Genomic DNA, 115,343 nt, shown 5'->3' on the forward strand with positions numbered 1-115,343 from the left:
TTTCTTTTTTTATATCATATACTTAAACGAAATATCTCTTTCATGTATGAGCAATTCCTACATATATTTTATATAAAGTTACTCTATCAAAAGACGTTTCTTTCTATAATAAGCGTTTTATTCATATAGCATATCATACAGGGAGGAATATATATGGACTATACCGATTTATTAATCAAACTAGGTCTCTCGGCTATTTTAGGATTTGCCATTGGTTTAGAACGTGAATTAAAACGGAAACCACTTGGTTTAAAAACGTGTTTAGTTATTTCTATTATTAGTTGCCTCCTAACGATTGTTTCTATTAAAGCAGCTTATAACTTACCACATACCGATCATATGAATATGGATCCACTTCGACTTGCCGCTCAAATTGTATCAGGAATTGGTTTTTTAGGTGCTGGCGTAATTTTAAGAAGAGGTAACGATAGCATTGCAGGGCTCACGACTGCCGCTATGATCTGGGGTGCTTCTGGTATTGGTATTGCTGTTGGGGCCGGATTCTATATTGAAGCGATATTCGGAATGTGTTTCCTTATGATTGGTGTCGAACTTATACCACTCGCGATGAAATATGTAGGCCCTAGATCATTTCGTCAACGTGATATCGCTGTGAAACTTGTTGTACGAAATATGGACAATATCCCAATCGTAATTGAAGAAATAAAAGAAATGGATATAAAAGTTAAGAATATGAAGCTTAAAACATTAGAAAACGGTTCTCACTATTTACATCTTAAACTATCCATTGATCAAAAAAGACATACTGCTGATGTTTACTATGCTCTCCAGCATCTTGAAAGTGTCCAACAAACTGAAGTGGAAAGTATGTAACGTAAAACAAACTCTCTTTAATTAGAGAGTTTTTCTTTTTTCTATAATGGCAACAATGAATGTAGTCCTACAAAGTAAGGAGGAATAGGCAATTGAAATCCCGTCCGAATTTAGTAGATACATTTCGTGATTCCATTATTTTTCGTTTAATTTGTTTTATTATTGTACTGACTGCTTTTTCCGGTTTTCTTATACATAGATTAGAACCTTTTCATTTCACTACATGGTTTGACGGAATTTGGTGGTCAATCGTTACCATTTTTACAGTTGGATATGGAGACTTTGCTCCCCATACGACGATAGGAAAACTAATAGGTATAAGTATTATTTTATTAGGAACTGGCTTTTGTTCTTATTATATGGTGCTGTTTGCTACTGAAATGATTAATAAACAATATATGAAAATTAAAGGTGAAGAAGCCGCTACTTCTAACGGTCATATGATTATCGTTGGCTGGAATGAGCGCGCAAAACATGTTGTAAAGCAAATGCACGTATTACAACCAAACCTTGATATCGTTTTAATTGATGAAACACTTTCTTTACTCCCAAAACCATTTCATCATTTAGAATTTATAAAAGGTTGTCCGCATCACGATCAAACTTTATTAAAGGCCAATATTGCAACGGCACACACCATATTAATAACAGCTGATAAAGAAAAAAACGAAAGCTTAGCGGATACACAGTCCATTTTAAATATTTTAACTGCAAAAGGGCTCAACCCAAACATTCACTGCATCGCTGAACTTCTTACTTCTGAACAAATACAAAATGCAACGAGAGCTGGCGTGTCAGAAATTATAGAAGGAAATAAATTAACGAGCTATGTATTTACCGCTTCTCTTTTATTCCCTTCCATTTCAGGTGTACTATTTTCACTTTACGACGAAATCTCTGATAATAAATTACAACTGATGGAGCTTCCATCGTCCTGCACCGGACAAACTTTTGCCAATTGTAGCTATACTCTTTTAAAGCAAAACATTCTCTTACTAGGTATAAAGCGCGACGAACAATATATGATTAATCCAGTTCATTCCTTTGTTCTCATTGAAAGCGACATACTCATTGTTATTCACCATTAGTAAAATGTTTTTCTAGTTCTTGCATGAGCACTTTCCCAATATTGATATATTTTCTTTTCACATCTCCATCTGGATCTTTCGGCTCAGCAAATTGATCCATTCCACTCGTTCCAGCTGTTAAAGTATTCACATTATCATCTAGTTCGTCTTGATATACGTGCGAAAGAATATACGGCGTTCCAAGACGAACTATTACGCCTGGTACATCTAGTTCTCCATCAATGGCTGTAAATGGAACTCGTAAAAATTGATACCCATCTTCTTCATCAATTTTGTAATCGAAGCATCCTTTATCATAATCCCAATTACCACCAATGCTATATCCAAGTGGTTTCATAATCTCTTCTAACTTATATAACGCATATGTACGTCCTTCTAAATTTGATTGAATCGGAATCAAGCCCATCCCTCCTAGACTTTTCCTTTAGCATACCCACTTTAGTTTGAATATACTGATGGACTTTTCGATAAAATAATAAAAAGCGACCGGAATCCGGTCGCTTTTTATTATTTTAAACGCTCTTCTAATTCTGCTTTTAATTCTTCAAATCCTGGTTTACCAAGTAAAGCAAACATGTTTTTCTTGTATGCTTCTACTCCAGGTTGGTCAAATGGATTCACGCCTAATAAGTAGCCGCTCATCGCACATGCTTTTTCGAAGAAGTATACAAGGTAACCGAATGTGTACTCATTTAATTCAGGAATATTTACGATTAAGTTTGGTACTCCCCCGTCGCTATGTGCAAGTAATGTACCTTCGTATGCTTTTGTGTTTACGAAGTCTACAGTTTCACCAGCAAGGTAGTTTAATCCGTCTAAATCGTTTTCTTCTGATTCGATTGTTAGTTCATGTGTAGATTTACCTACTTTAAGAACTGTTTCAAATAAGTCACGACGCCCTTCTTGAACGTATTGACCTAATGAGTGTAAATCAGTTGAGAAGTTTGCTGAAGATGGGAAAATACCTTTTTGATCTTTTCCTTCACTTTCACCAAATAACTGTTTCCACCACTCAGCGAAGTATTGAAGTGCTGGCTCATAGTTAACAAGCATTTCAATTGTTTTTCCTTTATTGTATAAAGCGTTACGAACTACTGCGTATTGGTAAGCTGGATTTTCTTCTAGTTCTGATGTTCCGAAGTCATCATGACCAGCAGCTGCACCTTTCATCATCTCTTCAATATTTAAGCCACTTACTGCGATTGGTAATAAACCAACTGGCGTTAATACAGAGAAACGACCTCCAACATCATCTGGAATAACAAATGTTTCGTAACCTTCGTTATCAGCTAATGTTTTTAATGCACCACGCGCTTTATCTGTAGTTGCATAAATACGTTTGCGAGCTTCTTCTTTTCCATACTTTTCTTCTAATAACTTACGGAAGATACGGAATGCTAGCGCTGGCTCTGTTGTTGTACCTGATTTGGAAATAACGTTAATAGAGAAGTCTTTACCTTCTAATACGTCCATTAAATCTTTCATATAAGTGGAGCTAATGTTTTGTCCAACAAATAGCACTTGTGGAGTTTTACGTTGTTCTTTAGAAAGCGTGTTGTAGAAAGAATGGTTTAACATTTCGATTGCTGCGCGTGCTCCTAGGTAAGAACCACCAATACCTACAACAAGTAAAATGTCAGAGTCATTTTTAATTTTTTCTGCGCATTTTTGAATGCGAGCGAATTCTTCTTTGTCATATTGAAGCGGAAGGTCTACCCACCCAAGGAAATCGTTCCCAGCTCCAGTTTTTTCGTGGATTGCGTGATGTGTTACTTTCACTGCATCACGTAAATAAGTGATTTCATGTTCACCGATGAAGGATAACGCTTTAGAATAGTCGAACGTTACATGTGTACTCATCTTTTTCCCTCCAATTATGGATATGTATTTCTGTATTCACTTTAGCGAAACTGAAGTTGTAAATCAAGCGATTAGGCAATTGTAAACGTAACCAATATATATTTTTTAGAAAAAGTTCATTTTTTGCATAAAAATTCGTATTTTTCGGTATAGATGTATATACATCCTTTTCTAAACATTTTTTATGTATAAAAACAACATAACTACCCCATTCTATAAAAGAGTTAATTAACTCATCGCTTGCTCATGCTTCACAATTAAGGGGGGCTTTTTCATGAGTACTTTGCAACGTATCGCATTAGTCTTTACTGTAATTGGCGCTGTGAACTGGGGACTAATCGGGTTTTTCCAGTTTGACTTAGTAGCAGCCATTTTCGGTGGACAAAATTCAGCTCTTGCACGTATTATTTACGGCATCGTTGGTATATCTGGGCTTATCAACCTTGGTTTACTGTTTAAACCATCTGAAAATCTTGGTACGCACCCAGAAACAAACGAAATTCGATAATCAGTATGTCCTTTCACCTCCGACATACGAATATGATTGCATGCAATCATATTTGCAAATATATATCATAAGATAAAGTAAAAGAGGAACGCTCATATGCGTTCCTCTTTTACTTTGTTAACTCGGACTCTTCAATCCATTCTGCCAACTTTTCTCGCAGCGTATTAAATCCGTTTTCAGATGGGTTCGGTATAAGAATCCTTCCTTGTTTTCTTTTCGCCGCTTTTAACGATAAACTCATTTTTCTGTGCTCTTCATCAATTGAAAGTACCTTTACTTCTACTGTATCGCCGACCTTTAAAAAGTCATGAATATCCTTTACATATCCATTTGTAATTTCAGATATATGCACAAGTCCTTGTGTTTCTGCATCTAACGCTACAAACGCACCGTAATCTTGAATTCCAGTCACTTTCCCTGTTACAACCACTCCTGTTGTATATTGTTCTGACATATGAAACACTCCCATACGTTTACCATTCTCTCTACAATTATAGAGAGCAAAGCAGATATATTTATTTTAAATATCCGATTGGTTAGTACGCATTCTAGATAACAATATCTAGAATGCGCATACCTTATATTAGTAAATTATACCACTATGACAGAACTCATTCAAAATTCATGAAAAATTTCCCTTAAAGAAGTATAATTCTCCAATATTGGGATAGACTACTAACACATGGCTTTCTAGTATTCCCCCCCTTTTATGGACAAAACGTATTACGTTTTGTCCTTTTTTTATTTTCAACAAACCGTTCCATTCTCTTCATTGCTTCCATAAGTTGTTCAAGCGACGTCGCATAAGAACAACGAATAAACCCTTCACCACTTTCGCCAAATACGCTACCAGGGACAACAGCTACTTTTTCTTCCAGCAATAACTGTTCTGCAAATTCCGCTGAAGATAATCCTGTTGAAGATATAGAAGGGAAAACATAAAATGCTCCGCCCGGCACATGACACGTTAAGCCCATTTCATTGAAAGATGTCGTCATAAAATTACGACGCTTCTTATAACTATCTCTCATCCGAATTACTTGATCATTCCCCGCACGCAACGCTTCAAGTGCTGCGAACTGAGACATCGTCGGTGCACACATCATGGAATATTGGTGAATTTTGAGCATCAATTCTGAAAACTGAACAGGAGCTGCAATCATACCGAGACGCCATCCTGTCATCGCAAATCCTTTTGAAAATCCTGAAATTAAAATCGTATGCTCGCGCATATTTTTAATACTCGCGAAACTTGTATATGCTTCGTCATATACAAGCTCTGCATAAATTTCATCAGATAATACAATTAGATTGTACTTCTCAACAATCACTGCTATTTCTTCAAGCTCGGATTTATTTAGCATTGCACCTGTCGGGTTATTTGGTGAACAAAGCAAAATCGCCTTTGTTTTCGCTGTAATAGCTGCTTCAATTTGTTCTGGTTGTACTTTAAACTCGTTTTCTAGCTTAGTCTCCACAGGAACCGGAACTCCTCCAGCTAATGTCACAAGTGGTGCATAAGAAACGAAGCTTGGTTCAACAATGAGCACTTCATCATCAGGATTTATAATGGCACGCATCGCTACATCTAACGCCTGGCTCGCTCCAACTGTGACAATGATTTCATCACTTGGATCATAAGATACTGCAAATTGTTTTTTTAGATACTTTGCTATTTCTTGACGGAGCTCCAATAATCCTGCATTTGCTGTATATGACGTATACCCTTGTTCCAAAGAACGAATACATGCTTGCCTTACATTCCAAGGGGTAACAAAATCCGGCTCTCCTACCCCGAGGGAAATAACACCTTTCATATTTGCTGCTAAATCAAAAAATTTTCGAATACCAGATGGTTTTAAAGATTCTGCTGATCTAGATAGTTCAAATTGCTTCATGGTGTCACCACAATTCGCTTATCATCATCGTCTTTTTCATAAATAACGCCCTCATGTTTATACTTCTTCAAAATGAAATGAGTAGTTGTAGAAACGACAGATTCAATTGTTGCTAATTTCTCAGAAACAAACATCGCTACTTCCCCCATCGTTTTACCTTCTAATGTAATAGAAAGATCATATGTCCCTGACATTAAATAAACGGATTTCACTTCTGAATAACGATAAATTTGCTCAGCAACCGCATCAAACCCAACGCCGTGCTTTGGCGTGACTTTCACATCGATCATTGCCGTTAAACCTGTATGTTCTTTCACTTTCGTCCAATCGATATGTGTTACATAATCCACAATAATCTTTTCATTTTCTAATCTCGCAACCATCTTCTTTACTTCTTCTACTTCTATATTTAACAGCTTCGCTAATGTATCTACAGATAATCGACTACTCTTTTCAAGACAAGCTAATAATTCTAATTCTTTTTCTGTCACCATATAAATCATCCTTCCTTTTCGTTTGTGTCTAAATTATACAAATACCCTTTCCAGTTTGAAAAGAAGATTTTTCTATTGAATTATGTCAAAATAAAGTGAAACTTTAATCAGCGGAAAAATGCGTGATAAAGCGAAAGGGGATGGAACCGTGAAACCAAAAATTTATATTGCTGAACCAGTTCCAACATTTGTAGAAAACTATTTATCAGAACACTGTGATTATGAAAAATGGGAGCAAAATGAGAAAGTACCTCGTGATGTTCTATTAGAGAAAATACAAGATAAAGATGGGTTATTAAATTTCGGATCTGCTATTAATGAAGAATTACTGACAGTGGCTCCTAACTTAAAAGTAGTGAGCAACATTTCTGTTGGTTACGATAATTTTGATTTACAAGCGATGAAAAATCGAAAGGTTATCGGAACGAATACACCATACGTATTAGATGATACAGTAGCTGATCTCGTTTTCGCCCTTATGCTATCAGCTGGGCGCCGCGTTTGCGAACTCGATTCTTACGTAAAAAATGGTGAATGGAACGCTGAAATCGGAAAAGAACACTTCGGACTAGATGTACACCATAGCACAATTGGTATTATCGGTATGGGCCGAATTGGAGAAGCCGTTGCAAAACGAGCAAAATTCGGATTTGATATGAATGTTCTTTACTATAACCGCCGTCGTAAAGAAGAAGCTGAACAAAAATTCGATGCTACATATTGTGATTTACAGACGCTACTGAAGCAGTCTGACTTTATTGTTCTTCTTACTCCATTAACAGATGAAACATATCACCTTATCGGAGAAAAGGAATTTTCATTAATGAAAGAAACAGCAATCTTCATTAATGCTTCTCGGGGGAAAACAGTAGATGAAGAAGCGTTAATCCATGCTCTAACAGAAAAGAAAATCTTTGCAGCAGGCATCGATACTTTTACACAAGAGCCAATTCAAAAAGATAATCCACTCTTATCATTACAAAATGTTGTGACTTTACCGCACATCGGATCTGCAACATTAAAAACTCGTCAGCAAATGGCCATGACCGCCGCTGAAAATTTAGTTGCAGGATTACAAGGAAAAACACCGCCTAATATTGTGCGCGGGTAATACTGAATAAACGAAAGGCAAGATGACATCGTCATCTTGCCTTTTTTTGTTAACATATTTTCTTCTTCCTTGGAGATGATATGAACAAAAATCAATGGAGTGACAAAAAATGAATCATAAATATACTTGTCCTTATTTCACTTTTTCCACTCGCGGCACTACTGTTCATTACGAATTGTATGAACATGATAATAAAACAGAACGCCCTACTTTCGTACTCGTTCACGGCTTTTTATCTTCCTCATTCAGTTACCGCCGTCTCATTCCTTTACTAGCGAAGGAAGGAACAGTCATTGCTCTTGATTTACCACCGTTCGGAAAAAGTGATAAGTCTCATCTGTTTAAGTATTCTTATCACAATTTAGCAACGATTATTATTGATTTAATTGAACATTTATCTCTCTCAAACATTGTATTAGTTGGGCATTCTATGGGTGGGCAAATTTCTCTCTATGTAAACCGTATACGTCCTGAACTCATTTCAAAGACGATTTTACTATGTAGCTCGAGCTATTTAGCGCGCGCAACCTTACCTTTACTATACTCTTCTTATTTACCGTTCTTTCATTTATACGTAAAGAACTGGATTATACGGCGCGGCATTGTTCATAACTTAATGAATGTCGTTCATGATCACTCATTAATTGACGATGAAATGAAAAAAGGTTACTCCGCTCCTTTTTATGACAACCGTATATTTCCCGCTTTAACTCGCATGATACGAGACCGTGAAGGTGACTTATCTTCAACTGAATTACAAAAAATCGAAACACCTATCCTACTCATTTGGGGTGAAAAAGACCGCGTCGTCCCTGTACATGTAGGTCATCGTCTACACAAAGATTTACCGAATTCGAAATTTATTTCTTACGAAAACACAGGACATTTACTACCTGAAGAAAAACCGGAACATGTTTATGAAGAAATTATGGCTTTTTCTGCGCAGTAATATAAAAAGGCTGTCGGAAATTCCGACAGCCTACAATGAACAACTTCCGCCTTCTTTTATTACAAGTAATTCCACAGCTAACTTCTCACATTTTTCAAGCGCAGGTACTTCCTCAAAAGACATAAAGTATATATGTTGAATCTTCTTTGCGATGTATTTTGGATCGTCAAACACACTTATGACGTTCACAACATCGCTCGCTTCTGTTTCATAAAACTCCGGTCCCATTTGAAACGGATCCCAATTCTTCACAACCTCTATCATCTTTTCATATGTACCCATTCGCTTCCCGCCTTTTCACTTTTTAATACTTTTCTTTATCCTATCACATCAGCTATTCTATAAGAAGAGAGAGAACTTTCATAACTTATTGGTTTTACAGAAGAAGGGAGCAAACTTATGCAACTATTTCATAAAGCAATCAATCGACGTGGAACGCATAGTATAAAATGGGATACATATAAAAACGAAGAACTTATCCATGCTTGGATTGCTGATATGGATTTTGAAGTACCAAAACCAATTCAAACTGCCTTAAAACAACGAATCGAACATCCGATTTTTGGCTATACACTTCCTCCCGAAAATATTGGGAATATTATTTGTAACTGGACAAAACAACAATACGATTGGGATATTCAAAAAGAATGGATTGTCTTTAGCGCCGGAATCGTTCCAGCTCTTAGTACGAGCATACAGGCTTTCACAAAAGAAAACGAATCCGTTCTCGTACAACCACCTATTTATCCTCCATTTTTCGAAATGGTCACAACAAACAACAGACAGTTATACGTGAGTCCATTACAGAAACAAAATGATACATATGTGATAGACTTCAAGCATTTAGAAAAGCAGTTTCAGCAAGGCATCAAACTCATGCTTCTTTGTAGCCCTCATAACCCAATCGGGCGCGTTTGGACGAAAGAGGAACTTGTGCAGCTCGGATCGTTATGTACTAAATATAACGTAATCGTTGTGGCGGATGAAATTCATTCCGATATTATTTACGCAGATCATAGACATACACCGTTCGCTTCTTTATCTGAAGAATTAGCAGCTCGCACGATTACTTGTATGGCTCCAAGTAAAACATTTAATATCGCTGGATTACAAGCATCGATTATTATCATTCCAAATGAAAAACTCCGTCAAGCCTTTACATCTATCCAATATAGACAAGGCTTCCACGGATTAAATATCTTCGCTTATACAGCGATGCAAAGTGCCTATACAGAATGTAATGATTGGCTAAACGAAATTCGATTATATATAGAAGATAATGCTCAATTTGCTTGTGAATATATTAAAACTCACATACCTGCTCTTTCCGTAACGAAGCCAGAAGGTAGCTTTTTATTATGGATTGATTGTTCTCGTCTAAAGCTTTCTCAAAACGAGCGTACTGCATTACTTGAGGAAAAAGGAAAAATCATTGTTGAACCTGGTGAGAAATATGGGTTAGGTGGCGAAGAACATATTCGAATTAATATCGGCTGTCCACGATCTGTTTTAGAAGAAATTTTAAACAGACTGCGTCATACGTTTTCATAATAAGAAAGGAGTCTGTCCCCCTAATCATTCTTGGACAGACTCCTTTGTAATATTTTGTCGGTAAGTCGATATATTTCAAGTTACGGTCGATATATTCCAATAATCGCCGATATAATTTGAGTTACAGTCGATATATTCCAATAATCGCTGATATATTTTCAATTACATTTCACAAAGAAAGCTACCATTCACGGTAGCTTTTACTTTTTCTTCATATCCGATGCTTTTTTTACAATTACGCCACAAGCAATTCGATCCCCTGATTTACCTGTCGGTTGAGTCATACCATCATCAGGGTTTTCTGTAATAATAATAGACGCTCCATCTTTTCTATGAATCGTCGTTTTTCCTTCTTCAAGTGTGATGTGAGGTGCACCGATTTCCGCTTTAATCTTTCCAGAACCATCTGCAACTACGTTCGGTAAATCACCGTTTTCTGCACCCTTCGGATTAAGAAGACCATGTTTTTTATCATCAGGATTAAAATGATTCCCGGATGATTCAAAACGAGGTGCCTTACACTCTCCAATTTCATGTACATGTAGTCCGTGTGGTCCTGGCGTGAAACCTTCTCCTTTAATCGTAATTTTCACGCCACTTGTTTGCTGCACTACTTTCGCAGTCCCTACTTCATCTCCTGAAGCATTATGTAATTTCACTTCAATTTCTTTCGGCTTTCCTTGGTCACAACCTGCCATCAGAAATAATAAACAACAACTGAAAAAAAGCCGTTTCTTCATTTTATTCCCTCCAAAATATATTCTGCCCTTAGATTGTCCGAGCATAGAGGGAAACATACAAAAATGCATTACTGTTTCTTTTCAGCTAATAGTTTTTCTTCAACTTTCTGCAATCGCTCTGCTTCTCTTTTTGATACACGAATAAACATACGCCACGTGGCAATAGCACCGATAATAAATAGAACGCAAACAATCCCTGGAATAATATATTCTGTTTTATCTTCCGGAAAATATAAAGGCATCATATAGAACACTCCTTATTATAGGATTTATAAAACATCAGAATTTTCTGTTATATCATTTTAAATTATAGTGGAACCTATCCATATTCTCAAGGGGCGTTCTGAAAGCAAATGATTTCTTTGACTCCTTCTCCTACTTTCCTTACTATAAACTTGAGGTGAAAAATATGAGAGAAACATTTGAAATTGGCGAAATCGTTACTGGTATTTATAAAACAGGAAAATACATCGGCGAAGTTACAAATAGCCGCCCTGGCAGTTACGTCGTAAAAGTATTAGCTGTTTTAAAACATCCGGTGCAAGGTGACTTACATAACGTAAAACAAGCTAACGTACCATTTTTCCATGAAAGACGCGCTTTAGCTTTCCGTGAACAGACGAACATTCCAGAGCAAATGGTGAAAAAATATGAAGGAGAAATTCCGGATTATACCGAGTCACTAAAATTAGCATTAGAAACTCAAATGAATTCATTTTCTGAAGATGATTCACCTTTTGCAGAGCGTAGTCTAGAAACATTACAACAGTTAAAGAAAGACTACAAACTCTAAAAAACAAAACGACCAAATTACATAATGTGCAATTTGGTCGTTACTGTGTGCTCACTTTCTTTAACACTTTTGAAAAATCAACAAGTTCTCCTAATGTTGGAGGTGCTGGCTTTACTAAATACTCTTTATCTTTTTCTACTAGTTTAAAAATATTGTACGTCGTCATCGCATCATCAAGCGCACAATGATGCTTCCCTGTCCCTACTTTTCCATACGCCTCAATTGCTTTCCATAATCCTGTTTGATTTCTTTCTCCAAAAAACTTCTTATACTCAAGCGATAAATCACGACACTGTCCGAAGAATGGAAAAGCTATCCCTGCCATTTCACAATTATGTTTCAGCACTTTCATATCCATATTTCCCCACGTTACAATTGTCGGTTTACATTTCGTTTCGTATTCTGCAAGCTTCTTAACGAGTTCAGGAAATGAAATCCCTTTATCCACGACTTCTTGTTTTATTCCTAAAAACTTCTTACATCGATCCGTTAAAGAAGGAAATGTTTTCGGCCTGACATGTGATGAATACGTATCTTCTACCTTACAGCCAGCAACTGAAACGAGTCCTACCTCAATAATCTCTGGAAAAAATCCTTTCGGTTTCTTTCTATGCTGGGGCATCGTAAACTCAAAGTCTAAAAATAAAAATCGTTGTTCATCCATACGATCCCTTCCTTATCATTTTTGTCATTCCTTTCTATTTGAAACTCCTACACGAACAAGCTCGAATGCTAATTCCATTTTAAATATTCAGATTGGATGTATCTTATATATATGTCAAATGCCCACAAATATTTTAAAAAATAAGAAAAAATGACCTATGCAGAAAATATGACAAAATCTCTCCTTTCATTTACATCCGCAGTTTTTCTACTTTATAATGACGTTATGTGTGTTTCATCTAGTTAATATTTGACACACTAAGAAAAATGAATGAAAGGAGATGAGATTTTTGCACGAAACAACGCAAGAACTCGCTAACTGGCAGTATTATTTTGCTATCGCAGTCTTTTTAATTACATATGCCATTATTATTTCTGAAAAAATTAATCGCGCTGTCATCGCACTTCTCGGTGCAGCATTCATGGTAATTGTGGGGGTCGTCGATTTACATAACGCCTTTACGAAACATATTGAATGGGGAACGATTACGCTACTCATCGGTATGATGATTTTGGTGAACATTACGAGTAAATCAGGTGTTTTCCAATACGTTGCCATTAAAGCAGCAAAAGGGGCACAAGGAAATCCAATTAAAATTTTAATTTCCCTTTCCCTACTTACCGCGCTTGGCTCCGCATTTTTAGATAACGTTACAACTGTACTTCTTGTTGTTCCAGTTACTTTATCTATTACGCGCATACTGCAAGTAAATCCTGTTCCTTATTTACTTTCTGAAATTATTTTTTCAAATATTGGAGGAACAGCAACATTAATTGGTGATCCACCTAACATTATGATTGGTTCTGCAAATAAGCATTTAGACTTCAATGCTTTCCTATTAAATCTAGCACCAATCGTAATTATTATTATTGCAGTTACAGCAACAATACTTTACTTCATGTACCGTAAACAATTAATTGCCGATCCTGTACAAGTTAAAAAATTAATGAGCTTAGATGAAAAACAATACATTAAAGATCCAGTATTAATGAAAAAATCTTTAACGGTACTTGGACTTACAATTGTAGGTTTCATGACTCATTCTATTTTCCATATTGATGCCGCTATTATCGCCTTAACTGGTGCTACTGTACTTATGTTAATTGGTGTGAAAGAACATGAAATTGAAGAGGTATTCGCAAGTGTAGAGTGGGTAACAATCTTCTTCTTCGCAGGGCTATTCGTACTTGTTGGAGGACTTATCGATATCGGTCTTATCAAAATGTTAGCTCAAAAAGTAATTGGTATAACAGGCGGAGATATTTCTTACGCATCCATCCTTATCTTATGGGTATCTGGTATCGCCTCTGCAACAATTGATAACATCCCATTCGTTGCAACAATGATTCCACTTATTAACGATATGGCAGTTGGGCTAGGCTTATCACCATCTGACGCACAAATCGATGTATTATGGTGGGCATTAGCACTAGGTGCTTGTCTGGGCGGAAACGGAACATTAATCGGAGCTTCTGCTAACGTAATCGTTGCAGGTATCGCGAGCCGCGAAGGACATAAATTTAGTTACATGGACTTCCTAAAAGTCGGTTTCCCAATTATGATCGTTTCATTAATCATTTCTCACATTTATATTTATTTACGCTATCTTATGTAGTAAAAAAAGCGCTCTGATAATCAGGGCGCTTTTTTACTTATATCTAAAATATATCGACTTATCAACAAAAAAGAAAAATCTACTCTTTATATCTCACCGGTTCATTTCGAATGATAAATAAATGAATCGGTAAGAACACTGAAAATGTGATTACATGAATAATCGTAAATAATATAGAGTTCGTTCCGTATCTGTCTAAAATAGCGTAGATAAGATAAATGGACAATACAATCGATACAGCTGTTGCTAGTAAACTTATAATTGGTACGAAATTAAAAATAAAACATGCAACGTATATACCGAATACTTTCCACCCTGCTTCTTCTTTCAAAAAATCTGGTAATTTATCTTTCGCTAAGTCACCCCATGTCTTACTATTCAAAAACGGAATAAACGCAAGCACCCCGTCCGTTGCACCATCATTTTTCGCCATCGAATAAAGTGCAAAAGCCGTTAACAAATATGAAATAATTGCCCAAATCAATATAACAAGAATAAACGCAAAACTAAGAGCAAAGAAACCTGCTAATACGCCTTGATCCTCCATCTTATCCTCTCCTCTCTACTTTCAACATATTTCATTACATTGCAAGTTATGTTTTAAAATTTATCCAAACTCTTTGTATAATAAGAGAAGAAAGAGAATAAGAGAGGAGCAACACTTATGCATCCATTTGTAAAAGCATTACAAGAGCATTTCACAGCTCATCAAAATCCTGAAAAAGCAGAACCTATGGCTCGTTATATGAAAAATCACTTCCTATTTCTAGGTATTCAAACACCGGAAAGACGCCAATTATTAAAAGACATCATTCAAATACATACTCTCCCAGATCAAAAAGACTTCCAAATTATCATACGTGAGCTTTGGGACTTACCAGAACGTGAATTCCAAGCGGCCGCACTTGATATTATGCAAAAATATAAAAAGCATATAAACGAAACTCATATCCCCTTCTTAGAAGAACTGATTGTCACAAAATCTTGGTGGGACTCTGTCGATAGCATCGTCCCTACATTTTTAGGCGATATCTTTTTAAAACATCCAGAATTAATTTCTGCCTATATTCCAAAATGGATTGCATCAGATAACATATGGTTACAACGTGCCGCTATTTTATTCCAACTAAAATATAAACAAAAGATGGATGAAGAACTTCTTTTCTGGATTATTGGACAACTACATTCTTCAAAAGAATTTTTCATTCAAAAAGCGATTGGCTGGGTCCTTCGTGAATATGCAAAAACAAATCCGGATGTAGTTTGGGAATACGTTCAAAACAATGAGCTCGCTCCATTAAGTAAGCGTGAAGCAATTAAGCATATTAAGCAAAATTACGGAATAAATAATGAAAAAATAGGCGAGACTCTATCATAGATAGACGCGTTCCTCTATTGAGATTTAAAAAAGAACGTGTTAGAATATGTTCATTATTATTAATATAAGTAGCGATGACGGACTTATAAGTACTTGCATAAAAAGCGATTCAGGGATAGTGAAAGCCTGAAGCCGCAAGGAAACGGCAGTCCCGAGCAATACATGATAAAGTGGATGCACCTTTTGTGTATCAACTAGGGTGGAACCGCGGGCAAACGCTCGTCCCTAGGCAAATAAGCCTTGGGATGAGCGTTTTTTTATGTTCTTTTTAGCATATACTGCTCGTTTCCAAAGTATCAGAGTATGTCATCGCCAATACGTTAACTTTCAAAAGGAGGATTTTCTTATGTATTCAATGGAACAAGTTGTAAACTTAGCGAAACATCGCGGTTTTGTTTTCCCTGGTTCTGAAATTTACGGTGGTCTTGCAAACACTTGGGATTACGGTCCACTTGGAATCGAATTAAAAAATAACGTTAAAAAAGCTTGGTGGAAAAAATTCATTCAAGAATCTCCACACAACGTTGGTTTAGACGCAGCTATTTTAATGAACCCTAAAACTTGGATCGCTTCTGGTCACGTTGGTAACTTCAACGATCCAATGATTGACTGTAAAAAATGTAAAGCTCGTCACCGTGCTGACAAATTAATTGAGGATGCTTTAGATGCAAAAGGCATCGAAATGGTTGTTGACGGTCTTACTTTCGACCAAATGGCTGACTTAATGAAAGAACATGAAGTAAAATGTCCTGATTGCGGTAGTGAAGAATTCACTGAAATCCGTCAGTTCAACTTAATGTTCAAAACATTCCAAGGTGTTACAGAGTCTAGCACAAACGAAATCTTCCTTCGTCCTGAAACAGCACAAGGTATTTTCGTAAACTTCAAAAACGTTCAACGCTCTATGCGTAAAAAGCTTCCATTTGGTATCGGCCAAATCGGTAAGAGTTTCCGTAACGAAATCACGCCTGGTAACTTCACATTCCGTACACGTGAATTCGAACAAATGGAACTTGAATTCTTCTGTAAGCCTGGTGAAGATTTAGAGTGGTTTGCATTCTGGCGTGAAACTTGTAAAAACTGGTTACTTTCACTTGGTATGTCTGAAGAGAGCATGCGTCTTCGTGACCACGGTGAAGAAGAGTTATCTCACTACAGTAATGCAACAACTGACATTGAATTCAAATTCCCATTCGGTTGGGGCGAACTTTGGGGCGTTGCATCTCGTACAGACTTCGACTTAAAACGTCACATGGAACATTCAAACGAAGACTTTAACTATATTGATCCACAAACGAATGAGCGTTACGTGCCATACTGCATCGAGCCATCTTTAGGCGCAGACCGCGTAACATTAGCATTCTTATGTGATGCATATGAAGAAGAGCAATTAGAAAACGATTCTCGTACAGTTCTTCGTTTCCACCCTGCTTTAGCACCATACAAAGCAGCTATCTTACCATTATCTAAGAAGCTATCTGAAGGTGCTACTGAAGTATTCGCAGAATTAGCTAAAGACTTCATGGTAGACTTTGATGAAACTGGTTCTATCGGTAAACGTTACCGTCGTCAAGACGAAATCGGTACACCATTCTGTATCACATACGACTTCGACTCAGTTGAAGACAAAGCTGTTACAGTACGTGACCGTGACACAATGGAACAAGTTCGTATGCCAATTAGCGAACTAAAAGGTTTCTTAGAGAAGAAAATCCAGTTCTAATTATAAGAAAAAGAGGCTGCTCGTAAGAGCGCCTCTTTTTTACTTTTCACGTTTTTCTTTAATTGCTACTGTACATCTTGATATACATAGTAAATCATCATTTTCATCAATAATACGAACATCCCAAACCATTGTCGATTGTCCTCTATGTATCGGTGTTCCGATCGCCGTTACAATTCCATCTTTCTTTGAGCGAATGTGGTTTGCATTAATTTCTAATCCGAAACAAATACATTTTTCTTGATCAATTAAATTATATGAACCAACACTTGCCACTGTTTCCGCTAATGCAACCGATGCACCTCCATGTAAAAATCCAAACGGTTGATGCGTACGCTCATCAACAGGCATCGTAGCAACTACCTTATCTTCTGTCATCTCTAACAACTCAATTCCAAGTGAATCCATTAAAGTTTTTGCCATATCGCTTCCCCCTTCTCTTACTTTAATTAAATGTATAATTTTACCTATTTATTTTCAAACTACTTATAACACTTATATAAGGAGGCTTCACCTAAATGAAACAGAAATTTTGTATATTACTGCTTATGTTCTCCTTGCTGACTATTGTACCAAATTGTGCAATAACAGCCAAAGCATCTAACCTGACAATCGATGTTAAGACTGTAACGCAAAAAGGTAAGAAACCTTATATAGAATATCAAATAAATAGGCCTTCTTTTCACAACTTTTCTGATTCTAAATTTCAAAATAAACTCAATTTATACTACAAAAAATCCACTGACAAATTTAAAAACAAATTAGAAAAAGAAGCAAAAAAATATTATAAAGAGACAGTAGGATCTAGTACACCCTTTCATCCGTACGTAGCAAATGTTGATTATAAAGTCTCTTTAAACAAACCACCTTTTCTTAGCCTATATGTGAATTACTATCAATATACTGGCGGAGCACACGGTCTTTATACGTGGAAGGCAAATACATTTGATTTAAACGAAAAAAAGGTGCTGCACTTAGACGATTTATTTCAACAAAAGGATAAATATAAAGATGTAATCCGTGCAGAGATTGTACGACAAATTAAACAAAATGAAAGCATTTATTTTCCTGATGCAACTGAAAAAGTAATGAGTATGAAAAAATTTCACTTCTTTTTAGAGCCAGACAATCTCGTCATTTATTTCCCTTTATATGAGATTGCTCCCTATTCAAGTGGAATTCCGCAATTTCGTATTCCATATACGTTGCTAAGAGACTATTTAAAGCCTTCTTATCAAAATATTTTGATTGACAACAAGTAAATATTTTCGCTACGATAATGTTAACCTAAAAACAACAGGAGGTTAACATTATGAGAAGATTTCATGTTTTAGATTTAGCATTAGCTGCCATGTTCGTTGCTCTTATGGCCATCGGTGCAAATATTGTATCTTGGGCACCTTTCTTACAAGTAGCAGGCATCCCATTATCTATGCAACCATTTTTCGCAATTTTAGCAGGTCTTCTTCTTGGAAGTAGACTTGGTGCCTTATCCATGACTGTATATATGCTCGTTGGCTTAGCCGGCGCACCAATCTTCGCTAACTTCAAAGCTGGATTTGGAGCACTTTTAGATCCTACTGGTGGTTTTATTATCGCATTTATTACCGTTGCTTACGTATCAGGAAAACTAGTAGAACAAAAAGAAAGACCCACTTTCATTACATTTGCAATTGCCTCTTTCACTGGAATTATTTTAACTTATATAATCGGTACTACTTACATGTACGGAGCAGTCAATCTCTTTATGGGCGGTAATATGAGCTATAAAGCTGCTTGGATGATTATGATGTGGTTTGCAGTAAAAGATATTGCATTTACAATTATCGGTGCTATTATCGCACCTCGCATATACTATGCTGTGCGTCGCTCTGCTTATCAGCATTCTCATTCGACGATTTCATAATAAAAAAGAGTTATTGCAGCTTGCTGCAATAACTCTTTTTTTATATTAAGACTCTTGATTCGCTTGTTCTTCTAAAATTTTCTTCATCATTGCAACCATGTCATCACGTAATTCTGGGTGTTGCAGGGCCATTTCAATTGTCGTTTGAACGAATCCTAGCTTTTCACCTACGTCGTAGCGCTTTCCTTCGAAATCGTAAGCAAATACACGTTGGATTTCATTTAAGCTTTGGATTGCATCTGTTAATTGAATTTCACCACCAGCACCGACATGTTGCTGTTCTAAGAACATAAAGATTTCGGGCGTTAAAATGTAACGGCCCATAATTGCTAAGTTTGAAGGAGCTGTACCTTGTGCTGGTTTCTCAACGAAATTGCGAACTTGGTAACGACGACCTTCTTGTTCTAATGGATCGATAATTCCATAGCGATGTGTTTCCGACTCTGGAACAGTTTGTACACCAATAACAGAAGAAAGTGTTTTTTCATACTCATCCATTAATTGACGTAAACACGGTTTCTCAGCTTGGACAATATCATCACCTAGTAACACTGCAAACGGCTCATCACCAATGAATTTACGCGCACACCAAACAGCATGTCCTAGTCCCTTCGGCTCTTTTTGACGGATGTAATGAATATCTACCATTTTTGAAGAAGCTTGTACTTTTTCAAGCAACTCATATTTTTTCTTCTCTAATAAGTTTTGTTCTAGTTCAAATGCATTATCAAAATGATCTTCAATAGAACGCTTTGTTTTACCAGTAACGATAATAATATCTTCGATACCCGATTTCACTGCTTCTTCTACAATGTATTGAATCGTTGGTTTATCTACTATCGGTAACATTTCTTTCGGCATTGCTTTCGTTGCTGGTAAAAAACGTGTTCCTAATCCAGCTGCTGGGATTATCGCTTTTCTTACTTTTTTCATCACAAAATACCCTCTCTCCTGTCGGAATCAATAGCAAGCATTTCCTACATAAAACAAAAGGGAGATTTCGCTCCCTTTTGTTCCTTACTACTTAAAATTACTTTGTATTATAAACGATTCATAATGTCTTCTTTAATAGTAAGTAACTTTTGTTCACTATTTTGTAAAGAACTATCTTTTACACCAAAGTAAAACTTAATCTTCGGCTCAGTTCCAGATGGACGTAGGCAGAACCATGAACCATCCTCTAATTGATATTTTAACACATTTGATTTCGGTAAGTGAATCTCTTCTTTATGTCCATCTTGTAAAGATGTAACGATGCTTGCTTTATAGTCTTCCACTGCTACGACTGTTAAGCCAGCTACTTCTTTCGGCGGATTCTCACGGAACGTTGCCATCATCTCTTGGATTTTTTCAGCTCCATCTTTTCCTTTTAACGTTAACGATACAAGGTCTTCACGGAAGAAACCGTACTTCTCAAATACTTCTAATAGACCGTCATATAACGTTTTCCCTTGTGATTTGTAGTATGCAGCTACTTCACATGCAAATAGGACAGATTGTACTGCATCTTTATCACGGCAGAATGGGCGGATTAAATAACCATAGCTTTCCTCATAACCGAATTGGAATTCATATTGTCCGCTTTCTTCATACTGCCTAATTTTCTCACCTATAAATTTAAATCCAGTTAACGTATCAACTGTATCTAAACCGTATGCTTTCGCAATTGTACGGCCAATCTCAGACGTTACGATTGTTTTTAATACGACACCGTTCTCCGGAAGCGTTCCGTTTTCTTTCTTTTGAGATAGTAAGTAATCAAGCATTAATGCACCTGTTTGGTTTCCTGTTAATACTTGGAACTCACCATTATGATTACGCACTGCTACACCTAGACGATCTGCGTCAGGATCAGTTGCGATTAATACATCTGCGCCTACCTTTTCACCGTCACGAATGGCATACTCAAACGCTGCGTGCTCTTCTGGGTTCGGTGATTTTACTGTAGAGAAGTTTGGATCTGGTAACTCTTGCTCTTTTACAACTGTTACATCTGTAAATCCAACTTCTTTTAAACCACGGCGTACAGAAATATTTGATGTTCCGTGCAATGGTGTAAAGACGATTTTTAAGTCTTTGCCGACCTTTTGCACCATTTCTTTATTAATGATGACATTGTTCAATTCTGCAGCATATGCATCATCTACTTCTTGTCCAATAATATGTAATAAACCGTCAGCTTTTAATTGCTCTACATCAGCGACTTCAACTGTTAATTCATCTTCTACTGCATTTACGTAGCTAATTAACTCATCTGCTTCTTTTGGAGGTAACTGTCCACCATCTTCACCGTATACTTTGTATCCGTTATATTCAGGTGGATTATGGCTTGCCGTAAGAACGATTCCACTTACTGTATGTAAATGACGAACTGCGAAAGAAAGTACTGGCGTTGGACGTAAGCTTTCAAACACATATGTTGTGATACCGCGTGCCCCAAGTGTAGCAGCAACTTCCATTGCGAACTCAGGTGATTTATGACGAGAATCATAGGCTACAACAACACCGCGTTTTTTCGCTTCCTCACCTAATTTTTCAATAAAGCTTGCTAATCCTTTTGTTGCTTTACGAACTGTATATACGTTTAAACGGTTCGTACCAGCACCAAGTTCACCACGCATACCACCTGTGCCAAACTCTAGATTTTTATAAAAGCTATCCTCGATTTTCTTCTCATCTTGCTTCATATTTTCTAGCTGTTCTTTTAATTCTGCATCTAATTGTGCGTAAGAAAGCCAGCGACTAAATTCTTGTTTCCAATTCATTCTTCTCTCTCCTCTCGCTCGTCATACCTTTATTATATGAAAAAAACATGCTGTATCTCAATATTTTATAAAATCTAGCAGGATTTTACTAGGAATATTTGTATACACTATTGTTAAATACTCCACTAAAGGGAATGAGGATTATGCACGAATGGGGCTTGTCAGAAGAGCTCAAAATACAAACAAAGCAAATGATTGAAATTGCTGAAAAAGAACTATCGATTATGAGGAACGCAATCGATAAAGAAGACGAATGTATTTTATGCAAAATGGAAGATATTCATCATATGTTAGCAAATGTACAAACATTGGCAGCTACATACTATATTCAGGCATATTTATCACCTTATACGGAAAGTTCATCTTTTATTACGACAGCTATCCAACACTTAAGCGCCAGAAAACATGGTGCTCTTATCGTTATGGAAAGAAACGAGACGCTTGAAGCTCTCATTCAAACTGGAACGACATTAAACGCTCATTTAACTGCACCATTACTCGAATCAATATTTTATCCAGGTAACCCTCTTCATGACGGTGCCGTTCTCGTAAAAAATAATCATATTGTCTCAGCTGCTAATATTCTTCCTTTAACGAAAAGTACAGAAGTTGATCCTGAGCTAGGAACACGTCACAGAGCTGCAATTGGCTTATCAGAAAAGAGTGATGCACTTATATTAGTTGTCTCTGAAGAAACGGGCCGTACTTCTTTTGCTTTAAACGGGATTTTGTATACGATTTCTTTATAAACACTTTTTATCACTTTTTTGAACAGCACGGTAGTAAATGAAGTTATATCGAATTACCACCAAATACACCTACCATATCAATAGAAAAAGCTGTCTCCAAAATTTGAGACAGCTTTTTCTTCAAAAAAATTATTCTTCTACAAAATGCTCGAAAAGTATACGAATTACCTATACCATTGCTCGAGCTGACCATAAATTATTTGCTCAAAGGGATGTCTAAGTACACTTACTACTCTTTTTGTACTCAAAACATGTTTAGACCTCTTTCATAACAACTGTATGTTTTCTAAAATGCTTCACTTCTAGCTATTATTTTTTATCTATTTTTAATAAATAGTAAAAAAGGGTACTTTAGAAATCCTATCTAAAGTACCCTTTTATTAAAAATCTATTTTATTATAAAGAATAATTGGAGACTGCAAAATGATAAAAATATAGCATACTTTCAAAATTATTTATAATTATTAATATTAATATTAAACATAAAGCAACTACTTTTACACGTCTCATCACTTTAAAACCATATGCTAATAATAACGGTATTGTAAACAGCATATGTGCGCCATAAATAAATGCTTCAGATGCCCCAAAACCAATAATTCCATGTAAAACAATATTAAATAGTAAACAGAAACTTAAAAACCTTACGAAAGGCTCTTTTCTAAAGTTTTTCCATACAGCTACTATTATAAAAGCATACACAGATACAATCACAATCCACCCGATCATAGTATGCGATGGAAGTATATTTAATTGTGCGAATTGCTCACCTTGTCTTAAAGTAACTTCCGAGAATGGTCCAAAGATGAATGAAGATCCTAATAATAGATGAAATACTAATATACCTGATGGCTTAACGTATTCTGGTGAAAAACTCTGTCCTTGCGCAGCAAAGTCCATACTACCCTTTAATCCTTCGATAAGAACGACATTATTTGCGTTCATTGCTAATACAAACAGGACCACGACAATAACAATCGAAATACCAGTCCAAATAATTTTTTTCCGTAGTTTCTTATAACTCATCAGACTACCTAAAAACCACATAAACGAATTGGTTAATGTAACCCCTGTTATTACTATTGCCAACAATACATTCGCAATACTAAATCCTATTTTCGCTTCTTTTTCCCCTGTAATAAATGGATAGCATACAAAGCACATAAGTACCAATGTGAAATTTGCATAGCTAAAAGATTCTGGTGTCCACGTAATAACTAACATTGTAGCTGAAAATCCATACATGACCGCTAGCAAAAAAGAAACAATCGTATTCTTACAAATTTTACAGCATAATGTATAAATCATCACTACACTGAACGCGCTTAAAAACGTTTGAATAAATATAATACCATGTACAATATTCCCTACTTTTACTGTCTCCAGCATCCACATGAATTGTTGAATAAAATAATAAAGGAATGGATGTCGGAACCAGGTCGCCGCTGCTACATCTACTTTTTCAAGGAAAAAGGAGATGATATAATATCCTTGATCAAAAGAAAAATAGGTATCAACCACCCACGCTTCAATAAAAAGCTTAGAGTGAGTATCCATTTTCCAACCGATAAAAAAATAAAATGACCAATAAAAAATGAAAAGGACAAGGGCTAATATCCCCTTTCCTTTATAATCATTCCAAATATTCAATACTTCTTCTCCTCTCTACGGTAGAAATAACATAATTAGATGTGCCACGTACCCAATAACTGTTCCTAACACAAGCCCACCAAAAATCTCATGCCAATGATGTCCTTGACGCTCTCTTAATTTTTCTTCTTCCGAACTTATATGTTTATTCAACATTCTTGCATGTTTACCAACTGTACGGCGAAGTCCTGTGGCATCAATGATAACAATTGTTAAAATTGCCATCCCGATTCCAAACATCGGTGTATTAAACCCTTCATGAAACCCTATTGTCATGACCATACTTGATAAAATCGTTGTATGCGTACTAGGAAATCCACCATTTCCAACTAAACGAAAAGCATCTTTTCCAGAACGAAGATAATTCACTAAAAATTTCAATACTCCCGAAGCTACCCAAGCTATAAATGGAAGTATACAATATAAATATGTTCCCATTGCTTTACCTCCTATGATTTTGCAATAAATAAAATGCCAGCTACTATACATACCATTCCAGCAATTTTCATGAAATTGATTGTTTCACCAAATAATAATGCTGACGCAATAATAACAAATACATATCCGAAACTCACCATTGGGTATGCATAACTTAAATCAACCTTTCTCAGCACAATCATCCATAATAATGCACTTAAACCGTAAAAAGCTAGTCCGAAAAAGTTCGGTACGTTAATGAAATTCATAATACCTACAGCCGCTGAACTTTGTGATTTCATTGCACCAAATTTTAATAAAATTTGCCCTACAACTCCCATACCAACTGATAAAATAATCATTAAAAATTGTTGCATCTCTATACTCCTTAACTGTTTATATTCAAAAAATGTTTTATTCCAAATAAAAAACGTTTAAGACACTCCTCTTAAACGTTTTAACAAACCCGAATAGAGTAATTAAAAGTTCAATAGTATAATAATAACTGTTATCGCATATAACAACACTGTTATTAAAATATGCTGATCCTCTAATAAAACTTTATCTGGTTCTCCACCTTTATCTTCCATGTGAACTAAATATAAATAACGAAAAATCCCGTAAATTACAAATGGGATTGTCCACATTAAATAGATACTTTTCCCTGCATTAAAAGTAAAGATAGCATAAGTTACAATAGTTGCCGATGTAACAATTGTACTTAATTGGTCTAACAAAGCAGGAGAATAACTTTCTAATACTTTTCTATGAGAACCTTTATTATTCTGTAACAATACTAATTCATGTCTTCTTTTATTAATAGCCAAGAATAGTGACAGTAATAATGTACATAATAAAAACCACGGTGTAAATGGCACTTGAATAACTAATCCACCGGCCAATGCTCGTAAAACAAATCCAGCTGCAATAATTAAAATATCAATGATTACAACGTGTTTCAAACGAATTGAATACGCTACATTTAAAATAAAATAGACTGCTAATACTAAGCACAATAACGGATTTAATATATATGAAACTACTAAAGACGCTACTAAAATAACACAACCTGCCGTAATAGCAAAGTACGGATTTAATGCCCCTGATGCCATCGGTCGATATCGCTTAACAGGGTGTTGTCGATCTGCCTCAATATCCATAAAATCATTTAAAATATAGACACAGCCAGATATTGCACAAAATAGCGCAAAACAAATTGCAGCTTGTGCCACCATAGTTAAAGATACTTGGTAACTACTCAGCTTCTTCAAATAAAAAAACAGGCCAAATACATGTTTCCGATTCGAAAACATGAAAAGAAAATACTCCAATCAGAGAAAGAATCTATGCCAAATAGAGAAATTCTCTTATGAAGTCGTGTTATTCCAAGGAACCGTTCTAGTTTCTATGACTTGGTTTATCGCTTGTAAGACCGATTGTTTTTGTTTTTTCATGGTACTCATAAAGCTTCGTATCTGACAAAAAGATTCTGCGCCTTTCTTACTTCGGAAAGTCCCAGACACTTTCTGTTTTACTTTCGTCATCCGAATATCCCGTTCTGCTTGATTGTTATCAAATGGAATGGCTGGATGTTCTAAAAACGCTAGAATTCTGTCAGAATACTTGACGAAGCGATTCCATAAATTTTGAGAAGGCGTCTGCTTTCCTTTCTTCTTTTGTTTCGTGGAAAGAATCTGTTGTTCTTTCAATATGGATTGATACATAATAAACAGATTCTTTTGCGTCGCTTTTGGCATGGTACCTTCGGATTGCTTTTTCATCGTCAACGCTTGCGTTAGAAATTTCTGCATCTGTTGTGCCCATTGTTCTCCAGTACTATCTATAATTCCTTGTAAATCTCGTAAGAGATGGGCATTACATAAAACGTGACGACAATCTGTATACGCATCATACGATTTCCAACCATCATGCATCGCAATTCCAGAAAAAGATGGCAAGATTTCTCCAGCATCCATTGCTTCTTTTCCACGTTTTTGATGAATATGTTGCAATGTCACCTCCGGTGTACTGGCAGTATGTAACCATTGTGTTTTGTTTTCTACACGCATACCAGTTTCATCAAAATGGACAACAGGAGACTGCAGAATCTTTTCCTTTACTTCTTTTATGAATGGCTGCAATTGAGAAGCGAAAGCCTGTGTATGATTTACCAGGGTTCCTTCGCTTATAGAATGTCCAAAACAATCCTGAAAGAATTCTTTTGTTCGCTTCAAAGAAATGCATTGATAATGCGTTAAATAGGGAATCAGTCTTTTTATATTTGGACCATATTGAACAGGACGAGATACTGTCGAAGGAAATTGGGCTTCTTGGATAGAATGGCAATGTGGGCATTCTTTCTGTTCTACTTTATGTTCTGTCACTTCGATCTGAATAGGTGGTAAGTCATACACTTGGCGAATGCGATACCCTTTTACAGGCTCGTGGTTCAAGGAAGTATGACAACAAGTACAATATGTAGGAGAATGTGTAATCGTATGATCTGGAGTCGCTGTCAAACCAAGAGTATGTCCCTTGTGGCCCAACTGGCCACCCGTTTGACGATGAGACGGTTTGCGCAAACTTTTTGTAACGGGCTTACCCAAACCATCTGTAGAAGGTGGCTTATGACTATTTTTGGAGTTTTTTTTTGAAGCATTTTCTAGTTCTTGTATACGTTTTTCTAACTTAGAAAATGTTTCTTCAAATAAAGAAATAACAGCTTCAGGTCCTTTTTTATATGTATCTAAAATAATTTTTCGATCGACCATAAGATTCACCTCCCCTGTTTGATATACTCAGTATTTACAAATGGGAGGCATATGAAACTAGTAAAATTTAAAAAAGACACCGAAAGGTGGCTGAGTAGTTACGATACTTGTTTTATTGAAAAGACTAACGCTGCAAATACAAGCAAGTTTTTAGTCCACTGTTTCGGGCGTAACTGTTTAAAAAACAATACAACTATATTTTGTTGAGATAAAGTTCCTTCCCTCATAATAATAAGAGTGCTTCTATTTTTATCACTCTCTTCTTTCCCTCCCTATTCAATTGTTATTTACTTCTAATACAGGAAAGATTATATCACATAAGTATAGCATTGAAAATCAACTATTAAATACCAATAAAAAAGGCTGCCTCAAAAATTTGAGACAGCCTTTTCTTCAAAGAATTATTCTTCTCCAAAACGCTCCACAAGTGTTGCAAGTGTACGTACCATTGCACCAGTTGCTCCAGCTGGACCTAAGTCGTGCGCGCCTTTTGTTTCTGATGTTCCAGCGATATCTAAGTGTACCCACGGTGTATCTTCAGCGAATTCGCCTAAGAATGTACCTGCCATAACCGCATGTCCTTCACGGCCTGGTGAGTTATTTAAATCAGCAAACTTACTGTTTCGAACGCGTTCTTTATCACGATCAAAAATCGGTAGTTGCCAAATTGGCTCATCTGTTTCCATAGAAGCCTCTAGCACTTGCTCAAATAACTCTTCATTATTTGTCATTGCGCCTGTCGTATAGTTTCCAAGTGCAACAATTACACCGCCTGTTAATGTTGCAACATCAACAAGGTAGTTTGCACCAAGTTTTTTCGCATACGTAATACCGTCAGCTAAAGCTAGACGACCTTCTGCATCCGTATTTAATACTTCAATTGTTTTTCCGCTCATAGATGTGATTACATCGTCTGGCTTAAATGCCGTACCACTTACAACGTTATCAGTTGAAGGAATAACAGCGATCACATTTTGTTCTGGGCGAAGTTCACCGATAATTTCCATCGCACCTAATACAGCAGCTGCACCGCCCATATCACCTTTCATACCGACCATGCCTTCACGTGGTTTTAAAGAATAACCACCTGTATCGTATGTAATACCTTTTCCAACGAACCCAATGACATCTTTCCACTCTTCTTTTCCCTTATAAATAAGAGCGATCATTTTTGGTGGCTCTACACTACCTTGGTTTACTGCAAGTAACGCACCCATACCAAGATCTTCCATCTCTTCTTTCTCAAGAACTTTATAGTCCATATCATACTTCTCCGCTAATTCAACAGCATACTCAGCAAGCTTTGTCGCTGTTAATACGTTTGGCGGCATATTTACAAGTGTACGAGCTGAATTTGTTGCACGTCCATGTACGTAGCCAACTGTTAATGCGGCTTCAATTTCTTGTGCATCTTCCGATGTAATAGCCGTGAACTTCTCTAACTCTACACGATCCTTTTTATCTGATTTATACGTTTGTAATTCATATGTACCAAGGCCTTGTACCTCTGCTGCAATATGAGCGACATCAATCGCGTCTAATTTCTCTGTTACGAAAGAATCAAGTAAGATTGCTGCATCTTGTACTTTTGCTGCTTGCAGTGTTTTAAATGCCTTACCAAGAGCCGCACGTAACGTTTCTGTCGTGTAAGACTCTTTCTTGCCTAAACCAACAAAGTAATAACGTTTCACATTTGTTTTTCCTAAGCTATGCACTTTCGAAATGGCCTTTTTCTTCGTAGATAATTCTTTCTCTTCTAGTAAAACTTGTAATTGTCCTTCAAACGCTTTGTCCAGTTCTTGTACAAAACTACTCATTTTCTCTTCTTCAAATAAAGCAACAATTACTGCTTCATGACCTGCTAATTCTTTTTGTACTTGAAACATGTTCAGACCCCCTAAATTTCTCTACCACCATTATAACTTTATTTTCGATAAAATGCGACAATTCTAACTACAGTTATATGACGTGTAAAATCCCCTCTATTATGAAATAAGCCAAGAAAAAAATTCTAGCGTAATTACGACTAGACTATCTTTGTTTTAAATATTGACCACGAAACACTTGCATCGTTTCGTCTTGATTTAACATCGTTAACTCTTCTTCTGTAAACTTACCATTTCCTACTTTTACTACGTACACATTTACTTTTTTCTTACCCCATTGGCTATAAACATCTTTCACCGTATCATAATATAGATCAAGACGGTTTCCTTTTATTGCACCGCCCTTATCAGCTACTACACCATATCCATAACCTGGTACGAATAGAATCGTTCCAATCGGAAATACGCGTAAGTCCGCAGCGATTGTGGAATATAAATCCCTTTTCACTTTAACACCTGAATATGTAATACCATACTCTGGATGCCCTGGCCTCTTACCAGTTGACTCAATCCCCGATGTATAACCTGTTGCAGTCATTTCAATTGAACGATATTTAGACCAGTCGTTTGCCTGCTCTAAAGCATTTATCACTTCTTTACTCGGAGCAACATTTCTCTTAACTTCTGCTGCATGTACTTCTTTTGCACTCGTTCCCTCATACTTCTTTACAATCTCTAATAAAGAAACTCCTGTGAAAGCATTCCATGTTACGCATAATGCAATTGCAAGTAAACAAGTCATCATAATGCGAATACAATATCGTTTTAACATTTTTATATTCCACACTCCTTCATCGTTAATCATTCCCTATACCATGAAGGAATATGCAAAAAAATAATCTCCAACTTAATTGGAGATTAAAACATTTGATATCCGCTTTTCCGAAGTTTCTTGATTACGACTCCTGCTAAAGCAGCCCCTACTAATCCAGTAGATAGAATAAATACGTCTGCTTGTCCTAAGTGCGATACACTTGTCCCAAATGAAGAAAATGTTTCTTTCGGTTTTGAAAAATAATCCCACATACTCGCTTTATTAATAATAAGCATACAAACAATCGGATACACAATAACCATTACCCAAGTAGCTCGCAAAATCATGTTGAGTAAAAATCCAATTCCAAAGAACAAAATAAAGAATAACATCATTGAAATAAGTAGTACCGGTATACTCACTCTTTTCCCCTCTCCTTCGCACGTGCCGTAAATACGTGATAAGCTGTATAACCAAATGGTTCGCCTGGATTTAATGTTTTGTCCACTTCAAGATGTAGTTCTGATCTTCCTTCTAACAAATATTTAATAAGCACAGACGTATTCGGATCGTCTACAATCTTATCCGGATGTAAGAACGCCACTTCAGACAATTCTTTCTCCTGTATAATAATATTTTCTCCTTCAGGCTCCAAAAGAAAAATAATCATATTATCACTAATCTCATTACGAATAACACCCGATCGAACACCAATGATCCCCTTCACATGAGCGACAATGCCTGTCTCTTCTAACACTTCGCGTTTCACAGCTTCATCAACCGTCTCACCTTCATTTACAAAACCAGCCGGTAAAGACCATTTCCCTTTTAATCCACTGTATTTCTTCTTAACAAATAGCCACCTACCATCTTTTGTAGCTACTAAACCACTAACAGCTAGCCATACCTTCCCTCGTTTCTCCATGATGTAATAACCTCCTCTTTCAGAACGGACAGAATATTCTTTCTTTTTATATTATACTATATTTTTAATATGAAAAAAGCAGAAACAGCTCTTAGCCGTTTCTGCTTTTTCTACTATATATTAAAAGAACTTTAATTTACCTTTTTTAAGAACTAATAAAGGTCCACCTAATAAGAATAGGTAACGGTTATCGATTACTTTCTTCATGAAGGAAGCTTTCCAACCTGTTAACTTTTTACCCATAACAACGCCCATTGCATCGTCATGACCTAAAGAACATACAGATCCTTTATTATCAAATGCGAATTTTTTCATTTCACCTTTACCACGAACTAATACAGTTAAGTTGTGTGCAATATTGTAACCTTGTTGAATTGCAATTTGTGCTGTTGGTGGGTATGGACGGTTAATTTCTTCATTAATGATTAACGCTGCGTCACCAACCATAAATACATCTTCGTATCCTGGAGCATGCATGTATTCATCAACTTTTACACGTCCGCGCATTGCTTCAAATCCAGACTCTTCCACAATACCGTTACCACGAACACCTGCAGCCCAAACTACTGTTTCAGACTTAATTAATTCAGTGTCATCGCCATTCGCAACGATAATACCTTCTTCAGTTGCTTCTTTAATTGCTGTACCGATGCGGAATTCTACACCTTTTTTCTCAAGTTGTTTTACAGCGTATTCTACTAACGCTGGATCGAAACCTGGAAGTGCTGTTGGAGCAGCTTCTACACAGATGATACGTGCTTTTTCACGTGGTACATTGTACTCTTTGCAAAGTTCAGGAACACGGTTTGCAAGCTCACCTACGTACTCGATACCAGTAAATCCAGCACCACCAACAACGATTGTTACTAACTCATCGCGTTGTTCAGTTGCATATTTAGAGAAACTAGCTTCCATATGCTCACGAATTTCACGAGTTGCATTAATGTTAGCGATTGAGAATGCATGCTCTTTTAATCCTGTAATTCCGAATGTTTCTGATTCGAAACCAAGACCAATTACTAAGTAGTCATACTCTAACTCGCCGTCTTTTAAGATAATGCGTTTTTCAGCAGCTTTAATTTCTACTACTGTGTCTTGTACAAAGTTCACTTTATTTGTATCAATAACGTCTTGAATATCTAGACAGATTTTTTCATCTTGTAATGTACCAGCTGCGCTCTCGTGTAACCAAGTCGCTTGGTAGTGATAGCTGTTGTTGTTTACTAGCGTAATTTCAGCTTCATTTACAGATAATGCTTTTTGCAGACGAACAGTCGTAATCATCCCGCCATAACCTGCACCTAAAACTACGATTTTTGGAGTCTTCACCAAATCACAACCCTTTTCTTTATATAATAGTAATGAGAAATAATACCAAGTACTAAAAACTCTATTTGTCAAGAATGTGGAATTTATCACATTCTATATCATAACAAAACGCAGTCAAAAAATCGTACGAATTTTGTCATAGAAATTTAACATAATACTTCCCTATATTAGTCGGTTTTATTCCAGAATTCAAGCGTCTGGAGAATTATCAATATTTTAAAATAACATAGCGTTTTCAAGGGTTTTTTAGACTTTTTTTCATGTATTTTCCTTTCTGTATATTTTATACAATAAAAAAGAACCTATGCGAAAACTTACACACAATTCAGTCGTTTTCAGAAGTATTATGAACTCAAATATGCTATCATTTATTTGAAAGTGTCATCATTTGCAGGATTTTCGTGTACATATGAACAATATATGAAATCAATATCAAAATTCCATCTATAGGGGGAATGAAAGTGGCAGAAAATCAAAAAGTTTACGACATAACAATTATTGGTGGTGGTCCAACAGGGCTGTTCACAGCATTTTATGGCGGTATGAGACAAGCAAGTGTAAAAATCATTGAAAGCTTACCTCAACTTGGAGGACAATTATCCGCACTCTACCCTGAAAAATACATTTATGATGTAGCTGGATTCCCAAAAGTGCGCGCACAAGAATTAGTTGATAACTTAAAAGAGCAAATGAAGAAATTTGACCCAACCGTTTGTTTAGAAGAAGCTGTCGATACGCTTGAGAAACAAGCTGACGGTATATTTAAACTTGTTACGAATAAGCAAACTCACTATTCTAAATCAGTTATTATTACTGCTGGCAATGGTGCTTTCCAACCACGCCGCTTAGAATTAGAAGGTACAGCAAAGTATGAAAAGAAAAACTTACATTATTTCGTTGATGATATGAATAAATTTGCCGGTAAGCGCGTCGTAGTATTTGGCGGCGGCGATTCAGCTGTTGATTGGACAATGATGTTAGAACCGATCGCTGAAAAAGTTACAATCGTTCATCGCCGCGATAAATTCCGTGCGCATGAACATAGCGTCGAAAACTTAATGAATTCTCGTGCAGAAGTAAGTACACCGTATGTTCCAGTTGAACTCATTGGTGATGACAAAATTGAACAAGTCGTTCTTCAGCACGTAAAAACGGAAGAAAAAGTTATCATCGATGTTGATGACGTAATTGTAAACTATGGCTTCGTTTCTTCTCTTGGCCCAATTAAAAACTGGGGCTTAGATATACAAAAAAACAGCATCCTTGTAAATTCAAAAATGGAAACAAATATTCCTGGCATTTACGCTGCTGGTGACATTTGTACATATGAAGGAAAAGTAAAACTCATTGCTTGCGGCTTCGGTGAAGCACCAACAGCAGTAAACAATGCAAAAGCTTACTTCGATCCAAATGCAAAACTTCAACCAATGCATAGCTCAAGCATGTTTTAATATGTAAAAATAAAAGCTCCTTCCATACGTGGAAGGAGCTTTTATTTTATATACCACGAAAGCACACTGAATTCGATAAACTATCGAATTCAGTGTGCTTTTCGTCTAAAAAAATTATTGTTTTCTTCTTCTACCTAATACGAATAATACTCCGCCAACTAAGAATGAAATTCCAGCACCAACTGACATCATCCATGGAGACGCTGCCCCTGTTTTCGGTAATTCTCTTTCTGTTTTTACTTGCGGCTCTTTAATTAATTTTTCCAATCTTACTTCCGGTTTCACTTCTGGCTCCTTCGGTTCTTCCGGATCTTCCGGTTTCACTTCTGGCTCCTTCGGTTCTTTCGGATCTTCTGGTTTCACTTCTGGCTCCTTCGGCTCTTTCGGATCTTCTGGTTTCACTTCTGGCTCCTTCGGTTCTTTCGGATCCTCCGGTTTCACTTCTGGCTCCTTCGGCTCTTTCGGATCTTCTGGTTTCACTTCTGGCTCCTTCGGTTCTTTCGGATCTTCTGGTTTCACTTCTGGCTCCTTCGGTTCTTTCGGATCCTCCGGTTTCACTTCTGGCTCCTTCGGTTCTTTCGGATCTTCCGGTTTCACTTCTGGCTCCTTCGGTTCTTTCGGATCTTCCGGTTTCACTTCTGGTTCCTTCGGTTCTTTCGGATCTTCCGGTTTCACTTCTGGTTCCTTCGGTTCTTTCGGATCCTCCGGTTTCACTTCTGGCTCCTTCGGCTCTTTCGGATCCTCCGGTTTCACTTCTGGCTCCTTCGGCTCTTTCGGATCTTCTGGTTTCACTTCTGGCTCCTTCGGTTCTTTCGGATCTTCTGGTATCTTAAAATCTTCTTTTGTTTTCGGTAAAATTGTAACTGTAGGCTCAAGTGGCGGATTTATTTTATCGTCCACTACTGCTTTATTTGTTATCCCTTTACTCGGCGCTTCTTTTACCTTCGCGTTAAAAATAATACTACGTTCTTTCGTATCTGTAATTTCTAGATACTTGGCGATTACTTTTCCAAACTCCATTTTTAACTCTATTGGATTTGGCTCAGCCCCTTCAAATCTAATACTACCTTGCACGTATTCTAAACCGGCTGGAATTTCATCTTCTATTGTAACTACATCTAGTTTTCCGTTTTCCACCGTATTTTTGAAGCTAATTCGGTATTCTACTTCTTCTCCTAGCTTTGGCTCTTTATTACTTACTGTCTTCGCTGCTGTTAACTTACCATCTTTATATTCTGGCTTTATTTTCGCTGTCGGTTCTATAACTGGATGTTTCGGATCATCCACTTCAATAATCGCTTTATTTGTTATTTCTCCTCCAACTTTTGCTGTTTCTTTTACCTTTACTTTAAAGATGACACTTCTTTCTTTCGTATCCGTAATTTCTGGATACTTCACTGTTACTTTTCCATTCTCTACTTTAAGTTCTGTAGGCACAGGCTTATCACCTACGGCCTCCAGACTATCTTTCACATACTCTAAACCAGACGGAATTTCATCTTCAATCTTTACATCAACTAACTTCCCGCCATCTACTGTGCCGTTAAAAGTAATTCGATATTCAATTTCTTCCCCTAGCTTTGGTCCATGATTACTTACTTCTTTCCTTGCCTCTAGTTTCCCATCTTTATATTGCGGTGTGATTGGTATAAGTGACTCAACTGGCGGAGTCGTCGGATTATTATCATCAACAATCGCCTTGTTTACAATCTCTTTTCCTACTTGTACCGTCTCTTGTACTCTCACTTTAAAGATGATACTTCTTTTTTTCGTATCCGTAATTTCTGGATACTTTGCTGTTACTTTTCCATTCTCTACTTTCAGTTCCACCGGATATGGTTCCGGCCCATCAGACTTTATACTATCTTGTACATATTCTAAACCGGCTGGAATTTCATCTTCTACCTTTACCTCAGTTAGTTTTCCGTTCTCTACCGTATTTTCAAAGCTAATTCGATATTCTACTTCTTCTCCTAACTTTGGTTCATGATTACTTACTGTTTTTTCTGCTTGTAATGCACCATCTTTATATTGAGGCTGAATAGAGATATTCGGTTGCTCTGGTGGATTTATTGTATCTTCCACAATCGCCTTGTTCACAATCTCTTCGCCTACTTTAGCTTTTTCTTTCACTTTCACTTTAAAGACGATACTTCTTTCTTTCATATCCGTAATTTCTGGATATTCCGCAAGAACGATTCCGTTTTTCACTTTCACATACAACGGTTTCGGATTCTCTCCCTCGGCTCTTTCACTACCTTCTACAAACTCTAAGCCAGTTGGTAATTCATCCTTAATCTTCACCTTCGCTACTTTTCCATGCTCTACTACGTTACGGAAAGTAATTCGATACTCTACTTCTTCTCCTAATTTTGGAGCTGGATTATTTACTGTTTTCTCAGCTTTTAGTTTTCCGTCCTTATACTCCGGCGTAATAATCGCTTCTGGTTTTTGCGGCGGATTCTTCGGATTGTCATCATCCACAATTGCCGTATTCACGATTTTCTTACCGACTTTTGCTACTTCCGTTACTTTCACTTTAAAGATAATACTACGCTCAGCTGTATCAGTAATATTTTCATACTTCGCTGTAATTTTCCCAGCTTCTTCTTTTAACTCTACTGGCGCTGGCTCATTACCTTCTGATTTTAAACTATCCTTCACATACTCTAAACCAGTTGGTAATTGATCCTCAATTTTCACTTCTGCTAGTTTTCCATTTTCTACCGTATTTTTAAAACTAATTCGGTACTCTACTTCTTCTCCTAGCTTTGGATCTTTTTTATTTACCTTTTTATCAGCTTTAACTTTACCGTCTTTATGCTGCGGGGTAATTTCTACTTCTGGTCGCTCTGGTGGATTTTTTGTATCATCAACAATTGCTTTATTTACAATTGCTTTGTCCACTTCAACAGAATCTTTCACCTTCACTTTAAAGATAATGCTTCTTTCTTTCATGTCAGTGATATTTTCATACTTCGCACTAACCTTACCAGCTTCTTCTTTCAACTCTACTGGTACTGGCTTATCACCTTCTGCTTTTAGACTATCTTTCACATACTCTAAACCAGACGGAATTTCATCCTCAATTTTCACCTCTGCCAGTTTTCCATCTTTCACCGTATTATTAAATGAAATTCGGTATTCGATTTCTTCCCCTAGCTTCGGTTTATGATTATTCACCTTTTTATGAGTAGCAATTTTACCGTCTTTATATTGCGGTGTAATTTTTGCTGTCGGATCAATTACTGGATGGTTCGGATCATCAACATGGATAATCGCTTTATTTGTGATGTCTTTACCTATTGCAACTGAATCTTTCACCTTCACTTTAAAGACGATACTTCTTTCTTTCGTATCCATAATCTCTGAATACTTTGCCATTACCTTACCATTTTCTACTTTCAGCTCCACTGGTTTTGGCTCTTCACCTTCAGCCTTTTCGCTTCCTTCTACAAACTCTAATCCAGCTGGAATTTCATCTTCTATTTTTACCTCTGCTAGTTTTCCATCTTTCACCGTATTATTAAAAATAATTCGATATTCGATTTCCTCACCTAACTTCGGTTCATGATTACTTACTTCTTTTCTTGCCTCAATTTTCCCATCTTTATATTGTGGTGTAATCGGTACATAAGGCTCTTCTGGCAGATTCTTTGTATCATCTATAATTGCCTCATTTACGATTTCTTCTCCCACTTTTACGCTTTCTTTTACCTTCGCTTTAAAGACAATACTTCTTTCCTCTGTATCTGTAATTTCTGGATACTTTGCCATTACCTTATTATTTTTCACCTGTAGCTCTACTGGTTTCGGTTTAGAACCTTCTGCTGTGATGCTGCCTTCTACATACTCTAAACCATTTGGTAATGTATCCTTTATATTTACCTCTACTAGTTTTCCGTTTTCTACCGTGTTTTTAAAACTAATTCGGTATTCTACTTCTTCTCCTAGTTTCGGTTTATGATTATTTGCTACTTTCTGCGCAGCAATTTTACCATCTTTATATTGCGGAGTAATTTCCACACGAGGCTCTTCTGGCTCATTTTTTGTATCTACTACGATTGCTTTATTAACAATCTCCTTGCCTATTTCTGCCTCTTCTTTTACTTTCACTTTAAAAATAATACTTCTTTCTTTTGTATCCGCAATTTCTAAATACTTTGCCATTACCTTGCCGTTTTCAAATTTCAATTCTACCGGACTTGGTTTAGAACCTTCTGCTTGTAAACTGTTCTCCACGTACTCTAATCCAGCTGGAATTTCATCTTCTACTGTAACCTCTACTAGTTTTCCGTTTTCTACCGTGTTTTTAAAACTAATTCGGTATTCTACTTCTTCTCCTAATTTCGGTTTTTTATTGTTTACAAATTTCTCTGCTTTAAGCTTACCGTCTTTATATTCTGGCGTAATTGTTACTTCTGAAGTTGTTGGATCTTTTGTATCATCAACAACTACTTTATTGACAATGCCTTCACCAACCTTAAATTCTTCTTTTACTTTCGCTTTAAAGACGATACTTCTTTCTTCTGTATCCATAATTTCTGGATATTTTGCGATTACTTTTCCATCTTTCACTTTCAGTTCTACCGGATCTGGCTTAGAACCTTCTGCTCGTAAACTATCTTTCACATACTCTAATCCATTTGGTAAATCATCTTTTATTGTCACCTCTGCTAGCTTTCCGTTTTCTACCGTATTTTTAAAGCTAATTCGGTATTCCACTTCTTCTCCTAACTTCGGTGTTTCATTATTTACCGTTTTCTTCGCTTCCACTTTTCCGTCTTTATGCTGTGGAGTAATTTCTGCCGTCGGTGTTTCTGGCTCATTTTTCGTATCATCAATAATTGCTTTATTGACGATTTTTTTACCGACTTTCACTTCATCTTTTACTTTCACTTTAAAAGTGATACTTCTTTCTTCTGTATCCGTAATCTCTGGATACTTCGCCATTACCTTACCATTTTCAAATTTCAATTCTACTGGATCCGGCTTAGAACCTTCTGCTTTCACACTGTTTTCTACGTACTCTAAACCTTCTGGTAAAGTATCTTCTATTTTCACCTCTGCTAGTTTTCCGTCTTCTACCGTGTTTTTAAAACTAATTCGGTATTCTACTTCTTCTCCTAACTTCGGCGTTTCATTATTTACCGTCTTCTTCGCTTTCACTTTTCCGTCTTTATGTTGCGGAATAATTTCTGCTGTCGGTGTTTCTGGCGGATGTTTCGTATCGCTCACAATCGCTTCATTAACAATTGAATCGCTCACTTTACCTTTTACTTTCACTTTAAAGGTAATACTTCTCTCTTTTGTATCTGTAATCTCAGGATACTTTGCCATTACCTTACCGTTTTCAAATTTCAATTCCACTGGATCTGGCTTAGAACCTTCTACTTTTACACTATCTTGCACATACTCTAATCCATTTGGTAAATCATCTTCTATCTTTACCTCTGTTAGCTTTCCATGTTCTACCGTATTTTTAAAGCTGATTCGGTATTCCACTTCTTCTCCTAACTTCGGCGTTTCATTATTTACCATCTTTTTCGCTTCAAGTTTTCCATCTTTATACTGAGGAATAATTTCCGCAGTCGGATTAACTGGCTTATTTTGCGAATCATCAATAGTTGCTTTATTAATGATTTTTTTACCGACTGTTACTCCTTCTTTTACTTTCACTTTAAAAACGATACTTCTTTCTTCTGTATCCATAATTTCTGGATATTTTGCCATTACCTTACCGTTTTCAAATTTCAGCTCTACTGAATCTGTTCCGACACCTTCTGCTTTCAAACTATTTTCTACATACTCTAAACCTTCTGGTAAAGTATCCTCTATTATCACGTCTGTTAGCTTTCCGTACTTAACCGTGTTTTTCATACTAATTCGGTATTCTACTTCTTCTCCTAACTTCGGTGTTTCATTATTTACGCTTTTCTTCGCTTTAATTTTTCCATCTTTGTGTAATGGTGTGATTTTTGCTTCTGGTTCTTTCGGATGTTTCATATCATCCACAATTGCCTTATTGATGATTTCCTTACCTACTTCCGCTTCTTCCTTCACCTTTACCTTAAAGACAATACTTCTTTCTTTCATATCCGTAATATTTTCGTATTCAGCAATGACTTTTCCATCTTTCACACTTAACTTTAATGGAGCTGGTTTATCACCTTCAGCCTTTTCACTGCCTTTTACATACTCTAAACCGTTAGGAATTGTATCCTCTATTATTACCTTTTCTAGTTTTCCGTTTTCTACCGTGTTCTTAAAGCTAATTCGGTATTCTACTTCTTCTCCTAGTTTTGGTGATGGATTATCTACTGTCTTCTTCGAATCAATTATTCCATCCTTATGTTGCGGAGTAATTCTTTCCTCCGGCTCAATCGGTGGATTTTTCGTATCATCAACAATTGCTTTATTGACAATCTCTTTATCTACTTTTGCTTCTTCCTTCACCTTTACTTTAAAGACGATACTTCTTTCTTTCATATCCATAATATCGATATACTTAGCTTTGACTATCCCATTTTCAACAGCTAATTCTACTGGTCCAGGTGCTTCTCCTTCGGCCTTGATGCTATTTTCTACATATTCAAGACCTTTTGGAATTGTATCTTCCACTCGCACCTCTTCAAGTTTTCCGTTCTCAACCGTATTATGAAAACTAATGCGGTACTCGATTTCTTCGCCTAACTTTGGCTTCTTATTATTAACTACCTTTGTAGCAGCAATTTCACCTTTTTTACTTTGCGGTGTAATAACAACCTTTGATTCAACAGGCTCATTTTTCGGATCTTTTGCAATTGCTTTATTTACGATTGCCTCCCCTACTTTTGCCGAATCTTTTACTTTCACTTTAAAAACAATACTTCTTTTTTCTGTATCCGTAATTTCTGGATACTTTGCCATTACTTTGCCGTCTTCCACTTTTAGTTCTACTGGCTCTGGTTTTATACCTTCAGCTTTCAAACTATCTTTCACGTATTCAACACCTTTAGGTAGTGTATCTTCTACTAGCACCTTTTCTAGTTTTCCGTTTTCTACCGTGTTCTTAAAGCTAATTCGGTATTCTACTTCTTCTCCTAGTTTTGGTGTTTGATTCGTTACGCTTTTTTCAACATCCACTTTACCGTATTTATAATCCGGCGTAATCTTTTCTTCTGGATGCTCAGTTTGTCCATTCGGCTCACTCACAACCGCTTTATTAACAATCGTTTCTCCGGCTTTTGCCTCTTCTTTTACTTTCACTTTAAAGGCAATGCTTCGCTCTTTTGTATCCGTAATCTCTGGATATTTTGCGATTACCTTACCATTTTCTACTTTTAACTCTACTGGATTTGGTTCAGCACCTTCAGCTCTCTCACTGCCTTGAACAAATTCTAAGTTAGCTGGAATTTCATCTTCTATTGTAACTGCATCTAGTTTTCCGTTTTCCACCGTATTTTGGAAGCTAATTTGATATTCAAATTCTTCTCCTAGCTTTGGCTTCTTATTTGTTGCTTTTTTCTTTGCAGCAATTTTACCGGCCTTATGCTGTGGTGTAATCTTCTCTTCTAGATTCTTTGGTGGATTTGTTTTATCACTAACGGTTGCTTTATTAACAATTTCTTCACCAATTTTTGCAGTTTCTTTTACTTTTGTTTTAAAAACGATACTTCTTTCTTCCATATCCATAATTTCTGGATACTTTGCAATTACTTTTCCATTTTCAAACTTCAGCTCTACTGGCTCTGGTTTTGCACCTTCTGCTTTCAAACTATCTTTCACGTATTCAAGATTGCTTGGTAATTCATCTTCAATCGTCAATACATCTAGACGTCCATCTTTTGTCTTATTTTTAAATGTAATACGATACTCTACTTCTTCACCTAATTTCGGTGTTTTATTAGATGCTATTTTTTTAGCTTCTATTTCTCCAGGGATCTCTTTTGGAGTCGTAACCGTAATATTTGCATCATCTGCAGTTTCATAATTTACCTCGGTACTATCTTGTCCCTTTACAACAACGATATTTTTTACTGTTGTATCTGATTGTACAGAAGCTTTCACTTTTACTTTGAATGTAATAATGGCACTTTCACCAGGCTTTAAAACACCGCCGTCTTTAGCATTAGCACCTTCACCAACACGGAAATCAATTTGATTATTTACAAACTCTGCTTCATCATCGCTTGCATCATCTGTTTTATTTCCTTTATTACTTCCAGAAATATATTGTATAGATCCCGGAACATACTCTAAACGATCATCTAATTTATCAAAACCTTTTACATTCGATACCGGCGCTTGATTATTTTTCGTATCATTTTTCACTTCAATTTGATACGTAAACTCTTCCCCAGCTTTAATTTCCTTAATTTCTTTACCGGTACTATCTAATGCCTTTTTATCAACTTGTAAGTTTGGAGCATTATGTTCTGTAACAAATGTGGCGTTGTTTAATACGTAAATATCACCAGTACCAGCATATGCTCTAAAACGCATTTTTCCTTCTTTCAAATCATTCTTTACTTGAGTCGGTCCTTCAAGATGATACGTATGAATGTCAGTACTGAATGAATTTGTCCAATCCGGGTTATATCCTGGATATTTTTTTGTAACAAACTCGTTAGTACCGTCTACTTGTACTTCTGTCATAGATGAGTCATTAACATCATTATCTTTACCTTTAATATTTTTAAACTTTTGATATCCTAATCCAAAATCATACTCTCCATAATCATAGGCATACCCATCGTTATCAGCTGGATCACCTTGCGATGAAAAATAACTAAATTTCGCCTTAAAAGCGCCTTCTTTTGGTGTGTTTATTTTATTAACACTAATGTCTGTCCAAGCTGTACTTTTTTGAGCAACTAAACCTTCCCAAATCTTCATATCTTTTACTGTTTCTTTATAGTTTTCATACACTAATATAAGATTCCAGTTGCCCCAGTAGTAACCACTGCCTTTTTCAAATTTAATTTGTGGCACATTCGCAACTGTCACCGTTTGAGAAATACCTTGTTTTGCAATCACATTTGTTACGTCAGCATATGCAACATATCCTGCGCCACTGCTATAGTGATTTGCAATATACGGTAAATAATCCGCTTTTCGTATACTATCAGCACTTATTTCAGCATATTGCTTATTTCCCATCTTCATTTTAACGGGTTCTCTTACATCTTCATCGCTAACTCTATAATCTGTCCTTGCATCACTTGGAGTCCCCATAGCTGCTGTCCAAAATAAATATGCCTTTTTCACTTTACTTCCAGCAGGAATGTTAGGAAATGCACCTGTTGATGAATTAAATGTAGTATCATCATTATCAACATCTACAGCTTTTTTATTGGTTTTGCCACCAACACTTTGCCTAGTATAATGATTATCTGTCAAACCAAGCGTCACATTACCAGTCTGTACTAAATTACCAGGAGCAATTATAGAATACAACGGGTCTCCAAATCCTTGTTTATCTCCTGTTTGGATTTGAACCTTCGAAGCATTTTCTGACGCAGCTTGTACTTCTGCAACACTCTGCTTTACTGCCTCTTTTTCTGGCTGTTTCTCAGCTTCGGTTACTGGTTGTTCTGGTAGTTCTGTTTTTGATGTAGGGTTATTTTTATCTTCTACAGATACTTTTAGCTTTTCATCAACTTTTTTAATTGTATTATTAGCTGATGGGCCAACTTCTTTCTTACTACTGTCAGCCTCCTCATCGGCATTAGCTGCTACCTTTTCTTCAGAAGGGATTCCCTCAACATCTACAGACATGTTTCCTATTTGTACTTGACCTTTTTGCACACTAATCTTTTGTTTGTATTCTTTATTAAAATGCTGCGTGCGGCTAGCCTTTATTAGCACCGTCATTTTTTCGTGTGATTTTAAATCTCGAATTTTAAGATTAGAAGAAAGAAGTTTTCCTCCCTTATCTTTTTCTTCTACATAGAAATCCGCTACTTTATTTTCAGGTAACTTCTCTCCGTTTACTTTCACAGATTGCGAGAGGAACGTAATTTGATTTTCATTACTTTGTTTAAGCACCAATTCTTGAATTGGTGTATCTCCCGTATTTTCAATCGTATATTGAAATACGTGCTCCCTCTTAGCTACTTCCCCCTTATATATTTCGGCATTTACTTGCTCTGCCTTAATTTTCACATCATTTCCTTGTAACTCATCCCAGCTTTTTTTATTTATCTCTGCAAAAGCACTGGGTGAAGGCAATATGATGGATAGGAGAAGTGTGATCATCGTTACGACATTAAAACACTTCAATACTTGTTTCATATTTTTTACCTTTCTCCTTTCTATATGCTTGCTATCCGTCTACTTAATTTCGTAGCCGTATACATAGCAATATATATCCACTCGCAACAATCCGACCTACGAAAATGTATTGTTGAATCCCAATGTCAACAATATAAATCTCATAGAATATTACTATTTTAATTTATCAAAAATAGCATATATATATCGGACACTTATACAAACCTTCACCATTTTTTAACATAGTAAAAAATGCCCTATTGTATAGGTTTATATAACAGTTAAAGGATACATAAAAATCTTAACATACTCCCAAATCTATTTGTACACGAAATAGAAATTTTACCATTTTTTACTTATTTTTATTTATAATTAAAATTTTCAAAAAAACTCCACATATAAAAATATGTTATATTAAAATCAGGAACGAATGTTCTTATTTTAAAGGAGGAATTTTCATGATTAACGAGCCCATTATAATGAAAAAAGAAGCTTTCCAAGCAATCGGCGTTTCAGTTACGACGACTAACGGAAGAGAGGCATCTACTAAAGGAAAAATCCCCGAGCTTTGGAACCGCTACTTCCAAGAACAAATGATGCATCACATCCCAAACAAAAAAACGAAAGCAACATTTGCTTTCTACTCAAACTACGAATCAGATGAAACTGGTACATATACATTCACAATCGGTACGCCCGTTTCTTCATTAGAAGACGTTCCTGAAAATATGACAACTTTAACAATACCTGCTGCTACATATGCGGTATTTACAACGAGAAAGGGACCAGTTGCTGAAGTCGTTTGCGAAGCTTGGGAATATATTTGGCAATGGTCGAAAGAAAATAAACGTGCCTTCACAACAGACTTCGAGCTTTACGACGAAAGAGCATTAGACCCAAATCATGCACAATTGGATATTTATATTGCGTTAGCCTAAAAAAAGATGCCCATTCGGCATCTTTTTTTGTCGTTAAATAGCTACTGGGCAAATTCATTATTATTGTCTACAATGAGAAAGTGCAGTATAGAAATATTAGAAACTGTATAAGGTGAAACTATAATCAGTGGGGGCATCTCCCATTAAGTATTAGCCCTCACCAATCGGGCGTTTACTGGTTTTTTAGTTTAAATTTGTCACATAGAAAGGAAGCAATATGGAGGAACTACAACAAAATAAAACTGCTTTAGAAGGAAGCGGAAAACCGTTATTAAAAAATACGAATTTCCTTTTTCTTTGGGCAGCTACTCTTTTTTCAAGCTTTGCTTTAGCCTTTTTTACTTTTTCACAAACGTGGTACATAGCAAAAACATTAAACCTTGAAGCTTCACTCGGTGTTGTTTTCGTAGCTCTTAGTGTTCCAAGGCTTATTTTTATGATTATCGGCGGCGCTGTAGCTGATAAATTCCCGAAAAAAAATATTATGTTTTACTCCAATATTATTCGAGCGATTCTTGTCGCAACCATTCTCACATGGTTTATCGTTGGTGATGTAACACTATATACATTTGCTTTATTCGCTTTATTCTTTGGACTTGCTGATGCTTTTTTCTGGTCAGCAGATGGATCTATCTTACCTGAATTGGTAGAAAAAAGCCGGTTAACACAAGCGAATTCACTTACACAAATGACGAACCAAGCATCGGTCATCTTAGGCCCTGTACTTGGCGGAATTCTGATCAAATTTACAAACTACGAGACAATATTTTCTATTACAATTTTATTACTGATTGTCGCAGCCATACTCGTTCAAAAAATACAATTTACGATGCCAGAACTAAAAGATACAGATAAAGGTATGTTCACTTCCATTAAAGAAGGAATCTTATATGTAAAGGAATCGCCATTCCTTTCAACTTTCCTTATTTGTAGCGCTTTTTTAAATCTATTTTTAATCGGCCCGATGCAAGTTGGTTTCCCGCTTTTTGTTAAAAACGTGCTGCATGGTGATTCGCTCCAGTTTAGTTACTTAGAAGCGTCTGTCGGCGGCGGAATGGCAATCGGTGCGGTCATTGTCGGTTTAAAAAATATTAATCGTAGACGCGGTCTATTTTGCATTATCATGATGCTACTGTCTGGTGTCTTCTTCTTATCCATCAACTTTAGTACCGTACTATGGCAAGCATTATTAGCTGGCATGTTTTACGGTATTACAATCGCAATGGCTATCGTTCCACTGATGGCGATGATTCAATCGACAGTAAAAGAAGAAATGATGGGGCGCGTAATGAGTTTGCTTATGCTATCATCAATGGGCTTTATCCCGCTTTCTTATGCATTCACATCCATCGCGCTTGCAATAGGAATTCCAATCGTAACCGTTATGAAAAGCGGTGCAATCGCCGTTATTGTCTTCGTACTCTTTGTAGCGATTCGTGTTCCAGTTGTAAGAAAGTTTGATTAACTACTTGGAGTCATGCATTTACGCATGGCTCCTTTTTAAAAGGATCAAATAACGGTATCCCCTTACTTCTTCTCACAGCTGCTCCCCATTCTAATCCAATCTCTAAAAATAAATCCCGCACTGTACTATATAAAAGTGCCTTCACATTTTTACGGATTTCCCCGTATTTATACGCCCTCACAACACTTTTCACGCGCCAAATGAAATTCCCATACACTTCTTCATCAGCTAATATTTGCTCCAGTAAAACACCTTGCTCTAGTAATCCACTCTTTTTATATGCAAGTTCCACCTTACTCCAAAATATATTAATCTTCTTCGGATTACTCGTCATCGGCAGAAGTGCATATATAAAAGGCTTCGGTATATCATGACGGCAATACGTCTCATCAAGCTCGTACGTTCCTTTTCTTTTCTCTTTTATTTGTGGAATGTTTTTAGAAAGAATTGTTTCCCCAGCGCTTTTTTGCTCATTTTTACTACAGCCAGTTGCATTATCCTCACTTTTACAAGCGGACATTTGCATACGGTCATCCATGCGGTCAATCGCAGATGTAAGAAATACATATAAGTTCGCACTATACCCGCCGCGCTTATGTCTCTCTTTTGTTGCAACACGCTTTATAATTCCTAGTTCCTCTAACTTTGCAATGGAGCGGCGTACTGTACGAATACTCTTTCCAACATTCGTCGCAATCGTCTCCATTAACGGACAAGCGACCCCTACTGTTTTTTGTTTCTCATTCACCGCATACTTTCCTAAAAAATGAATAATGGTAGCATCCGTTTTATTTAATTGAAATCGATAATATTTCAAAACTTGTTTTTGATATGTATTAAACTCTTCTTTACTTTGAAATTCACTATATGGTTTCATTAAATTATATAAGCTTCCCATTTTTATCACCTCATTTATAAGTAAGAGGCAGGAAGGGAATTTGGCGTGCTATTTAATATTTTTTTAATGGAGATGAAAATATGATTGTAATTAGCGCTTGTTTAGGTGGTATTGCTTGTCGGTATGATGGAAATGACAATCTCGTTTCAAAAATAGAGGAGCTTTTGCAAAAAGAAGATACAGTCCTCATTTGTCCTGAAGTATTAGGAGGATTGCCAACCCCTCGCCCCTCAGCTGAAATTATTGGCGGGAATGGCGATGACGTTTTAGACGGAAAAGCGAAAGTGATGACAAAAGACGGTGAAGATGTCACGGAGTCTTTCGTGAGTGGTGCTTATAAAGCGCTAGAACAAATCAAAGATTTCCACCCAGAATATATTATTTTGAAAGAGCGTAGTCCATCTTGTGGTAGTTCTACAATTTACACCGGAGAATTTAACGGGAATAAACAAACTGGTTACGGGGTAACAACTGCTTTATTCAAAAGACACGGACTTACAGTCATTTCAGAAGAGGATTTTGAAAATATAAAAAGGAATTGACCCTGTTCGTCAATTCCTTTTCATCTGTCTTATTTCACATTTAATTTTTCTTTTACTTTCGCTGGAAGCTCATCTTTCTTTACTTCTTCCCAAGCCGAAACACCTTTTTTATCTGAGTGGTATACGCGTAGGAATGCATCTTTACGTAAGTTTTTTTGAGCTGTGAATTCTAATTCTTTCTCTTTACCGTCTTTATCAAAGCCAGTTAGCTTATACTCATAATCTTTATATTTTTGACCATTATCAGCTTTACTATGAACTTCTTTTCCATCTACTGTAATTTGAACGTAGTACTCATCTTTACCCATACGGTTTAAATCACAACCAACTAACAAACTTGCAAATACAACTAAAATACTAAATAGTGCAATGTATCTTTTCATTTCCTTCACCTCATATGTTTTTTCTTATATTCTTATCTTAAAGCCCAGCGCTTAAAGAAGAAATTCAAAAACATGACATGAACATTACACTTTTGTAAGATAATAATTATTTCTTTACTTTGGAGACTGTCATTCCCTTATCAATTGGACTTTTACGCCAAAAGAAAAGACCTCCTTAACGATTTTATTTCATCGCTAAAAAGGTCTTTCTCTATTTCTGCTAAAAACTTAGCACTCTTCTGGCTTACCAGCATTCGTCGCTGTACGGAAAGATGATCCACATCCGCATGATGCGATTGCGTTTGGATTGTCGATTGTGAATTTTTCATTCCTGCTATAACTAACTAAAACTCCTTTACATCAATATGTATAGTAGTTTAGAAGGAGTGTTTTTCATGTATATAATTAAGTATCGCTTAAATTCTTAATGATGTATGTCGTTAATTTAATCATACCCAAACTGTGACACTGTTACAATTTTTAATACATTAAAGATGTGTATAAAGAACTTTATCAGTAAAAATTTCAAAAAAGCCAAAGTTTCGTACAAGGAAAATGAAATTTCTTTCACAATCTATTAGTATTAATAATGGAAGGAGGGAGTTTTCATGCTGCTTGTATTTGATATATTAAACCGTTTATTGTATGCCGTTAAAGCTATTTGTTATGCTATCATAGGAGCCCTAACTTGGGCCGGACTCGAAGCAAAAGATTCTTTATCTGAAATAATTTACAATGAATTTATCGGTATTCCTTTACTAACTTTTGGTATTACAGTTGCTTTTTTAGAAGTAATACATAATCTCTTCGGCATGGTCAAAGGTGATTAGTAAGACAACTATTTCTAACCTCCTTAAAAATCCATAAGAAATATATTTTATAATTTCTTATATGGGCAATGATAACAAAAAGAGTCTGCTAACAGGGGACTCTTTTTTATACCCAAAACAGACTCTCCGAATTTAAGAAGTCTGTTCATTGATGTTATGCAGTTATCCCTACAAATGCATTTTATAAACCGCCAAGGCCACAAATCGATTTTCGCTTAAACTAACGGCATGAAAAAACTTAGCACTCTTCCGGCTTACCAGCATTCCTCGCTGTACGGAAAGATGATCCACATCCGCATGATGCGATTGCGTTTGGATTATCGATTGTGAATTATACGGTCAGTTTGCGTTAGAGCAAAACGCAGTAAGCATTTAAGATGCTTTAATACGATCATTTCTGTTCAATAAGGTTGTGTACATCACACAGTCTTAACGATGTACTTCATTATCTATATTCTACCCAAACTCTATAACATTGATAAGCATAACAATATCTCATTAATATGCTCTCACTTCTTCTTATTAATTAAGCAACTTACTCATTCGCGCAGTAATCACTATTCGCTTTTGTTCATCTTTTGTTAGAGCTACTGTGGAGGAAGTTGCGATGAGCTCCATGTCCCTAAAACCACAAGTAAATGATATTTCTCCCCCATCTCGATAGGCCGTAGCTCTTATCACACGCATGACTTTATCGCCTTTCTTATACTCTCGTATTACCCTTGGTTCTGAACTGTTTCTCATTTACATGTCCCCTTTATAAACAATCTCCCCTCCAATTCTCATTTTACATTTATATGTAAAATTCTCCTATACACTTTTGAATAAAAAAAGTGTAGCAATTACGCTACACCCTTAGTTTTACTCTTCGCTATGTGCCTGTTGCACCTTATACGCCCGTTTTACGTTTACATATTGAAGTATGCTGCAAGCCTTGCGCAACCTATATAGCTGCCCATTACACCTAATGTGAAGTATAGTAAGCCATAGTTTCAAAATGGGACACAAGGTATATCTTTTTGTATAGAAAATAACTTTTGGAATCCATAACCAAGATAGGTTATAATACGAGTATACGAAGAAAGCCCACCGTATTGGTAGTACGATAGGCTTAGCAAGGTGGTGAATACATAATGGATGCAATCACCGTTACTGCAGTTTGCTCTTTACTCATGGTTGTTATGGGAATGATTAACATGAGCAAAGAAAAGAAGTAATATTTTATCTAAAGCCTTCAGTGTTGGTAGCACTGAGAGGCTTTTTTCTTTATATAGTATTCCACATTTAATGCAGAATATTACTTATAAACCTGTAGTTTACTAATTTGGTCTACAAAGCCCTCATTTTGAGAACATTTGGCTCAAAGTTTCCTCTAAGGCAACACAGAAGGTAAAAAATAATCTACCATCAAAAGTTTCTCACTATGAAACCCATACCCTAAAAAAATTAAGCTGATAGGTTAACCCCAGGTTAACTTTTATAGCCTAAAAACAAAGCATTAAATCATGTATTATAAAGGTTACATGCAATAATTTTTTATCAAAAGTATGCTTATAGTATGCTTATAGTATGCTTATAGCAACATTATAACTTAACCAGGAGCCCAGTTACAAGGAAAGTTTACTTTTACCAAACCTCTTTCTCTGACTATCTTCCGATTAGTTTCTGACTATTTCCTGACTAAATTAAGGTTAACCTAGGGTTAACTTTTAACTTTAATTCAGATGATACATTTTTTATCACCATCTCTATATAGATATTTAAGTAATGCTCGTAATGCACGAATATTAATGTTTATCGTCGTATCGTATAAACTACCCCCTTGCTGGTCAGCGTCAATAAATTTATGCCCTTCATAAGGCTTCTTATCGTATTTCATGTAGTTGATATAGTTATGAAACGTTTTTGCTGTTAGTTCGTCAATATATTTAACCACGCAATTATCATGCAACCAATCGGTAAAGTATCCCCACATCTTCGTATAATCTCTTAATGTTCTATCTCGACAACCTTCCGCACGTTTTCCCGAAATAACAATATCTAACGCTTGTCCCAAAGTTAATTACATATATTTTCCACTAGCATTCGCCATCTTTGTAATACGTTTTTTTCTTCACGACAAAAGAAAAGACCTCCTTAACGATTTTATTCCATCGCTAAAAAGGCCTTTTCTATTTCGTCTAAAAACTTAGCATTCTTCTGGTTTACCAGCATTCGTCGCTGTACGGAAAGATGATCCACATCCGCATGATGCGATTGCGTTTGGATTATCAATTGTGAATCCACCGCCAAGCATAGATTGTTTATAGTCAATTTTTACTCCTTTAACAATTGGAGCACTTTCTGTATCGATAACAAATTCAACACCGAAAAACTCAAGAACTGTGTCGTCTTCTTTTGGTTCTACTTCAAATCCTAAGCCGTAAGAAAGACCGCTACATCCGCCGCCGTGTACAGCAAGGCGCACATACTTCTCTCCATCTTCAGCATCTTTTAACATATCTTTAATTTGAAAAGCTGCTTGTTCTGTTACTTCAATCATGAAATACACCTTCCTTTCTGTTCTTAGTCCATTATACATCTTTACGCTTCTATCTTGTACTCATACACTCCGCGGCAAATTACTTCCGCAGGTCCTTTCATCAACACGTTTCCTTCTTCAGTCCACGCAATCATTAAATCGCCACCAGCTAAATGAACAGTAATTTCCTTACCGCGTTCCATCTTTCCATTTAAAATAGCAGCTACAACTGCAGCGCACGCTCCTGTTCCGCAAGCTTGCGTTACACCAGATCCACGTTCCCAAACGCGGAAGTTCATCTCGTCATCATTCAAAATTTCGATAAACTCAACATTTACTCGCTCTGGAAACATTTCATGTGTCTCGAGGACTGGTCCAAGTGTTGTAAGAGGTGCTTTTTCTACATCATCAACCAAAATAACCGCATGCGGATTTCCCATTGAAACAGCTGTAAATGCATAACGATGATTATTATATAAGAAGTTTTCACGAATAAATGGCGTTTCACCTTCACCAAGCATCGGTATTTCTGCACGTGTTAGACGCGGTGCCCCCATATCGATTTTCGCTAATGTCACGACACCATCTTCTACTGTTACTTCAGCCGTTACAATACCAGCTAACGTTTCAATTGCGAAAACTGTTTCTTCTACTAGTTTATGCTCATACGCATATTTCGCTACGCAGCGCAAACCATTACCACAGCTCTTTCCTTCAGAACCATCATTATTAAACATGCGCATTTTCACCGGAGCTACGTCTGAAGGGCAAATTAAAATCATCCCGTCTGCTCCAATACCAGTATTAATATTTGAAACCTTTTCCGCCACAAGAGCTAAATCTTCTTCAGGAATTTGTTCTTCAAACATATTTACATATATATAACTATTGCCAAGACCATGCATTTTTGTAAAAGAAAATTGGCTCATTTATATTCACTCCAAAAATAATTTGTTATGTTAAGTATAAAATGCATGCTTTTAGAACACAATATGAATGTCCCCCGTTTCTCATATTTGACAACGTTTGGCGATGAGCCACTCTTACAAAATTTGTGTAAGAAAAAAGCCCTTCTAAAAAGGGCCTTTTTTTATTTATCCCACTATTTTCAATTGGGGAAGGCTAATAATCAGCATTAGTCTTCCCCACAAAATAAAGTTTTATCTAATGGAAAAGGTGCTGCTAATTCGCAACACCTTAAAACATTGGATTTTCATCCAAATACTCATATACATTATTAACAAGCTCTTCTACTGTTGCACCTTGTACAACTTCACCATTTACAAGTGCAAACGGTCCTTCAAAACAAATACCACAATACCCTAGACAACCGTACTCCATTACATCTAAATTCGGATCTTTTTCTAATTTTTCTAGAGCTGCTTGTGAACCACTTGCAAGGTTACCTACACAAAATTCAATTAATGGTTTAATCAAAATTCTCCCCCCTGTACTACAAAACAAATTACCTTTTCACTTTATCTATAAGAAGAAAACTAAGCTGTTTCTTGTTGTTTTCGTTACACAGTCTAAACTATTTAGTTACTTCATTACTTCACTTCAAAGTAGATGACTTCTTCTATATAACATGCTACTTCCAATGAAATAGTAACTACAAAGGAAAAACAGTTTATTTTACTTTTCTTCTTATTGTACAACAGAGTATTCATTCATGCATTGTTATTTGTTCACAAATTCGATATAATTTGATTGAGCAAAGTCAAAATATTTTATTAATATAAAATTTTATGATTAGGGGATATTTCAACAGAAAAGGGGTAATCCATCATGAAACACCTCGTAATACTAGGTGGCGGCTACGGTGGAATGAGAATTCTGCAAAGGCTACTTCCAAGCAACCAACTTCCAGATGATGTACAAGTGACATTAATCGACAAAGTACCATATCATTGCTTCAAAACTGAATATTATGCATTAGTTGCGGGTACTATTTCAGAAACGCATATTCGTATACCGTTTCCTGAACACCCACGCCTCAATATTCAATACGGCACAATAACAAATATTGACCTCGAAGAAAAAGCTGTTCATCTCGATGGCGGCGAAGCAATCCAATATGATGACTTAATTATCGGACTTGGCTGTGAAGATAAATATCATAACGTTCCTGGGGCTAGGGAATATACACATAGTCTACAATCAATTGAACAAACACGTAAAACATATGAACAATTAAATAGTCTAGAACCAAATGCAACAGTAGCTGTTGTTGGTGCTGGCTTAAGTGGCGTTGAAGTAGCAAGTGAACTTCGTGAAAGCCGTTCTGATTTAAAAATCTATTTATTTGATCGAAAAGATAGAATTTTATTCCCGTATCCAGAGAAATTAAGTAGATACGTAGAAGAATGGTTCGTAAAACATAAAGTTAATATTATAAGAAACTCTAACATTACAAAAGTGGAACCAAATATTGTGTATAATCACGATGAACCACTTGAATGTGATGCAATTGTCTGGACAGCTGGTATTCAAGCAAATGAAGTTGTTCGAAACCTTCCAGTTGAACAAGATGGTAGCGGACGGGTTGTCTTAACGAAATATCACAATATTCCAAACAACGAGCATGTTTACGTTGTAGGAGATTGCGCAGCACTTCCACATGCACCATCTGCCCAACTTGCTGAAGGTCAAGGAGAACAAATTGTCCAAATATTATTAAAACGTTGGAATAATGAACCACTCCCTGATGAACTACCTGTTATTAAATTAAAAGGTGTTCTAGGATCTCTTGGTAAAAAACACGGATTTGGTTTACTCGCAAACCAACCGTTAATGGGACGTGTACCGAGATTATTAAAATCTGGTCTTCTTTGGATGTACAAATATCATAAGGGTTAATACTTTACAGGCTGTCTACTATGTAGGCAGCCTCTTTGCATCAGTTTTTAAAAATTATCAGACACATCTTTCTCAATATTTATAATGATTTATTTTTCATTTTTATATTAAAAACTACGGATAAACAGTGTATGCTATTTGTAAGTTGTTTTATTATTTCCTTGAAGACCGAATTCATTCGGTCTTATTTTTTATGTGATAAATACTTTTGTAGGAGGCATTACATTCCACTTATGAACTTATCGAAACTAAACAATCGAATAGAAGCGAAAAAGAAAGAGTTAATCTATCTCGTTGAACGATACGGATTGACTCATGATAAAGTGATTTCTTTCAACCAAGAATTAGATCGTTTACTTAACTTATTAATAAAACTCAAGACGAAGAAAAAACGTTGCTCTTTATAACCGTTATCTTCTCTTTTTTGATACGATATAACTAGAATCAGAAAGGAGCGATTTATGTTTATATTAAAAAACGTTATATATAAAGATATACTACACATTCCTTATTTACAGATTCAAAAAGAAAAGATTACTTGCATTATCGGTGAAAGCGGAAGCGGAAAAAGCACGTTGCTTCGCATGTTAAACGATTTACAATCTCCAACATCCGGCACAATTGAATATAACGGAAAATTAATTTCTGATTATCATCCTATTCAATTACGTCGTGACGTAGTTATGCTTGGGCAAACTCCACCTATTTTTGATGGAACCGTTAAAGACAACCTATTAATGGGACTTCGTCTTTCTGAAAAACCATTTCCAAATGATGATGCCCTGCGGAGTGCATTACAAACCGTTAGCTTAGACAAGCAATTAGAAGATAGCGCCTCCTCACTATCTGGCGGTGAAAAACAAAGACTTGCCTTTGCACGTATCGTACTTATGGATCCGCCTGTCTATTTATTAGATGAACCTACTTCAGCATTAGACAGTGATACAGAACGCCACGTTATGAAACAATTTACTGAACTAGCACGAAAAAAGAAAAAAACAATTATCTTCATCACACACTCACAACAACTTCCAAAAGAAGTTGCAGACGACATTATTGAGATTAGTAAAGCAAACGGTGCGACTAGAAAGGAAGTGCTCTCTGTTGAAGGGCGTTATTGAACTCCAAATTTGGCAACTTGCAGCTGCCTATATTTTTATTCTTATTTTAATTGGACTTGTAAAATTAAAAGGAATACCTCGCGAAAAACAAATCGCGCTCGCAACATTCCGTATGACGATTCAGCTCGTACTTGTTGCATATGTCCTTACATACGTATTTGAAAACAGTAATCCATTTTATACAATTGCTCTCATTACTTCTATTACTACCTTTGCAATTTTTAATATTTATAAACGAGTTAACATCCCAATGTCTAAAGAATTAAAACGAGTAGCCGCCCTTTCCATGGTCGCCGGATCAATTGGGCCACTTCTACTATTTATCTTTGTTATTATCGGACATGATCCGTGGTATGCTCCGCAATATATCGTCCCTATTACAGGAATGTTAGTTGGGAATGCCATGACTGGTGTTTCTCTCGGCGCAAATACGTTCTTAAACAATATGAAATCGCAAAGAGGTCAAATTGAAGGTGCACTTATGCTCGGCGCAACACCGAAAGAAGCAGCTGCTCCGCTCATTCGAGACGCTTTTGACTCTGCTATTTTACCAACAATTAATTCTATGGTCGGAATGGGAATTATAAGCTTACCAGGCATGATGACTGGTCAAATATTATCCGGTGTATCACCATTCACAGCCATTCAATATCAAATCGCCATCATACTCGGTATTTCTGGAAGTACTGCCTTTGCTGTCATTATCTTTTTACAGCTTGGATATAAAACGTTCTTTAATAAGCGATGTCAATTGAAAGAAATTGACTATGGTGCACGGTGAATCGTGCGTAGTTCACGATGAATGAAATTATATTAACGATTTTTTCAATATATCTATCATAACTTGCAATATATCAACGATTTTTCAAATATATCTATCATAACTCAGAATATATCAACGATTTTGTACGAAATATCGATTTACCGACAAAAAGTGACATAATAAAAAGAGGAGGCTATTCGCCTCCTCTTCTATTTACTTACGCCTTCTTAACGAACTGTGATTTTAACTTCATAGCTCCGAAGCCGTCAATTTTGCAATCGATATCGTGATCGCCATCAACTAGACGGATACTCTTTACTTTCGTACCGATCTTCACAACTGAAGAAGTTCCTTTTACTTTTAAATCTTTAATAACAGTAACTGCATCGCCGTCTTGAAGAACGTTTCCGTTCGCATCTTTTACAACTTTTGCACCATCATTATTTTCAGCTTCTGCTTCTTGGCCCCACTCATGAGCACATTCTGGACATACGAAAAGAACTCCATCCTCATACGTATATTCTGAATTACATTTTGGACAATTTGGTAAAGTAGCCATAAATTCATTTCCTCCGTTCATTATTTATACGTAAAAATCAAAATTGATGTTTACATCTCGATAAATAAAATTTGTATAGCATTTCTTTATAGTGCCATAGTCTCACGTTATTGACAAGCCTACCTCAAATTCTCATTTTTTATTGTATTTTACAAAATTTCAATTTGTATGCCGTTTTTCTATTTGCTCTTCTACTAATTTTAAAAATCTTCGTTGTGCATTTTTATTTTTTACAAGCAATCGAACTCTTAGCTTACTTTGTAAATATGAGCGAACTTTGTAGTTCGTAATAAATAACTTTCGATACTTTTCGTCTTCATATATGATTCGAAACCATTCATACTGCTGCAAGTAAAGTATGTTAGCATCAATCTTTTTCGTGTGTAAACCCGTACTTAAACTAATCGATCCTATTAGAGCTTCTATTACTGCTGAAATCATTTCTCTCCCCCTAATAAACAAAAGAAGAACCTTCACAAGATTCTTCTTTTCAAAATGAACGAGTTCCCTCTAGAAACCCCAATTATTTTCTTCAATGTAAATTTGATATTCTTCTACTTCTTCTTCACTTAACTTCTTATTATTTTCATATACCTCTTGCCACTCGAAATAATCTTCATCGAAATAAACAGCAAATTTAATTTTCACGTTTTTCTTCTCTGTATAATCATAACCAGTAAACTCTACTACGTCATAATCTTTTTCTTTCTTCACAAACTTCCAAGTTGGATTATCAGTCATAATCTCTAAAGTAACCCCTTCGCCACTTGAACGAACAACGTTTTTAATATTCGGCTCAGTTGGTAAAAAGGACAGCCCGAACGCAGCTAATCCATACACAATCCCGACTATAATCTGTAAACCAATCATACCAGCAATACTCACGCCGCCCTTTGATTGTAAGAAATACGCCTTCTCATGATCAGACGCATCTTCTCCCTTACGAAAAACACGAACAGCCTGCTTATAATATAAACGGTTTCCTTGCCATCCAGTAAATATCATCATTCCTAATTGAAGAGCTAAACTAAATGTTACATAAATCCCATCTGGAATATCTATAAAAGGGGGTATAACTATACTAGGTATAGCCAATAACGCAAATATAATAAATAACTTATACATTTTACGATAAGCTAACCAAAAAGTTGGGAAGAAAAAGGCTACCCAATTCCATGTATTCCCTTGCGCTGGATTTTCTACTTTACCCCACTTAAAGTCATAATAAGCTGTATTCTTTTGAACAACTTTATGTAATTCTTGTGGAGAAATCGTTTCTTGTAAAACCGTGTCCTTCACGTACATCATCCTTTTCTTATTTCTATATACATTTATTGTATATGGACAAAATGAAGGAATCTAACAAAAAGTACACATATTTCATAAAAGTGAACGGAAATCGAATATATTCCGACAATTATCCGTTTCTTATTTCATTTTACTTTTAAATATATTAAAATAATCGTGTATCATACCTTTAATACACTAAGTTAATTATTTTATATATTCACTAAAAAGGATGCATCAAAATCATTTTTATACATCCTTTTTAGTGAATATATACTACTATTTTAAAACAAACATCTCGACTTAAGAGCGCTCACAAATTAGCCTTCTACTATTTCAAACATATTTCCACTTACACAACTAATGAATAGTCCATTATTACCTGCCTCAATTGATACAATAAAATCTATTACAACAACATTTTTAGGGAGTTTAATTATATCTTTTACTTCACCACATTCAGCATCAAGTATTATCAATTCTAAATTTGAAGTTGCAATGTAAATTTCTCCATCTTTATATAACAGAACCTCTGTAATATCATGTAGAGTAGTATTGTTCCAAAGCACTTTACCTGTTTGAATATTAATACCACAAATTCTGCCTTCTCCTAAGGACAATACCATCATCTCTCCGATAAGAAATGGAGGCAATTCAATTTCAAAAGACATATTTACTTCATATAACTTTTGACCGCTCTTATGATCATAACATTGTATTTGTCTACTTACCCCTTCATATCCATACTCAGTTCTTGTTAATAGTATTTTTGCTTCCTTTGATTCAATGCAAGAGTACCATACCTCATCAAAAGCTTTTTCAAAAATTAAGTTACAGCCTTCTTTTCCATATTCCCACTTTTGTAATACCTCCATTGCTACACATATAAAATGTTCATTAGTTAAAGTAACTGGTTCATTTGGATTACAATCTTCCATCATTTGTTTCCATCGTGTAGAAGCATCTAATAATTGAATGGCAATTGCAACATTACTATATGCATCAACTTCCCCATCTTCATCAAAAGGATTCCCTGCTAATACATAGTAATCTGGGCCAAGATGGCACTGCAATTTTTCTCCTCCGACTCGAACATTCTTTTCCCATACTTTTACTCCACTTTCAAGCTCTAATAAAACATTGTAGCCTTCTTGTGTAATAACTAGTAAACGTGGTAACTCTTCTCCCGTAGTTTTTACATCTTGTATAATATGCCCTTCTATTTCTAAATCCCATAGAAGCTCTCCACAACTTGATGAAATAGCATACAATTTCGCAATACTTTCTCCAAATCTATTTGCATGCCAAATAATTACGACACCATTCACAGTAATGCAATTACAATCTTCTACTATTGGAATACGGCACTGCCAAATCTCTTCTTTCGTTTCACTATCGAGTTTACGAATTCTGTGGTTATTTTCCTCTACATAAAAGATACTCTTCTTATCATGAGATAGTACCGGAGTAAATATCGGTTCAACCTCTCTCCCTTTTAAATACTTCCATTTTAATTCATACTTGTCACTTGTAGAATGATAAGTTCGATACATAATTTCGTCATTTCCATTTACAAGTTTAGGAACAAATGGATCAATTTCTAACATTCTATGGTAAGCATCTTTGATTCGAAAAGAATCAACTCCACTCATGTAAATCTGCCCTATCTCCTTTTTAAGAAACGAAAAGAGTACTCGTAAAAATTGCTCGCTATCAACACTAGCTAACTTCTTGCCTCTCTGATTAATAATGAGAAACTCCCCATCTTTCTTCTTAAATTCCATCTTTTTTTCATATTCATTTAAGAAAATTGTAGCGTCATCATATCTAAAGACCTCGATACAAGCGTCAAACAACTGACAAATCGGGTCTATTATGTCTGTTTTTTCTTGAAACACAATACTCTCATCTATACTAAGTACTATTTCTCCGGCATTTTCTGTCGACAGTTTATTTAGTTCGATTTGAAACTTTTTCATTATTTCCTCCCTCTATTGCGTGTTATCTAAACTAACTATAATATATGACATAAGATTCTTAAAACTATTATTTGAGGTGACCGAATATGAAGAGTACAATTTGGGCAGACGATGACTATTTAAAACTAGCACCCATTAACGATGAACTAATCAAAAAAGCAGAAGAAGTACTGAACGTAAAACTTCCAGAATCATATATAAACCTTCTAAAAGAACAAAATGGGGGAACTCTTCGTCTCGATGTTCACCCTACTTCAAAGCCAAATTCTTGGGCAGACGATCACGTTAATGTATCTGGTTTATATGGTATTTCTTTTAATGAAAATGAATCTAGTATTTTAGAGAGCCGCTATTTAATTCGAGAATGGGAAATGCCTGAGAATATCGTACTTTTATCTGGTGATGGACATACATGGATTGCATTAGACTATCGAAATGTAGCTGAAAATCCTCCAGTTATATTTATCGATAATGAATTTGAGGAAATTATTGAATTAGCACCTAACTTTGAAAGGTTCTTACAAAACTTAACTACTTATGAATATGACGAAGAATAAGCCTGGCTCTAAAAAGGAGCAAGATTTTATTACAAATTTACACGCCACTTTAAAACCACTCGGCTTTAAGAAAAAAAGACATACATTTTTCAAAGCTGAAAACGGATTTTATAAGCTCATTAACATACAAAAAAGCCAGTTTGGAGATGATTTTTATATAAATATAGGAGTTCACCCTATCGGTCTCCCGCAGCTTATTACGAACCAATTACAAATAAAAGAAAACATTTCAATATTCGCTTGCATTCTACAAACAAGAATAGAGCCTATACATATCAAACAGAACCAGCTATTGCACAATGTTTCACATGAAACTATCAACATTCCGAATTACCTTTCTACTATTTTCGACTGGTTTCAAACGTGGGCATCTTATGAAAATTTAGTGGAAATAAATATACATTCCATTACTCCGATACTAGCTGTCGTTCCAATATTAGAAGAAAAAGCGTTTCTACTTCTTACCTGTTTTTCTTTCTACAAATTAAAACAGTACGAACAAGCTAATCGCTACTTACAGCAATATTTACATTGCACCGTGCATCTGAATACCGAGGAAAAAGAGCCCATATTCTTTCACGAAGTTGATATGTATATGAAAAAACTAGTAGAAAGTACAATGTAATTTCACATTGTACTTTCTACTAGTGCTTTATATTCCTCTTGTAACTTTTTAAATCGTTCTTCATACTTTTGCATCTTCACAGTATCCGTTTTTGAATTAAGGACTGGCCTTCTTCTCCCAGTCACCATTATATTTTTCCCATCTATTGCATCGTTCATATATACGTAAGGTTTAAAAGACTCGCATACCGTATATGGCAATGCTACAGAGAGTTTTGCATACTCTTCCACTTTAAATTGATTAGATAAGCTTAACTCCTTTAAATTTTTCAATTGCATTAACGGTTCTAATGAATCATCTTTAACCTTTAAATTCATCAAAGTAAGCTTTTGCAACTGCTGTAATTCAGCGAGCGGTTTTAAAGTTTGTACTTTCATCGCTGTATTTATTCCACCACCCATATAGAAGGTATTGAGTTGTGTGCACTTACTTAAAGCACTTAAATCTTCTAACTTAGAAAAATCATCAATTAGTAAGGATTTGAGTTTTTTATTATAATCAATATCCCATAACGTCTTCGCTTTTGTATTCCAGCACATATACAACTGTTGTAAATTGGACAATTTCTGAAGGCTACTTAAATCCTCAACCCTCATTTTGTAAACGTATAATATATCGGGACAAACATACGTAAGAATATGATCAAACTGCTTTTGATTTACTGTGAACATCCATAATTTTTTAACTTTAAAAGATGCTAGTCGTTCTATATTTTTTGTTTTCCCCTCAATCGCTACTTCTTCTAAATCACCAGCTATACTTGCTAAGTCTTTCATAATCTTTGGCTGATCACCAATCGGAAACATGTTATCCCCCCTACAACTCCCAAGTAATATTCATTTCTTCAAATGAGTCCTTACTAACTTCCAATCCTTCGCTATCTTCCGTTCCAATCATTGCTACTTCTTCTTTAGACAACTTAATTTCCTCATTTGGACTTTGGATTTTTTTCTTATACACGAGTTGTAAAAGCTCTATTTGTTCCTCTGTCAGTTCATACTCTTCTTCTAGTCTTTCTATTGCTGATTCTGTATCAAGTAATGGAATTTCTAATAAGAATCCGCCGTGCTCTTCCATCTCTTCAAATGAATCAATTGAATACGCACCGCTATCCTCAATCCAAAATGCAGTTGTAATAAAAGGAACTGTTTCGCCTTCTACTTCTTCTAATACGTATTGAAGTGCTTCTTCTTTCGCAATATCTATTACTTCCGAAGGTGCCCCTTCAAAATAATTTTTCGCATCAATCCACTCATCAATTCTCTCGCTATTCACATCTTGAAGACATACAATCGTGTAATTCGGATGAAACGTAATTGTCCCTTGTCCACCTTGGCTATCTTGCATACTATAGTTAAATCCATCCCATGAACTTTCATGTGAGAAATCTGGACAATGCGCTACATTAATTGCATGGGCAATCGAATTTAAAACGCATCCTTTCCATAATTGTTCTCTATCTATATGTAATTTATATTTACTCATCATCTTCCCCCATGCGCATATTTTTTTCTATTATCTTTCCTCTACACAATACTTGTAAATACTTTTCTATCTACTACAAAATAAAAAAGACAATACCCCCCACTGTATTGTCCATTTTCTTCCCTACCATTTCTCTCTACACGTCTCAATTAAATGCAGTAAATACCTCTTCGTCATATCTGCTCTTCTCCACCTTGAGAGCATTCTCTTTTCTTTTGGATTGTGCCGTATTCTCGCTACTTCTTTTAATAAGAGCTCCCATTCTTCCGCTGAACGTTCTGACAAGTATTGCAATCCTCTATCTTTTGAAACGATTGTTTTATAATCTAGTGTATATAAAATGCGTCCCATCGTAACGACAGCTGATTCTACCCACTCTTCTATAAAAAATAAATATGGCTTCTTCGCCTTTTCACTCCAGTACTGTTCTACGTTGTATTTCATCGTATTTACTACATCATTCCATTGTATTTGCAGCGGAAGATCTTCTGCTTCTTTTCCTGTAACTGTAATGCCTTGATTTTTCAACGTCCACCATGTGACCGCATTAATGTCCCAATGACCAACATTAGCTTTACCATCTGCACAATACACGTACTCGTTCATTTCATCATTGTATTTCCCTAAGTCAGCAAGCGGAATATACATACCGTCCATTCTTTTACCTAGCGTATTGTCACTAAGTTTCTTATGTAGTTCCACAAGCTGCTGTTTTTCAGCTTCATTCACGGAATCATTTATCACTGTAACAAAATCAACATCGCTCGTTTCCTTATGAAATGCACCTAGTGCGATGGATCCGTAAATATATACCCCGACTATTTTTTCATCCAAAAAAATTTCTTTTAATTCTACTGTGTACCGCTCCATTAACTGTTGTACTTCCGTTGGTAACGCATGCTTCACTCCATTTTTCATATCTATCCCTCCAATAAAAAAGCCTTTGCAAATTCGCAAAGACTTCTTGTTTTATAAATATTTCTCGATTTCTTCATAAACATCCTTCAAACGAGGATTTCCTTCTCCAACAATTTCTCCATTTACAAGAACGACCGGATAAAATAAATCTTCTTCCACTACGCGCTCAGCGAATGCTTTTTTATCCGCATCTTCTTGTTCTTCTTGGAAATCAATATACTCGAAATTAAATTTATTTTCTTGTCCTTCATATTTACGACCAATTGCCGCTTGTAACCATTCAAACGTTTCTGTTGAAGACGGCATTCCGACGCAGCTCGCACAAATTACTTTCGTCCCATACACTTGAACATTAACCATTTCTTCTCCCCCACTTCTTGTCCCAACAGTATATTCAGATGTCTTATTACATAAGCACATCATTTTACAAACTTATTCCATACCCCTATACTGAAAAAACACGATACAATATTTCGACAATAAAACAAGAAGAGAAAAAATAGATTTTCCCCTCTATCTTGATTATAATAAAACTGATGAAAGGAGTCGATAAAAATGGAAAACCCACATATGCAAGAACAAGTATTAGAAGTATTAGATAAATTACGTCCATTCTTACTTCGCGATGGCGGAGACGTTGAATTAGTAGACATTGAAGAAGGTATCGTAAAACTACGCCTTATGGGTGCATGCGGAAGCTGCCCAAGTTCTACAATCACACTAAAAGCTGGTATCGAGCGCGCGTTACTTGAAGAAGTACCAGGAGTTATCGAAGTAGAACAAGTATTTTAATTAAAAGCGGAAGCGGCTCGTTCAGAACAGGAGGTCATTGGAGCTCCTGACGAAGAGGCGCTTTTTGCCTCACAGGAAGGCGCGAAATGGCCGACTGTTCTAGCCGCTGGAGCTAGATATTAATCTAAAAGCGGAAGCGGCTCGTTCAGAATCGCCTTCTAAAAGGAGACCAAATTTGGTCTCCTTTTTTTATTCAAATCACATTTATCCGTTAACATCATAAAACAAAATTGGAAATCCTTCTCAAAAAATGCGATAATTAATACTATATAGTGAATCGTTCACACATATACAGTAAAAAAACATAGGGGGACGACAGATGCCAAAAATGGGGAACACTTTTGTAACAATCCAAGAACTAGAAAAGAAAAAAGAGTATTTATTAGGCCTTTCATCCGTTATACCAACATGGAATACAAGCTATCAATTTTTATTTAAAGAAATCCAGCAAGAATTATTGGGTAAAGTAAATGAAAAGCTCGAAAGGCATCAATTCGTTTTAAATATATGTACAGATCAGCAGGTAGGGGCATAATATATTACATAAAATTGTGGTATATAAAAAAGAGACCTCACTCGGTCTCTTTTTTATATTTTTAAGATAACCAATCTAATTTTCTAATCCCAAGCTTATCTACTGGTAAACGAAGTGAGCCATAAAAGTGCTTCATAAATTGCTCTGAGCGGTTCACATCGTGTAAAATGGCTTCTAAGCGATCTCTATATATGCTTTTTTGTTCTCCGTTTCCAGTTTGATAATATCGTTCGACCGTTTCAAAATAGTGAAGCGGGAACAGGAGCCTTGCAAATAATAAACGCCAACCAAATGAGGACAGCGAGTAATTCCGTTCATAATCTGTAACAAATTGAACGATTGTTTGATCCCAGTCTTTCTTTTTTTCAATCATCATATAGCGAATCCATTCTGCTATATCTCGAGTTGGGTGATCATACACCCAATCAAAAGGAAGTTTGAGACGCTTCGTTTGATGCCATAATAAAGGTGTGAATCGTTCTTGGCAAATTGTCGCTGCATCCGTTAGTTGCGGCGTATCATCCATTTCTGTATCAACAACATATTGAATGGCATTTTCTGCAACTCCTAAGTAATATGGGAAGGATTCAATAAACAATTGATCGAATACGTCTGTAGGGTGGTTCATCACTTGTGATTGCCAAAACTTTTCTAACTGATCGAGTCTCTTTTCCCATAACGCTTTCCATTCACCAATGCGGCTTAATTGCTCGATTTCTTCTGGAAAGAATGCACCTCGTTTATGGAATATAGAAAGTTCACTCCCTAATGACGTAGCATGTCGTTCTAACGCTCGCATACCTTTTAATAAGCAGTAATTTTGTTCTTCTATCTCACTTACATAGTAGCCGTGTATAGTTGGAACGAAAGTCGCTACAGTTATATCCCCTTGCTGGTTCATATAGTCACTGAGCTTTTTCATCTCTACAAGTACTTCTTCCTCCATTTCTCCAATTGGAACAAGTACATAAATTTTGTTGCGAATCCAAAAGCTTTTATAGGGGCCAAGGGGGATTAATTCTTTAACATGCATGTGATAATGCTCATAAATATGCTGAATCATCGCAGTCGCCACCTATGGTTTTTCTTTATATATATGAGCTTGTGCTCGCCTTTCATTCCTATGCACATGATAAAGCAACGAAACGTATACAAATACTAAAAAGAAAAAAAGGTGATAAACATGAAAGAATCAAATCAACTACAAGAAAGAGCATTACAACTATTACAAGAACGTGGTGTAACAATTGACGATATTGCTGAACTTGTTCATTTTCTTCAAAAAAAATATCATCCAAATTTAGAGATGTCAGAATGCCGTTACAATGTAGAACGTGTACTATCAAAACGTGAAGTACAAAACGCACTGATTACTGGTATCGAGCTTGATGTCCTTGCTGAAAAGGGAATGCTAAGTGAACCGTTACAAGATATTGTAAAACGTGATGAAGGCTTATACGGAATTGATGAAGTTATCGCACTTTCTATCGTGAACGTGTACGGCTCTATCGGTTTCACGAACTTTGGATATATTGATAAATTAAAACCTGGTATTTTAGAATACTTAAATGATAAATCAACTGGAAAGGTGCACACGTTCCTTGATGATATCGTTGGCGGAATCGCTGCCGCTGCTTCAAGCCGTTTAGCGCACCGAGCTGAGCACTCAGAATAATAATGTTTTCTAGGCCGTCAGTTTCATTCTGACGGCCTTTCGTATTCCATAAGCATAAATTCTCTTCCGCGACTCAAAAAAATAGTCCCTTGTTTAAATCCGATATTTTTATATAACGTAATCGCTCTTGTATTAAATGTCGCTACGCTTAATCGAAACATTTTTGCATTAAACTCTTTCGTGGCAAACGCTATTCCAGCTTGGAAAAATTCTTTCCCCATTCCTTTCCCAGTTAACGCCGGTTTCATACCAAGTCCGATATCAATCAAATCTTCTCCATCATATAAATTAGCATCTCTTCCACCTGGTACTTGTGCATTTTCTCCAAAACAAAAATAGCCGATGAACTCTCCTTGATCGTCACAACAGCCATAATACGTTCCATCTAATAGCTCTTCTATTACTTCTTTCTCGCCTGAAAAACTATATAAACTATAAGGTTCCTCGTACGTCCACGTATTTATCTCCATCGCTTCTTCTTTTGTTAACACATGTATATCCAACCTTCTCACTCCTTATCAAATTTCTATATATTTACTCATTCATTTTTCACATTAAATTTCCCTCTAATTGCAATATGCAGAATTACATACGCACAGCTATTAAACAGATGGTACAATTTATTTGAATCGCTGTTGCTACACTTCTTGATTAGAGAAAAGGCGTTAAAACGGAAATTAGCGTCTTATCAACCTCAAGCAATTGGCACATTTTGTCATCTTAAAAGACACTCGAACGAGTGTCTTTTTTTCTATATCCAACAAGGACTTACTCATTTCAAAGTATAAATACATAAAATAATGTAAATCATGACACGCATGAATCACTTTCTAAAAGTTATAAAGTAGATTCAAAATAAAAAAGCACTCTTAACTAGAGTGCTTTTTACTTTCAAACAAGGAGGCTACATATATGGATAGTACTCTCGTATTTAACTTTGGCATTGGTATTGTTATCATTTTATTCGTCTTCTTTGTACTTTGTATGAGCGGGGTATAAAAAGGCGATTTTCGAGCGTCTTTTTATACATACATATGTATTACTTGACTTCTATAAAAGTAGTAACCATAATAGTTACAGAAATACAAATAACTATTCACATATCCACAAATAGGAGGAAGAAAAATGAAACATGTAATCGTTTATGCACACCCGAATACAGAAAGCTTCAACCATGCGATTTTAGAAACGGTAAAAAGTGAATTAGAAGGAAAAGGTCACGAAGTACGCGTTCGCGATCTATACGAATTAAACTTTAATCCAGTATTAGGCGCTTCCGATTTCATCTCATTTTCTCAAGGAAATACACCAGAAGATATTAAAGAAGAACAAGAATATATCTCTTGGGCTGACAGCATTACATTCATTTATCCAGTGTGGTGGGCGGGACTTCCTGCTATTTTAAAAGGATACGTTGACCGTGTATTTAGCCATGGATTTGCTTATGCTTACGGTGAAAACGGCATTGAAAAGTTATTAAGCGGTAAAAAAGGATTGTTATTATCTACAATGGGCAATACGAAAGAGGCATACACAGCAGGCGGCATGTTTGATGCAATGAAGAAAACAGCGGATGTTGGTATTTTTGAATTTACAGGCATTGAAACAATTGAGCATACATTCTATACAAGTGTCCCTTCTGTGGATAATGATGTGCGTAAACAATATCTTGAAGAAGTAAAAGACGTTGTGAATCGTGCATTCTAATAAAAAAACTCCGGCTTTAACAACCGGAGTTTTTTTATTTCATCATTAATTTCGGAATATATCTTTGAAGAATGCTTTCTAATTCATTCATATCTTCCTGTCTAATAAGTAAATTCACATTGTCATTCATTTTTTCTCGCCCGCGATATAAAAATATATTTTCTTTTGGATTTTCCCATGTTGATGTTTTATAGCCTTTCAATTCTTCATATGAATAAAAGTTTAATCCATCTATTACACCTTTTTCATATATTTGTACACTTTTAATAAGATGTATAGCTATTAAAGTCATAAAACAACTTGCTACAGCATGAATACCTAGCTGAATAAAAAACTGTTCAACTGTATCAATATCGCCACTTACGTACTGAGCATATATATACATACATTGTCCAATGAAATATGCTGGTCCAAGTAATGCAATCCAACGTCTTTTCACCCGAGGATACATTGCAATAAGTTTTCCTGCGCTTTTTTTCATTTCATTTATTATATATATTTTCCATAGAACAAAGAACAAAACGCATAATGTAAAAACAAGCATAATACATGACATCCAGTACATTCTTATTCCTCCCTTATATCAATACATTTAAATTTTACATTCCGCATACCTATAGTACATATGCAATTATGCATAAAAAATGCAGGTAACCTCTTCCGGCTACCTGCATTTCATTACATCTTCTCAATCCACTCCGTCAAGTTATGCACAACTTGCGTCGGTTGAACTTCGTATTCTGTTAACTTCTCCACAGTTGTGACTCCAGTGTGGACAAGAAGCGTATGCATACCAGCATTTATTCCTGCTAAAATGTCTGTATCGTAGTTATCCCCAACCATTAATGCTTCATTCTTTTCTATGCCAAGCACTTTCAAAGCTTGTTCCATAATGATTGATTCTGGTTTTCCGATAAAGATTGGATCCACACCTGTTGATACTGCTACAACTGATGTTAATGAACCATTACCTGGTAATAATCCTCGCTCAGTTGGGATGGCAATATCCCCATTTGTAGAAATAAACGTTGCGCCATTACGCACAGCAAGACACGCTTTTGCTAATTTTTCATATGTGATGTCACGATCTAAACCCACAACAACGAAATCAGGATTTTCATCCACAAGTTCAAATCCTTTTTCCACAAGTGCATCGTGTAAGCCTTCTTCACCAATCATATATACAGTTGCGTCTTGTTTACGTTCATAAATGAAGTTCGCAGTCGCCATACTCGTTGTGAATACTTGCTCTGCTTTCGCTGGAATATCGAAACGAACAAGCTTTTCTGCTACCTGTTCCGGTTTGCGAGTTGAGTTATTCGTAACGAATAAATATGGAATGCCGCGCTCTCCTAATGCTTTTACGAAGTCGCTTGCTTCTTCAATTTGTTCTTCTCCGCGATACATCGTACCGTCTAAGTCAATTAAGTAACCTTTATACATCGATTATGTCTCTCCTTCTATGCTAACGTTCTCACCTTATCATACCACTCTTATATTACCCGCTTTTCCAAAAGAAAAAAACGCTTTACCTTAAAGCGCCCCATAACGTTCATTTTTTCTCTTTTATTTGGTAAGAACAACTACAATCGCCCTCGCACATATTTGCTAGCGTTTTCACTTCTGCGTTCGTAAATAAACGCTTATACATTTCTTTTTCATCTTCACACACTTGCGGGAATCTCTCGGCAATTTCCTTTAACGGACAGTTTTGTTTTTCAATTACGAAAGATTTCTCTCCATCTCTCTTTATTTGAACCATATAACCATTTTTCTCTTGCATAGCTGCTATCTCTTGCACTTTATATGCTAAATTCTTTTGATTACTCACTCTCTTTTGTAACTGTTCTTCCATTCGCTTCGTTCTCTCTTTTAAAACGTAACGAAGTATTTTTTCATCGCCCATTCGAGCTAAATCTTCTAGCATATCAATCGCAAATTGCTTATACTCTTTCGGGAATGTATCTTCTCCCTTTTCGCTTAATCCATACAAATAAGTTGGTCTTCCGACATGTTGCCTTACCATCTTAGAATAAATGAGTCCGTCTTTCTCAAGATTACTTAAATGTCTTCGAATCGCCATTTCTGTAATCTCTAAAACGTCAGCTAGTTCCGCTACCGTGTGCTCTCCCTTTACTTTCAACAATTGTACAATCTCGTCTTTCGTAGTACGTGCTTCCCCCATACTTCACCCTTCTCCCTTTTCTTTCTCACATACAATATAAGATCCCCAAAAGGCATTCTCTGGGGATCTTATAAGCATAATTATTCTGGTACAAATGCAGATACAGGTCCTAATTCCTTTTCTAAATAACTGCGAATATTTGCTGGGTATTTCTCTACCACTGCAATATGTTTTTGAATCGTCTTATATAATTCATCATGATTCATTTGAATATAATCTTGCGTAAGCATTTTTCGAAGAAGGATAATTTCTTTCATCCCTTGTCCATCTTCTTCACTTATCACTCGCTCGTCCATTAAAATATCAATAATATCTTCATAGCTTCCTGGATCGCGCATAATAAATCCATCAATCATCGCATTTCCTACATCTAATACACAATCAATAATAAGATGGGCTATGCGCTCTAATGCGTAAAATTCAAACTCGGTTTCATATATCTTTTTCTCTTGAAATGTACTTGTTGCTCGTTCTAAACATACTAGCATTTGTTCTATTTTCTTTCTGTCTACAAAATACATGAATGTCACCTACCTGGAAATTAAAGCATTTACATTTTAATTGTAACGCTTTCTTCTGAAAAAATCGACAATTTTTCGAATTCACCTTTTCTCCGTTATTTGTTATAGTTATATTTGTATGATTTTTGAAATTGGAGGAATGGAATCTTGGAACGTGAACTCGCACTAGAAATTGTCCGTGTAACAGAAGCAGCAGCCTTAGCATCCGCACAGTGGATGGGCCGCGGAAAGAAAAATGAAGCAGATGATGCAGCAACTACAGCAATGCGTGATATGTTCGATTCAGTAAACATGGCAGGTACAGTTGTAATTGGTGAAGGAGAACTTGATGAAGCACCGATGTTGTATATTGGTGAAGAACTAGGAACAGGTAATGGTCCAGAAGTAGACATCGCCGTTGATCCATTAGAAGGTACAAACATCGTTGCAAAAGGTCTTGCAAATGCAATGGCAGTTATTGCAATCGCAGACAAAGGGAACCTTCTTCATGCTCCTGATATGTACATGGAAAAAATCGCGGTTGGTCCAAAAGCAGCTGGTAAAATTAGCTTAGATGATCCAATTGAAAAAACAATTGAAATTGTAGCAGAAGCTAACAATAAAAAGATTCGCGATCTAACAGTTATCGTTCAAGAACGTGAACGTCATCAAGATATTATTGACCGTGTTCGTGCAAAAGGTGCACGCGTAAAATTATTTGGTGACGGTGATGTTGGTGCGTCAATCGCAACAGCACTACCTGGAACGGGTATCGACTTATTCGTAGGTATTGGCGGAGCTCCAGAAGGTGTTATTTCTGCAGCAGCATTAAAGTGCCTTGAAGGTGAAATGCAAGCTCGCTTAGTTCCAATGAACGAAGAAGAAGAAGCTCGTTGTCGTGAAATGGGATTAGAAGATCCTCGTCAACTTCTTATGTTAGATGACTTAGTATCTGGGGATGATGCAATCTTCTCAGCAACTGGTGTATCTGCTGGTGAGTTATTAGACGGTGTTAAATTCCTTGGCGGAGACTTAGCTGAAACATACTCTATCGTAATGCGTTACAAAACAAGAACAGTACGATTCATTAAAACGCATCACCATTTAGATCATAAGCCACACTTAAACTTAGATATTTAATAAAAGGAGCCATGTGTATGGAAGAACGTTTCTTTCTGTACGACGACACTGTCGCTACAAAAACTCGTTTCGTTAGCTTTATGGGAGAAAATGAGCGTCATGATTTAGCGCTATTATACTCCGATCGTCATTACGGTAAAACAATTGTCCTTGATATGCAGCGTAATAAATTCGCAATCATCGGCGCTGACGATTTAAACGAACCAGGCTACTTAGAGCACGCATTTTCTATGACTGAAGAAATTGCAGAAGAATTACGCTCATTTTTATTTGAACTTATATAATTTATCTTAGGCACCAGCTTTTTAGCTGGTGTTTTTCATTATAATTATTTTAAATTTTCAATCTTTTAATTATAATTAAGAATAAATCTATTTGGATGAACACTCCCCCACTTAGCAAAGCTTGAAGTGGGGGTTTCTAACGTTTCGACCTAACGGACGATTAACGTCAGGGGAGTTAACACATTAGCGAGCTGTTTCACACCTAACCCCTCTATCCCATTTGTCCATGCATTTGGGATTACTTTTCGTAAAATGTTAGCCGCAGCATTTACATCTGCATGAATTAAAGTTTTGTAACTACTCAGCCACCTTTCGGTGTCTTTTTTAAATTTTACTAGTTTCATATGCCTCCCATTTGTAAATACTGAGTATATCAAACAGGGGAGGTGAATCTTATGGTCGATCGAAAAATTATTTTAGATACATATAAAAAAGGACCTGAAGCTGTTATTTCTTTATTTGAAGAAACATTTTCTAAGTTAGAAAAACGTATACAAGAACTAGAAAATGCTTCAAAAAAAACTCCAAAAATAGTCATAAGCCACCTTCTACAGATGGTTTGGGTAAGCCCGTTACAAAAAGTTTGCGCAAACCGTCTCATCGTCAAACGGGTGGCCAGTTGGGCCACAAGGGACATACTCTTGGTTTGACAGCGACTCCAGATCATACGATTACACATTCTCCTACATATTGTACTTGTTGTCATACTTCCTTGAACCACGAGCCTGTAAAAGGGTATCGCATTCGCCAAGTGTATGACTTACCACCTATTCAGATCGAAGTGACAGAACATAAAGTAGAACAGAAAGAATGCCCACATTGCCATTCTATCCAAGAAGCCCAATTTCCTTCGACAGTATCTCGTCCTGTTCAATATGGTCCAAATATAAAAAGACTGATTCCCTATTTAACGCATTATCAATGCATTTCTTTGAAGCGAACAAAAGAATTCTTTCAGGATTGTTTTGGACATTCTATAAGCGAAGGAACCCTGGTAAATCATACACAGGCTTTCGCTTCTCAATTGCAGCCATTCATAAAAGAAGTAAAGGAAAAGATTCTGCAGTCTCCTGTTGTCCATTTTGATGAAACTGGTATGCGTGTAGAAAACAAAACACAATGGTTACATACTGCCAGTACACCGGAGGTGACATTGCAACATATTCATCAAAAACGTGGAAAAGAAGCAATGGATGCTGGAGAAATCTTGCCATCTTTTTCTGGAATTGCGATGCATGATGGTTGGAAATCGTATGATGCGTATACAGATTGTCGTCACGTTTTATGTAATGCCCATCTCTTACGAGATTTACAAGGAATTATAGATAGTACTGGAGAACAATGGGCACAACAGATGCAGAAATTTCTAACGCAAGCGTTGACGATGAAAAAGCAATCCGAAGGTACCATGCCAAAAGCGACGCAAAAGAATCTGTTTATTATGTATCAATCCATATTGAAAGAACAACAGATTCTTTCCACGAAACAAAAGAAGAAAGGAAAGCAGACGCCTTCTCAAAATTTATGGAATCGCTTCGTCAAGTATTCTGACAGAATTCTAGCGTTTTTAGAACATCCAGCCATTCCATTTGATAACAATCAAGCAGAACGGGATATTCGGATGACGAAAGTAAAACAGAAAGTGTCTGGGACTTTCCGAAGTAAGAAAGGCGCAGAATCTTTTTGTCAGATACGAAGCTTTATGAGTACCATGAAAAAACAAAAACAATCGGTCTTACAAGCGATAAACCAAGTCATAGAAACTAGAACGGTTCCTTGGAATAACACGACTTCATAAGAGAATTTCTCTATTTGGCATAGATTCTTTCTCTGATTGGAGTATTTTCTTTTCATGTTTTCGAATCGGAAACATGTATTTGGCCTGTTTTTTTATTTGAAGAAGCTGAGTAGTTACAAAGTTTTATTTGCTGAACAATATATGCCGCGCTTTATTCGTTTTCCTGAAAAAGTTGTATTTTGGTCATTTTCTCCATACGTTGGAATGAAGTCGTTATCCAGAAAACTTGCTTTCGATGTATATGATTCTTCAGTTACAATAACTTGAATGCCTACAGCATTTGCTTTGTATGTAATCATTTGAATCAATAAACTATGTGGGATATGACAAAACGATTGGTTATTTCTTTTTCCCATATTTGTTTCTTGTTTCCAACTTTTGTTTTGACCAATAACGATTTTACAAACATCTTCTTCTTGTGCTAGTTTTACGATATGGTGACTAACTTTATGGAAGACGTCTTTTATTTTCAAGTAACGTTTTTGATGAAGTTTTTCTATCCTTTTAGAAGTAAAAGGTCCTTCATTCGTTTGTTTTCCATTTCTAAGAATGCTTGTAAAATGACTCTTCATTTTGTTGTAATATTGATTTATGCTTTTGACATGTTTGCCCTTAACAAGGACAGGTTTCATACCTGTGTTTGTTACGATGGTTGCAAGGTTATCAATACCTAAATCAATACTCATATAACGAGCATTCTCTTCAATAATTTGTTGTTCAGAAGGAACATCAATTACCAATTCCACTACATATTCATTGTATTTTGGAATCACACGAACTTGTTTCAGTTTACCTTCAGTGAAACCTAGTTTCCCAATATTTAATTGCAATTTCGTCTTTGGAAACTTTAAAAATCTACTGTTTTTAATGATGCAATCTTGGTTTGTATACAGAATCTCTTTTTCAGAAGAACGAATATACTTTGGAATCCTAGGCATTCCAGCATATTTGTTTGGATTCTTTTTATAGTCTTTTAAACTAGCAAGAAAAGATTTCCAATTTTGGAACACACCTTTCATGATTGACTGGCTACATTGCGTAGGCAAAGCTCGATAATCATTTTGAATCATAGCCTTAAATAGTGCATCTAGAAAGTTGTAATCTACATAAGGTTTTTCAAAATTAGGTTCTGAAAACAAATTACATGTAATCTCTTTCTGTTCTTCTTTAGGCTTTAATTTCTCTTTTTCCAATTTCTTCTGATAGGCAAGAAGTTGTGTGTCATTCATCTTACCAATATTTTTATGAATATGATCCAGAACTTCTTTTTGCAATGGCTGTAACTCTTTTTCTTGTGTTAATCCAGTGTACACCTGGCGTATATAAAAGTTTGTAGTGTTGTACATATTCTTAGCGTTATGACAACATTCTTGAAAATAAGAATACATACGATGCCCTTTTTTAATCCAAATTTGAAGGGTTTTATAGTTTGATGGATTTTCTTTTGCCATTTTATTCACCTCCTTGTTAAGGATATTATAGCAAAAAAGAACATACGTTTCTGTTTTTCTCAAAAATAAAATATTTCTTTCGATTCACCTCACCACCTTCACTTACGTTTAGAGGTGGGGGTCCTCTCGAAAGGCATGATAGAAAGGACATTTACGACGTATGCCAACAACTAATTTGTAATGGACCAGCAATTGGATAGCATTACTCTCAAAAAAGCACCGTGCTTTTTCAAGGGAGTAGTCTGCCCATTCCCATTACAAAGGAGCGTATTGCATCTGTAGTATGATGTTTACGGAGGTTCCTCTTTGGGGACCTCCTTTTATTCTTGTCTTTTTCTCATGCCTTCATACTACAAGACATCCAAATAGCTGTATTACGTTCCTTTACCACTACTATAAGAGGTGAAGGAAAATGCAGAAAGTACAACTTTCTTGGAGTTTATATGAAAACGAGCAAAACACAATCGAAAAATATTGTAAAAATTGCAGACGTACTACCCTATTTACCGACACAAATATTCGTAGGCATAACGCCAACGGAAAAAACATATACCGCTTTGCCATTTATAAATGTCCGAAAGACCATACGTGGAATCAAAAACTTCGTATTTATAAAGCATTTACTGATCACGTTGAAACAGTCGATATGACGCAGCAGGATCAGCCAGAAACAACTACTACCATTTCCATTACGCAACATCAAGAAAGCGGCATAACCGAAATCACGATCGTATTAGATATTGTTTTCGGTTCCCACCGCATCGATAAAGCCTTATCCACATATATTTCCGACTGGAGCCGTACACGCATTGTGGATAAAATTAAAAATGGGGATATTCAATTAAACGGACAACAAATGAAGCCAAATACAATACTTTCTGAAGGCGATCATATCTCGATTTGTTTGTAAGCAAAAATATGCAAAAAATCCTCTTACAATTGTAAGAGGATTTTTTTCAGAGTGTTGGGAAACCCTTTAGGGTTCCCAACACTCTGGAATCTTTTTTGATTTTAGCGAATAAAAACAACATAAAATAATAGAATTTTAAAAAATAGCCCTCCACCTGACCCTTTTTGGTCAGGTGGAGGGCTATTTTTTTCATGTTTTGACAAGCTGCGGTGAGATAAGCTTGCATTTGGACAGACTTCAGCCCTCGAAACCGGGCATAGCGGTAGCCATGTAGTTCTTTGGCGTCTGCAAAGCTTCGCTCTATAGTGGAACAGCGTACTTTATACAACCTTTTCCCTGTAGCTGTTAGCTTGTTTTTTCTAGCAATATCCTTATATTTCTCCCACACATGATGAGTGATAACTTTTTGTTTTTGTTTCTTTGAAAAGCACACCTCACGTAACGGACAAACAGCGCAGTCTTCTGGATTCGATTTGTATTGACGGTATCCTTCACGATCAGTTGTTACATATTCTAGAATACATCCCATCGGACAAGCGAAAACATTCATTTCTTCTACATATTTAAATTGGCTTTTCGGTACTTCTTTATTCCGTTTTCCAAATCGGCGATACCCCATCACCATAAATATATTCCGTTCTGATAGTTTCTTACAGATATATCCTGTAAAATAGCCAGCATCAAGGGCAACAGCTTCTACTTTGAAGTCGAATTTATCAATCTGAGCTTGGAGGCGTGCTAAATACGGCTCGGAATCTGCCATATTTCCAGCCGTTACATAGGTATCTGTAATAATATTGTACTTCGCATCAGTCGTACGATGATCCAAGAAATGAAAACCATTTGGTTTTCCATCTCTCATTAAAAATCCACTATCTGGATCCGTTGTACTTATACGAGTTTTTTTGGTAGGGGTATCACTTTCCTTTCTAGGTTTTAATTCTTTTTTCCATGTACCTCACGATCTTCGATTACCGCAGCTTCTAGCTCGTCTATATAAAACTTTGCTTTTTCTTTTTTATATTTATGTACAAATTTATTTTTATTGGCATTGGCCTTAATATGTGTAGAATCTGTCATCAGTGCACGTCCTCCTACCATCCGGTGCTCCGTCGCTTGTCTCACAATCTCATCAAAAATTTCTTCGAAAATATTTGTATGAATAAAACGAGTACGACGATTCCAACTGATTGTAGAGTGATCCGGAATAGTATCCGATAGAGAAAACCCTAAAAACCAACGGTAGGCAATATTCGTTTTAATTTCCTTTTCCAATTGACGCTCAGAACGAATACCGTAAAAATATCCAATAAACATCATCTTAAATAAAACAATAGGATGAATGGACGGGCGTCCATTGTTTTCACAGTAATAAGGGCGTAACTTCTCTTCAATAAAATCAAAACTAATTGTCGCTTCAATTGCACGAAGGAAATGATCTTGTGGAACCAACTCTTCTACAGAAACAGATACACGCTCATCACGATGATTTTTTAAAGCACCCATCATAAAAAATCTCTCCTTTTCCTCTTTTTTATCAGTGTTGACACATAAAAAGAGGTTCAGACACAAAAACAGGCTGTGGAGAAGACTTTCTCCACAGCCTGCAAAAAATCCTCTTACAATTGTAAGAGGATTTTTTTATTTCTTCACTTTTCGTAATACAAAATGTGCGCAACCGAAGTTACAGTACTCGTATAAATACTCCGTTAACGTACTAATTTTCGTATCATATGTCGCACGTTGGTTACTATCATCAAAGAATCCGCGCAATCTAAGTTGCTCATATCCCCAGTCCCCAACGATGTAATCATATTTATTTAAAATTTCTGCATAGCGCTCTTTAAATGCTTCTTCACTAAAACCGTCACGAAAGTTTTTAATTACTTCGTACTGAACATTATTAATGCTCACCGTAGCATGAATCTCTTGCTTTTGCTCCATCATTAACTTCCTCTCTAAGCATTCTTCTTTTTATCGTATCACAAAGCATAACAACCAACAATTTCAAATACAAAAAATTGCAAATTAGTACATGCTATGGAGAAGGAGGTGATACATCGTGAAAAAACAAATTTTACTTTCCCTTCTCACTCTTTCCTTATTTGCAGGCTGCCAATCAGCGAACAAAGCTGAAATGGAACGTGAAGAAGGAAGCCGTGTTCTTGTTTCCAATAAAAACGACATGTATCATACGGAAAATACAAATACAAGACTCACAAAAGTCGGTTATTCTTCTAAACAAAAGCATGAAGTATCTAACAAACAAGTAGGGGCCATTAATCGCGAGAAGGTCGCTGAAATGATTACAAGCATGACAGTCAAACTTCCTGACGTTACAAACGCTGCTACACTCGTTACTGATGATGAAGTGTTCGTTGTATACCGTGCAAACACAACGGATCCAAAACTCGTAGCGGATCAAGTATATAGAGCTGCTTTGTCCATCGTTCCTCGCTATTATAAAGCATATGTATCAACAGACCAAAAGTTGATTTCTCAAATTCAAGGGCTTCAATCTGGCGCATTAAATGATACAGAATATACACAAAGCCTCGATATGTTAAAACGAGAAATGAGTAAAAATCCTCATTTGAACAATACGGGAGATCAGACTTTGAATGATATGATTAAAAAGTAAAACAGGTGGAGAAAATCTCCACCTGTTTTACTTTTTATTTTTTATTACGATCCGCATAAACCTCCATCGCATCACACATAAACTGCGCTAATCCCTCACCAAACTTATCGATATTTTTCGTAAAACGCTCATCAGCGACGTACATTTGACCGAGTCCTTTAAAAGCATCTAACGAATATTCACCGAAGTTTTGCAAGTAATCGTACCATACTTTAATAGCTGCCTGCGCCTCTTTAGAATCTGGTGCATCGTGTCTAAGCGTTGCTAAATTTCTATAAATAGCATTAAACTCCTCTTGGTTCTCTTTTGACATACCTTTTGCATATTCGTTCGCTTTATCTACAGCTGCGTCTCCCCATTTTTCACGTGCTTCTTCTTCATATAGGTTATGGCTGAAATCGAATCCTTCAAATTTCTCTTTATTCGTCATTTCAATCTCTCCTTTTGTATGCTGAATTGTTTTATCAATCGTCGCAATCACCTTATCTAATCTGGCACGCTTTTCAAGAAGCATCTTCTTATGGAGCTGTAGTGCCTCTTCGCGATCAAATGATGGACTCATGATAATCTCTTTAATTTTCTTCAAAGGGAAGCCAAGCTCTTTAAAAAACAAAATTTGCTGCAATGTCTCTAAATTTTCATTGGAATACAGACGATATCCAGACTCTGTCGTCTCATCTGGGGTTAACAACCCAATTTCATCGTAATGATGCAGTGTGCGCACACTAATTCCAACTAAATCAGCTACTTCTTTTACTCTCATTGTCATTTGTATCTCCCCCTTAGTACATACGATAAAGTATGACGCAACGTTAGAGTCAATAAGTAAATTCATTTTCTTTCTAAAAGTTTCATCTCTCCCCTATTTCATGCATAATAGATATGTACATATATTAGAAAGCGGTGAAAGTATGGTTTCAAATACTGTAATTGCCAGCATCATTTTTCAACTCATTGTCTCGATTCTGGTCCCAATTATCGTACTCGTTTATTTCCGTAAAAAATATAATATGAATTGGAAAGTGGTCGGCGTTGGTGTTCTTATCTTTATCGGATTCACCCAAATTCTTGAAACACCATTCCACCTATTTATGCGCGGTAATCCAACAATCGCTCCATTTTTAGAAAATCCGTTTGTCTTCGCAATTTATGGCGGATTGACTGCTGGTATTTTTGAAGAATTAGGACGCTTCGTTGCCTTCTTCTTCTTACTAAAAAAATATCTAGAATATAAAGATGGCTTCGCTTATGGAATTGGTCACGGCGGAATTGAATCTATTTTAATTGGCGGTTTTTCTGCATTACAAGCATTAATCTTTGCTAATTCTATTAACGATGGTAGCTTCGCTCGACTGATTGAACAAAAACCCGAGCTTAGCATTTTACAGGACATGTTAATTCAGCAACCTGCCTACTTATACTTCCTTGGTAGCTTAGAAAGAATTATGGCACTCGTGCTTCAAATCGCCTTTACAATGCTTGTTTTATACGCAGTCAAACAGAAGAAATATATCTTCCTAGTATACGCTATACTATTCCACGCATTTGTAGACTTTTTCGCGGCACTTTACCAAACAAAAACAATCAATATCTTTGTTGCCGAAGGAATTACCCTTCTCTTCACAATTGGGGCTGTCGTTCTTATTCGCAAGATGAAAGCGAAATTAATGAGTGTGCCGGAGTAAAAAATAACCCACCGATTGGTGGGTTATTTTTTATGGATTGTCGCAATGGTGATAGCTTTTTCCTTCTTGCAGCTCCCTCTTTGTTTCTGCATCTATAACGATGTACTTATGAAACTCTTCTACTTCATTTTGAGAAAAGGAAGCGAAAAAATAAACTTGGCGATCAGGATGAACAAAAAAATCTTGAAGCATCACACTACTCCGACAACCCATGGTTGTTTTTTGTAGGAAAGAAAATTCCTCATCAGCCACTTCTTTAAATAAGATTTTTTTCCGAACACTATATGCTGCATTATTGTATTCTTTATAGATTTTCTTATCTAACTGTTTATAAAAAACATCCTCACTCACAAATGACTTATTTCGATTGCTTGGATAATTTAGTTTTTGATTCGACTCTGCATAAGTTGTGGACAAGTGTATAAAAAAACAAAGACTAAATACAATACATATCATTTTATTCATGATTGCACCTCAAATGTTCATTATCCACATTACTTTTCCACATATTTAAATCAATATGCTGTTTCCAATAAAAAGGAATTATTTCTACATTTGTCGAAGTATATAGCGTCAACTTGAAAGATGGGGATGAATTATGAAGAAAATTATTGTAATACGACATTGTTCAGCAATTGGGCAAAAACGTGATGATGAATTAACGACCGATGGAAAAGACCAAGCAAACACCCTTGCTACATTCCTCTTAGAAAATCATCTACAAATCGATCATATTATTTCAAGCCCATTTGTCCGAGCTATCGATTCCATTCGGCCCTATGCGCTCCAAGCTAACTTATCTATCCAAGAAGATGAACGATTAACTGAACGCATATTGAGCAACATTCCAATGGATGATTGGATGCAAAAACTAGAATCTACTTTTACAAATATAGATATTGCCTTTTCAGGCGGAGAGTCAACAAAACAAGCAACAGACCGGGCCCTATCGCTTATTCAAGACGTTTTACAATTAAACCATACGACAACACTACTTGTTACACATGGCAATTTACTTACGCTCATTTTAAAGCATTTTGATCATACGATTGGCTTTAATGAATGGAGAACTCTAACGAATCCTGATATTTACGAAATTACAATCGACGAACAATGTATCATAAAACGCTTATGGGAAGCATCGTCCAAGTAATATCCCTTTCCAAAACATTCAGTTGACGCCACGAGAAGAGACTGTTCTAACAATAGAAAGGGGTATCATTTCATATGTACGAAGACGTACTTGCTTTACTACATAAAACAAATGTTTCTTATGAAAAATTCGAACACGAACCAGTACTCGATTATGAGACCGATCGGATCGTACGCGAGAGACTTGGCTTACAAGGCACTCCAAGTAAAAGCTTATTTTTAAAATCAAAGTCTGGAGATTATTACGTATTTTTTACGTTAGAGGGCACAAGGCTCAACCGGGGAGAGATGAAAGAACTATCAGGAGAACGCTTATCTCTCTGTTCTCCTGATGAACTGCGAGACAAAACTGGTTGTACGCCGGGATGTGTGGCTCCTTTCGGATATTCACACGATGTAACAATTATTGTGGATAACGCTATTTATACGTACGATAAAATTTTAATTACACCTGGTGTTCCTGAATTTACAATTGAATTATCCACAGAAGAATTAAAAAAGATTTTATTAACATGTCCAAAGACCGTTTTAGAGTACAAACAAAAAGAGAGCTAATCATTAGCTCTCTTTTTTTCATTATTTAGCTTCTGCTGTTTTTTCTTTTGCAGAACGTACTTGCTCGTCCGCATGGTAAGAAGAACGCACAAGTGGGCCAGCTTCACAGTGGCTAAATCCTTTGCTAAGTGCAATTTCTTTAAGCTCTGCAAATTCTGCTGGTGGGTAATATTTAAGAACTGGTAAATGCTTCTTAGATGGTTGTAGGTATTGCCCAAGAGTTAAAATATCCACATTGTTTGCACGTAAGTCATCCATTGCTTCAATTAAATCTTCTCTCGTTTCACCTAAGCCCACCATAATGCTCGATTTAGTTGGAATATCAGGCTGCATTTCTTTCGCTCGACGTAAAAACTCTAATGAACGTTCATATTTTGCTCTAGCGCGAACTCGGTCAGATAATCGACGTACTGTTTCAATGTTATGGTTTAAAATATCTGGTTTTGCATCCATTAACATTTTTAAGTTTTCTTCTACTCCACCCATATCAGATGGTAATACTTCGATAGACGTGAATGGGTTTTTACGACGTACTGCGCGTACTGTTTCAGCAAAAACAGCTGCTCCCCCGTCCTTTAAATCATCACGTGCAACCGCTGTTATAACAACGTGCTTTAAGCCCATTTGTACTACTGAATCTGCTACGCGTTCTGGTTCTTGTAAATCAAGCTCAGTTGGTAAGCCTGTTTTAACCGCACAAAAACGACAAGCACGTGTACAAACCGCACCTAAAATCATAAATGTTGCTGTTTTTCTTACAGCCCAGCATTCATGAATATTCGGACATTTTGCCTCTTCACAAACGGTATGAAGATTCTTAGAACGCATCATTTTCTTTAAGCCTGTATAGTTTTCATTCGTGTTTAACTTAATTTTCAACCATTCGGGCTTGCGCTTATATTCTGTTTGTTTTGTCATGGTTATCAACTCCGCACAATATGAAATAGTTTACCGTGTTCGCTTCTTTCAATGTAACATATCTATTCTAACGTATGAAAGCGATTTGCTCAAATGAAGATTCTAAGATTTTTTCCAATCGTTCCCTATAATGAAATACTCCGTATATCCCACACTAAAAAGAGTGATGTTGTGAAAGGAGTCTATTTCATGCTTCGAAAAATTTCTCTTTTGCTTTCTATTTGTTTTCTTCTCCACCAAAACATCGCTTACGGTGAAGATAATCAGCAAAGCATATACGAAAAGCGCATGGCACTATATAAAGAAACCGAGCAGTCTTCAGGCATTCCATGGTATTACTTAGCTGCAATGGATCAATATGAAAGAAATATACGGAGCGTAAGAAAAGATATTCCGAAAAAACCAGATGCCATCATTTCCCTTTATTTCAAACCAGAAATATGGGCTGGACCTATTAATAGTAACGATACTCTCCCCCATACAATTTCTCTATTTGGCGGAATAGGTTTAGATGGTGACAAAGATGGATTTGCAAATGCAAATAGCGACCGTGATCTTCTGCATACCGCAGCGACTATTTTAAGGAAACAAGGAACGTCAGAAGACCGTATTAAAATTATGCTCTGGGAATATTATAGACGTGCAAAAACAGTTGATTTAATTAGCGAATATGCCCAAATTTATAAACATTATGGCCGTATTAATTTAGAGGGAAATGCTTTTCCTCTTCCGATCCGTAGTGACCATAGCTACCGTAGTACTTTCGGCGCTGGAAGAAGTTTTGGCGGCAGAAGGATTCATGAAGGAACAGATATTTTCGCCGGATATGGCGTGCCAGTAAGATCGACTTGCTATGGCATTATTGAAACGAAAGGTTGGAACCGCCTTGGTGGATGGCGCATTGGTATTCGCGACCTTCATAACAATTACCATTATTACGCTCATTTAGGCGGGTTCTCAAAAGAAATACAGCTTGGACAAATTGTTGAGCCAGGGAAAGTAATCGGATTTGTTGGTAGCACTGGTTATGGACCTCCTGGTACAGCCGGAAAATTTCCGCCCCACTTACATTTTGGCATATATAAAGACAATGGCTATACAGAATGGGCCTTCGATCCATACATGCATTTAAGCCTTTGGGAACGCAAAGAACGAGCAAATACAAAACGATAACCGTAGCTGCATTGCTACGGTTATTTTTTATCCATTAAAAGCCTGGCTGAGCCGGATTTCACTTTATTTACAACTAACTATCTGTTTTCTTTTTATCAGGTACAGCAACACTTCCACTTCCATAATACGTAGGCACTTCCCCTTGAACGATACGCGTCGCAATCGGAACATTTTGTTTCACCGTTATCTCTTTCGTATGAAATGGAATAATTACTTGCAATGTTACTTCCATTTCCATAACAATTTGAATCGCTGTAGTATTAATCCCATGCGGCTCAATTTTTTGTTTAATATCTGTATTCACATGCCCAATTGGCGTGAAATGAATCGGAATATCTGGTCCTATATTACCAAGAAGCGCATTATCAGTTACACGCCCAAAAGGAACTGCCATAGTCGCCCCGTTTTTTTCAGAAATACCTAGCTCCTTCAACTTCCCTTGTTCTACTTGCTGCAAATATTTTTCTATGTACGTGGTCGTTGACGTTACGATTTCATTTACTTGCTTTGTATTTAAATTAATTGTAGATACTTTTCCGTTTTTATCATTCTGTACTTTCATTAATGAATCTACATCGAATCCTTCATTAATTCGATCCTTTACTGCCTTCGTCATAATTGCCGTCGCCATTTTATGCGTCTCTACTTCCCCATATTTAATTAAGGTCGGCTGAATATTATTATTCACAATCCACAACCCTTGCGTAAGTAATATAATAAAAAGAATAAACGACATAAGCAGTATATACCGAAAGGCAATAGGTCCCCTTCGAAACCGCGAGTTTTTCGAGCGAAATATACTCATAAAAAAACCTCCTTCTTATATCATTTCTATGCAAGAAGGAGGGACGATATATGCTTATCTCATTTTTAATAATGCTTCTTTTCCAATCGTTCCTACTGGAATGCCTAACGCTTCAGCTCCAGTCGTTACCGATTCTAGTGGCGCTTCAAGAAGTTGTTCAATCGTTCTTACACCAACCGCACGGCCAGCAATAATTCCTCGATCACCTAATTTCTCATTTAAAAGACCTACATCTAATGCACCACACATAATATATCCTTTATCGCTCATTACAGCTAGCAAATTCGTCTTTGGAAGTTTCACGCTAACCGCAATAAACGTATAATTATCAATTATAATTGGCTCCACATTAACCATAGTTCACACTCCTCTCTTTCTTATCTGTATGACAAGAGAAAAATGAGTGTTACAAGTTAACTAGCCTATAGTTTAACGGAAGTTGTATGAGTTATTAACATATCCGTTAACACATCTCTAAGTAGTTCTGGCATATAATATTGTTTGCCAGAAAGTGTGGATAGCTCTGGGTATAAGTATCCAAACGTAAACATATCGATTGTTCCTACCGTATATATACGGTCTAACTCCAGCGATTCGCCGTTAATCAATACATCTTCTAATAAAATTTTATTGCCAGGAATCGTATCTGGAATGACTTCTACACCAGCATAAATCATTTTCCCCATCACTTTCCCCCGAAATCCGAATCCTTTCACCTCAAGATTCTCCATGTTCGGTTTACGTGCTTTCAAAATAACTTCTCTTAATATCTTTCCTGGAACTTTCAAAGCACACGGATTAATTGGATGTGGACAAATTCTGTGAATATCTCCGCGCGTTACGACACCCTCTTCTAACCCTTCAAGAAGTACACCAGCATTCACCATGCCAATTTCTGCACCGCACCATGTTTTCAGCGCACTTGCTAACATATGAGAAAACGGCGTCTCATGAAACCAATCAACCTGTAATGACTCTTTTAAATGAACGACAGGCTCTGCCATTATATGCTTACTTTCTTCCTGCAGTATTTCAATTGTGGATAACGGCTCGCTATAAGCACCTAACCGTTCCGTCTTAATCGCTCTACCGTCCTTTTTCAACAGCTTCTTCGTCTCTTTATCCACAGTAAGCTGCACGTGCCCAACGTAACGTCCCCACTTTTCACAGCAACAAAGTAAAGTATTATTCATTAGAACACCACGCTCAAATAAATGATGCGTATGTGCCCCTAAAATAACATCTATATCATAATGCTCTGCCATATACTCATCCATACTTTTTCCAAGGTGAGAAAGGACAACTGTTATATGAGCTTCATCTCTCACTTCTTCTAAAATAGACTCTAAATGGATAAGCGGATCTTCAATATGCCAATCGAGCATTTGATAAAACTCTGGATACGCAACAGTTAACCCGATAAAAGCAATCGTAATCCCATCTGTCGTTGTATGTAATTTATAAGGCTTTGCCCATGATGGACGTACACCTTCTTTTTCAAATAAATTTGCGACAAGTACTTCAAATCCAGCATCATCATAGAGCCGATTTAAATGCTCTTTCGCTAACGTAATGCCTTCATTATTTCCGATCGTTATATAATCATATAACGCCTCATTTAAAAGCTTCGTATTCCCAATCCCATTTGTCGCTTCCGAAATACTATGAAAACGATCCACATGATCGCCGATATCAATCGTCAAAACCGTCTCTCCCGCTTCCTGTCTTCGCTTTTTCTCCCCTAGAACAAACCGAGAAATTTGCGGCCAATTTTCAAAATGACTATGTATATCGTTTGTATGATAAAGGTGGATGATTGTTTCTTTATTTGTATTCAGAGAAAAAACCTCCTCTCAGTTCCTTACTGCCATTTACGCTATGCGCACACAATAATCCTGTAAATACTTTTCGTCTTTTCTTGCTATTTTACATTGTACTCGCATTGTGAGAAAAAGCAAAAGATTGTCCTTTTTATATGAGAAACTTTTGCTAATGCAGGAAATAATTCCAGATAGTGGAGGGAGGGGTGGATTTGTCAAAAAGTTTAATAGAGAATTCAGTGGGTGGTTGTTCAAGTGGATTTGTCAGTATCTTTGTCTTAAACCTAGTCGTTCTCTGTTCTTATAAAATATTTGGGGTATGTGAGGATTTTCTTTTGTCTTATCTTGTCGACAAATCGATATTCCTTGTCGAAACGTTGATATATTGAAATAATCGTTGATATATTCCCGTTTATGATCGATATATTTGAAAAATCGTTGATATATTTAGCTGAACACCCACCCGGGTATCCTCTCCCACGGCCAAGACAAATCCGCAAAACAAAAAAGCGCCCTGCACAGCAGGACGCTTTCTTCATACATATATTATCCAGTTCCAGCGACTAGAATGTTCGGTGACTTCACTTCTTCCTATGAGGCAAAAAGCGCCTCTACGTCAGAAGCTCCATCCCCCTCACATTCTGAACGAGCCGCTTCCACTTTAAATATGTCCAGCTTCGCCTCCTAGACCCTCATGTCTAAGAACCTTCCGCACGAGAAGATAAAAAGCATCTTCTGTGCGAAAGAACTTTAGCCAACGGGTCTGAACAGTCGGCTCCGCATTTCTATTTAACCGATAGAACCTTCCATCTCAAACTTGATTAGGCGGTTCATTTCAACTGCGTATTCCATTGGAAGTTCGCGAGTGAATGGCTCGATGAAGCCCATTACGATCATTTCTGTAGCTTCTTGCTCAGAAATACCGCGGCTCATTAGGTAGAATAATTGTTCTTCTGATACTTTCGATACTTTCGCTTCGTGCTCAAGTGAAACGTAATCGTTTTTGATTTCGTTGTAAGGAATTGTATCAGATGTAGATTGGTTATCCATGATTAACGTGTCACACTCGATGTTAGAGCGAGAGTTTTTCGCTTTTGGTCCGAAGTGTACGATACCACGGTAAGTTACTTTACCACCATGCTTCGCAATCGATTTAGAAACGATTGTTGAAGACGTGTTTGGTGCTAAGTGAATCATTTTCGCACCAGCATCTTGGTGTTGGCCTTTACCAGCAATCGCGATAGATAATGTTAAACCACGAGCGCCTTCGCCTTTTAAGATAACTGCTGGGTATTTCATCGTTAATTTAGATCCGATGTTACCGTCAATCCATTCCATCGTTGCGTTTTCTTCACAAACCGCACGTTTTGTAACTAGGTTGTATACGTTGTTCGCCCAGTTTTGGATTGTTGTATAACGGCAATATGCATCTTTCTTAATGATGATTTCTACTACCGCACTGTGAAGTGAGTTAGTCGTGTAAACAGGTGCTGTACAACCTTCTACGTAGTGTACGTGTGCGCCTTCGTCTACGATGATAAGCGTACGCTCGAATTGTCCCATATTTTCAGAGTTAATACGGAAATACGCTTGAAGTGGTGTATCAACTTTAACACCTTTTGGAACGTAGATGAATGATCCACCAGACCAAACTGCAGAGTTTAATGCAGAGAATTTGTTGTCTGTTGGTGGGATTACTTTTCCGAAATGCTCACGGAAAATATCTTCGTTCTCTTTTAATGCGCTATCTGTATCTTTGAAGACGATTCCTAGAGCTTCTAGGTCTTCTTTCATGTTGTGGTATACAACTTCAGATTCGTACTGTGCAGATACACCAGCTAAATATTTTTGCTCAGCTTCTGGAATACCTAATTTATCAAATGTTGCTTTAATTTCATCAGGTACTTCATCCCAAGACTTCTCAGATTTCTCAGATGGTTTTACGTAGTACGTAATTTCATCGAAATCTAAGTCGTTTAAGTCGCCGCCCCATTGTGGCATTGGCATTTCGTAGAACTTATCCAGTGATTTTAAACGGAAGTCTAACATCCACTGTGGTTCTTCTTTCATACGTGAAATTTCTTCAACGATCTCTTTTGTTAAACCGCGTCCAGCACGGAAAATCGAAACGTCTTTGTCTTTGAAACCATATTTATAATCGCCGATATCTGGCAGTTGCTTCGCCATGTTGGTGTGTCCCTCCTTAGATTACTTATCTTCGTTTAAGCCCTTTTCTAACGCTTTCCACGCTAATGTTGCACATTTAATACGTGCAGGGAACTTGCATACGCCTTGTAATGCTTCAATATCTCCTAAATCGATGCTGTCATCGTACTCTTTTCCTAGCATCATGTCAGAGAAAATTTTCGAAAGCTGAAGTGCTTCTTCAATTTTCTTACCTTTTACTGCTTGTGTCATCATTGAAGCTGAAGACATTGAGATTGAACATCCTTCACCTTCAAACTTCGCCTCTTGCACAATACCTTCTTCTACTTTCATCGTAAGTTGAATACGATCGCCGCAAGTTGGATTGTTCAAGTTAACGGTAACACTATCTTCTAACACGCCATGGTTACGAGGATTTTTGTAATGATCCATAATAACTTGACGATATAACGTATCTAAATTATTAAATGACATTTGTGAAATACTCCTTTGTCTTGATTAGCGATTCAACAAATGTATCAATTTCTTCTTTTGTATTATATAAATAGAAGCTCGCACGTGCTGTTGAAGAAGCTTTTAGCCACTTCATAAGCGGTTGTGCACAGTGATGTCCTGCGCGAACTGCAATGCCTTCTACATCTAATACAGTCGCTACATCGTGAGGATGTACGTCTTCAATATTAAATGTAACAAGACCAGCGCGATGCTTTGGACCATAAATTGTAACGCCATCTACTTCTGATAGTCTTTCTAAAGCGTATTGCGCTAATTCATGCTCATGCTTTTCAATATTATCAAGACCGATTTCTTCTAGGAAATCAATTGCTGCACCAAGTCCGATTGCATTACCGATAATCGGTGTACCTGCTTCAAACTTCCACGGAAGCTCTTTCCACGTAGATTCTTGTAAATCTACGAAATCAATCATTTCACCGCCAAATTCAATTGGCTCCATATTGTTCAGCAATTCTTTTTTACCATATAATACGCCGATACCTGTAGGTCCGCACATCTTATGAGCAGATAATGCGTAGAAATCACAGTTTAAATCTTGTACATCCACTTTCATGTGAGGTGTACTTTGTGCACCATCAACGACCATAATTGCGCCATTTTCGTGTGCGATTGCTCCGATTTCTTTTACAGGGTTAATCGTTCCAAGTACGTTTGATACTTGCATAATAGAAACGATTTTTGTATTCGGTGTAACTGTTTGACGAACATCTTCTAAAGAAATTGTACCGTCTGGTTGAAGCGGAAGATATTTTAAAGTTGCACCAGTTTTCTTCGCAACTTGTTGCCACGGAATGATATTACTATGGTGCTCCATGTAAGAAATAACGATTTCATCGCCCTCTTTTACATTTTCAAGACCATAGCTAGCTGCTACTGTATTTAATGCAGTTGTCGTTCCGCGTGTGAAAATAATCTCTTCCATTGATTTCGCGTTAATAAACTTGCGAACTTTCTCACGTGCACCTTCATACGCGTCGGTAGCTTTCGTACCGAGCGTATGAACACCGCGATGCACGTTAGAATTATATTCTTTATAGTAACGTTCTAACGTTTCAATGACTTGAATTGGTTTTTGAGAAGTTGCTGCACTATCGAAATAAACAAGTTGTTTGCCGTTCACTTTTTGATCAAGAATTGGAAACTGTTTGCGTATTTCATGAATATTCATTAGCGAACTTTCCTTTCAATTACCTCAACAAGCTGTGCCTTTACTCCTTCAATTGGAAGCTCATTAACTACAGGTGCTAAGAATCCATGGATGACTAAACGTTCTGCTTCGCGTTTTGGAATACCACGGCTCATCAAGTAGTATAGTTGGACTGGATCTACGCGACCTACTGAAGCTGCGTGACCTGCCATTACATCATCTTCGTCGATTAAAAGAATTGGGTTTGCATCACCGCGTGCTTTTTCATCTAACATAAGAACGCGAGAAGATTGTTGTGCATTTGATTTAGATGCACCGTGTTCAATCTTACCAATTCCGTTAAAGATAGATGTTGCACTATCTTTTTGTACACCGTGTTTTAAAATCCAACCTTCAGAGTGTTTACCGAAGTGAACAACTTTAGTTGTAAAGTTTTGTGTTTGGTTACCACGGCCAATTGTTACTGTTTTCGTATCAGCATATGAACCGTCGCCCATTAAGTTGGTAACATTCTCTGAAATTGTGTTTCCGTCATTCATAAGGCCTAGAGCCCAATCAATACGGCCGTCGCGTCCTACAACGCCGCGGCGGTTAACGTAAGTTGTTACGTCTTTTGCTAATAGATCAACCGCACCGAATTTCACTTGTGCGCCTTGTTCCACGATTACTTCTGCTACGATATTTGCAATACCTTTAGCATTTTCATTTGCAACGTAGTTTTCTACATAAGTTGCAGTACTGTTCGCATCAGCTACGAATAATACGTGGTTATATACGTTAGCTTCTTCGCCGTCTACTAAGAATACAGCTTGAAGTGGAGTTTCAAGAACAACGTTTTTCGGAACATATACGAATGCACCGCCGTTGATTAATGCAGCATGAAGTGCAGTTAGACGATGCTCGTCTACTTTCACGCCGTCTTTCATTAAGTACTTTTGTACTAGTTCAGCGTGCTCAGTTGCTGCTGTTACGATGTCTGTAAAAATAACACCTTTTTCTTTTGCTTCGTCTGCTAAAGAAACGAATGCAGTTGTACCAGTACGTTGCACTAATACGCTGTTATTTTCATCGATTAAGTTTTTCACTGCCTCTGGAAGTTCAGTTAAAGAACTTACAGGCTCTTGCTTAGCAGCGTCGCCTTTTCCGATAAAGTCCCATTTGTCAATTTTCGTTTTATCAGGCGTTGGCATTGGAAGTTCAGTTGCTTGTGCAAGAGCTTGTAAGCGGAACTCAGTCAACCAAGCTGCTTCGTTTACTTCGCTTGCGCGTTGACGGATTGTTTCTTGATCGAAAGGTAATGTACCGATTGTCATGTTTATGCTCCTCTCTTACGCTTCTTGCTCTGTTGTTTCGTCTTCAATACCTAATTCTTTTTTAATCCAGTCGTAACCTTCAGCTTCTAGACGTTGTGCAAGCTCAGGGCCACCAGATTTAACGATACGACCGTTCATCATAACGTGAACGAAGTCTGGAGTGATGTAGTTTAATAAACGTTGGTAATGCGTAATCATTAGGCAACCGAACTCTTCGCCGCGCATTTCGTTAATACCTTTAGATACAACTTTTAATGCATCGATATCAAGACCTGAGTCGATTTCATCTAAGATTGCGATTTTTGGCTCAATCATCATTAATTGAAGAATTTCGTTACGTTTTTTCTCTCCACCAGAGAAACCTTCGTTTAAGTAACGTTGTGCCATTTCTGGATCCATTTCTAGGAATTCCATGTTTTTATCTAATGTACGGATAAATTTCATAAGAGAAATTTCATCGCCTTCTTCACGACGTGCGTTAATTGCAGAACGTAAGAAGTCAGCGTTTGTTACTCCGCTAATTTCACTTGGATATTGCATTGCTAGGAATAGACCCGCTTGTGCGCGCTCGTCTACTTCCATTTCTAATACATCTTCACCGTCGATGATGATGCTACCTTCTGTTACTTCATACTTTGGGTGACCCATAATTGCAGAAGATAAAGTTGATTTACCTGTTCCGTTAGGTCCCATAATTGCGTGGATTTCTCCACCTTTTACTTCAAGGTTTACACCCTTTAAAATTTCTTTGCCATCAATTGATACGTGTAAGTCTTTAACCGTTAATGTAGAACCAGCCATCTCAATACCTCCATTAATCCTATATATACATTTTAAAAATTCCTAAAACGTTCATATTCTCATTTTATTCTCATTCTAATTTTATATCAAATAAAATGATATCGCAAACGACGAAAAAAAGTAACCGTTTTTTCACAAATGTATATAAGTATTTCCTTCACATCTTTCTATGATACACCTTTCTTCTTATTTATATAAAGAAAAAAGGACTGGTAATTTTCCAGCCCTTTCCTTATATTTATTCACTTACCGGAAGTACAGCACCTTTATATTCTTTATTAATAAAATCTTGAATTTCTTTTGAATGTAGCACTTCTACTAGCTCTTTAATTTCTTTTTTCTTCTCATCACCTTTACGAACTGCAATGATGTTTGCATACGGAGAGTCTGATCCTTCAATCGCAATTGCATCCTTTGTTGGATTTAATTTTGCATCAATTGCATAGTTTGAATTAATAAATAAAGCATCTCCCTCATTATTTTCATACAATTTCGGTGAAAGTCCAGGTTCAACATCTATTTTAAATTTTAAGTTTTTCGGGTTTTCTACAACATCTTTTACTGTTGCTTTAACAACATCTACTCCGTCTTTTAATTTAATAACGCCACCTTTTTGTAACAATGCTAACATACGGCCTCGCTCCGCTACGTTATTACTCATAATCACTGTTCCGCCATCTGGTAAGTCTTTTAAGCTTTTATATTTCTTAGAATAAATGCCCATAGGTTCTAAATGGATTTTTCCTGCGTTTACAATTTTATATCCCTTTTCTTGAATTTCTTTATCTAAGTAAGGAATGTGCTGGAAGTAGTTCGCATCAATTTCTTTATCCGCTAAAGCCTTATTCGGCAACACATAATCTTGGAATTTTTTAATTTCTAATTTAATACCCTTTTTCTCTAAAATCGGCTGTGCCTTTTCTAAAATAACAGCGTGTGGCACGTTAGAAGCTCCCACAACAAGCTTATTCTCCTCTTTTCCTCCGCAAGCAGCTAATGTAAATACAGACAACGCTGTAACAACTGACAGTAGAACCTTTTTCATATGATTTCCCCTTCTCCCCAATGGTTATGTAGTTATAAAAAGAGCCGGCATACACCAGCCCTTTTCAGCAATTATTCTTTTACAGGAACAACTGCCCCTTTATATTCTTTATTAATGAAGTCTTCAATTTCTTTAGAATGCAATACTTCTACAAGAGCTTTAATCTCTTTCTTATCTTTATCGCCTTTACGAACAGCTACTATGTTTGCGTATGGTGAATCATTTCCTTCAATTGCAATTGCATCTTTTTCCGGATTTAACTTTGCATCAATTGCATAGTTAGAGTTAATTAAAACAGCGTCGCCTTCTTTATTGTTATACACTTGTGGCAATAAACCAGGCTCGATATCCGTTTTGAATTTTAGATTTTTCGGATTATCTGCAATATCTTTTGGAGTTGCTTTAACTGGATCTATTCCGTCTTTAATTTTTAAAATACCTTCTTTTTGTAAAATTGCTAAACCACGTCCATGGTCAGCAACTGAATTACTCATAATAATTGTCGCTCCGTCCGGAAGCTCTTTTAAGCTCTTATACTTTTGAGAGTACACACCAATTGGTTCTAAATGAATTTTTCCTGCTACTTCAAAGTCATATTTTTTATCTTTAATTTCTTTTTCTAAATACGGAATGTGCTGGAAGTAGTTTGCATCTAAATCCTTATCCGCTAACGATTTATTTGGTAATACGTAGTCTTGGAATTTTTTAATTTCTAACTCAATTCCTTTTTTCTCAAGTAACGGTTTTGCCTTTTCTAAAATAACAGCGTGCGGTACGTTAGAAGCACCCACAACAAGTTTCTTTTCATCTTTATCTTTCCCGCCACAAGCAGCTAACCCAAAAATTGAAGTTGAAATAAGTGCCGTAAGTAACAATTTTTTCATTTGAAGCATCCTCCCGTTTTTTATTATCGTTTATCTATTCGAGTCGTTAAACTATCACCAATCCACTGAATTAAAAATACAACTAGTAATACACAAATTGTCGCAACGATTGTTACATCGTTATTCCCTCTTTGGAATCCTTCTAAGTAAGCAAGTGTTCCAAGGCCACCAGCACCAACAACTCCTGCCATTGCTGTATAGCCTACTAAAGCAATTGTCGTAACCGTAATACCAGATACTAATGCTGGTAACGATTCTGGAATTAACACTTTCAAAATAATTGTGCTTGTTTTTGCTCCCATTGCTTTTGAAGCTTCAATTACACCTTTATCAATTTCGCGAAGTGCGATTTCAACCATTCTCGCGTAGAATGGTGCTGCTCCAATAATTAAAGCCGGCAAAGCTGCACTTGCTCCAAGAATTGTTCCAAGAAGAATCTTTGTGAATGGAATTAATAAAATAATTAAAATGATGAATGGTATAGAACGGAATATATTTACGAATGCTCCAATCACCGTATTAATTGATTTGTTTTCCCATAAATTATCTTTTGCTGTCATGAAGAGTAACAATCCTAAAATGAGGCCTAAAACAAATGTCGCAAGAGCTGCGATTGCCGTCATATATAACGTTTCACCAGTTGCTTCTAACATTTGATTCCAATCAACATTTGCAAGTAACTTATCCATGTGCAATCACCTCCAGCTCTACTTGATCTTGATGAATTCCTTCTATTGCTTGCTGGATCGCTGTTTCCTCACCATTTAAATGAACAACTAAACTACCGTAAGAACCGTTATTCGTTTGTGCGATATTTCCTTGCAAAATGCTAACTTCTATGTCACTGCGTTGCATCAATCGTTGAAGCACTGGTCTTTCTACAGCCTCACCGATAAACTGCAAACGAATTACTTTTCCATCTGGATATTTTTCAATTAAACTTTCAATCGTTTCATTTGTATCTTCAGAATCCGTTAACTGCTGTACAAATCGTTTCGTAATATCTTGCTTCGGATTACGGAATACATCAAGTACTGGACCTGTTTCTACAATCTTTCCTTTCTCCATTACCGCAACACGATTACAAATCTTTCGAATTACGTGCATCTCATGTGTAATGAGTACAATTGTTAAACCAAGGCGCTTATTAATGTCTAATAGTAAATCCAAAATTTGATCTGTCGTTTCCGGATCAAGAGCTGACGTTGCTTCGTCACATAAAAGCACTTGTGGATTATTAGCTAATGCTCTTGCAATCCCGACGCGTTGCTTTTGTCCCCCGCTCAGCTGAGATGGGTACGCGTCTCCTCTTCCTTCTAATCCAACAAGATGAATTAATTCATCAACACGTTTTCTTCTCTTCGCTTTATCAACACCTGCAATTTCAAGTGGAAACTCTATATTTTCACGTACTGTTCGTGACCAAAGTAAGTTGAAGTGCTGAAAAATCATTCCAATTTCTTGCCTTGCCTTACGAAGTTCGCTTCCTGTAATTGCTGAAATGACACGATTTGCAATTGTAATTTGGCCAGAAGTTGGTTTCTCCAACTGATTGAACAATCTAATTAAAGAACTTTTTCCAGCGCCACTATATCCGATAACACCAAATATTTCACCTTTATCTATTTTTAAATTGGCGTTATCTACAGCAGTGACATCACCGCTTTTCGCCTTATATATTTTCCTTACATTCTCTAATAGAATCATGATGTTCACCCCTTTTTTGTTTAGGTCGACTCCGCAATTTTTTATTTTTAATGCGTGTAGTCCACTATTATCATTACTTTTATTATTTGAATGTCCTCCACATTCAAACAATAAAAAAACCTTTCTGCTTTAGAGAAGCAGAAAGGTTTTTATGCGTATATAACAACATTATCCCTCTCTCTCATCTCTCAAAGCATTTGCTTTGCAGGAATTGGCACCATTTCAACATAAGTTGACGGTTGCCGGGCTTCACAGGGCACAGTCCCTCCACCTCTCTTGATAAGAGAAATCAGATTCAATTTTCGTCTGATTTGAAATTTATGAAATTGTCTATATTTTATGACTTGAATTGTATCAATATACACTCACCATGTCAACAGAAATTTTCGCAAAAAATGAAACTTCAGAATTTTAAGCACCTACTGACATCGGTTTACATATATGAAACATCGATTCCACTAATAACATCGTTCGGTACGTTCCCGAATATTGTACACGTCCATCATTCATTAGCATTTGCAATCGTACATTTCCATTCACCAATTGTTCTATATCCTTTTCATCTAAGCAAATGATTTGTTCCGTTCCTCTTTCCTCATGTACCAACTCTATATAATCTCTTGAAATTTGTAACGAACAACTTTCATCTCCAAAGCGAAAATTAACAGTTTTTTCTTCTTGTCTTAAAAGCGGTTCTAAATGATATTGACCATTAGCGTAATTTACAAATGATTGAAGCAAAGAATATAATCTCACCCTAAATCACATCCTTCATATCACTTTCTATTACATACCATTCCCTCTCACTAAAGAGCAATCCTGTTATTTTCGCTCGACAAATACTGTATCCATCCTGCATCTCGACATATTTCCCAAGAAATATGTCGAGGCGGCAAAATTTTTGCCGCCTACTTTAATTCCGTATATAAATATTCAACCGAATGAAATGCGTATATCTTCTTCATCAGTGTCCCATTTTCAAAAACAAGTAAACAAGGTACACTTTCAATCCCATACTCTTTTGCTAAATGCGGAGCATAATTTAAATCTAACATCCCAATTTTCAAATCTTCAATTGTCATCTCAACCACTGTTAACATCTTTTTTGCTAATTGGCATGTTCCACACATTGGAGTATATACATATAATACTGTTTTTTCTTCGTTCTCTATTAGGGCTGTAGCTTCGGCTCCTGTCCAATCAATCACTTCTATCATTCCTTACCGTAAATATTCTGTATAAACGTCAATGTCGGCTCCCCATAATACATTTGCTAAGTGTGTAGATGGCGCAGTTGCCACTTCTCGGTACGAGCGATCAATATAGATATGCTCGGCTTGCGGGAATTCTTTTCGAAATTGTTTCCTTAACTTTTCTCCAGCATCATCAGCATCCACTAGCACATACACTTCCTTATCAAAAAACTGATCAACGAGCTCATCCATTTTCGACAAACCAATTGTACCATTTGTACAAACAATTTCCACCGGTTCACGAATAATAGATTCAATCTTTCTTCTATCTGATGTACCTTCTACAATAATGACTTTTTCTACATAAATCATATGTCATCACCCGATCACCATATACTATACAACCTTGAACTTAGTATATAGTATATTCGTTATTTTCATGTTGTTTCCTGTTTATTTTTGCAAAAGAAAAGCGCAAGCGGCTCGTTTAGATTGTGAAGACTTATGAAACCTTACCAAAAAACAGTTTTTCTCATAATAGCTTATTTATTTACATATAACTTGAATTTCATTATTTCACAAAAAATAAAAAAGGACAGCACAAAGGCTGTCCTTTAGTCGACTATAATTAGTCTTGGTTTGTCATTTCTGCATATTTTTCTGCAGTTAATAACTTCTCAACTTGGCTTGCATCAGAAAGTTCAACTTTAACCATCCATGCACCCTCGTATGGAGATTCGTTAACAAGTTCTGGTTGGTCACTTAATTCTTCGTTTACTGCTACAACTTTACCGCTTACAGGTGCGTATAACTCAGAAACTGTTTTAACAGATTCTACGCTTCCGAATGGCTCGTTAGCTTCGATTGTTGCACCTACTTCAGGAAGTTCAACGAATACGATATCGCCTAGCTCACCTTGTGCAAAGTGAGTGATACCGATAACAACTTCATTACCTTCAGTTTTTACCCATTCGTGTTCTTCAGAGTAACGTAAATTATTTGGAATGCTCATGACTGTACCTCCAGTGAATGTATTAATTATGTAAAAATACCTTATTGGTACTTTTTCCACACACTTTCAAACTGCTCTTCATTAAAACCAAGTGTTACATTCGTTCCATCTGTTACAATTGGACGTTTAATCAACATGCCATCAGATGCTAAAAGCTCATACATTTCGTCTTCGCTTGCATCTTTCAACTTATCTTTTAGACCAAGTTCACGGTAACGCATTCCACTTGTATTAAAGAATTTTTTTAATGGTAATTCACTTTTTTCATGTAAATTACGTAAATCTTCTTTTGATGGTGGATTTTCAACAATATGAATCATCTCATATGCTACATCGTTTGCCTCAAACCATTTCTTTGCCTTTTGACATGTGCCACACTTTGGATATGAATAAAATGTTACTGTCATAAATTCACCTACTTTTTTACTAACCTTTACCTTTATCATATAGAAAACGTTTTATTATTTCAAACCATTATTCGCTAAACTTTTACTTATTTCGTGATAATTTTTAATAATCCTGCGAATTTTTCTTATTTTTCCGCCATTTGTTAAGAAAAAAATAAATATATAAATTTTTCAGATTCTGCACCAAACATATATCTTAAACAAGCGTTTGATTAATTCTCCATTTTCTTTCTTAACCTTTGAACTACAGGAGTTTCTTTCTACCGAACATACAGCTTAAACAAACGTTTGATTAATTCTCTATTTTTCTTTGTTAACCCTTGAGTTACATCGGTTTCTTCCTACCGAACATACAGCTTAAACAAACGTTTGATTAAAAAAATAAGAAGCCTCTTTTGCAGGCTCCTTCATTATCTATTTAAATAATCTGCAATTGTTTGAAATACGACGATATACATATTATGAATACTTTCTTCTGTATTTCCACCATTCGATAAACCAACTGCCCATTGTTGTCCTTCACCACTTCCGATATTCGCAAACCCTTGCGTATACATAGCATTTACATCTTTTCGGGCACTGTTATACTCTATCCCTTTTGTAATAAAAATCGAATATGATTTATCTTGTAAACCGATAAAAAACACTGGTTTCTTTAGTGATGAAAATACATTTTTATATTGCTCTGTTGAGGCTTCTTGAAAGTGATCTTTCATTATTAGAAAACCATCTACTTCCTTAGATTTCTTTTCCAGTTCCTCTAACTTCATTTCCTCAAACTTTATATTCCTAAACGTATCTTTCGGTTTTTCTCCAACAACTCCAATTACGAGTGCTCTTCCGTTATATTCTAATTTCTCTCCTTCTTTATCCTTTGCACACCCAGCACCGACTAGGCATATCAATATAAAAAATAAGAGTAACTACTCAGCCACCTTTCGGTGTCTTTTTTAAATTTTACTAGTTTCATATGCCTCCCATTTGTAAATACTGAGTATATCAAACAGGGGAGGTGAATCTTATGGTCGATCGAAAAATTATTTTAGATACATATAAAAAAGGACCTGAAGCTGTTATTTCTTTATTTGAAGAAACATTTTCTAAGTTAGAAAAACGTATACAAGAACTAGAAAATGCTTCAAAAAAAAACTCCAAAAATAGTCATAAGCCACCTTCTACAGATGGTTTGGGTAAGCCCGTTACAAAAAGTTTGCGCAAACCGTCTCATCGTCAAACGGGTGGCCAGTTGGGCCACAAGGGACATACTCTTGGTTTGACAGCGACTCCAGATCATACGATTACACATTCTCCTACATATTGTACTTGTTGTCATACTTCCTTGAACCACGAGCCTGTAAAAGGGTATCGCATTCGCCAAGTGTATGACTTACCACCTATTCAGATCGAAGTGACAGAACATAAAGTAGAACAGAAAGAATGCCCACATTGCCATTCTATCCAAGAAGCCCAATTTCCTTCGACAGTATCTCGTCCTGTTCAATATGGTCCAAATATAAAAAGACTGATTCCCTATTTAACGCATTATCAATGCATTTCTTTGAAGCGAACAAAAGAATTCTTTCAGGATTGTTTTGGACATTCTATAAGCGAAGGAACCCTGGTAAATCATACACAGGCTTTCGCTTCTCAATTGCAGCCATTCATAAAAGAAGTAAAGGAAAAGATTCTGCAGTCTCCTGTTGTCCATTTTGATGAAACTGGTATGCGTGTAGAAAACAAAACACAATGGTTACATACTGCCAGTACACCGGAGGTGACATTGCAACATATTCATCAAAAACGTGGAAAAGAAGCAATGGATGCTGGAGAAATCTTGCCATCTTTTTCTGGAATTGCGATGCATGATGGTTGGAAATCGTATGATGCGTATACAGATTGTCGTCACGTTTTATGTAATGCCCATCTCTTACGAGATTTACAAGGAATTATAGATAGTACTGGAGAACAATGGGCACAACAGATGCAGAAATTTCTAACGCAAGCGTTGACGATGAAAAAGCAATCCGAAGGTACCATGCCAAAAGCGACGCAAAAGAATCTGTTTATTATGTATCAATCCATATTGAAAGAACAACAGATTCTTTCCACGAAACAAAAGAAGAAAGGAAAGCAGACGCCTTCTCAAAATTTATGGAATCGCTTCGTCAAGTATTCTGACAGAATTCTAGCGTTTTTAGAACATCCAGCCATTCCATTTGATAACAATCAAGCAGAACGGGATATTCGGATGACGAAAGTAAAACAGAAAGTGTCTGGGACTTTCCGAAGTAAGAAAGGCGCAGAATCTTTTTGTCAGATACGAAGCTTTATGAGTACCATGAAAAAACAAAAACAATCGGTCTTACAAGCGATAAACCAAGTCATAGAAACTAGAACGGTTCCTTGGAATAACACGACTTCATAAGAGAATTTCTCTATTTGGCATAGATTCTTTCTCTGATTGGAGTATTTTCTTTTCATGTTTTCGAATCGGAAACATGTATTTGGCCTGTTTTTTTATTTGAAGAAGCTGAGTAGTTACAAATAAGAAATACGATAAACGCTTCATTTAGCACCCTCCCCTTCTTTTTAGTCAAGTGACAAAAACGTAAGGTTAATTCAAGAAAATGTAAGTAAAATCGATAGCCCAATTCACGTTTCTATATTATAATCAATTGAATTTACTTACATTACTAAACATAGGAGATCAACATGAAGAAATTTAAACTTTCATCTTTTCTTCCGTTAAGTTATATACTTCTACTCGTGCTCGTAAGTCCCCTTTACGACGTATTAAATAAATCGACTGTTCACGCAGTAGACGTTACAACTGTAGTGGATGATTGGATTCCATTTGTAAAAGCATTTATTATTCCTTATTTACTTTGGTTTCCATACTTATACGGCGCACTTATTTATTACTGCTTTGCTGACCGAAAGCAATATTATGTTACTTTAAGTAGTGTTATTTTTGGAAAGCTTGCTTGTTTTTCTATTTATTATTTTTGGCAAACAACTGTACCACGTCCGACTGTCGTTGGAACAGATGTATTTTCTGAACTAGTTCGCTATATTTATAGTATCGACCAGCCAGTAAACTGTTTCCCTAGCATTCACGTTCTTACTACATTTGTAATTATGTTAGCTGCCTTTAAGCGTAGAGAACAGCATGTTTTTGAATATTACATCCTTACTTTCTTCGGTACACTTATTATTTTATCAACGCTATTTACGAAGCAGCATGCCTTTGTAGATGCCGTTTCTGGAATGACGCTTGCAAGCATACTTTACTTCGGCGTTCAGCTCTTATTGGCCAAAGAACCAATAAGAGTTCCAGTAAAACAAAATCATAGAATGTAGCATGACAAAAAAGCAGACTGTGGCTTCAGTCTGCTTTTATCTATTATTAAGGAGATTTTCAATTTAAGATTGCGGTACAGTCATATCACCAGAATGAATACGACCTGCTTTTTTAAGAGCAATGTAAAGTATATAAGAAACAGCTACTGGAATGACGATATAAGTAATTACCATCGCCGGGAGAACTTCCCATCCTTGGCTGGAAATTAAATTAATTGGTGCTATAAGAGAACTTAATCCAAGACCTGCAATTTCCTTTCCTGCTTCCAGTTGGAAAATTAATGCTGATACTGGACCGACTATAGCACTGGCGACGACAGTTGGGACGAGAATCATTGGATTTTTAGTGATATTTGGTAACTGTACTTTCGGAGTACAAAGTGCTTGAGCTAATATGCCACCTAAATTGTTTTCTTTTGCTGAGATGACAGAGAATCCGATAAACTGAGCAACGCATCCAGCAAGAGCTGCACCACCTGCAACACCGTCTAAGCTAAGTGCAATTGCTAACGCAGCTGATGAAGCTGGAGAGATAAGTAATAGTCCCCAAACTACTGCAATGACGATAGAAGCGATGAATGGGCTACCAGCTGAGCTATCTTTAATAAACGCTCCAACTGCATTTAAAACAGGAGTAATATTATGAGATAACCAAATGCCTACTAAACCAGAACCTAATATGGCCGCAAATGGAACGAGCATCATATCTAACGCAGTTTTTCCGCTTAAACGTTTACCAATATATACAGCTAAAGTTGCTGTTAATAATGCACCGATTGGCTCACCTGTTTTAATAATTAGACCAGCTTCAGTAATCGAAATGGATCCGGCACCAATCGCTCCGGCTACCATCGCCGAGAAGATTACAAGACCGTTTGCACCGAGCATAAAAGCAATTCCAGCACCAATTGCCGGTGCCATTAGTGATTTTGCAACAACTCCGATTGTAATAAGTAATGGTATATCAACAATTCTTCCTATATTTTCGATCAGTAAACCAATTCCGAGGGATACGAAAATACCTTGTGCGATTCCAGCAGATGCTTTAAATACACGAGACATTATATATTCCTTCATTTGTTTCACCTTCTATAAGTTAGTAACCAATTGTTTTCATATAATCACGTAAAATATCGTTTGATTTTGCGAATCGAGATTCTTCATCCTCTGTTAAATTGAGTTCTACAACTTCTCTTATACCGTCTCTAGTAATAATAGCTGGTACTCCTGTACAAATATCATATTCACCGTACTCACCATCTAAAATGGCTGATACAGCAATGACACGGTGATCATCATTAAAGATTGAACTCGCAATATATGCTAGAGAATTTCCAATCCCGTAATAAGTAGTTCCTTTACGTTTATAAATTTCCCAGCCAGCTTTTGCAGTCTTCTCAACAATTTCATCTAAATCTATTTCACCAAATCGCTCTTTTTGTTCTTCTAAAATTTGCAGAATTGGCTTTCCACCAACAGTTACATGAGACCAAGCAACCATTTGAGAATCACCATGTTCTCCTAATGAATACCCATGAATACTACGAGGATCTACATGTAGCATTTCAGATAAAATTGTTCTTAAGCGAGAAGAATCTAGTGATGTACCAGTACCGATTACGCGATTTCTAGGTAATCCAGATAATTTCCACACTTGATATGTAATAATATCAACTGGGTTCGATGCAAGTAAGAAAATACCATCAAATCCACTTGCCATTACACCACCAACAACACTTTCCATAATCTTCGCACTCGCTCCTAAAGTATCTAAGCGACTTTGCCCTGGTTTTGGTGCTGGCCCTGCTGTAATAATGACAATGTCCATATCTTTGCAGTCTTCATAGCTTCCTGCATATACTTTTGTTCTTGTATTTGTAAAGTTAATGCAATGTGATAAATCCATTGCTTCCCCAACTGCACGTTCATGATTTATATCAATTAATAATAGCTCTTCGCAAATCCCTTGATTTACAATGGAATACGCACAACTTGATCCAACTAATCCAGTACCGATAATTGCAATTTTTCTTGTATGTCTTTTCATAGCAATCTCTCCTAATTGATCATATAATCTATTTCTTTTGTTCTTTACATTCTTAATTATAGAGGTTCCCACGATAGAAACCATGGATACTTTGTGAAATTTTGAACAAAGTTTTTGTCCTTTTTGTGAATTGTCATATTCCATTTTCGTCATATTTGTTACAACTGGAAAAATATTTATTATGTATTTATTGACATATACAAAAAGAAAACGAGCGAATAAATTCGCTCGTTTTCTCAGGCTGTGGAGAAAGTCTTCTCCACAGCCTGTTTTTGTGTCTGAACCTCTTTTTATGTGTCAACACTGATAAAAAAGAGGAAAAGGAGAGATTTTTTATGATGGGTGCTTTAAAAAATCATCGTGATGAGCGTGTATCTGTTTCTGTAGAAGAGTTGGTTCCACAAGATCATTTCCTTCGTGCAATTGAAGCGACAATTAGTTTTGATTTTATTGAAGAGAAGTTACGCCCTTATTACTGTGAAAACAATGGACGCCCGTCCATTCATCCTATTGTTTTATTTAAGATGATGTTTATTGGATATTTTTACGGTATTCGTTCTGAGCGTCAATTGGAAAAGGAAATTAAAACGAATATTGCCTACCGTTGGTTTTTAGGGTTTTCTCTATCGGATACTATTCCGGATCACTCTACAATCAGTTGGAATCGTCGTACTCGTTTTATTCATACAAATATTTTCGAAGAAATTTTTGATGAGATTGTGAGACAAGCGACGGAGCACCGGATGGTAGGAGGACGTGCACTGATGACAGATTCTACACATATTAAGGCCAATGCCAATAAAAATAAATTTGTACATAAATATAAAAAAGAAAAAGCAAAGTTTTATATAGACGAGCTAGAAGCTGCGGTAATCGAAGATCGTGAGGTACATGGAAAAAAGAATTAAAACCTAGAAAGGAAAGTGATACCCCTACCAAAAAAACTCGTATAAGTACAACGGATCCAGATAGTGGATTTTTAATGAGAGATGGAAAACCAAATGGTTTTCATTTCTTGGATCATCGTACGACTGATGCGAAGTACAATATTATTACAGATACCTATGTAACGGCTGGAAATATGGCAGATTCCGAGCCGTATTTAGCACGCCTCCAAGCTCAGATTGATAAATTCGACTTCAAAGTAGAAGCTGTTGCCCTTGATGCTGGCTATTTTACAGGATATATCTGTAAGAAACTATCAGAACGGAATATATTTATGGTGATGGGGTATCGCCGATTTGGAAAACGGAATAAAGAAGTACCGAAAAGCCAATTTAAATATGTAGAAGAAATGAATGTTTTCGCTTGTCCGATGGGATGTATTCTAGAATATGTAACAACTGATCGTGAAGGATACCGTCAATACAAATCGAATCCAGAAGACTGCGCTGTTTGTCCGTTACGTGAGGTGTGCTTTTCAAAGAAACAAAAACAAAAAGTTATCACTCATCATGTGTGGGAGAAATATAAGGATATTGCTAGAAAAAACAAGCTAACAGCTACAGGGAAAAGGTTGTATAAAGTACGCTGTTCCACTATAGAGCGAAGCTTTGCAGACGCCAAAGAACTACATGGCTACCGCTATGCCCGGTTTCGAGGGCTGAAGTCTGTCCAAATGCAAGCTTATCTCACCGCAGCTTGTCAAAACATGAAAAAAATAGCCCTCCACCTGACCAAAAAGGGTCAGGTGGAGGGCTATTTTTTAAAATTCTATTATTTTATGTTGTTTTTATTCGCTAAAATCAAAAAAGATTCCAGAGTGTTGGGAACCCTAAAGGGTTTCCCAACACTCTGAGAAAACGAGCGAATAAATTCGCTCGTTTTCTTTTTCCTGTTATTCCGCACTTAATTGGCTTTTTAATTGCTGTACAATCATCGGATTAGCAGGTGCTGCCGGTTTGTAATAACTCTTTTGCTTTGCGTACTCATACATATTACGTTGGCGCGCCTCGTCTTGATTACGAATTTGAATTAACGTTTGATGTAACTGTTCATTATCAGACTGAGCAATATAATTTGCATAGCTTGTTAAACTTGCATTTAATCCTGCTAAATAATCATTTACCATATCTTTTTCATTCATTTTCCGCTTCCTCCTATCCTAGGAAAGTCATTAATTGCTGTTTCGTATTTCGTGCATCTTGCGCATCTTTTTGTAGCATTTGTTTCAGTTGTGGATCTGTACACGTCTGTGCATACTGCTCCAACTTGTTAATAATTGTTGCGTGTCCACCAATTAAATGACGTAAATTTTCTACTTCAAGCTCTGTTAAGTTTTGCATATAACATACCCGCCTTTCTTTGTTCATTCATCATTAGTATTTGGTTCTTTTTGGATTGTATTCATCAACTTTTCCTACATATAAACAAAATAAAAGATGAATAGCTAGGCCATTCATCTTTTATGCTAAATATTCATTCAATTTTATAAAGAAACAATCATACTTATACTCACAAGTAGGTTCCATACAATATGTAAAATGATGCTAGGTAAAATAGATTGTGTTTTCTTATATAACATAGCAAATACAATCCCCATAATCATTGCCGTAACTGGAAAACCACCATGAAGAATCCCAAAGATAAAGGAAGAAATAATGATACCAACTAGAAAACTATATTTCTTTTCAAAAAATCGATACAAAATACCTCTATATAAAATTTCTTCTTTAATTGGTGTAATTATAGCAACACTTAACACATATATAATACTTTGTAGACTATTTTGAAGTCCTAAGCTCCCTAATTGATCTCGTTGCTGCTCTGCACTTTCAAAGCTAAACAACTCTAACATTACATACTGAGTTAATGCAATGATGATAAAACCTATTAATAAATACAAGTAGGTTTTCCCATTTTTTAAAATAGATACATCCCATATGTTCTTAATAAAATGAAGCACTGGTTTATACGCAAATAAAACAATAGTAACAACAGCTGCATCAAATAGAAGTAAATAATATCCCTCTAAATTAGCACGTAATACCTCTTCTCCAAAAATTCCAAGGGCTAAAGCAAGGAATAATCCCCCTAAGAGTGAGAACCCTAGAATGCTTGCAATCGTTACAACTAGATTTTTATATGTTATGTTATCTACTTCTCTTTCTGCATTATACGCGTCTAATACTGTTTTTCTCATACTATTCCTCCATTTGTTTTCATTACCTTAACAAAAAACCTTTAATACAAATATATAGATAATATAACAAATTTTTCAAAAAGAATAATATGCAATTTTACATATCATGAAAGCTTTGTATTATATAGTTTTTGGAATTAGATTACTATATAATAATTATTAGATGAAATTCCAAAAATTTCTTATCTATCCACCATAACCCTCGCATCATATAAATTTTATTAGTTAAAGGAGCAATGAACATGAAAACACATGACTTCCTTACAGAAATCCAGAAGGGCTCTGAGCCTAGTCCATATCAAGATCCTACCGTATTCAGTTTCGTTTGCCTTTCCGTAGCCATATACACATTTTGCAAACCTGCTAAATAATATCATGTAATGAGAAAAAGCCTACCGCTCTTTTCGAATTATATGCACTAAAAAACCTTAGAATCACTTCTAAGGTTTTTGTTTGCCTCGCTTCTTATTCACGTAACCCTTTAATAAACGTTTCCAACAATACATGTAAACTTATATCTAAATCTAACGGCAAACCAAATCCGCCCTGTTGTTCAATCGAAGCAAATCCATGACAAATACTTCTGAATCCGCGTGTCGCATGAAGTGCATTCTCTCCTTCTAAGCCGTACTGTTGTAAAACCTGAAGACAAAGCTTTACAATTCCGTCACCTGCTTTTCTTACTTCTTCATCTCGTAAAAAAGTTGCTTCATATAGTCCAGGATGTTTTCGGACAAATGCTACATATGCTTCTCCTAATGCATGAATTGCTTCATCCATACGTTTATCCTCGGCTGCTTCTTCCAGTTTGTTATGCAGATGTTTTATTCCGTAAATACCAAGATGTTTCCGTACATCTTGTAACCCTTTTACATGATTATATAGTGAGGGCGAACGTATCCCTAATCTTTGCGCTAATGAAGCTAACGTTACTTCTTGTATTCCATTTGTATCTGCAATTTCTGCAGCTGTTTCTACAATTTTCTGTAATGTAAGTCCGATTCTCGGTGACATAAATTAACCCTCTTTCTTACTTTCTATATTCCGCTTCGCTTCCTTAATAGCAAGCTCTATGACAGCCCCTGGATCCTTTATCATTTTTCCGTGCCCTGCTGCAAGCAAGGAAGGCTCATATTCGCTTAGCTTCTGTGCACTTTGTAATGATATTTCTTTGCTCCACGTTGCCATCGCCGGAAACGGAAACCAAAATTTTATTTGTCCCGAAACGGCCATACCTCCTCTTGTTTGAAATGCATCCCCAACAATAAGAGCTTTATTTCTTACATCAAGAAACGACATGGAGCCCGGCGTATGTCCCGGTGTCATAATCGCAAGAAGCGATCCAACTCGGTCTCCATCTCCCAATAAAACATCAGGTACCGTTTTTAATTTTTTAGGTACACCGCCTTTTATCGGTATATTCGGTTCATCCTTTTGTAACGTCGTATCTCCTTCTAACAGCTTTCCGTCCCGCTTAGAAATATAGACTGGAACATGAGGAAGTACTTCCTTTAATGCGTCTAATGCACCAATGTGATCATCATGCGCATGTGTTAATACAATTTTAGTAATTGGTTTTCCTATTTTCTCAGCCGCCTGTAAAATACCTTTTGCGCTATATGGCAAAGCCGCATCAATTAAAGTTAAACCATCTTCTTCCTCTACAAAGTAACAATTTACAGGAAACGCTCTTGGCAAAAATGACAATTGATATAACGTTTTTTCATGTATCATCCTCATAGTCCCATCTCCCTTTTCACGAAAACTAATACCATTAGTTTTATGTCACTAAAAATTTCTTTTTTTCAAAAAAAAGAACAGTAGCCGTATAAACGACTACTGTTCTTTAAAGATATTAAACTGTGTAACGCTCATCTTCTAAAATTTTCGCAGCGATTTCACGTTTCTTCGGAATTACGTTAAGTGGTGTGTGGCGAGTTAATTTACGTAATGATGATAACATCATGCGCAGCATGTCGCCGTTTTCAACTGCGATAAGTGTTTCTTTCGCATCTGCTTCGATTTCGTTAAATGCTTCTTGGCAGAATACTTCAGTGTATAACACTTTTTGTTTATTCTTTTCAAGACCAGTTGTTTTGATTGCTTTTTCTGTACGAAGAACAGCTGATTCCATTGCGTATAGATTGCTTACGATGTCAGCGATATTTACAAGAATTTCTTGCTCTTTATCTAATGCTTTACCGTATTTTTGAGCCGCTAATCCAGCTACCATTAAGCCGATTTTCTTCGCATTAGTTACTAAATACTTTTGAAGTGCTAATGGCTCATCGCCTACTTCTTCTGGCATCATCATCATTAACTCTTCTTGTAATTTTTGTGCTTTTTGAAGAAGTGGTAATTCACCTTTCATCGCTTTACGTAAGAACGTACCTGGTACGATTAGGCGGTTAATTTCGTTCGTTCCTTCGAAAATACGGTTAATACGAGAATCACGGTACATTCTTTCAATCTCGTACTCTGCCATAAATCCGTAACCACCGTGAATTTGAACACCTTCATCTACTGTATAGTCTAATACTTCAGAACCGAATACTTTGTTTAAAGAGCACTCGATTGCATATTCAGCGATAGAAGCTGCTACTGCTTTACCATCTTTTACTTCTTCTTCAGATAATGTGCTCATGCGGCTTTCGAATAAACCTACTGTACGATATACAGAGCTTTCAGCTGCATATGTTTTTGCTGCCATATTCGCAAGTTTCTCTTGAATTAATGGGAAGCGAGCGATTGGTTGTTTGAACTGTTGACGTTGGTTTGCATATTGTGCTGAAATTTCTACTGCACGTTTCGCAGATCCAACTGTACCAACACCTAATTTATAACGACCGATATTTAAAATGTTGAATGCGATAATATGACCTTTACCGATTTCACCAAGTAAGTTTTCTTTCGGTACTAACGCATCTTCTAAAATTAACGTACGAGTTGAAGAACATTTAATACCCATTTTCTTTTCTTCTGGGCTTGTAGATACGCCAGCGTAGTCTTTCTCTACGATAAATGCTGAGAAGTGCTCTCCATCGATTTTTGCATATACAATAAATACGTCAGCGAATGCAGAGTTTGTAATCCACTGTTTTTCACCGTTTAATACGTAATGTGTACCTTCTGCATTTAAACGTGCAGTTGTTTTTGCACCTAATGCGTCAGATCCTGAACCTGGCTCTGTTAATGCGTATGCAGCTAATTTTTCACCAGTTGCAAGTAATGGTAAATACTTTTTCTTTTGCTCTTCGTTACCGAATAATACGATTGGTAAAGATCCGATACCTACGTGAGCACCGTGAGTAATTGCAAAGCCACCAGCGCGAGAGAATTTCTCTGCGATTAACGCTGAGCTTACTTTATCAAGACCAATTCCGCCGTACTCTTCTGGTACGTCAGCGCCTAATAAACCAAGTTCCCCAGCTTCTTTTAAAAGACGAACTGAACGATCAAACTCATGTTGCTCTAAATATTCAAGCTCTGGAAGAACTTCATTTACAATAAAGTCCTCTGTCGTTTTTGCAATCATTTTATGCTCAGATGAAAAATCTTCTGGCGTAAACACTTGATCAATCGTAATCTCATCTACTAAAAAGCTACCGCCTTTAACCGCATTTCCTACTGTTTTTTCCATGAAAATTTCCTCCTTCATATTTTCATGAGCCGCCTCTCTCTTTTTGAAAGAAGCTGGCTCTCCCTTTTTTTATAAACCTTTGTTGCTTCCATTCTTTGCTTTAGCGTCGTCTCGTTCTGAGCGAGCCGCTTCCACTTTTTATAGTAATTCAAATACTCCCGCTGCTCCCATTCCGCCGCCGATACACATTGTTACGATACCGAATTGTTCGTTGCGGCGTTTCATTTCGTGAATAAGAGATAGTGTTAGTTTTGCTCCTGTACAGCCAAGTGGATGTCCAAGTGCGATTGCACCACCGTTTACGTTTACTTTTTCTTCATCTAAACCAAGTTCACGAATAACTTGAATTGATTGAGAAGCGAATGCTTCATTTAGTTCAAATAAGCCAATATCAGATAGCTCTAAGCCAGCTAGTTTTAGCGCTTTTGGAATTGCAGCGATTGGGCCGATTCCCATTACTTCTGGTGGTACGCCAGCTACTGCAAATGAACGGAATTTCGCAAGTGGCTTCATGCCATCGCTCACTGCTTTTTCGCGATCCATTAATAGTACAGATGCTGCACCGTCACTCATTTGTGAAGAGTTACCAGCTGTTACAGAACCGCGAACGTTAAATGCTGGACGTAATTTCCCTAAAATGTCTAGCGTCGTCTCTGCTCTTACACCTTCGTCTTGTGCGAAAGTGATTGTTTCTTCTTGCAGTTTATTGTTTGATCCAACCGAGCGTAACGTCACATCTACAGGTACTGTTTCATCAGCAAAGTTTCCTGCAGCTAATGCTTTTGCAGCACGTTGATGACTTCTTACTGCAAATGCATCTTGCTCTTCACGAGAAATTCCATATTTCACAGCAACTTGCTCTGCTGTATGTCCCATACCCATATAATATTCTGGAGCGGCTTCTACAAGGCGACTATTCGGACGAACAACGTGTCCCATCATTGGAACTAAACTCATTGATTCTGCTCCGCCTGATAATACAGCTTCAGAGTGACCAAGCATAATACGCTCTGCTCCGTAAGCGATACTTTGTAAACCTGAAGAACAGTAACGGTTAATCGTAATAGCTGGAACATCGTAAGAAAGTCCTGCTAATCCGCCGATATTACGAGCCATATTTAAACCTTGCTCTGCTTCTGGCATCGCACAACCGAAAATTAAATCATCGATTGGTCCTTCATAATTCGCACGCTTTAACGTTTCCTTTACTACTAACGCCCCTAGATCGTCAGGACGAACTGTTTTTAATGAACCCCTCTTTGCCTTTCCAATTGGTGTTCTTGCTCCCGCAACAATGACAGCTTCTCTCATGAACGATATCTCCCCTCGTTATTAGTTACGTAATGGCTTTCCTTTTACAAGCATGTGCTGCATTCTTGCTTGTGATTTCATCTCACTTACTAAGCTAATAAATGCTTCACGTTCTACATCTAATAAATATTGCTCATCAACTTCTGTTCCGTACGGTACTTTTCCGCCCGCAATGACATATGCAAGTTTCTTCGCAATGTGAAGGTCATACTCTGAAATGTAACCAGATAAATGCATTGCTTCTGCACCAAGTGCAAGAGTTGCATATCCTGTTTCCCCAACAACTGGTATCTTTTTGCGGATTGGCGCTTTGTAACCAGCTTCATATAAAGCAAGTGCTTTCTGTTTCGCATCGTATAGTAAGTGATCACCATTCACACTAATACCATCTTTATCACCTAAGAAGTTATGAGAAACTGCTTCTTGTCCTGAAGTTGAAACTTTCGCCATTGCGACTGTTTCGAACACTTTATTTGCAACTTTTTGCAGATCAAACTCTACACCGTTTGCCATTTTGTTTAAGTGTTTAATGTATAGCTCTTTATTACCGCCTCCGCCAGGGATTAAGCCAACACCAACTTCTACTAAGCCCATATACGTTTCACTAGAAGCTTGAATGCTCGCTGCTGGTAAGCAAACTTCTGTACCTCCGCCAAGCGTCATACCATATGGTGCTGCTACAACTGGCTTAGAAGAGTACTTAATTTTCGTCATTGCATCTTGGAAGTTTTTCACAACTAACTCAATTTCAAAGTAGTTGTCGTCTTGTGCTTCCATTAAGATCATTGCTAGGTTCGCACCAACGCAGAAGTTCTTCGATTGGTTACCGATAACAAGACCTTTATAATTCTTTTCTACTTCATCAACAGCGTAGTTAATCATTTGCGTAATATCCATACCGATTGCATTGCTCTTCGAATGGAACTCTAAGCAAAGGATGCCGTCGCCTAAATCAATTAAGCTCGCTCCGCTATTTTTCTTTAATACACCATTTTTCGCTTTTAATTGCTTAAGAGAAATTGCTTTTTTATTACGCTCGATTAGCTTATATTCGCCATTATCGTAATAGTAGCTATCGCCGTTATCATGTTTATAGAAAGTAGTGAAACCTTTCTCTAACATTTCTTTCACCCAAGTAGGAACAACTACGCCGTTTTCTTCCATCTTTTGAACAGATTTTTCAACGCCGATTGCATCCCACACTTCAAATGGCCCTTGCTCCCATCCAAAGCCCCACTTCATCGCTTGGTCAATTGCAACGATATCGTCAGCAATTTCTTTATGAAGTTTTGCAGAGTATAAAAGAGTTGGTGTAATGATGTTCCATAATAACTCTCCTGCACGGTCTTTTGCGTATACAAGCGCTTTCAATTTATTCGCTAATCCTTTTTCTTGTTTACTTAACTCTACGGATGCAGCTTTTAATTTTTTACGCGCTTCGTATTCCATCGTTTCAGGATTTAATTCTAAAATTTCTTTTCCTTGTTTTAAGAAGAAGCCTTGACCCGTTTTACTTCCAAGCCATTTTTTCTCCAGCATGTCATGCATGAAAGCTGGTACTTTAAATACATCACGCTCTTCTTCTTGCACATTTTCATATACGTTATTTGCAACGTGTACGAATGTATCTAAACCGACAACATCTAATGTGCGGAACGTTGCGCTCTTCGGACGACCAATAAGTGGGCCTGTTACAGAATCAACTTCCCCAATGCTATAGCCGCGTTTTACCATCTCTTGAAGAGTAACAAGTAAACCGTACGTACCGATGCGGTTTCCAATAAAGTTTGGTGTATCTTTTGCGATAACAACGCCTTTTCCAAGAACGTCTTCGCCAAATAGTTTCATGAAGCTTAATACTTGTGGATCTGTTTCTTTCGTCGGTATTACCTCTAGAAGTTTTAAATATCGTGGTGGGTTAAAAAAGTGTGTGCCTAAGAAGTGTTTCTGGAAGTCGTCTGAACGACCTTCTGCCATTTTTTCAACTGAAATACCTGACGTATTCGAGCTTACGATAGAACCCGGTTTACGAACCGCATCTACTTTTTCAAATAGTTTCTTTTTAATATCTAAGTTTTCAACTACTACTTCAATAATCCAATCTACATCAGCTAGACGCTCAAGGTCATCTTC

115 protein-coding genes, 8 pseudogenes and 1 riboswitch (1 of these 124 cut by a window edge) are annotated in these 115,343 nt (G+C 36.5%); of the genes and pseudogenes, 40 read left to right on the forward strand and 83 right to left on the reverse strand.

What is annotated here, in order from left to right:
• Nucleotides 1-153 precede the first annotated feature (153 nt).
• Nucleotides 154-834 carry an MgtC/SapB family protein gene (locus tag AC3WVZ_RS23450; RefSeq protein ID WP_233935469.1) on the forward strand — a complete coding sequence of 227 codons (681 nt, stop codon included), beginning with the start codon at nt 154-156 and terminating at the stop codon, nt 832-834.
• Nucleotides 835-926: 92 nt separating this feature from the next.
• A complete protein-coding gene (locus tag AC3WVZ_RS23455; RefSeq protein ID WP_000842320.1) occupies nt 927-1,922 on the forward strand; it encodes a potassium channel family protein in 996 nt (331 codons plus the stop codon).
• Here AC3WVZ_RS23455 and AC3WVZ_RS23460 read toward each other — a convergent pair.
• Together AC3WVZ_RS23460 and AC3WVZ_RS23465 are read right to left on the reverse strand one after the other, a co-directional pair.
• Entirely contained in the window at nt 1,909-2,322 is a 414-nt protein-coding gene (locus AC3WVZ_RS23460; RefSeq protein ID WP_224200807.1) for a YugN-like family protein, read from the reverse strand. The genes AC3WVZ_RS23455 and AC3WVZ_RS23460 overlap by 14 nt on opposite strands.
• A 107-nt stretch (nt 2,323-2,429) precedes the next feature.
• Nucleotides 2,430-3,782 (reverse strand): glucose-6-phosphate isomerase, encoded by a 1,353-nt coding sequence (locus AC3WVZ_RS23465; RefSeq protein ID WP_000103654.1) that lies wholly within the window; start codon nt 3,780-3,782, stop codon nt 2,430-2,432.
• Between the two features lie 274 nt (nt 3,783-4,056).
• Between AC3WVZ_RS23465 and AC3WVZ_RS23470 the strand changes: the two genes are divergently transcribed.
• Nucleotides 4,057-4,290 carry a DUF378 domain-containing protein gene (locus tag AC3WVZ_RS23470; RefSeq protein ID WP_000105788.1) on the forward strand — a complete coding sequence of 78 codons (234 nt, stop codon included), beginning with the start codon at nt 4,057-4,059 and terminating at the stop codon, nt 4,288-4,290.
• 109 nt (nt 4,291-4,399) lie between these two features.
• Here the strand turns inward: AC3WVZ_RS23470 and yugI are convergent, their stop codons facing one another.
• The 3 genes from yugI to AC3WVZ_RS23485 all read right to left on the reverse strand — a co-directional run bounded on the left by yugI (nt 4,400) and on the right by AC3WVZ_RS23485 (nt 6,682).
• Complete coding sequence (yugI, locus tag AC3WVZ_RS23475; protein WP_000003764.1) at nt 4,400-4,744, reverse strand: S1 domain-containing post-transcriptional regulator GSP13; 345 nt, start codon at nt 4,742-4,744, stop codon at nt 4,400-4,402.
• A gap of 253 nt (nt 4,745-4,997) precedes the next feature.
• Entirely contained in the window at nt 4,998-6,188 is a 1,191-nt protein-coding gene (locus AC3WVZ_RS23480; RefSeq protein WP_233935470.1) for an aminotransferase, read from the reverse strand.
• On the reverse strand, nt 6,185-6,682 hold the full coding sequence (locus AC3WVZ_RS23485) for an Lrp/AsnC family transcriptional regulator (RefSeq protein WP_000255696.1): 498 nt from the start codon (nt 6,680-6,682) through the stop codon (nt 6,185-6,187). Before AC3WVZ_RS23485 ends, AC3WVZ_RS23480 begins: the two co-directional genes overlap by 4 nt.
• 118 nt (nt 6,683-6,800) lie before the next feature.
• Here AC3WVZ_RS23485 and AC3WVZ_RS23490 point away from each other — a divergent pair, with 118 nt between their 5' ends.
• Nucleotides 6,801-7,793: a 2-hydroxyacid dehydrogenase gene (locus tag AC3WVZ_RS23490; RefSeq protein ID WP_063220136.1), complete on the forward strand. Its 993-nt coding sequence runs from the start codon at nt 6,801-6,803 to the stop codon at nt 7,791-7,793.
• 109 nt (nt 7,794-7,902) lie between these two features.
• Nucleotides 7,903-8,742 (forward strand): alpha/beta fold hydrolase, encoded by an 840-nt coding sequence (locus tag AC3WVZ_RS23495; protein ID WP_001015861.1) that lies wholly within the window; start codon nt 7,903-7,905, stop codon nt 8,740-8,742.
• A gap of 30 nt (nt 8,743-8,772) precedes the next feature.
• Here AC3WVZ_RS23495 and AC3WVZ_RS23500 read toward each other — a convergent pair whose 3' ends face one another.
• Nucleotides 8,773-9,024, reverse strand: a complete 252-nt coding sequence (locus AC3WVZ_RS23500) for a YugE family protein (protein WP_000537641.1) — start codon at nt 9,022-9,024, stop codon at nt 8,773-8,775.
• A 117-nt stretch (nt 9,025-9,141) separates the two neighbouring features.
• On the opposite strand from AC3WVZ_RS23500, the gene AC3WVZ_RS23505 reads away from it, so the two are divergent.
• Complete coding sequence (locus tag AC3WVZ_RS23505) at nt 9,142-10,293, forward strand: MalY/PatB family protein (RefSeq protein WP_100654990.1); 1,152 nt, start codon at nt 9,142-9,144, stop codon at nt 10,291-10,293.
• 200 nt (nt 10,294-10,493) lie between these two features.
• On the opposite strand, the gene sodC is transcribed toward AC3WVZ_RS23505, so the two are convergent.
• Both sodC and AC3WVZ_RS23515 read right to left on the reverse strand, forming a co-directional pair.
• The gene (gene sodC / locus AC3WVZ_RS23510) at nt 10,494-11,033 is read right to left on the reverse strand and encodes a superoxide dismutase [Cu-Zn] (protein ID WP_233935471.1); all 540 of its coding nucleotides are present in this window, start codon (nt 11,031-11,033) and stop codon (nt 10,494-10,496) included.
• A 68-nt stretch (nt 11,034-11,101) separates the two neighbouring features.
• Nucleotides 11,102-11,278 carry a hypothetical protein gene (locus AC3WVZ_RS23515; protein ID WP_000982757.1) on the reverse strand — a complete coding sequence of 59 codons (177 nt, stop codon included), beginning with the start codon at nt 11,276-11,278 and terminating at the stop codon, nt 11,102-11,104.
• A 164-nt stretch (nt 11,279-11,442) separates the two neighbouring features.
• Between AC3WVZ_RS23515 and kapB the strand changes: the two genes are divergently transcribed.
• A complete protein-coding gene (kapB, locus tag AC3WVZ_RS23520; RefSeq protein ID WP_001209350.1) occupies nt 11,443-11,826 on the forward strand; it encodes a kinase-associated lipoprotein KapB in 384 nt (127 codons plus the stop codon).
• A 40-nt stretch (nt 11,827-11,866) separates the two neighbouring features.
• On the opposite strand, the gene kapD is transcribed toward kapB, so the two are convergent.
• Nucleotides 11,867-12,490 (reverse strand): 3'-5' exonuclease KapD, encoded by a 624-nt coding sequence (gene kapD / locus AC3WVZ_RS23525; RefSeq protein WP_000344356.1) that lies wholly within the window; start codon nt 12,488-12,490, stop codon nt 11,867-11,869.
• A gap of 289 nt (nt 12,491-12,779) precedes the next feature.
• On the opposite strand from kapD, the gene AC3WVZ_RS23530 reads away from it, so the two are divergent.
• Nucleotides 12,780-14,105 carry an ArsB/NhaD family transporter gene (locus tag AC3WVZ_RS23530; RefSeq protein WP_000545209.1) on the forward strand — a complete coding sequence of 442 codons (1,326 nt, stop codon included), beginning with the start codon at nt 12,780-12,782 and terminating at the stop codon, nt 14,103-14,105.
• Nucleotides 14,106-14,184: 79 nt separating this feature from the next.
• Here the strand turns inward: AC3WVZ_RS23530 and AC3WVZ_RS23535 are convergent, their stop codons facing one another.
• Complete coding sequence (locus AC3WVZ_RS23535) at nt 14,185-14,652, reverse strand: hypothetical protein (RefSeq protein ID WP_000390061.1); 468 nt, start codon at nt 14,650-14,652, stop codon at nt 14,185-14,187.
• 117 nt (nt 14,653-14,769) lie between these two features.
• Between AC3WVZ_RS23535 and AC3WVZ_RS23540 the strand changes: the two genes are divergently transcribed.
• A complete protein-coding gene (locus AC3WVZ_RS23540; protein WP_000553305.1) occupies nt 14,770-15,483 on the forward strand; it encodes a DNA alkylation repair protein in 714 nt (237 codons plus the stop codon).
• Between the two features lie 346 nt (nt 15,484-15,829).
• Nucleotides 15,830-17,206: a glycine--tRNA ligase gene (locus AC3WVZ_RS23545; protein ID WP_000287147.1), complete on the forward strand. Its 1,377-nt coding sequence runs from the start codon at nt 15,830-15,832 to the stop codon at nt 17,204-17,206.
• 39 nt (nt 17,207-17,245) lie between these two features.
• Here the strand turns inward: AC3WVZ_RS23545 and AC3WVZ_RS23550 are convergent, their stop codons facing one another.
• Nucleotides 17,246-17,629, reverse strand: a complete 384-nt coding sequence (locus AC3WVZ_RS23550) for a hotdog fold thioesterase (RefSeq protein ID WP_001140612.1) — start codon at nt 17,627-17,629, stop codon at nt 17,246-17,248.
• Nucleotides 17,630-17,724: 95 nt separating this feature from the next.
• Between AC3WVZ_RS23550 and AC3WVZ_RS23555 the strand changes: the two genes are divergently transcribed.
• Nucleotides 17,725-18,468 (forward strand): DUF3298 and DUF4163 domain-containing protein, encoded by a 744-nt coding sequence (locus AC3WVZ_RS23555; RefSeq protein WP_233935473.1) that lies wholly within the window; start codon nt 17,725-17,727, stop codon nt 18,466-18,468.
• A gap of 50 nt (nt 18,469-18,518) precedes the next feature.
• Nucleotides 18,519-19,112, forward strand: a complete 594-nt coding sequence (locus tag AC3WVZ_RS23560) for a biotin transporter BioY (RefSeq protein ID WP_233935475.1) — start codon at nt 18,519-18,521, stop codon at nt 19,110-19,112.
• A gap of 45 nt (nt 19,113-19,157) precedes the next feature.
• Here AC3WVZ_RS23560 and galU read toward each other — a convergent pair whose 3' ends face one another.
• Together galU and AC3WVZ_RS23570 are read right to left on the reverse strand one after the other, a co-directional pair.
• The gene (galU, locus tag AC3WVZ_RS23565; protein WP_002097988.1) at nt 19,158-20,045 is read right to left on the reverse strand and encodes a UTP--glucose-1-phosphate uridylyltransferase GalU; all 888 of its coding nucleotides are present in this window, start codon (nt 20,043-20,045) and stop codon (nt 19,158-19,160) included.
• A gap of 107 nt (nt 20,046-20,152) precedes the next feature.
• Nucleotides 20,153-21,877 carry a phospho-sugar mutase gene (locus tag AC3WVZ_RS23570; RefSeq protein WP_001104221.1) on the reverse strand — a complete coding sequence of 575 codons (1,725 nt, stop codon included), beginning with the start codon at nt 21,875-21,877 and terminating at the stop codon, nt 20,153-20,155.
• A gap of 143 nt (nt 21,878-22,020) precedes the next feature.
• Here AC3WVZ_RS23570 and cdaS point away from each other — a divergent pair, with 143 nt between their 5' ends.
• A complete protein-coding gene (gene cdaS, locus AC3WVZ_RS23575) occupies nt 22,021-22,626 on the forward strand; it encodes a sporulation-specific diadenylate cyclase CdaS (RefSeq protein ID WP_233935477.1) in 606 nt (201 codons plus the stop codon).
• A gap of 396 nt (nt 22,627-23,022) precedes the next feature.
• Here the strand turns inward: cdaS and AC3WVZ_RS23580 are convergent, their stop codons facing one another.
• The 11 genes and pseudogenes from AC3WVZ_RS23580 to AC3WVZ_RS23630 form a co-directional block, all read right to left on the reverse strand.
• On the reverse strand, nt 23,023-24,276 hold the full coding sequence (locus AC3WVZ_RS23580; protein WP_065212301.1) for a DUF6080 domain-containing protein: 1,254 nt from the start codon (nt 24,274-24,276) through the stop codon (nt 23,023-23,025).
• A 15-nt stretch (nt 24,277-24,291) separates the two neighbouring features.
• Nucleotides 24,292-24,714, reverse strand: coding sequence for a divergent PAP2 family protein (locus AC3WVZ_RS23585; RefSeq protein WP_000537660.1), 423 nt, complete (start codon nt 24,712-24,714; stop codon nt 24,292-24,294).
• 11 nt (nt 24,715-24,725) lie between these two features.
• Nucleotides 24,726-25,070: an EamA family transporter gene (locus tag AC3WVZ_RS23590; protein WP_001183889.1), complete on the reverse strand. Its 345-nt coding sequence runs from the start codon at nt 25,068-25,070 to the stop codon at nt 24,726-24,728.
• A gap of 102 nt (nt 25,071-25,172) precedes the next feature.
• Complete coding sequence (locus AC3WVZ_RS23595; protein ID WP_425594294.1) at nt 25,173-26,006, reverse strand: decaprenyl-phosphate phosphoribosyltransferase; 834 nt, start codon at nt 26,004-26,006, stop codon at nt 25,173-25,175.
• A gap of 54 nt (nt 26,007-26,060) precedes the next feature.
• A complete protein-coding gene (gene tnpC, locus AC3WVZ_RS23600; protein WP_100910632.1) occupies nt 26,061-27,464 on the reverse strand; it encodes an IS66 family transposase in 1,404 nt (467 codons plus the stop codon).
• Nucleotides 27,465-27,565: 101 nt separating this feature from the next.
• Nucleotides 27,566-27,691: pseudogene (locus tag AC3WVZ_RS23605) on the reverse strand (decaprenyl-phosphate phosphoribosyltransferase); the annotation flags it as partial.
• 174 nt (nt 27,692-27,865) lie between these two features.
• Nucleotides 27,866-29,350: a cytosol aminopeptidase gene (gene pepA / locus AC3WVZ_RS23610; RefSeq protein WP_000487946.1), complete on the reverse strand. Its 1,485-nt coding sequence runs from the start codon at nt 29,348-29,350 to the stop codon at nt 27,866-27,868.
• 145 nt (nt 29,351-29,495) lie between these two features.
• Nucleotides 29,496-30,122 carry a stationary phase survival protein SpsC gene (spsC, locus tag AC3WVZ_RS23615; RefSeq protein WP_000920103.1) on the reverse strand — a complete coding sequence of 209 codons (627 nt, stop codon included), beginning with the start codon at nt 30,120-30,122 and terminating at the stop codon, nt 29,496-29,498.
• 86 nt (nt 30,123-30,208) lie between these two features.
• A complete protein-coding gene (locus AC3WVZ_RS23620; RefSeq protein ID WP_000027016.1) occupies nt 30,209-30,526 on the reverse strand; it encodes a YuiB family protein in 318 nt (105 codons plus the stop codon).
• The gene (locus tag AC3WVZ_RS23625) at nt 30,523-31,029 is read right to left on the reverse strand and encodes an NUDIX hydrolase (RefSeq protein WP_000415315.1); all 507 of its coding nucleotides are present in this window, start codon (nt 31,027-31,029) and stop codon (nt 30,523-30,525) included. The genes AC3WVZ_RS23620 and AC3WVZ_RS23625 overlap by 4 nt, the downstream gene beginning before the upstream one ends.
• 120 nt (nt 31,030-31,149) lie before the next feature.
• Complete coding sequence (locus tag AC3WVZ_RS23630; RefSeq protein WP_000856612.1) at nt 31,150-32,358, reverse strand: NAD(P)/FAD-dependent oxidoreductase; 1,209 nt, start codon at nt 32,356-32,358, stop codon at nt 31,150-31,152.
• A 461-nt stretch (nt 32,359-32,819) separates the two neighbouring features.
• Here AC3WVZ_RS23630 and AC3WVZ_RS23635 point away from each other — a divergent pair, with 461 nt between their 5' ends.
• The gene (locus AC3WVZ_RS23635) at nt 32,820-33,809 is read left to right on the forward strand and encodes an NAD(P)/FAD-dependent oxidoreductase (protein ID WP_000829785.1); all 990 of its coding nucleotides are present in this window, start codon (nt 32,820-32,822) and stop codon (nt 33,807-33,809) included.
• Between the two features lie 114 nt (nt 33,810-33,923).
• Here the strand turns inward: AC3WVZ_RS23635 and AC3WVZ_RS23640 are convergent, their stop codons facing one another.
• Nucleotides 33,924-44,084 (reverse strand): isopeptide-forming domain-containing fimbrial protein, encoded by a 10,161-nt coding sequence (locus AC3WVZ_RS23640; RefSeq protein ID WP_233935479.1) that lies wholly within the window; start codon nt 44,082-44,084, stop codon nt 33,924-33,926.
• Between the two features lie 437 nt (nt 44,085-44,521).
• Between AC3WVZ_RS23640 and AC3WVZ_RS23645 the strand changes: the two genes are divergently transcribed.
• Both AC3WVZ_RS23645 and AC3WVZ_RS23650 read left to right on the forward strand, forming a co-directional pair.
• Nucleotides 44,522-45,001 carry a GyrI-like domain-containing protein gene (locus AC3WVZ_RS23645; RefSeq protein WP_063220583.1) on the forward strand — a complete coding sequence of 160 codons (480 nt, stop codon included), beginning with the start codon at nt 44,522-44,524 and terminating at the stop codon, nt 44,999-45,001.
• Nucleotides 45,002-45,218: 217 nt separating this feature from the next.
• The gene (locus tag AC3WVZ_RS23650; RefSeq protein ID WP_000391929.1) at nt 45,219-46,466 is read left to right on the forward strand and encodes an MFS transporter; all 1,248 of its coding nucleotides are present in this window, start codon (nt 45,219-45,221) and stop codon (nt 46,464-46,466) included.
• Nucleotides 46,467-46,476: 10 nt separating this feature from the next.
• Here the strand turns inward: AC3WVZ_RS23650 and AC3WVZ_RS23655 are convergent, their stop codons facing one another.
• Nucleotides 46,477-47,364 (reverse strand): helix-turn-helix domain-containing protein, encoded by an 888-nt coding sequence (locus AC3WVZ_RS23655; protein ID WP_233935481.1) that lies wholly within the window; start codon nt 47,362-47,364, stop codon nt 46,477-46,479.
• A gap of 80 nt (nt 47,365-47,444) precedes the next feature.
• On the opposite strand from AC3WVZ_RS23655, the gene AC3WVZ_RS23660 reads away from it, so the two are divergent.
• The gene (locus AC3WVZ_RS23660) at nt 47,445-47,906 is read left to right on the forward strand and encodes a 2-thiouracil desulfurase family protein (protein WP_233935483.1); all 462 of its coding nucleotides are present in this window, start codon (nt 47,445-47,447) and stop codon (nt 47,904-47,906) included.
• A gap of 29 nt (nt 47,907-47,935) precedes the next feature.
• Here the strand turns inward: AC3WVZ_RS23660 and AC3WVZ_RS23665 are convergent, their stop codons facing one another.
• Together AC3WVZ_RS23665 and AC3WVZ_RS23670 are read right to left on the reverse strand one after the other, a co-directional pair.
• Nucleotides 47,936-48,289: a YxeA family protein gene (locus AC3WVZ_RS23665; RefSeq protein ID WP_233935485.1), complete on the reverse strand. Its 354-nt coding sequence runs from the start codon at nt 48,287-48,289 to the stop codon at nt 47,936-47,938.
• Nucleotides 48,290-48,517: 228 nt separating this feature from the next.
• Nucleotides 48,518-48,613: pseudogene (locus AC3WVZ_RS23670) on the reverse strand (iron-sulfur cluster assembly accessory protein); the annotation flags it as partial.
• Nucleotides 48,614-48,897: 284 nt separating this feature from the next.
• On the opposite strand from AC3WVZ_RS23670, the gene AC3WVZ_RS23675 reads away from it, so the two are divergent.
• The gene (locus tag AC3WVZ_RS23675; RefSeq protein WP_233935487.1) at nt 48,898-49,119 is read left to right on the forward strand and encodes a hypothetical protein; all 222 of its coding nucleotides are present in this window, start codon (nt 48,898-48,900) and stop codon (nt 49,117-49,119) included.
• 238 nt (nt 49,120-49,357) lie between these two features.
• On the opposite strand, the pseudogene AC3WVZ_RS23680 reads toward AC3WVZ_RS23675, so the two are convergent.
• The 5 genes and pseudogenes from AC3WVZ_RS23680 to AC3WVZ_RS23700 all read right to left on the reverse strand — a co-directional run.
• A pseudogene (locus AC3WVZ_RS23680) lies at nt 49,358-49,450 on the reverse strand (iron-sulfur cluster assembly accessory protein); the annotation flags it as partial.
• 1,389 nt (nt 49,451-50,839) lie between these two features.
• On the reverse strand, nt 50,840-51,175 hold the full coding sequence (locus tag AC3WVZ_RS23685; protein ID WP_233935489.1) for a site-specific integrase: 336 nt from the start codon (nt 51,173-51,175) through the stop codon (nt 50,840-50,842).
• A 132-nt stretch (nt 51,176-51,307) separates the two neighbouring features.
• Nucleotides 51,308-51,661 (reverse strand): HesB/IscA family protein, encoded by a 354-nt coding sequence (locus tag AC3WVZ_RS23690; RefSeq protein ID WP_000573826.1) that lies wholly within the window; start codon nt 51,659-51,661, stop codon nt 51,308-51,310.
• A gap of 41 nt (nt 51,662-51,702) precedes the next feature.
• Nucleotides 51,703-52,569, reverse strand: a complete 867-nt coding sequence (gene dapF / locus AC3WVZ_RS23695; protein WP_233935490.1) for a diaminopimelate epimerase — start codon at nt 52,567-52,569, stop codon at nt 51,703-51,705.
• Nucleotides 52,570-52,837: 268 nt separating this feature from the next.
• Nucleotides 52,838-53,077 (reverse strand): YuzB family protein, encoded by a 240-nt coding sequence (locus AC3WVZ_RS23700; protein ID WP_000595026.1) that lies wholly within the window; start codon nt 53,075-53,077, stop codon nt 52,838-52,840.
• A gap of 351 nt (nt 53,078-53,428) precedes the next feature.
• Here AC3WVZ_RS23700 and AC3WVZ_RS23705 point away from each other — a divergent pair, with 351 nt between their 5' ends.
• The 4 genes from AC3WVZ_RS23705 to AC3WVZ_RS23720 all read left to right on the forward strand — a co-directional run bounded on the left by AC3WVZ_RS23705 (nt 53,429) and on the right by AC3WVZ_RS23720 (nt 56,401).
• The gene (locus AC3WVZ_RS23705; protein WP_000682068.1) at nt 53,429-54,499 is read left to right on the forward strand and encodes an NAD(P)/FAD-dependent oxidoreductase; all 1,071 of its coding nucleotides are present in this window, start codon (nt 53,429-53,431) and stop codon (nt 54,497-54,499) included.
• 233 nt (nt 54,500-54,732) lie between these two features.
• Nucleotides 54,733-54,906 carry an aspartyl-phosphate phosphatase Spo0E family protein gene (locus tag AC3WVZ_RS23710; protein WP_233935491.1) on the forward strand — a complete coding sequence of 58 codons (174 nt, stop codon included), beginning with the start codon at nt 54,733-54,735 and terminating at the stop codon, nt 54,904-54,906.
• A gap of 54 nt (nt 54,907-54,960) precedes the next feature.
• Entirely contained in the window at nt 54,961-55,620 is a 660-nt protein-coding gene (locus AC3WVZ_RS23715) for an ABC transporter ATP-binding protein (RefSeq protein WP_000470311.1), read from the forward strand.
• On the forward strand, nt 55,604-56,401 hold the full coding sequence (locus AC3WVZ_RS23720) for an ABC transporter permease (RefSeq protein ID WP_000679254.1): 798 nt from the start codon (nt 55,604-55,606) through the stop codon (nt 56,399-56,401). The genes AC3WVZ_RS23715 and AC3WVZ_RS23720 overlap by 17 nt, the downstream gene beginning before the upstream one ends.
• A 199-nt stretch (nt 56,402-56,600) precedes the next feature.
• On the opposite strand, the gene phnA is transcribed toward AC3WVZ_RS23720, so the two are convergent.
• From phnA to AC3WVZ_RS23740, 4 genes are all read right to left on the reverse strand, one after another.
• Nucleotides 56,601-56,942, reverse strand: a complete 342-nt coding sequence (gene phnA, locus AC3WVZ_RS23725) for an alkylphosphonate utilization operon protein PhnA (protein WP_000212737.1) — start codon at nt 56,940-56,942, stop codon at nt 56,601-56,603.
• A 159-nt stretch (nt 56,943-57,101) separates the two neighbouring features.
• Nucleotides 57,102-57,383, reverse strand: coding sequence for a hypothetical protein (locus AC3WVZ_RS23730; RefSeq protein ID WP_033696602.1), 282 nt, complete (start codon nt 57,381-57,383; stop codon nt 57,102-57,104).
• A 69-nt stretch (nt 57,384-57,452) separates the two neighbouring features.
• The gene (locus AC3WVZ_RS23735) at nt 57,453-58,250 is read right to left on the reverse strand and encodes a DUF2628 domain-containing protein (protein WP_002026505.1); all 798 of its coding nucleotides are present in this window, start codon (nt 58,248-58,250) and stop codon (nt 57,453-57,455) included.
• Between the two features lie 299 nt (nt 58,251-58,549).
• On the reverse strand, nt 58,550-60,208 hold the full coding sequence (locus tag AC3WVZ_RS23740; RefSeq protein WP_233935493.1) for an outer membrane protein assembly factor BamB family protein: 1,659 nt from the start codon (nt 60,206-60,208) through the stop codon (nt 58,550-58,552).
• 86 nt (nt 60,209-60,294) lie between these two features.
• On the opposite strand from AC3WVZ_RS23740, the gene AC3WVZ_RS23745 reads away from it, so the two are divergent.
• Nucleotides 60,295-60,765 (forward strand): SMI1/KNR4 family protein, encoded by a 471-nt coding sequence (locus tag AC3WVZ_RS23745; protein ID WP_002184004.1) that lies wholly within the window; start codon nt 60,295-60,297, stop codon nt 60,763-60,765.
• Complete coding sequence (locus tag AC3WVZ_RS23750; protein WP_063220579.1) at nt 60,752-61,390, forward strand: DUF4304 domain-containing protein; 639 nt, start codon at nt 60,752-60,754, stop codon at nt 61,388-61,390. Before AC3WVZ_RS23745 ends, AC3WVZ_RS23750 begins: the two co-directional genes overlap by 14 nt.
• Before the next feature lie 2 nt (nt 61,391-61,392).
• On the opposite strand, the gene AC3WVZ_RS23755 is transcribed toward AC3WVZ_RS23750, so the two are convergent.
• The 4 genes from AC3WVZ_RS23755 to AC3WVZ_RS23770 form a co-directional block, all read right to left on the reverse strand.
• A complete protein-coding gene (locus AC3WVZ_RS23755; protein ID WP_048534654.1) occupies nt 61,393-62,196 on the reverse strand; it encodes a leucine-rich repeat domain-containing protein in 804 nt (267 codons plus the stop codon).
• Nucleotides 62,197-62,206: 10 nt separating this feature from the next.
• Entirely contained in the window at nt 62,207-62,875 is a 669-nt protein-coding gene (locus tag AC3WVZ_RS23760; RefSeq protein WP_000049706.1) for a hypothetical protein, read from the reverse strand.
• Nucleotides 62,876-62,998: 123 nt separating this feature from the next.
• Nucleotides 62,999-63,793 (reverse strand): nucleotidyltransferase domain-containing protein, encoded by a 795-nt coding sequence (locus AC3WVZ_RS23765; protein WP_000788486.1) that lies wholly within the window; start codon nt 63,791-63,793, stop codon nt 62,999-63,001.
• A 51-nt stretch (nt 63,794-63,844) separates the two neighbouring features.
• Entirely contained in the window at nt 63,845-64,153 is a 309-nt protein-coding gene (locus AC3WVZ_RS23770; protein ID WP_000248588.1) for a YuzD family protein, read from the reverse strand.
• Nucleotides 64,154-64,348: 195 nt separating this feature from the next.
• Between AC3WVZ_RS23770 and AC3WVZ_RS23775 the strand changes: the two genes are divergently transcribed.
• On the forward strand, nt 64,349-64,585 hold the full coding sequence (locus AC3WVZ_RS23775) for a NifU family protein (RefSeq protein WP_000431159.1): 237 nt from the start codon (nt 64,349-64,351) through the stop codon (nt 64,583-64,585).
• Between the two features lie 319 nt (nt 64,586-64,904).
• Nucleotides 64,905-65,120: a hypothetical protein gene (locus AC3WVZ_RS23780; RefSeq protein WP_001125507.1), complete on the forward strand. Its 216-nt coding sequence runs from the start codon at nt 64,905-64,907 to the stop codon at nt 65,118-65,120.
• A 61-nt stretch (nt 65,121-65,181) separates the two neighbouring features.
• Here AC3WVZ_RS23780 and yutH read toward each other — a convergent pair whose 3' ends face one another.
• A complete protein-coding gene (yutH, locus tag AC3WVZ_RS23785; protein ID WP_233935495.1) occupies nt 65,182-66,183 on the reverse strand; it encodes a spore coat putative kinase YutH in 1,002 nt (333 codons plus the stop codon).
• Nucleotides 66,184-66,303: 120 nt separating this feature from the next.
• Here yutH and AC3WVZ_RS23790 point away from each other — a divergent pair, with 120 nt between their 5' ends.
• A complete protein-coding gene (locus AC3WVZ_RS23790) occupies nt 66,304-66,795 on the forward strand; it encodes a phosphatidylglycerophosphatase A family protein (RefSeq protein ID WP_000665103.1) in 492 nt (163 codons plus the stop codon).
• A gap of 23 nt (nt 66,796-66,818) precedes the next feature.
• Here AC3WVZ_RS23790 and AC3WVZ_RS23795 read toward each other — a convergent pair whose 3' ends face one another.
• Nucleotides 66,819-67,298 (reverse strand): GNAT family N-acetyltransferase, encoded by a 480-nt coding sequence (locus AC3WVZ_RS23795; RefSeq protein WP_233935496.1) that lies wholly within the window; start codon nt 67,296-67,298, stop codon nt 66,819-66,821.
• A gap of 622 nt (nt 67,299-67,920) precedes the next feature.
• Here AC3WVZ_RS23795 and AC3WVZ_RS23800 point away from each other — a divergent pair.
• The gene (locus AC3WVZ_RS23800; protein ID WP_233935497.1) at nt 67,921-68,502 is read left to right on the forward strand and encodes an NAD(P)H-dependent oxidoreductase; all 582 of its coding nucleotides are present in this window, start codon (nt 67,921-67,923) and stop codon (nt 68,500-68,502) included.
• Nucleotides 68,503-68,536: 34 nt separating this feature from the next.
• Here the strand turns inward: AC3WVZ_RS23800 and AC3WVZ_RS23805 are convergent, their stop codons facing one another.
• From AC3WVZ_RS23805 to AC3WVZ_RS23820, 4 genes are all read right to left on the reverse strand, one after another.
• Nucleotides 68,537-69,067, reverse strand: a complete 531-nt coding sequence (locus AC3WVZ_RS23805; protein ID WP_000289908.1) for a hypothetical protein — start codon at nt 69,065-69,067, stop codon at nt 68,537-68,539.
• A gap of 113 nt (nt 69,068-69,180) precedes the next feature.
• Entirely contained in the window at nt 69,181-69,945 is a 765-nt protein-coding gene (locus AC3WVZ_RS23810) for a TIGR01457 family HAD-type hydrolase (protein WP_000276467.1), read from the reverse strand.
• Between the two features lie 109 nt (nt 69,946-70,054).
• Nucleotides 70,055-70,687 carry a helix-turn-helix transcriptional regulator gene (locus AC3WVZ_RS23815; protein WP_000503345.1) on the reverse strand — a complete coding sequence of 211 codons (633 nt, stop codon included), beginning with the start codon at nt 70,685-70,687 and terminating at the stop codon, nt 70,055-70,057.
• Between the two features lie 80 nt (nt 70,688-70,767).
• Nucleotides 70,768-71,208 carry a DUF86 domain-containing protein gene (locus tag AC3WVZ_RS23820; RefSeq protein ID WP_000274006.1) on the reverse strand — a complete coding sequence of 147 codons (441 nt, stop codon included), beginning with the start codon at nt 71,206-71,208 and terminating at the stop codon, nt 70,768-70,770.
• Between the two features lie 147 nt (nt 71,209-71,355).
• Between AC3WVZ_RS23820 and glpX the strand changes: the two genes are divergently transcribed.
• Complete coding sequence (gene glpX, locus AC3WVZ_RS23825; protein ID WP_000439090.1) at nt 71,356-72,327, forward strand: class II fructose-bisphosphatase; 972 nt, start codon at nt 71,356-71,358, stop codon at nt 72,325-72,327.
• A gap of 17 nt (nt 72,328-72,344) precedes the next feature.
• Entirely contained in the window at nt 72,345-72,611 is a 267-nt protein-coding gene (locus tag AC3WVZ_RS23830; RefSeq protein WP_000392606.1) for a DUF3055 domain-containing protein, read from the forward strand.
• 149 nt (nt 72,612-72,760) lie between these two features.
• On the opposite strand, the pseudogene AC3WVZ_RS23835 reads toward AC3WVZ_RS23830, so the two are convergent.
• A pseudogene (locus AC3WVZ_RS23835) lies at nt 72,761-72,913 on the reverse strand (RNA-guided endonuclease InsQ/TnpB family protein); the annotation flags it as partial.
• 93 nt (nt 72,914-73,006) lie between these two features.
• On the opposite strand from AC3WVZ_RS23835, the pseudogene tnpC (AC3WVZ_RS23840) reads away from it, so the two are divergent.
• A pseudogene (gene tnpC, locus AC3WVZ_RS23840) lies at nt 73,007-74,409 on the forward strand (IS66 family transposase).
• 116 nt (nt 74,410-74,525) lie between these two features.
• Here the strand turns inward: tnpC (AC3WVZ_RS23840) and AC3WVZ_RS23845 are convergent.
• Nucleotides 74,526-75,860 (reverse strand): annotated as a pseudogene (locus AC3WVZ_RS23845) (RNA-guided endonuclease InsQ/TnpB family protein); the annotation flags it as partial.
• Nucleotides 75,861-76,272: 412 nt separating this feature from the next.
• Here AC3WVZ_RS23845 and AC3WVZ_RS23850 point away from each other — a divergent pair.
• Nucleotides 76,273-76,770 (forward strand): hypothetical protein, encoded by a 498-nt coding sequence (locus AC3WVZ_RS23850; protein WP_001174567.1) that lies wholly within the window; start codon nt 76,273-76,275, stop codon nt 76,768-76,770.
• Between the two features lie 139 nt (nt 76,771-76,909).
• Here AC3WVZ_RS23850 and AC3WVZ_RS23855 read toward each other — a convergent pair.
• Together AC3WVZ_RS23855 and AC3WVZ_RS23860 are read right to left on the reverse strand one after the other, a co-directional pair.
• A pseudogene (locus AC3WVZ_RS23855) lies at nt 76,910-78,279 on the reverse strand (IS1182-like element ISBth7 family transposase); the annotation flags it as partial.
• A 132-nt stretch (nt 78,280-78,411) separates the two neighbouring features.
• A complete protein-coding gene (locus tag AC3WVZ_RS23860; RefSeq protein WP_000435943.1) occupies nt 78,412-78,714 on the reverse strand; it encodes a YutD family protein in 303 nt (100 codons plus the stop codon).
• A gap of 118 nt (nt 78,715-78,832) precedes the next feature.
• Here AC3WVZ_RS23860 and AC3WVZ_RS23865 point away from each other — a divergent pair, with 118 nt between their 5' ends.
• Nucleotides 78,833-79,411, forward strand: coding sequence for a YhcN/YlaJ family sporulation lipoprotein (locus AC3WVZ_RS23865; RefSeq protein WP_233935502.1), 579 nt, complete (start codon nt 78,833-78,835; stop codon nt 79,409-79,411).
• A 34-nt stretch (nt 79,412-79,445) separates the two neighbouring features.
• On the opposite strand, the gene AC3WVZ_RS23870 is transcribed toward AC3WVZ_RS23865, so the two are convergent.
• Nucleotides 79,446-80,180 carry a MerR family transcriptional regulator gene (locus tag AC3WVZ_RS23870; RefSeq protein ID WP_063220577.1) on the reverse strand — a complete coding sequence of 245 codons (735 nt, stop codon included), beginning with the start codon at nt 80,178-80,180 and terminating at the stop codon, nt 79,446-79,448.
• A gap of 100 nt (nt 80,181-80,280) precedes the next feature.
• Between AC3WVZ_RS23870 and AC3WVZ_RS23875 the strand changes: the two genes are divergently transcribed.
• Complete coding sequence (locus AC3WVZ_RS23875; protein WP_002164635.1) at nt 80,281-81,096, forward strand: YhfC family intramembrane metalloprotease; 816 nt, start codon at nt 80,281-80,283, stop codon at nt 81,094-81,096.
• 30 nt (nt 81,097-81,126) lie between these two features.
• Here AC3WVZ_RS23875 and AC3WVZ_RS23880 read toward each other — a convergent pair whose 3' ends face one another.
• Nucleotides 81,127-81,561 carry a hypothetical protein gene (locus AC3WVZ_RS23880; protein ID WP_001038433.1) on the reverse strand — a complete coding sequence of 145 codons (435 nt, stop codon included), beginning with the start codon at nt 81,559-81,561 and terminating at the stop codon, nt 81,127-81,129.
• A 133-nt stretch (nt 81,562-81,694) separates the two neighbouring features.
• On the opposite strand from AC3WVZ_RS23880, the gene AC3WVZ_RS23885 reads away from it, so the two are divergent.
• Both AC3WVZ_RS23885 and AC3WVZ_RS23890 read left to right on the forward strand, forming a co-directional pair.
• Nucleotides 81,695-82,249, forward strand: a complete 555-nt coding sequence (locus AC3WVZ_RS23885) for a histidine phosphatase family protein (protein WP_000721022.1) — start codon at nt 81,695-81,697, stop codon at nt 82,247-82,249.
• 74 nt (nt 82,250-82,323) lie between these two features.
• Nucleotides 82,324-82,803: a YbaK/EbsC family protein gene (locus tag AC3WVZ_RS23890; protein WP_233935504.1), complete on the forward strand. Its 480-nt coding sequence runs from the start codon at nt 82,324-82,326 to the stop codon at nt 82,801-82,803.
• Between the two features lie 21 nt (nt 82,804-82,824).
• Here AC3WVZ_RS23890 and lipA read toward each other — a convergent pair whose 3' ends face one another.
• A complete protein-coding gene (lipA, locus tag AC3WVZ_RS23895; RefSeq protein ID WP_000166372.1) occupies nt 82,825-83,721 on the reverse strand; it encodes a lipoyl synthase in 897 nt (298 codons plus the stop codon).
• 189 nt (nt 83,722-83,910) lie between these two features.
• Between lipA and AC3WVZ_RS23900 the strand changes: the two genes are divergently transcribed.
• Nucleotides 83,911-84,894: a M23 family metallopeptidase gene (locus AC3WVZ_RS23900; RefSeq protein ID WP_000944663.1), complete on the forward strand. Its 984-nt coding sequence runs from the start codon at nt 83,911-83,913 to the stop codon at nt 84,892-84,894.
• A gap of 73 nt (nt 84,895-84,967) precedes the next feature.
• On the opposite strand, the gene yunB is transcribed toward AC3WVZ_RS23900, so the two are convergent.
• The 18 genes from yunB to AC3WVZ_RS23990 all read right to left on the reverse strand — a co-directional run bounded on the left by yunB (nt 84,968) and on the right by AC3WVZ_RS23990 (nt 100,615).
• Nucleotides 84,968-85,699, reverse strand: a complete 732-nt coding sequence (gene yunB / locus AC3WVZ_RS23905) for a sporulation protein YunB (RefSeq protein ID WP_000021800.1) — start codon at nt 85,697-85,699, stop codon at nt 84,968-84,970.
• A 54-nt stretch (nt 85,700-85,753) separates the two neighbouring features.
• Nucleotides 85,754-86,056 carry a YunC family protein gene (locus AC3WVZ_RS23910; protein ID WP_000248467.1) on the reverse strand — a complete coding sequence of 101 codons (303 nt, stop codon included), beginning with the start codon at nt 86,054-86,056 and terminating at the stop codon, nt 85,754-85,756.
• Between the two features lie 65 nt (nt 86,057-86,121).
• Complete coding sequence (locus AC3WVZ_RS23915; RefSeq protein WP_492310908.1) at nt 86,122-87,537, reverse strand: bifunctional metallophosphatase/5'-nucleotidase; 1,416 nt, start codon at nt 87,535-87,537, stop codon at nt 86,122-86,124.
• 771 nt (nt 87,538-88,308) lie between these two features.
• Nucleotides 88,309-89,706 carry a Fe-S cluster assembly protein SufB gene (gene sufB, locus AC3WVZ_RS23920; RefSeq protein WP_001118827.1) on the reverse strand — a complete coding sequence of 466 codons (1,398 nt, stop codon included), beginning with the start codon at nt 89,704-89,706 and terminating at the stop codon, nt 88,309-88,311.
• Between the two features lie 21 nt (nt 89,707-89,727).
• Nucleotides 89,728-90,159, reverse strand: coding sequence for a Fe-S cluster assembly sulfur transfer protein SufU (gene sufU / locus AC3WVZ_RS23925; RefSeq protein WP_000009523.1), 432 nt, complete (start codon nt 90,157-90,159; stop codon nt 89,728-89,730).
• The gene (gene sufS, locus AC3WVZ_RS23930) at nt 90,149-91,369 is read right to left on the reverse strand and encodes a cysteine desulfurase SufS (RefSeq protein ID WP_001020767.1); all 1,221 of its coding nucleotides are present in this window, start codon (nt 91,367-91,369) and stop codon (nt 90,149-90,151) included. The genes sufU and sufS overlap by 11 nt, the downstream gene beginning before the upstream one ends.
• Complete coding sequence (gene sufD / locus AC3WVZ_RS23935; RefSeq protein WP_000152167.1) at nt 91,369-92,661, reverse strand: Fe-S cluster assembly protein SufD; 1,293 nt, start codon at nt 92,659-92,661, stop codon at nt 91,369-91,371. The genes sufS and sufD overlap by 1 nt, the downstream gene beginning before the upstream one ends.
• A 15-nt stretch (nt 92,662-92,676) precedes the next feature.
• Nucleotides 92,677-93,462, reverse strand: coding sequence for a Fe-S cluster assembly ATPase SufC (gene sufC / locus AC3WVZ_RS23940; protein WP_000929160.1), 786 nt, complete (start codon nt 93,460-93,462; stop codon nt 92,677-92,679).
• A gap of 238 nt (nt 93,463-93,700) precedes the next feature.
• The gene (metQ, locus tag AC3WVZ_RS23945; RefSeq protein ID WP_233935505.1) at nt 93,701-94,507 is read right to left on the reverse strand and encodes a methionine ABC transporter substrate-binding lipoprotein MetQ; all 807 of its coding nucleotides are present in this window, start codon (nt 94,505-94,507) and stop codon (nt 93,701-93,703) included.
• Nucleotides 94,508-94,578: 71 nt separating this feature from the next.
• Nucleotides 94,579-95,391, reverse strand: a complete 813-nt coding sequence (gene metQ / locus AC3WVZ_RS23950; RefSeq protein WP_000735099.1) for a methionine ABC transporter substrate-binding lipoprotein MetQ — start codon at nt 95,389-95,391, stop codon at nt 94,579-94,581.
• A 23-nt stretch (nt 95,392-95,414) separates the two neighbouring features.
• Nucleotides 95,415-96,080, reverse strand: a complete 666-nt coding sequence (locus tag AC3WVZ_RS23955) for a methionine ABC transporter permease (protein ID WP_000359401.1) — start codon at nt 96,078-96,080, stop codon at nt 95,415-95,417.
• Nucleotides 96,073-97,098 (reverse strand): methionine ABC transporter ATP-binding protein, encoded by a 1,026-nt coding sequence (locus AC3WVZ_RS23960; protein WP_074047573.1) that lies wholly within the window; start codon nt 97,096-97,098, stop codon nt 96,073-96,075. Before AC3WVZ_RS23960 ends, AC3WVZ_RS23955 begins: the two co-directional genes overlap by 8 nt.
• Before the next feature lie 178 nt (nt 97,099-97,276).
• A riboswitch (SAM riboswitch) is annotated at nt 97,277-97,384 on the reverse strand.
• Nucleotides 97,385-97,509: 125 nt separating this feature from the next.
• The gene (locus AC3WVZ_RS23965; RefSeq protein WP_001242139.1) at nt 97,510-97,854 is read right to left on the reverse strand and encodes a hypothetical protein; all 345 of its coding nucleotides are present in this window, start codon (nt 97,852-97,854) and stop codon (nt 97,510-97,512) included.
• 152 nt (nt 97,855-98,006) lie between these two features.
• Complete coding sequence (locus tag AC3WVZ_RS23970) at nt 98,007-98,315, reverse strand: thioredoxin family protein (protein WP_002008881.1); 309 nt, start codon at nt 98,313-98,315, stop codon at nt 98,007-98,009.
• Nucleotides 98,316-98,318: 3 nt separating this feature from the next.
• Entirely contained in the window at nt 98,319-98,663 is a 345-nt protein-coding gene (locus tag AC3WVZ_RS23975; RefSeq protein ID WP_000640870.1) for a toprim domain-containing protein, read from the reverse strand.
• Between the two features lie 256 nt (nt 98,664-98,919).
• A complete protein-coding gene (gene gcvH / locus AC3WVZ_RS23980) occupies nt 98,920-99,303 on the reverse strand; it encodes a glycine cleavage system protein GcvH (RefSeq protein WP_000026897.1) in 384 nt (127 codons plus the stop codon).
• A 41-nt stretch (nt 99,304-99,344) separates the two neighbouring features.
• The gene (locus AC3WVZ_RS23985) at nt 99,345-99,710 is read right to left on the reverse strand and encodes an arsenate reductase family protein (protein ID WP_000218968.1); all 366 of its coding nucleotides are present in this window, start codon (nt 99,708-99,710) and stop codon (nt 99,345-99,347) included.
• Between the two features lie 410 nt (nt 99,711-100,120).
• Complete coding sequence (locus AC3WVZ_RS23990; RefSeq protein ID WP_345743019.1) at nt 100,121-100,615, reverse strand: hypothetical protein; 495 nt, start codon at nt 100,613-100,615, stop codon at nt 100,121-100,123.
• 116 nt (nt 100,616-100,731) lie between these two features.
• Between AC3WVZ_RS23990 and tnpC (AC3WVZ_RS23995) the strand changes: the two genes are divergently transcribed.
• Nucleotides 100,732-102,135, forward strand: a complete 1,404-nt coding sequence (gene tnpC, locus AC3WVZ_RS23995) for an IS66 family transposase (RefSeq protein WP_100910632.1) — start codon at nt 100,732-100,734, stop codon at nt 102,133-102,135.
• Here tnpC (AC3WVZ_RS23995) and AC3WVZ_RS24000 read toward each other — a convergent pair.
• Nucleotides 102,130-102,279, reverse strand: a complete 150-nt coding sequence (locus AC3WVZ_RS24000; protein ID WP_233935507.1) for a hypothetical protein — start codon at nt 102,277-102,279, stop codon at nt 102,130-102,132. The two genes, tnpC (AC3WVZ_RS23995) and AC3WVZ_RS24000, sit on opposite strands and share 6 nt — an antisense overlap.
• Before the next feature lie 143 nt (nt 102,280-102,422).
• On the opposite strand from AC3WVZ_RS24000, the gene AC3WVZ_RS24005 reads away from it, so the two are divergent.
• Nucleotides 102,423-103,070, forward strand: coding sequence for a phosphatase PAP2 family protein (locus AC3WVZ_RS24005; RefSeq protein WP_000713775.1), 648 nt, complete (start codon nt 102,423-102,425; stop codon nt 103,068-103,070).
• Nucleotides 103,071-103,133: 63 nt separating this feature from the next.
• Here the strand turns inward: AC3WVZ_RS24005 and AC3WVZ_RS24010 are convergent, their stop codons facing one another.
• Together AC3WVZ_RS24010 and AC3WVZ_RS24015 are read right to left on the reverse strand one after the other, a co-directional pair.
• Complete coding sequence (locus AC3WVZ_RS24010) at nt 103,134-104,147, reverse strand: PTS sugar transporter subunit IIC (protein ID WP_000666172.1); 1,014 nt, start codon at nt 104,145-104,147, stop codon at nt 103,134-103,136.
• A gap of 19 nt (nt 104,148-104,166) precedes the next feature.
• The gene (locus tag AC3WVZ_RS24015) at nt 104,167-105,117 is read right to left on the reverse strand and encodes an L-lactate dehydrogenase (protein ID WP_000820649.1); all 951 of its coding nucleotides are present in this window, start codon (nt 105,115-105,117) and stop codon (nt 104,167-104,169) included.
• A gap of 335 nt (nt 105,118-105,452) precedes the next feature.
• Here AC3WVZ_RS24015 and AC3WVZ_RS24020 point away from each other — a divergent pair.
• Nucleotides 105,453-106,822, forward strand: a pseudogene (locus tag AC3WVZ_RS24020) (IS1182-like element ISBth7 family transposase); the annotation flags it as partial.
• A gap of 132 nt (nt 106,823-106,954) precedes the next feature.
• Here AC3WVZ_RS24020 and AC3WVZ_RS24025 read toward each other — a convergent pair.
• The 8 genes from AC3WVZ_RS24025 to AC3WVZ_RS24060 all read right to left on the reverse strand — a co-directional run.
• Nucleotides 106,955-107,203, reverse strand: coding sequence for a spore coat protein (locus AC3WVZ_RS24025; RefSeq protein WP_001002981.1), 249 nt, complete (start codon nt 107,201-107,203; stop codon nt 106,955-106,957).
• Nucleotides 107,204-107,216: 13 nt separating this feature from the next.
• Nucleotides 107,217-107,402: a hypothetical protein gene (locus AC3WVZ_RS24030; RefSeq protein WP_001180555.1), complete on the reverse strand. Its 186-nt coding sequence runs from the start codon at nt 107,400-107,402 to the stop codon at nt 107,217-107,219.
• Nucleotides 107,403-107,545: 143 nt separating this feature from the next.
• Nucleotides 107,546-108,259, reverse strand: a complete 714-nt coding sequence (locus AC3WVZ_RS24035) for a CPBP family intramembrane glutamic endopeptidase (RefSeq protein WP_001232991.1) — start codon at nt 108,257-108,259, stop codon at nt 107,546-107,548.
• A gap of 465 nt (nt 108,260-108,724) precedes the next feature.
• Nucleotides 108,725-109,273, reverse strand: coding sequence for a TetR/AcrR family transcriptional regulator (locus AC3WVZ_RS24040; RefSeq protein WP_000074933.1), 549 nt, complete (start codon nt 109,271-109,273; stop codon nt 108,725-108,727).
• A gap of 3 nt (nt 109,274-109,276) precedes the next feature.
• Nucleotides 109,277-109,999, reverse strand: coding sequence for an MBL fold metallo-hydrolase (locus AC3WVZ_RS24045; protein ID WP_063220575.1), 723 nt, complete (start codon nt 109,997-109,999; stop codon nt 109,277-109,279).
• 115 nt (nt 110,000-110,114) lie between these two features.
• Nucleotides 110,115-111,899, reverse strand: coding sequence for an acyl-CoA dehydrogenase FadE (locus AC3WVZ_RS24050; RefSeq protein WP_000416282.1), 1,785 nt, complete (start codon nt 111,897-111,899; stop codon nt 110,115-110,117).
• Between the two features lie 138 nt (nt 111,900-112,037).
• A complete protein-coding gene (locus AC3WVZ_RS24055; protein ID WP_001206324.1) occupies nt 112,038-113,210 on the reverse strand; it encodes an acetyl-CoA C-acetyltransferase in 1,173 nt (390 codons plus the stop codon).
• A 21-nt stretch (nt 113,211-113,231) separates the two neighbouring features.
• Nucleotides 113,232-115,343, reverse strand: partial view of a 3-hydroxyacyl-CoA dehydrogenase/enoyl-CoA hydratase family protein gene (locus AC3WVZ_RS24060; RefSeq protein ID WP_000486377.1) — the 3' portion only. The gene runs 270 nt beyond the window's last position; only the last 2,112 of its 2,382 coding nucleotides appear in the window; the start codon falls outside the window, past its right edge — the gene reads right to left on this strand; the stop codon is at nt 113,232-113,234.

This window comes from Bacillus sp. CPT56D-587-MTF (assembly GCF_058792335.1).

Coding starts and splice junctions, on each gene's coding strand:
- AC3WVZ_RS23450 (WP_233935469.1), top strand. CDS start 154: ATGGACTATACCGATTTATTAATCAAACTAGGTCTCTCGGCTATTTTA.
- AC3WVZ_RS23465 (WP_000103654.1), bottom strand. CDS start 3,782: ATGAGTACACATGTAACGTTCGACTATTCTAAAGCGTTATCCTTCATC.
- AC3WVZ_RS23470 (WP_000105788.1), top strand. CDS start 4,057: ATGAGTACTTTGCAACGTATCGCATTAGTCTTTACTGTAATTGGCGCT.
- yugI (WP_000003764.1), bottom strand. CDS start 4,744: ATGTCAGAACAATATACAACAGGAGTGGTTGTAACAGGGAAAGTGACT.
- AC3WVZ_RS23480 (WP_233935470.1), bottom strand. CDS start 6,188: ATGAAGCAATTTGAACTATCTAGATCAGCAGAATCTTTAAAACCATCT.
- AC3WVZ_RS23485 (WP_000255696.1), bottom strand. CDS start 6,682: ATGGTGACAGAAAAAGAATTAGAATTATTAGCTTGTCTTGAAAAGAGT.
- AC3WVZ_RS23490 (WP_063220136.1), top strand. CDS start 6,801: ATGCGTGATAAAGCGAAAGGGGATGGAACCGTGAAACCAAAAATTTAT.
- AC3WVZ_RS23495 (WP_001015861.1), top strand. CDS start 7,903: ATGAATCATAAATATACTTGTCCTTATTTCACTTTTTCCACTCGCGGC.
- AC3WVZ_RS23500 (WP_000537641.1), bottom strand. CDS start 9,024: ATGGGTACATATGAAAAGATGATAGAGGTTGTGAAGAATTGGGATCCG.
- AC3WVZ_RS23505 (WP_100654990.1), top strand. CDS start 9,142: ATGCAACTATTTCATAAAGCAATCAATCGACGTGGAACGCATAGTATA.
- sodC (WP_233935471.1), bottom strand. CDS start 11,033: ATGAAGAAACGGCTTTTTTTCAGTTGTTGTTTATTATTTCTGATGGCA.
- AC3WVZ_RS23515 (WP_000982757.1), bottom strand. CDS start 11,278: ATGATGCCTTTATATTTTCCGGAAGATAAAACAGAATATATTATTCCA.
- kapB (WP_001209350.1), top strand. CDS start 11,443: ATGAGAGAAACATTTGAAATTGGCGAAATCGTTACTGGTATTTATAAA.
- kapD (WP_000344356.1), bottom strand. CDS start 12,490: ATGGATGAACAACGATTTTTATTTTTAGACTTTGAGTTTACGATGCCC.
- AC3WVZ_RS23535 (WP_000390061.1), bottom strand. CDS start 14,652: ATGGAGGATCAAGGCGTATTAGCAGGTTTCTTTGCTCTTAGTTTTGCG.
- AC3WVZ_RS23540 (WP_000553305.1), top strand. CDS start 14,770: ATGCATCCATTTGTAAAAGCATTACAAGAGCATTTCACAGCTCATCAA.
- AC3WVZ_RS23545 (WP_000287147.1), top strand. CDS start 15,830: ATGTATTCAATGGAACAAGTTGTAAACTTAGCGAAACATCGCGGTTTT.
- AC3WVZ_RS23550 (WP_001140612.1), bottom strand. CDS start 17,629: ATGGCAAAAACTTTAATGGATTCACTTGGAATTGAGTTGTTAGAGATG.
- AC3WVZ_RS23555 (WP_233935473.1), top strand. CDS start 17,725: ATGAAACAGAAATTTTGTATATTACTGCTTATGTTCTCCTTGCTGACT.
- AC3WVZ_RS23560 (WP_233935475.1), top strand. CDS start 18,519: ATGAGAAGATTTCATGTTTTAGATTTAGCATTAGCTGCCATGTTCGTT.
- galU (WP_002097988.1), bottom strand. CDS start 20,045: ATGAAAAAAGTAAGAAAAGCGATAATCCCAGCAGCTGGATTAGGAACA.
- AC3WVZ_RS23570 (WP_001104221.1), bottom strand. CDS start 21,877: ATGAATTGGAAACAAGAATTTAGTCGCTGGCTTTCTTACGCACAATTA.
- cdaS (WP_233935477.1), top strand. CDS start 22,021: ATGCACGAATGGGGCTTGTCAGAAGAGCTCAAAATACAAACAAAGCAA.
- AC3WVZ_RS23585 (WP_000537660.1), bottom strand. CDS start 24,714: ATGGGAACATATTTATATTGTATACTTCCATTTATAGCTTGGGTAGCT.
- AC3WVZ_RS23590 (WP_001183889.1), bottom strand. CDS start 25,070: ATGCAACAATTTTTAATGATTATTTTATCAGTTGGTATGGGAGTTGTA.
- AC3WVZ_RS23595 (WP_425594294.1), bottom strand. CDS start 26,006: ATGTTTTCGAATCGGAAACATGTATTTGGCCTGTTTTTTTATTTGAAG.
- tnpC (WP_100910632.1), bottom strand. CDS start 27,464: ATGGTCGATCGAAAAATTATTTTAGATACATATAAAAAAGGACCTGAA.
- pepA (WP_000487946.1), bottom strand. CDS start 29,350: ATGTTTCAAGTACAAAAAGAATTAGCAGGTCATGAAGCAGTAATTGTT.
- spsC (WP_000920103.1), bottom strand. CDS start 30,122: ATGTTAAAACGATATTGTATTCGCATTATGATGACTTGTTTACTTGCA.
- AC3WVZ_RS23625 (WP_000415315.1), bottom strand. CDS start 31,029: ATGGAGAAACGAGGGAAGGTATGGCTAGCTGTTAGTGGTTTAGTAGCT.
- AC3WVZ_RS23640 (WP_233935479.1), bottom strand. CDS start 44,084: ATGAAACAAGTATTGAAGTGTTTTAATGTCGTAACGATGATCACACTT.
- AC3WVZ_RS23645 (WP_063220583.1), top strand. CDS start 44,522: ATGATTAACGAGCCCATTATAATGAAAAAAGAAGCTTTCCAAGCAATC.
- AC3WVZ_RS23650 (WP_000391929.1), top strand. CDS start 45,219: ATGGAGGAACTACAACAAAATAAAACTGCTTTAGAAGGAAGCGGAAAA.
- AC3WVZ_RS23655 (WP_233935481.1), bottom strand. CDS start 47,364: ATGGGAAGCTTATATAATTTAATGAAACCATATAGTGAATTTCAAAGT.
- AC3WVZ_RS23660 (WP_233935483.1), top strand. CDS start 47,445: ATGATTGTAATTAGCGCTTGTTTAGGTGGTATTGCTTGTCGGTATGAT.
- AC3WVZ_RS23665 (WP_233935485.1), bottom strand. CDS start 48,289: ATGAAAAGATACATTGCACTATTTAGTATTTTAGTTGTATTTGCAAGT.
- AC3WVZ_RS23675 (WP_233935487.1), top strand. CDS start 48,898: ATGCTGCTTGTATTTGATATATTAAACCGTTTATTGTATGCCGTTAAA.
- AC3WVZ_RS23690 (WP_000573826.1), bottom strand. CDS start 51,661: ATGATTGAAGTAACAGAACAAGCAGCTTTTCAAATTAAAGATATGTTA.
- dapF (WP_233935490.1), bottom strand. CDS start 52,569: ATGAGCCAATTTTCTTTTACAAAAATGCATGGTCTTGGCAATAGTTAT.
- AC3WVZ_RS23705 (WP_000682068.1), top strand. CDS start 53,429: ATGAAACACCTCGTAATACTAGGTGGCGGCTACGGTGGAATGAGAATT.
- AC3WVZ_RS23710 (WP_233935491.1), top strand. CDS start 54,733: ATGAACTTATCGAAACTAAACAATCGAATAGAAGCGAAAAAGAAAGAG.
- AC3WVZ_RS23715 (WP_000470311.1), top strand. CDS start 54,961: ATGTTTATATTAAAAAACGTTATATATAAAGATATACTACACATTCCT.
- phnA (WP_000212737.1), bottom strand. CDS start 56,942: ATGGCTACTTTACCAAATTGTCCAAAATGTAATTCAGAATATACGTAT.
- AC3WVZ_RS23730 (WP_033696602.1), bottom strand. CDS start 57,383: ATGATTTCAGCAGTAATAGAAGCTCTAATAGGATCGATTAGTTTAAGT.
- AC3WVZ_RS23735 (WP_002026505.1), bottom strand. CDS start 58,250: ATGATGTACGTGAAGGACACGGTTTTACAAGAAACGATTTCTCCACAA.
- AC3WVZ_RS23740 (WP_233935493.1), bottom strand. CDS start 60,208: ATGAAAAAGTTTCAAATCGAACTAAATAAACTGTCGACAGAAAATGCC.
- AC3WVZ_RS23745 (WP_002184004.1), top strand. CDS start 60,295: ATGAAGAGTACAATTTGGGCAGACGATGACTATTTAAAACTAGCACCC.
- AC3WVZ_RS23750 (WP_063220579.1), top strand. CDS start 60,752: ATGACGAAGAATAAGCCTGGCTCTAAAAAGGAGCAAGATTTTATTACA.
- AC3WVZ_RS23755 (WP_048534654.1), bottom strand. CDS start 62,196: ATGTTTCCGATTGGTGATCAGCCAAAGATTATGAAAGACTTAGCAAGT.
- AC3WVZ_RS23760 (WP_000049706.1), bottom strand. CDS start 62,875: ATGAGTAAATATAAATTACATATAGATAGAGAACAATTATGGAAAGGA.
- AC3WVZ_RS23765 (WP_000788486.1), bottom strand. CDS start 63,793: ATGAAAAATGGAGTGAAGCATGCGTTACCAACGGAAGTACAACAGTTA.
- AC3WVZ_RS23770 (WP_000248588.1), bottom strand. CDS start 64,153: ATGGTTAATGTTCAAGTGTATGGGACGAAAGTAATTTGTGCGAGCTGC.
- AC3WVZ_RS23775 (WP_000431159.1), top strand. CDS start 64,349: ATGGAAAACCCACATATGCAAGAACAAGTATTAGAAGTATTAGATAAA.
- AC3WVZ_RS23780 (WP_001125507.1), top strand. CDS start 64,905: ATGCCAAAAATGGGGAACACTTTTGTAACAATCCAAGAACTAGAAAAG.
- yutH (WP_233935495.1), bottom strand. CDS start 66,183: ATGATTCAGCATATTTATGAGCATTATCACATGCATGTTAAAGAATTA.
- AC3WVZ_RS23790 (WP_000665103.1), top strand. CDS start 66,304: ATGAAAGAATCAAATCAACTACAAGAAAGAGCATTACAACTATTACAA.
- AC3WVZ_RS23800 (WP_233935497.1), top strand. CDS start 67,921: ATGAAACATGTAATCGTTTATGCACACCCGAATACAGAAAGCTTCAAC.
- AC3WVZ_RS23805 (WP_000289908.1), bottom strand. CDS start 69,067: ATGTACTGGATGTCATGTATTATGCTTGTTTTTACATTATGCGTTTTG.
- AC3WVZ_RS23810 (WP_000276467.1), bottom strand. CDS start 69,945: ATGTATAAAGGTTACTTAATTGACTTAGACGGTACGATGTATCGCGGA.
- AC3WVZ_RS23815 (WP_000503345.1), bottom strand. CDS start 70,687: ATGGGGGAAGCACGTACTACGAAAGACGAGATTGTACAATTGTTGAAA.
- AC3WVZ_RS23820 (WP_000274006.1), bottom strand. CDS start 71,208: ATGTATTTTGTAGACAGAAAGAAAATAGAACAAATGCTAGTATGTTTA.
- AC3WVZ_RS23830 (WP_000392606.1), top strand. CDS start 72,345: ATGGAAGAACGTTTCTTTCTGTACGACGACACTGTCGCTACAAAAACT.
- AC3WVZ_RS23850 (WP_001174567.1), top strand. CDS start 76,273: ATGCAGAAAGTACAACTTTCTTGGAGTTTATATGAAAACGAGCAAAAC.
- AC3WVZ_RS23860 (WP_000435943.1), bottom strand. CDS start 78,714: ATGGAGCAAAAGCAAGAGATTCATGCTACGGTGAGCATTAATAATGTT.
- AC3WVZ_RS23870 (WP_063220577.1), bottom strand. CDS start 80,180: ATGACAATGAGAGTAAAAGAAGTAGCTGATTTAGTTGGAATTAGTGTG.
- AC3WVZ_RS23875 (WP_002164635.1), top strand. CDS start 80,281: ATGCATAATAGATATGTACATATATTAGAAAGCGGTGAAAGTATGGTT.
- AC3WVZ_RS23880 (WP_001038433.1), bottom strand. CDS start 81,561: ATGAATAAAATGATATGTATTGTATTTAGTCTTTGTTTTTTTATACAC.
- AC3WVZ_RS23885 (WP_000721022.1), top strand. CDS start 81,695: ATGAAGAAAATTATTGTAATACGACATTGTTCAGCAATTGGGCAAAAA.
- AC3WVZ_RS23890 (WP_233935504.1), top strand. CDS start 82,324: ATGTACGAAGACGTACTTGCTTTACTACATAAAACAAATGTTTCTTAT.
- lipA (WP_000166372.1), bottom strand. CDS start 83,721: ATGACAAAACAAACAGAATATAAGCGCAAGCCCGAATGGTTGAAAATT.
- AC3WVZ_RS23900 (WP_000944663.1), top strand. CDS start 83,911: ATGCTTCGAAAAATTTCTCTTTTGCTTTCTATTTGTTTTCTTCTCCAC.
- yunB (WP_000021800.1), bottom strand. CDS start 85,699: ATGAGTATATTTCGCTCGAAAAACTCGCGGTTTCGAAGGGGACCTATT.
- AC3WVZ_RS23910 (WP_000248467.1), bottom strand. CDS start 86,056: ATGGTTAATGTGGAGCCAATTATAATTGATAATTATACGTTTATTGCG.
- sufB (WP_001118827.1), bottom strand. CDS start 89,706: ATGGCGAAGCAACTGCCAGATATCGGCGATTATAAATATGGTTTCAAA.
- sufU (WP_000009523.1), bottom strand. CDS start 90,159: ATGTCATTTAATAATTTAGATACGTTATATCGTCAAGTTATTATGGAT.
- sufS (WP_001020767.1), bottom strand. CDS start 91,369: ATGAATATTCATGAAATACGCAAACAGTTTCCAATTCTTGATCAAAAA.
- sufD (WP_000152167.1), bottom strand. CDS start 92,661: ATGACAATCGGTACATTACCTTTCGATCAAGAAACAATCCGTCAACGC.
- sufC (WP_000929160.1), bottom strand. CDS start 93,462: ATGGCTGGTTCTACATTAACGGTTAAAGACTTACACGTATCAATTGAT.
- metQ (WP_233935505.1), bottom strand. CDS start 94,507: ATGAAAAAGGTTCTACTGTCAGTTGTTACAGCGTTGTCTGTATTTACA.
- metQ (WP_000735099.1), bottom strand. CDS start 95,391: ATGAAAAAATTGTTACTTACGGCACTTATTTCAACTTCAATTTTTGGG.
- AC3WVZ_RS23955 (WP_000359401.1), bottom strand. CDS start 96,080: ATGGATAAGTTACTTGCAAATGTTGATTGGAATCAAATGTTAGAAGCA.
- AC3WVZ_RS23960 (WP_074047573.1), bottom strand. CDS start 97,098: ATGATTCTATTAGAGAATGTAAGGAAAATATATAAGGCGAAAAGCGGT.
- AC3WVZ_RS23970 (WP_002008881.1), bottom strand. CDS start 98,315: ATGATAGAAGTGATTGATTGGACAGGAGCCGAAGCTACAGCCCTAATA.
- AC3WVZ_RS23975 (WP_000640870.1), bottom strand. CDS start 98,663: ATGATTTATGTAGAAAAAGTCATTATTGTAGAAGGTACATCAGATAGA.
- gcvH (WP_000026897.1), bottom strand. CDS start 99,303: ATGAGCATTCCAAATAATTTACGTTACTCTGAAGAACACGAATGGGTA.
- AC3WVZ_RS23985 (WP_000218968.1), bottom strand. CDS start 99,710: ATGACAGTAACATTTTATTCATATCCAAAGTGTGGCACATGTCAAAAG.
- tnpC (WP_100910632.1), top strand. CDS start 100,732: ATGGTCGATCGAAAAATTATTTTAGATACATATAAAAAAGGACCTGAA.
- AC3WVZ_RS24000 (WP_233935507.1), bottom strand. CDS start 102,279: ATGAAGCGTTTATCGTATTTCTTATTTGTAACTACTCAGCTTCTTCAA.
- AC3WVZ_RS24005 (WP_000713775.1), top strand. CDS start 102,423: ATGAAGAAATTTAAACTTTCATCTTTTCTTCCGTTAAGTTATATACTT.
- AC3WVZ_RS24010 (WP_000666172.1), bottom strand. CDS start 104,147: ATGAAGGAATATATAATGTCTCGTGTATTTAAAGCATCTGCTGGAATC.
- AC3WVZ_RS24015 (WP_000820649.1), bottom strand. CDS start 105,117: ATGAAAAGACATACAAGAAAAATTGCAATTATCGGTACTGGATTAGTT.
- AC3WVZ_RS24025 (WP_001002981.1), bottom strand. CDS start 107,203: ATGAATGAAAAAGATATGGTAAATGATTATTTAGCAGGATTAAATGCA.
- AC3WVZ_RS24030 (WP_001180555.1), bottom strand. CDS start 107,402: ATGCAAAACTTAACAGAGCTTGAAGTAGAAAATTTACGTCATTTAATT.
- AC3WVZ_RS24035 (WP_001232991.1), bottom strand. CDS start 108,259: ATGAGAAAAACAGTATTAGACGCGTATAATGCAGAAAGAGAAGTAGAT.
- AC3WVZ_RS24040 (WP_000074933.1), bottom strand. CDS start 109,273: ATGTCACCGAGAATCGGACTTACATTACAGAAAATTGTAGAAACAGCT.
- AC3WVZ_RS24045 (WP_063220575.1), bottom strand. CDS start 109,999: ATGAGGATGATACATGAAAAAACGTTATATCAATTGTCATTTTTGCCA.
- AC3WVZ_RS24050 (WP_000416282.1), bottom strand. CDS start 111,899: ATGGAAAAAACAGTAGGAAATGCGGTTAAAGGCGGTAGCTTTTTAGTA.
- AC3WVZ_RS24055 (WP_001206324.1), bottom strand. CDS start 113,210: ATGAGAGAAGCTGTCATTGTTGCGGGAGCAAGAACACCAATTGGAAAG.